Source organism: Tropicibacter alexandrii (assembly GCF_003667315.2).
Lineage (GTDB): Bacteria > Pseudomonadota > Alphaproteobacteria > Rhodobacterales > Rhodobacteraceae > Tropicibacter > Tropicibacter alexandrii.
Map to the genome: position 1 here is coordinate 1 of NZ_RCTZ02000011.1, position 111,457 is coordinate 111,457.

General features: G+C 64.7%; 107 protein-coding genes and 2 tRNA genes (1 of these 109 cut by a window edge). 45 read left to right on the forward strand and 64 right to left on the reverse strand.

What is annotated here, in order from left to right; translation table 11 throughout:
* Nucleotides 1-93 precede the first annotated feature (93 nt).
* The 7 genes from D8Z78_RS14575 to D8Z78_RS14605 all read left to right on the forward strand — a co-directional run bounded on the left by D8Z78_RS14575 (nt 94) and on the right by D8Z78_RS14605 (nt 7,465).
* Nucleotides 94-777, forward strand: coding sequence for an adenylate kinase (locus D8Z78_RS14575; RefSeq protein WP_121631659.1), 684 nt, complete (start codon nt 94-96; stop codon nt 775-777).
* A gap of 55 nt (nt 778-832) precedes the next feature.
* A complete protein-coding gene (locus D8Z78_RS14580) occupies nt 833-1,117 on the forward strand; it encodes a DUF4212 domain-containing protein (protein ID WP_121631658.1) in 285 nt (94 codons plus the stop codon).
* A gap of 5 nt (nt 1,118-1,122) precedes the next feature.
* A complete protein-coding gene (locus D8Z78_RS14585) occupies nt 1,123-2,910 on the forward strand; it encodes a sodium:solute symporter family protein (RefSeq protein WP_121631657.1) in 1,788 nt (595 codons plus the stop codon).
* A gap of 96 nt (nt 2,911-3,006) precedes the next feature.
* On the forward strand, nt 3,007-3,564 hold the full coding sequence (locus D8Z78_RS14590) for a dihydrofolate reductase family protein (RefSeq protein ID WP_121631656.1): 558 nt from the start codon (nt 3,007-3,009) through the stop codon (nt 3,562-3,564).
* Nucleotides 3,554-5,377: a DUF294 nucleotidyltransferase-like domain-containing protein gene (locus D8Z78_RS14595; protein ID WP_121631655.1), complete on the forward strand. Its 1,824-nt coding sequence runs from the start codon at nt 3,554-3,556 to the stop codon at nt 5,375-5,377. Before D8Z78_RS14590 ends, D8Z78_RS14595 begins: the two co-directional genes overlap by 11 nt.
* Nucleotides 5,378-5,560: 183 nt before the next feature.
* The gene (locus tag D8Z78_RS14600) at nt 5,561-6,055 is read left to right on the forward strand and encodes a hypothetical protein (RefSeq protein WP_121631654.1); all 495 of its coding nucleotides are present in this window, start codon (nt 5,561-5,563) and stop codon (nt 6,053-6,055) included.
* A gap of 3 nt (nt 6,056-6,058) precedes the next feature.
* A complete protein-coding gene (locus D8Z78_RS14605; RefSeq protein WP_121631653.1) occupies nt 6,059-7,465 on the forward strand; it encodes a 3'-5' exonuclease in 1,407 nt (468 codons plus the stop codon).
* Nucleotides 7,466-7,540: 75 nt separating this feature from the next.
* On the opposite strand, the gene D8Z78_RS14610 is transcribed toward D8Z78_RS14605, so the two are convergent.
* The 16 genes from D8Z78_RS14610 to D8Z78_RS14680 form a co-directional block, all read right to left on the reverse strand.
* Nucleotides 7,541-9,598 (reverse strand): FAD-dependent oxidoreductase, encoded by a 2,058-nt coding sequence (locus D8Z78_RS14610; RefSeq protein WP_121631652.1) that lies wholly within the window; start codon nt 9,596-9,598, stop codon nt 7,541-7,543.
* 32 nt (nt 9,599-9,630) lie between these two features.
* Entirely contained in the window at nt 9,631-10,548 is a 918-nt protein-coding gene (locus D8Z78_RS14615) for a helix-turn-helix transcriptional regulator (RefSeq protein ID WP_121631651.1), read from the reverse strand.
* An 88-nt stretch (nt 10,549-10,636) separates the two neighbouring features.
* Complete coding sequence (locus tag D8Z78_RS14620; RefSeq protein ID WP_121631650.1) at nt 10,637-11,062, reverse strand: acyl-CoA thioesterase; 426 nt, start codon at nt 11,060-11,062, stop codon at nt 10,637-10,639.
* 81 nt (nt 11,063-11,143) lie between these two features.
* Nucleotides 11,144-12,325, reverse strand: a complete 1,182-nt coding sequence (gene boxA, locus D8Z78_RS14625) for a benzoyl-CoA 2,3-epoxidase subunit BoxA (protein ID WP_121631649.1) — start codon at nt 12,323-12,325, stop codon at nt 11,144-11,146.
* Nucleotides 12,326-12,386: 61 nt separating this feature from the next.
* Nucleotides 12,387-12,554 (reverse strand): hypothetical protein, encoded by a 168-nt coding sequence (locus tag D8Z78_RS24640; RefSeq protein WP_164932974.1) that lies wholly within the window; start codon nt 12,552-12,554, stop codon nt 12,387-12,389.
* Nucleotides 12,555-12,664: 110 nt separating this feature from the next.
* Nucleotides 12,665-14,116: a benzoyl-CoA 2,3-epoxidase subunit BoxB gene (boxB, locus tag D8Z78_RS14630; RefSeq protein WP_121631648.1), complete on the reverse strand. Its 1,452-nt coding sequence runs from the start codon at nt 14,114-14,116 to the stop codon at nt 12,665-12,667.
* Between the two features lie 75 nt (nt 14,117-14,191).
* Nucleotides 14,192-15,853, reverse strand: a complete 1,662-nt coding sequence (gene boxC / locus D8Z78_RS14635) for a 2,3-epoxybenzoyl-CoA dihydrolase (protein ID WP_121631647.1) — start codon at nt 15,851-15,853, stop codon at nt 14,192-14,194.
* 138 nt (nt 15,854-15,991) lie between these two features.
* Nucleotides 15,992-16,414, reverse strand: coding sequence for a DUF309 domain-containing protein (locus D8Z78_RS14640; RefSeq protein ID WP_121631646.1), 423 nt, complete (start codon nt 16,412-16,414; stop codon nt 15,992-15,994).
* Entirely contained in the window at nt 16,411-17,223 is an 813-nt protein-coding gene (locus D8Z78_RS14645; protein WP_121631645.1) for an alpha/beta fold hydrolase, read from the reverse strand. The genes D8Z78_RS14640 and D8Z78_RS14645 overlap by 4 nt, the downstream gene beginning before the upstream one ends.
* Nucleotides 17,223-18,788 carry a benzoate-CoA ligase family protein gene (locus D8Z78_RS14650; protein WP_121631644.1) on the reverse strand — a complete coding sequence of 522 codons (1,566 nt, stop codon included), beginning with the start codon at nt 18,786-18,788 and terminating at the stop codon, nt 17,223-17,225. The genes D8Z78_RS14645 and D8Z78_RS14650 overlap by 1 nt, the downstream gene beginning before the upstream one ends.
* Before the next feature lie 209 nt (nt 18,789-18,997).
* The gene (locus D8Z78_RS14655) at nt 18,998-20,794 is read right to left on the reverse strand and encodes a feruloyl-CoA synthase (RefSeq protein ID WP_121631643.1); all 1,797 of its coding nucleotides are present in this window, start codon (nt 20,792-20,794) and stop codon (nt 18,998-19,000) included.
* A 15-nt stretch (nt 20,795-20,809) separates the two neighbouring features.
* Nucleotides 20,810-21,571: an SDR family NAD(P)-dependent oxidoreductase gene (locus D8Z78_RS14660; protein ID WP_121631642.1), complete on the reverse strand. Its 762-nt coding sequence runs from the start codon at nt 21,569-21,571 to the stop codon at nt 20,810-20,812.
* Nucleotides 21,572-21,643: 72 nt separating this feature from the next.
* Nucleotides 21,644-22,957, reverse strand: coding sequence for a TRAP transporter large permease (locus D8Z78_RS14665; protein ID WP_121631641.1), 1,314 nt, complete (start codon nt 22,955-22,957; stop codon nt 21,644-21,646).
* On the reverse strand, nt 22,954-23,547 hold the full coding sequence (locus tag D8Z78_RS14670; RefSeq protein ID WP_121631640.1) for a TRAP transporter small permease: 594 nt from the start codon (nt 23,545-23,547) through the stop codon (nt 22,954-22,956). The genes D8Z78_RS14665 and D8Z78_RS14670 overlap by 4 nt, the downstream gene beginning before the upstream one ends.
* Nucleotides 23,548-23,609: 62 nt before the next feature.
* Nucleotides 23,610-24,665, reverse strand: coding sequence for a TRAP transporter substrate-binding protein (locus D8Z78_RS14675; RefSeq protein WP_121631639.1), 1,056 nt, complete (start codon nt 24,663-24,665; stop codon nt 23,610-23,612).
* A gap of 65 nt (nt 24,666-24,730) precedes the next feature.
* Nucleotides 24,731-25,756 carry a TRAP transporter substrate-binding protein gene (locus D8Z78_RS14680; protein WP_121631638.1) on the reverse strand — a complete coding sequence of 342 codons (1,026 nt, stop codon included), beginning with the start codon at nt 25,754-25,756 and terminating at the stop codon, nt 24,731-24,733.
* 451 nt (nt 25,757-26,207) lie between these two features.
* On the opposite strand from D8Z78_RS14680, the gene katG reads away from it, so the two are divergent.
* From katG to D8Z78_RS14700, 4 genes are all read left to right on the forward strand, one after another.
* A complete protein-coding gene (katG, locus tag D8Z78_RS14685) occupies nt 26,208-28,400 on the forward strand; it encodes a catalase/peroxidase HPI (protein ID WP_121631637.1) in 2,193 nt (730 codons plus the stop codon).
* 176 nt (nt 28,401-28,576) lie between these two features.
* Nucleotides 28,577-29,041, forward strand: a complete 465-nt coding sequence (locus D8Z78_RS14690) for an NUDIX hydrolase (RefSeq protein ID WP_121631636.1) — start codon at nt 28,577-28,579, stop codon at nt 29,039-29,041.
* 17 nt (nt 29,042-29,058) lie between these two features.
* Nucleotides 29,059-30,543: an inorganic phosphate transporter gene (locus D8Z78_RS14695; protein WP_121631635.1), complete on the forward strand. Its 1,485-nt coding sequence runs from the start codon at nt 29,059-29,061 to the stop codon at nt 30,541-30,543.
* A 35-nt stretch (nt 30,544-30,578) separates the two neighbouring features.
* Nucleotides 30,579-31,508 carry an SMP-30/gluconolactonase/LRE family protein gene (locus D8Z78_RS14700; RefSeq protein WP_206169691.1) on the forward strand — a complete coding sequence of 310 codons (930 nt, stop codon included), beginning with the start codon at nt 30,579-30,581 and terminating at the stop codon, nt 31,506-31,508.
* 92 nt (nt 31,509-31,600) lie between these two features.
* Here the strand turns inward: D8Z78_RS14700 and D8Z78_RS14705 are convergent, their stop codons facing one another.
* The 5 genes from D8Z78_RS14705 to D8Z78_RS14725 all read right to left on the reverse strand — a co-directional run bounded on the left by D8Z78_RS14705 (nt 31,601) and on the right by D8Z78_RS14725 (nt 35,111).
* Nucleotides 31,601-32,170: a hemerythrin domain-containing protein gene (locus D8Z78_RS14705; RefSeq protein WP_121631633.1), complete on the reverse strand. Its 570-nt coding sequence runs from the start codon at nt 32,168-32,170 to the stop codon at nt 31,601-31,603.
* Between the two features lie 126 nt (nt 32,171-32,296).
* Nucleotides 32,297-33,298, reverse strand: a complete 1,002-nt coding sequence (locus tag D8Z78_RS14710; RefSeq protein WP_121631632.1) for an endonuclease/exonuclease/phosphatase family protein — start codon at nt 33,296-33,298, stop codon at nt 32,297-32,299.
* Nucleotides 33,298-33,981: a molecular chaperone DjiA gene (locus tag D8Z78_RS14715; RefSeq protein ID WP_121631631.1), complete on the reverse strand. Its 684-nt coding sequence runs from the start codon at nt 33,979-33,981 to the stop codon at nt 33,298-33,300. The genes D8Z78_RS14710 and D8Z78_RS14715 overlap by 1 nt, the downstream gene beginning before the upstream one ends.
* 42 nt (nt 33,982-34,023) lie before the next feature.
* Entirely contained in the window at nt 34,024-34,503 is a 480-nt protein-coding gene (locus D8Z78_RS14720; protein WP_121631630.1) for a GNAT family N-acetyltransferase, read from the reverse strand.
* Nucleotides 34,500-35,111: a VOC family protein gene (locus D8Z78_RS14725; RefSeq protein ID WP_240672134.1), complete on the reverse strand. Its 612-nt coding sequence runs from the start codon at nt 35,109-35,111 to the stop codon at nt 34,500-34,502. Before D8Z78_RS14725 ends, D8Z78_RS14720 begins: the two co-directional genes overlap by 4 nt.
* A 313-nt stretch (nt 35,112-35,424) precedes the next feature.
* On the opposite strand from D8Z78_RS14725, the gene D8Z78_RS14730 reads away from it, so the two are divergent.
* Genes D8Z78_RS14730 through D8Z78_RS14740 form a run of 3 tightly spaced genes read left to right on the forward strand, consistent with a single transcriptional unit; the run spans nt 35,425 to nt 37,290 of the window.
* Nucleotides 35,425-36,024, forward strand: coding sequence for a phage tail protein (locus tag D8Z78_RS14730; protein ID WP_240672135.1), 600 nt, complete (start codon nt 35,425-35,427; stop codon nt 36,022-36,024).
* Nucleotides 36,025-36,052: 28 nt separating this feature from the next.
* Nucleotides 36,053-36,655: a phage tail protein gene (locus D8Z78_RS14735; protein ID WP_121631628.1), complete on the forward strand. Its 603-nt coding sequence runs from the start codon at nt 36,053-36,055 to the stop codon at nt 36,653-36,655.
* Between the two features lie 26 nt (nt 36,656-36,681).
* The gene (locus D8Z78_RS14740) at nt 36,682-37,290 is read left to right on the forward strand and encodes a phage tail protein (protein ID WP_240672136.1); all 609 of its coding nucleotides are present in this window, start codon (nt 36,682-36,684) and stop codon (nt 37,288-37,290) included.
* Between the two features lie 53 nt (nt 37,291-37,343).
* On the opposite strand, the gene scpA is transcribed toward D8Z78_RS14740, so the two are convergent.
* Entirely contained in the window at nt 37,344-39,479 is a 2,136-nt protein-coding gene (gene scpA / locus D8Z78_RS14745) for a methylmalonyl-CoA mutase (protein ID WP_121631627.1), read from the reverse strand.
* Nucleotides 39,442-40,371 carry a hypothetical protein gene (locus tag D8Z78_RS14750; protein WP_121631626.1) on the reverse strand — a complete coding sequence of 310 codons (930 nt, stop codon included), beginning with the start codon at nt 40,369-40,371 and terminating at the stop codon, nt 39,442-39,444. Before D8Z78_RS14750 ends, scpA begins: the two co-directional genes overlap by 38 nt.
* Before the next feature lie 172 nt (nt 40,372-40,543).
* Between D8Z78_RS14750 and D8Z78_RS14755 the strand changes: the two genes are divergently transcribed.
* Nucleotides 40,544-41,014 (forward strand): DUF4174 domain-containing protein, encoded by a 471-nt coding sequence (locus D8Z78_RS14755; RefSeq protein WP_121631625.1) that lies wholly within the window; start codon nt 40,544-40,546, stop codon nt 41,012-41,014.
* A 1-nt stretch (nt 41,015) separates the two neighbouring features.
* Here D8Z78_RS14755 and D8Z78_RS14760 read toward each other — a convergent pair whose 3' ends face one another.
* The 9 genes from D8Z78_RS14760 to D8Z78_RS14795 form a co-directional block, all read right to left on the reverse strand.
* Nucleotides 41,016-41,543: a hypothetical protein gene (locus D8Z78_RS14760; RefSeq protein ID WP_121631624.1), complete on the reverse strand. Its 528-nt coding sequence runs from the start codon at nt 41,541-41,543 to the stop codon at nt 41,016-41,018.
* A gap of 63 nt (nt 41,544-41,606) precedes the next feature.
* Nucleotides 41,607-41,972: a hypothetical protein gene (locus D8Z78_RS14765; RefSeq protein WP_121631623.1), complete on the reverse strand. Its 366-nt coding sequence runs from the start codon at nt 41,970-41,972 to the stop codon at nt 41,607-41,609.
* Entirely contained in the window at nt 41,969-43,969 is a 2,001-nt protein-coding gene (locus tag D8Z78_RS14770; protein WP_121631622.1) for an acetyl-CoA carboxylase biotin carboxylase subunit, read from the reverse strand. Before D8Z78_RS14770 ends, D8Z78_RS14765 begins: the two co-directional genes overlap by 4 nt.
* 119 nt (nt 43,970-44,088) lie before the next feature.
* Nucleotides 44,089-44,304, reverse strand: a complete 216-nt coding sequence (locus tag D8Z78_RS14775) for a hypothetical protein (protein WP_121631621.1) — start codon at nt 44,302-44,304, stop codon at nt 44,089-44,091.
* Between the two features lie 316 nt (nt 44,305-44,620).
* Complete coding sequence (locus tag D8Z78_RS14780; RefSeq protein ID WP_121631620.1) at nt 44,621-45,022, reverse strand: hypothetical protein; 402 nt, start codon at nt 45,020-45,022, stop codon at nt 44,621-44,623.
* 102 nt (nt 45,023-45,124) lie between these two features.
* Nucleotides 45,125-45,271 (reverse strand): hypothetical protein, encoded by a 147-nt coding sequence (locus D8Z78_RS24645; protein WP_164932975.1) that lies wholly within the window; start codon nt 45,269-45,271, stop codon nt 45,125-45,127.
* Between the two features lie 214 nt (nt 45,272-45,485).
* Nucleotides 45,486-45,974 carry a DUF6497 family protein gene (locus tag D8Z78_RS14785; RefSeq protein ID WP_128910796.1) on the reverse strand — a complete coding sequence of 163 codons (489 nt, stop codon included), beginning with the start codon at nt 45,972-45,974 and terminating at the stop codon, nt 45,486-45,488.
* Complete coding sequence (locus tag D8Z78_RS14790; protein WP_121631667.1) at nt 45,971-46,309, reverse strand: hypothetical protein; 339 nt, start codon at nt 46,307-46,309, stop codon at nt 45,971-45,973. The genes D8Z78_RS14785 and D8Z78_RS14790 overlap by 4 nt, the downstream gene beginning before the upstream one ends.
* Nucleotides 46,310-46,348: 39 nt before the next feature.
* Nucleotides 46,349-47,881 (reverse strand): acyl-CoA carboxylase subunit beta, encoded by a 1,533-nt coding sequence (locus D8Z78_RS14795; protein ID WP_121631618.1) that lies wholly within the window; start codon nt 47,879-47,881, stop codon nt 46,349-46,351.
* 189 nt (nt 47,882-48,070) lie between these two features.
* Between D8Z78_RS14795 and D8Z78_RS14800 the strand changes: the two genes are divergently transcribed.
* Together D8Z78_RS14800 and D8Z78_RS14805 are read left to right on the forward strand one after the other, a co-directional pair.
* A complete protein-coding gene (locus D8Z78_RS14800; RefSeq protein ID WP_121631617.1) occupies nt 48,071-49,297 on the forward strand; it encodes a multidrug effflux MFS transporter in 1,227 nt (408 codons plus the stop codon).
* Nucleotides 49,298-49,347: 50 nt separating this feature from the next.
* The gene (locus D8Z78_RS14805; protein ID WP_121631616.1) at nt 49,348-50,748 is read left to right on the forward strand and encodes a helix-turn-helix domain-containing protein; all 1,401 of its coding nucleotides are present in this window, start codon (nt 49,348-49,350) and stop codon (nt 50,746-50,748) included.
* On the opposite strand, the gene D8Z78_RS14810 is transcribed toward D8Z78_RS14805, so the two are convergent.
* The 5 genes from D8Z78_RS14810 to D8Z78_RS14825 all read right to left on the reverse strand — a co-directional run bounded on the left by D8Z78_RS14810 (nt 50,733) and on the right by D8Z78_RS14825 (nt 54,738).
* On the reverse strand, nt 50,733-51,422 hold the full coding sequence (locus D8Z78_RS14810; RefSeq protein WP_240672137.1) for an N-acetylmuramoyl-L-alanine amidase: 690 nt from the start codon (nt 51,420-51,422) through the stop codon (nt 50,733-50,735). The two genes, D8Z78_RS14805 and D8Z78_RS14810, sit on opposite strands and share 16 nt — an antisense overlap.
* Nucleotides 51,412-52,122 (reverse strand): hypothetical protein, encoded by a 711-nt coding sequence (locus D8Z78_RS24990; protein WP_240672138.1) that lies wholly within the window; start codon nt 52,120-52,122, stop codon nt 51,412-51,414. Before D8Z78_RS24990 ends, D8Z78_RS14810 begins: the two co-directional genes overlap by 11 nt.
* A gap of 34 nt (nt 52,123-52,156) precedes the next feature.
* Nucleotides 52,157-53,644, reverse strand: a complete 1,488-nt coding sequence (gene gatA, locus D8Z78_RS14815) for an Asp-tRNA(Asn)/Glu-tRNA(Gln) amidotransferase subunit GatA (protein WP_121631666.1) — start codon at nt 53,642-53,644, stop codon at nt 52,157-52,159.
* A complete protein-coding gene (gene gatC / locus D8Z78_RS14820; RefSeq protein ID WP_121631614.1) occupies nt 53,644-53,931 on the reverse strand; it encodes an Asp-tRNA(Asn)/Glu-tRNA(Gln) amidotransferase subunit GatC in 288 nt (95 codons plus the stop codon). The genes gatA and gatC overlap by 1 nt, the downstream gene beginning before the upstream one ends.
* A gap of 84 nt (nt 53,932-54,015) precedes the next feature.
* On the reverse strand, nt 54,016-54,738 hold the full coding sequence (locus D8Z78_RS14825; RefSeq protein ID WP_121631613.1) for a hypothetical protein: 723 nt from the start codon (nt 54,736-54,738) through the stop codon (nt 54,016-54,018).
* 172 nt (nt 54,739-54,910) lie between these two features.
* Between D8Z78_RS14825 and D8Z78_RS14830 the strand changes: the two genes are divergently transcribed.
* Nucleotides 54,911-55,603: a metal-dependent hydrolase gene (locus D8Z78_RS14830; protein ID WP_121631612.1), complete on the forward strand. Its 693-nt coding sequence runs from the start codon at nt 54,911-54,913 to the stop codon at nt 55,601-55,603.
* A 47-nt stretch (nt 55,604-55,650) separates the two neighbouring features.
* Here the strand turns inward: D8Z78_RS14830 and D8Z78_RS14835 are convergent, their stop codons facing one another.
* Nucleotides 55,651-56,190, reverse strand: coding sequence for a hypothetical protein (locus D8Z78_RS14835; RefSeq protein WP_240672139.1), 540 nt, complete (start codon nt 56,188-56,190; stop codon nt 55,651-55,653).
* A gap of 87 nt (nt 56,191-56,277) precedes the next feature.
* On the opposite strand from D8Z78_RS14835, the gene D8Z78_RS14840 reads away from it, so the two are divergent.
* Both D8Z78_RS14840 and D8Z78_RS14845 read left to right on the forward strand, forming a co-directional pair.
* Nucleotides 56,278-57,282 carry a hypothetical protein gene (locus tag D8Z78_RS14840; protein ID WP_121631611.1) on the forward strand — a complete coding sequence of 335 codons (1,005 nt, stop codon included), beginning with the start codon at nt 56,278-56,280 and terminating at the stop codon, nt 57,280-57,282.
* Between the two features lie 51 nt (nt 57,283-57,333).
* Nucleotides 57,334-58,482: a beta propeller repeat protein gene (locus D8Z78_RS14845; RefSeq protein WP_121631610.1), complete on the forward strand. Its 1,149-nt coding sequence runs from the start codon at nt 57,334-57,336 to the stop codon at nt 58,480-58,482.
* 191 nt (nt 58,483-58,673) lie between these two features.
* Here the strand turns inward: D8Z78_RS14845 and D8Z78_RS14850 are convergent, their stop codons facing one another.
* The gene (locus D8Z78_RS14850; protein ID WP_121631609.1) at nt 58,674-59,246 is read right to left on the reverse strand and encodes a hypothetical protein; all 573 of its coding nucleotides are present in this window, start codon (nt 59,244-59,246) and stop codon (nt 58,674-58,676) included.
* A 213-nt stretch (nt 59,247-59,459) separates the two neighbouring features.
* Here D8Z78_RS14850 and D8Z78_RS14855 point away from each other — a divergent pair, with 213 nt between their 5' ends.
* On the forward strand, nt 59,460-60,749 hold the full coding sequence (locus D8Z78_RS14855) for an O-acetylhomoserine aminocarboxypropyltransferase/cysteine synthase family protein (protein WP_121631608.1): 1,290 nt from the start codon (nt 59,460-59,462) through the stop codon (nt 60,747-60,749).
* A 34-nt stretch (nt 60,750-60,783) separates the two neighbouring features.
* Here D8Z78_RS14855 and D8Z78_RS14860 read toward each other — a convergent pair whose 3' ends face one another.
* Entirely contained in the window at nt 60,784-61,467 is a 684-nt protein-coding gene (locus D8Z78_RS14860) for an SIMPL domain-containing protein (protein WP_121631607.1), read from the reverse strand.
* A gap of 165 nt (nt 61,468-61,632) precedes the next feature.
* On the opposite strand from D8Z78_RS14860, the gene D8Z78_RS14865 reads away from it, so the two are divergent.
* On the forward strand, nt 61,633-64,680 hold the full coding sequence (locus tag D8Z78_RS14865; protein ID WP_121631606.1) for a hypothetical protein: 3,048 nt from the start codon (nt 61,633-61,635) through the stop codon (nt 64,678-64,680).
* 81 nt (nt 64,681-64,761) lie between these two features.
* Here the strand turns inward: D8Z78_RS14865 and hppD are convergent, their stop codons facing one another.
* Nucleotides 64,762-65,859: a 4-hydroxyphenylpyruvate dioxygenase gene (hppD, locus tag D8Z78_RS14870; RefSeq protein ID WP_121631605.1), complete on the reverse strand. Its 1,098-nt coding sequence runs from the start codon at nt 65,857-65,859 to the stop codon at nt 64,762-64,764.
* 123 nt (nt 65,860-65,982) lie between these two features.
* On the opposite strand from hppD, the gene D8Z78_RS14875 reads away from it, so the two are divergent.
* Entirely contained in the window at nt 65,983-66,459 is a 477-nt protein-coding gene (locus tag D8Z78_RS14875) for an Lrp/AsnC family transcriptional regulator (protein WP_121631604.1), read from the forward strand.
* 146 nt (nt 66,460-66,605) lie between these two features.
* On the opposite strand, the gene D8Z78_RS14880 is transcribed toward D8Z78_RS14875, so the two are convergent.
* Complete coding sequence (locus D8Z78_RS14880; RefSeq protein ID WP_121631603.1) at nt 66,606-69,008, reverse strand: ATP-dependent helicase; 2,403 nt, start codon at nt 69,006-69,008, stop codon at nt 66,606-66,608.
* Between the two features lie 90 nt (nt 69,009-69,098).
* Nucleotides 69,099-69,779, reverse strand: coding sequence for a hypothetical protein (locus D8Z78_RS14885; RefSeq protein ID WP_121631602.1), 681 nt, complete (start codon nt 69,777-69,779; stop codon nt 69,099-69,101).
* A gap of 123 nt (nt 69,780-69,902) precedes the next feature.
* Between D8Z78_RS14885 and D8Z78_RS14890 the strand changes: the two genes are divergently transcribed.
* Nucleotides 69,903-71,045, forward strand: coding sequence for an alpha-hydroxy acid oxidase (locus D8Z78_RS14890; protein WP_121631601.1), 1,143 nt, complete (start codon nt 69,903-69,905; stop codon nt 71,043-71,045).
* On the opposite strand, the gene D8Z78_RS14895 is transcribed toward D8Z78_RS14890, so the two are convergent.
* Nucleotides 71,022-71,447 carry a BLUF domain-containing protein gene (locus D8Z78_RS14895; RefSeq protein WP_164932976.1) on the reverse strand — a complete coding sequence of 142 codons (426 nt, stop codon included), beginning with the start codon at nt 71,445-71,447 and terminating at the stop codon, nt 71,022-71,024. The two genes, D8Z78_RS14890 and D8Z78_RS14895, sit on opposite strands and share 24 nt — an antisense overlap.
* 195 nt (nt 71,448-71,642) lie before the next feature.
* Between D8Z78_RS14895 and D8Z78_RS14900 the strand changes: the two genes are divergently transcribed.
* The 9 genes from D8Z78_RS14900 to D8Z78_RS14940 all read left to right on the forward strand — a co-directional run bounded on the left by D8Z78_RS14900 (nt 71,643) and on the right by D8Z78_RS14940 (nt 79,693).
* Nucleotides 71,643-75,086, forward strand: a complete 3,444-nt coding sequence (locus tag D8Z78_RS14900; protein WP_121631599.1) for a pyruvate carboxylase — start codon at nt 71,643-71,645, stop codon at nt 75,084-75,086.
* Nucleotides 75,083-75,583, forward strand: coding sequence for a YegJ family protein (locus D8Z78_RS14905; protein ID WP_121631598.1), 501 nt, complete (start codon nt 75,083-75,085; stop codon nt 75,581-75,583). The genes D8Z78_RS14900 and D8Z78_RS14905 overlap by 4 nt, the downstream gene beginning before the upstream one ends.
* A 163-nt stretch (nt 75,584-75,746) precedes the next feature.
* The gene (locus D8Z78_RS14910; RefSeq protein ID WP_121631597.1) at nt 75,747-76,295 is read left to right on the forward strand and encodes a DUF2314 domain-containing protein; all 549 of its coding nucleotides are present in this window, start codon (nt 75,747-75,749) and stop codon (nt 76,293-76,295) included.
* Between the two features lie 104 nt (nt 76,296-76,399).
* Nucleotides 76,400-77,281 carry a helix-turn-helix transcriptional regulator gene (locus D8Z78_RS14915; protein ID WP_121631596.1) on the forward strand — a complete coding sequence of 294 codons (882 nt, stop codon included), beginning with the start codon at nt 76,400-76,402 and terminating at the stop codon, nt 77,279-77,281.
* Between the two features lie 104 nt (nt 77,282-77,385).
* Nucleotides 77,386-77,460: transfer RNA gene (locus D8Z78_RS14920), tRNA-Gly, on the forward strand.
* Between the two features lie 57 nt (nt 77,461-77,517).
* A tRNA-Gly gene (locus D8Z78_RS14925) sits at nt 77,518-77,592 on the forward strand.
* A gap of 124 nt (nt 77,593-77,716) precedes the next feature.
* The gene (hisB, locus tag D8Z78_RS14930; RefSeq protein WP_121631595.1) at nt 77,717-78,304 is read left to right on the forward strand and encodes an imidazoleglycerol-phosphate dehydratase HisB; all 588 of its coding nucleotides are present in this window, start codon (nt 77,717-77,719) and stop codon (nt 78,302-78,304) included.
* An 82-nt stretch (nt 78,305-78,386) separates the two neighbouring features.
* Nucleotides 78,387-79,022 carry an imidazole glycerol phosphate synthase subunit HisH gene (gene hisH, locus D8Z78_RS14935; RefSeq protein ID WP_121631594.1) on the forward strand — a complete coding sequence of 212 codons (636 nt, stop codon included), beginning with the start codon at nt 78,387-78,389 and terminating at the stop codon, nt 79,020-79,022.
* Nucleotides 79,019-79,693 carry an adenine nucleotide alpha hydrolase gene (locus tag D8Z78_RS14940; RefSeq protein ID WP_121631593.1) on the forward strand — a complete coding sequence of 225 codons (675 nt, stop codon included), beginning with the start codon at nt 79,019-79,021 and terminating at the stop codon, nt 79,691-79,693. The genes hisH and D8Z78_RS14940 overlap by 4 nt, the downstream gene beginning before the upstream one ends.
* Here D8Z78_RS14940 and D8Z78_RS14945 read toward each other — a convergent pair.
* Nucleotides 79,686-80,072, reverse strand: coding sequence for a DUF2147 domain-containing protein (locus D8Z78_RS14945; protein ID WP_121631664.1), 387 nt, complete (start codon nt 80,070-80,072; stop codon nt 79,686-79,688). The genes D8Z78_RS14940 and D8Z78_RS14945 overlap by 8 nt on opposite strands.
* 134 nt (nt 80,073-80,206) lie before the next feature.
* Here D8Z78_RS14945 and hisA point away from each other — a divergent pair, with 134 nt between their 5' ends.
* Entirely contained in the window at nt 80,207-80,929 is a 723-nt protein-coding gene (gene hisA / locus D8Z78_RS14950; RefSeq protein ID WP_121631592.1) for a 1-(5-phosphoribosyl)-5-[(5-phosphoribosylamino)methylideneamino]imidazole-4-carboxamide isomerase, read from the forward strand.
* A 104-nt stretch (nt 80,930-81,033) separates the two neighbouring features.
* On the opposite strand, the gene D8Z78_RS14955 is transcribed toward hisA, so the two are convergent.
* From D8Z78_RS14955 to metZ, 6 genes are all read right to left on the reverse strand, one after another.
* Nucleotides 81,034-82,605 carry a thiamine pyrophosphate-binding protein gene (locus D8Z78_RS14955; protein ID WP_121631591.1) on the reverse strand — a complete coding sequence of 524 codons (1,572 nt, stop codon included), beginning with the start codon at nt 82,603-82,605 and terminating at the stop codon, nt 81,034-81,036.
* 1 nt (nt 82,606) lies between these two features.
* Entirely contained in the window at nt 82,607-84,055 is a 1,449-nt protein-coding gene (locus tag D8Z78_RS14960; RefSeq protein ID WP_121631590.1) for a TrkH family potassium uptake protein, read from the reverse strand.
* Nucleotides 84,056-84,149: 94 nt separating this feature from the next.
* Entirely contained in the window at nt 84,150-84,689 is a 540-nt protein-coding gene (locus tag D8Z78_RS14965) for an AprI/Inh family metalloprotease inhibitor (RefSeq protein ID WP_121631589.1), read from the reverse strand.
* Between the two features lie 65 nt (nt 84,690-84,754).
* Nucleotides 84,755-84,991: a hypothetical protein gene (locus tag D8Z78_RS14970; RefSeq protein WP_121631588.1), complete on the reverse strand. Its 237-nt coding sequence runs from the start codon at nt 84,989-84,991 to the stop codon at nt 84,755-84,757.
* Between the two features lie 139 nt (nt 84,992-85,130).
* On the reverse strand, nt 85,131-86,231 hold the full coding sequence (folE2, locus tag D8Z78_RS14975; RefSeq protein WP_121631587.1) for a GTP cyclohydrolase FolE2: 1,101 nt from the start codon (nt 86,229-86,231) through the stop codon (nt 85,131-85,133).
* Between the two features lie 231 nt (nt 86,232-86,462).
* Nucleotides 86,463-87,638 (reverse strand): O-succinylhomoserine sulfhydrylase, encoded by a 1,176-nt coding sequence (metZ, locus tag D8Z78_RS14980; protein ID WP_420824320.1) that lies wholly within the window; start codon nt 87,636-87,638, stop codon nt 86,463-86,465.
* 248 nt (nt 87,639-87,886) lie between these two features.
* Here metZ and D8Z78_RS24650 point away from each other — a divergent pair, with 248 nt between their 5' ends.
* Both D8Z78_RS24650 and D8Z78_RS14990 read left to right on the forward strand, forming a co-directional pair.
* The gene (locus tag D8Z78_RS24650; RefSeq protein ID WP_164932977.1) at nt 87,887-88,801 is read left to right on the forward strand and encodes a lipase family protein; all 915 of its coding nucleotides are present in this window, start codon (nt 87,887-87,889) and stop codon (nt 88,799-88,801) included.
* A gap of 99 nt (nt 88,802-88,900) precedes the next feature.
* Nucleotides 88,901-90,802: a cation:proton antiporter domain-containing protein gene (locus D8Z78_RS14990; protein WP_121631586.1), complete on the forward strand. Its 1,902-nt coding sequence runs from the start codon at nt 88,901-88,903 to the stop codon at nt 90,800-90,802.
* Nucleotides 90,803-90,889: 87 nt separating this feature from the next.
* Here the strand turns inward: D8Z78_RS14990 and D8Z78_RS14995 are convergent, their stop codons facing one another.
* The 5 genes from D8Z78_RS14995 to D8Z78_RS15015 form a co-directional block, all read right to left on the reverse strand.
* Entirely contained in the window at nt 90,890-91,396 is a 507-nt protein-coding gene (locus tag D8Z78_RS14995) for a CarD family transcriptional regulator (protein ID WP_121631585.1), read from the reverse strand.
* Nucleotides 91,397-91,670: 274 nt separating this feature from the next.
* On the reverse strand, nt 91,671-92,009 hold the full coding sequence (gene fdxA, locus D8Z78_RS15000; RefSeq protein WP_121631584.1) for a ferredoxin FdxA: 339 nt from the start codon (nt 92,007-92,009) through the stop codon (nt 91,671-91,673).
* A 57-nt stretch (nt 92,010-92,066) separates the two neighbouring features.
* Nucleotides 92,067-92,447 (reverse strand): RNA-binding S4 domain-containing protein, encoded by a 381-nt coding sequence (locus tag D8Z78_RS15005; protein ID WP_121631583.1) that lies wholly within the window; start codon nt 92,445-92,447, stop codon nt 92,067-92,069.
* Nucleotides 92,448-95,396 (reverse strand): helicase-related protein, encoded by a 2,949-nt coding sequence (locus D8Z78_RS15010; RefSeq protein ID WP_121631582.1) that lies wholly within the window; start codon nt 95,394-95,396, stop codon nt 92,448-92,450.
* A gap of 30 nt (nt 95,397-95,426) precedes the next feature.
* Complete coding sequence (locus D8Z78_RS15015; RefSeq protein WP_240672140.1) at nt 95,427-95,978, reverse strand: tetratricopeptide repeat protein; 552 nt, start codon at nt 95,976-95,978, stop codon at nt 95,427-95,429.
* A gap of 88 nt (nt 95,979-96,066) precedes the next feature.
* Here D8Z78_RS15015 and D8Z78_RS15020 point away from each other — a divergent pair, with 88 nt between their 5' ends.
* From D8Z78_RS15020 to D8Z78_RS15050, 7 genes are all read left to right on the forward strand, one after another.
* Entirely contained in the window at nt 96,067-96,357 is a 291-nt protein-coding gene (locus D8Z78_RS15020; protein ID WP_121631581.1) for an SCP2 sterol-binding domain-containing protein, read from the forward strand.
* Nucleotides 96,357-97,319 carry an alpha/beta fold hydrolase gene (locus D8Z78_RS15025; RefSeq protein ID WP_121631580.1) on the forward strand — a complete coding sequence of 321 codons (963 nt, stop codon included), beginning with the start codon at nt 96,357-96,359 and terminating at the stop codon, nt 97,317-97,319. The genes D8Z78_RS15020 and D8Z78_RS15025 overlap by 1 nt, the downstream gene beginning before the upstream one ends.
* Before the next feature lie 38 nt (nt 97,320-97,357).
* Nucleotides 97,358-98,353 carry a ligase-associated DNA damage response exonuclease gene (locus tag D8Z78_RS15030; protein WP_121631579.1) on the forward strand — a complete coding sequence of 332 codons (996 nt, stop codon included), beginning with the start codon at nt 97,358-97,360 and terminating at the stop codon, nt 98,351-98,353.
* Nucleotides 98,350-99,939 (forward strand): ATP-dependent DNA ligase, encoded by a 1,590-nt coding sequence (locus D8Z78_RS15035; protein ID WP_121631578.1) that lies wholly within the window; start codon nt 98,350-98,352, stop codon nt 99,937-99,939. Before D8Z78_RS15030 ends, D8Z78_RS15035 begins: the two co-directional genes overlap by 4 nt.
* Before the next feature lie 63 nt (nt 99,940-100,002).
* Nucleotides 100,003-100,866 (forward strand): porin family protein, encoded by an 864-nt coding sequence (locus D8Z78_RS15040; protein WP_121631577.1) that lies wholly within the window; start codon nt 100,003-100,005, stop codon nt 100,864-100,866.
* Nucleotides 100,867-100,987: 121 nt separating this feature from the next.
* Nucleotides 100,988-102,802: a M3 family oligoendopeptidase gene (locus D8Z78_RS15045; RefSeq protein ID WP_121631576.1), complete on the forward strand. Its 1,815-nt coding sequence runs from the start codon at nt 100,988-100,990 to the stop codon at nt 102,800-102,802.
* A 104-nt stretch (nt 102,803-102,906) separates the two neighbouring features.
* On the forward strand, nt 102,907-103,404 hold the full coding sequence (locus D8Z78_RS15050; protein WP_121631575.1) for a GNAT family N-acetyltransferase: 498 nt from the start codon (nt 102,907-102,909) through the stop codon (nt 103,402-103,404).
* Here D8Z78_RS15050 and D8Z78_RS15055 read toward each other — a convergent pair.
* Nucleotides 103,367-103,636 (reverse strand): DksA/TraR family C4-type zinc finger protein, encoded by a 270-nt coding sequence (locus D8Z78_RS15055; protein WP_121631574.1) that lies wholly within the window; start codon nt 103,634-103,636, stop codon nt 103,367-103,369. The genes D8Z78_RS15050 and D8Z78_RS15055 overlap by 38 nt on opposite strands.
* A 100-nt stretch (nt 103,637-103,736) precedes the next feature.
* On the opposite strand from D8Z78_RS15055, the gene D8Z78_RS15060 reads away from it, so the two are divergent.
* Entirely contained in the window at nt 103,737-104,252 is a 516-nt protein-coding gene (locus D8Z78_RS15060; RefSeq protein ID WP_121631573.1) for a glutathione peroxidase, read from the forward strand.
* A 48-nt stretch (nt 104,253-104,300) separates the two neighbouring features.
* On the opposite strand, the gene D8Z78_RS15065 is transcribed toward D8Z78_RS15060, so the two are convergent.
* From D8Z78_RS15065 to betA, 3 genes are all read right to left on the reverse strand, one after another.
* Nucleotides 104,301-104,540, reverse strand: coding sequence for an HP1242/YdcH family protein (locus D8Z78_RS15065; protein ID WP_121631572.1), 240 nt, complete (start codon nt 104,538-104,540; stop codon nt 104,301-104,303).
* A gap of 112 nt (nt 104,541-104,652) precedes the next feature.
* Nucleotides 104,653-105,333 (reverse strand): thermonuclease family protein, encoded by a 681-nt coding sequence (locus D8Z78_RS15070; protein WP_240672141.1) that lies wholly within the window; start codon nt 105,331-105,333, stop codon nt 104,653-104,655.
* A gap of 54 nt (nt 105,334-105,387) precedes the next feature.
* On the reverse strand, nt 105,388-107,040 hold the full coding sequence (gene betA, locus D8Z78_RS15075; RefSeq protein ID WP_121631571.1) for a choline dehydrogenase: 1,653 nt from the start codon (nt 107,038-107,040) through the stop codon (nt 105,388-105,390).
* 140 nt (nt 107,041-107,180) lie between these two features.
* Between betA and D8Z78_RS15080 the strand changes: the two genes are divergently transcribed.
* Entirely contained in the window at nt 107,181-108,128 is a 948-nt protein-coding gene (locus D8Z78_RS15080; protein WP_121631570.1) for a class I SAM-dependent DNA methyltransferase, read from the forward strand.
* A gap of 85 nt (nt 108,129-108,213) precedes the next feature.
* On the opposite strand, the gene betC is transcribed toward D8Z78_RS15080, so the two are convergent.
* The 4 genes from betC to D8Z78_RS15100 all read right to left on the reverse strand — a co-directional run.
* A complete protein-coding gene (gene betC, locus D8Z78_RS15085; protein ID WP_121631569.1) occupies nt 108,214-109,719 on the reverse strand; it encodes a choline-sulfatase in 1,506 nt (501 codons plus the stop codon).
* Complete coding sequence (gene betI / locus D8Z78_RS15090; protein ID WP_121631568.1) at nt 109,716-110,285, reverse strand: transcriptional regulator BetI; 570 nt, start codon at nt 110,283-110,285, stop codon at nt 109,716-109,718. The genes betC and betI overlap by 4 nt, the downstream gene beginning before the upstream one ends.
* Before the next feature lie 72 nt (nt 110,286-110,357).
* A complete protein-coding gene (locus D8Z78_RS15095; protein ID WP_121631567.1) occupies nt 110,358-110,555 on the reverse strand; it encodes a hypothetical protein in 198 nt (65 codons plus the stop codon).
* Nucleotides 110,556-110,663: 108 nt separating this feature from the next.
* Nucleotides 110,664-111,457 carry the 3' portion of a DMT family transporter gene (locus tag D8Z78_RS15100; protein WP_240672142.1) on the reverse strand. The gene runs 100 nt beyond the window's last position, so 794 of the gene's 894 nt are visible here — the last part of the coding sequence; its start codon lies off the right edge, out of view — the gene reads right to left on this strand; it ends in the stop codon at nt 110,664-110,666.

Sequence of the window (111,457 nt, forward strand, 5' to 3'; positions counted from 1 at the left end):
GACTACGGCGCATTGGGCGACACATCCACACTCGCAGACCCCACCGTCGTCGATGACCTCATCGATAACAGAATGAACCGGGGGGCCTGAGCCATGGACGGAATGACCACCACCATCGCCCCGGTCCTGATCCTGCTTGGCCCGCCCGGAGCCGGCAAGGGCACGCAGGCGCGGATGCTCGAAGAGCAGTTCGGGCTGGTCCAGCTGTCCACCGGCGACCTGCTGCGCGCCGCGGTCGCCAATGGCACCGAGGCAGGCAAGCAGGCCAAGGCCGTGATGGAAGCGGGCGATCTGGTCAGCGACGAGATCGTCATCGCCATCCTGCGCGACCGTCTGGCCGAGCCGGATTGCGCCAAGGGCGTGATCCTCGACGGCTTCCCGCGCACCACGGTGCAGGCGCAGGCGCTCGATGCGCTGCTGGCGGAAAGCGGCCAGCGGATCAACGCGGCGATCAGCCTTGATGTCGACGACGCCGCGATGGTGACGCGCATCAGCGGTCGCACCACCTGCGGCGGCTGCGGCGAGGGCTATCACGACAGCTTCAAGCAGCCGAAGACGGCGGGCACCTGCGACAAGTGCGGCGGGACCGAGTTCAAGCGCCGCGCCGACGACAATGCCGAAACCGTCGCCAGCCGTCTGGAGGCCTATCACGCCCAGACAGCGCCGCTGATCGATTACTACGCCCGTGCCGGTGCGCTCAGCCGCATCGATGCCATGGGCGAGATCCAGACAATCGCGACCGATCTGGCCGCGATCGTGAAAACGACCACCGCGTAAGCGGTGCACCCTTCCCCGGCAACGGGGACAACGGAGGAAGAGGAGGTCCCGCAACATGGCGGATCAAACGACAAACCCTGCCGCACAGGCCGAAGCCGACAAGGGCTATTGGGCCGCGAATGTGCGCATCATCCTGGTATCGCTGGTCATCTGGGCCATCGTACCGTTCGGCTTCGGCATCCTGCTGCGCCCTGCCCTGTCCGGCATCACCATCGGTGGCTCGGATCTGGGCTTCTGGGTCGCGCAGCAAGGTTCGATCCTGGTCTTCCTGGCGCTGATCTTCTTCTACGCGTTCCGGATGAACAAGCTGGATAAAGAATACGGCGTGGACGAGGAATAAGCACAATGGATCAGTTTACCATCAACCTGCTGTTCGTCGGCGCGTCCTTCGCGCTGTATATCGGCATCGCGATCTGGGCCCGTGCCGGGTCCACGTCGGAATTCTACGCGGCCGGTCGCGGCGTTCACCCCGTCACCAACGGCATGGCGACCGCAGCCGACTGGATGTCGGCGGCGTCCTTCATCTCGATGGCCGGCCTGATTGCCTTCGTCGGCTATGACAACTCCACCTACCTGATGGGTTGGACCGGCGGCTACGTGCTGCTGGCGCTGCTGCTTGCGCCCTACCTGCGCAAGTTCGGCAAGTTCACCGTGTCCGAGTTCATCGGCGACCGTTTCTACAGCCCGACCGCCCGCATGGTGGCCGTGATCTGTCTGATCGTCGCCTCCGTCACCTACGTGATCGGCCAGATGACCGGCGTGGGCGTGGCCTTTGGCCGCTTCCTCGAAGTGTCCAACACCACCGGCCTGCTGATCGGCGCGGTCGTCGTGTTCGCCTACGCGGTGTTCGGCGGCATGAAGGGCGTGACCTACACGCAGGTCGCTCAGTACTGCGTGCTGATCCTCGCCTACACGATCCCGGCGATCTTCATCTCGCTGCAGCTGACCGGCAACCCGGTCCCGGCTCTGGGCCTGTTCGGCACCGAGGCGTCCTCGGGCGAGCCGCTGCTGATGAAGCTCGACCAGATCGTGCGTGAACTGGGCTTTGGCGAATACACCGCCCATAACGGCGACACGTTCAACATGGTGCTCTTCACCCTGTCGCTGATGATCGGCACCGCCGGTCTGCCGCACGTGATCATGCGCTTCTTCACCGTGCCCAAGGTGTCCGACGCCCGTTGGTCCGCTGGCTGGGCGCTGGTCTTCATCGCGCTGCTGTACCTGACGGCCCCGGCCGTGGGTGCCATGGCCCGCTTCAACATCACCGACCAGTTCTGGCCGAATGGTGTGTCGGGCGAGCCGGTTTCGGTCGAGACCATCGAGAGCGATCCGTCCTATGCCTGGATGGAAACCTGGCAGAAGACCTCGATGCTGGGCTGGGAAGACAAGAACGGTGACGGCAAGATTGCCTATTTCAACGACAAGAACGCCGACACCGTGGCCATGATGGAAGCGGCTGGCTGGGGCTCGGAAAACGAGTTGACCAACTTCAACCGTGACATCCTTGTTCTCGCCAACCCGGAAATCGCCAACCTGCCCGGTTGGGTGATCGGTCTGGTCGCTGCGGGCGGTCTTGCGGCTGCCCTGTCGACAGCGGCGGGTCTGCTGCTGGCGATCTCGTCGGCCGTGTCCCACGACCTGCTCAAGGGTCAACTGACCCCGGACATGTCCGAGAAGAACGAGCTGATGTCGGCCCGGATCGCAATGGCCGTGGCCATCGCGGTTGCGACCTACCTTGGCCTCAACCCTCCGGGCTTTGCCGCGCAGACCGTGGCGCTGGCCTTTGGTCTGGCCGCCGCGTCGATCTTCCCGGTTCTCATGATGGGCATCTTTACCAAGGTGAACAACAAGGGCGCCGTGGCAGGCATGCTGGCCGGTCTGATCGTCACGCTGGTCTACATCTTCCTGCACAAGGGCTGGTTCTTTGTTCCGGGCACCAACTCCTTCACGGATGCGGACCCGCTGCTGGGCACCATCAAGTCGACCTCGTTCGGCGCTGTCGGTGCGATGATCAACTTTGCCGTGGCCTTCACCGTGTCGAAGATGACCGCGCCGATCCCGCGCGAAATCGAAGAGCTTGTCGAAAGCGTCCGCATCCCGCGTGGTGCCGGTGCCGCAGTCGACGGTCACTAAGATCGGATGGGGCAGGAATACCCCCTGCCCCCTTTGCACAAGGCTCCCGTTCGGCGTATGCCGGACGGGAGTTTTCTTTAGGGAAAGGCCCGGAACATGGTGCGCGGACACGTCTTCATCGCCCAAAGTCTGGATGGCTTCATCGCCCGTTCGGATCACGAGCTGGACTGGCTGGAAAAGCAGCCCGTCGAAGGCGAGGAACACGGCTATGGCGAATTTGTCGAGGGCATGGACGGCATCGTCATGGGCTCGAACACCTTCAAACAGGTCAAGAATTTCGAGATCTGGCCCTATGAGAAACCCGTCGTGGTCCTGAGCCAGTCGCTGCCGCCCGAAGCGATCCCCGACCGGCTGGCCGACAAGGTCCGCCTGACCCGCGCCCGCCCCTTTCGCCTGATGCAGGCGTTGAAGGAAGAGGGCTGGAACAATGTGTACGTGGACGGTGGTTCGGTGATCCAAAGCTTCATGCGCGCCGACCTGATCCGCGAGATGACCGTCACCACCGTGCCGATCCTTCTGGGCCATGGCCGCCGCCTGTTCGGTGCGCTGGACCGCGACGTGGACCTGAAGCTGGAAGAGGTCCATGCCTTCCCGTCTGGCCTCGTCACCACCCGCTACACCGTGCTGCCCGGGGAGACTTCGGATGCCGACTGAGCGCGACGAATTGCGGCGCTTCCTGATGGCGGTGCACCCCTATGACGCGCTGGCCCCCGAAGTGCTGGACGACCTGCTGCCCGCCTTCCGCCCCCGCGCGATGGCGGCGGGCGAGCCGGTCTATGCCTATGGCGAGGAACTCGAAGGGCTGTACCTGATCCGCGCAGGCGCGGTCGAAGTGCGCGACGTGAACGGCGCGCAGATTTCCGCCCTGGGACCGCGCAATTCGTTCGGCGAACGCGGCCTGACCCGCGACGGGCTGGCCGTGACCTCGGCACGGACGGCGGCGGATACGCAATTGCTGGTCCTGCCCAAGGCGGATTTCCTGCGACTGGTGGAAACCCAACCGGCGGCGAAGAAATTCTTTGACCGCCAGCGCGCGCCGCGACCCAAGCGGCAGGATCTGGCCACCAGCCGTGTCGAGACCTTGATGGCCCGCACCCCCCTGACCTGCGCGCCCGGCGATACGGTGCAGCAGGCGGCGCAGATGATGGCAGAGACACACGTCTCGTCGATCTGCATCACCGAGGGTGACATGCTCAAGGGCATCGCCACGATCCGCGACCTGTCGGGCAAGGTCGTGGCCCGCGCCCTGCCCTATGACACGCCGGTGGCGGATGTGATGACGCCGGACCCGGTGTCACTGGCGCCCTCGGCCATCGGGTCCGACGTGCTGCACATGATGATGGAACGCCGCATCGGCCACGTGCCGGTCTGCGAAGCGGGCCGTTTGGTCGGCATGGTGACGCAGACCGACCTGACCCGCTTTCAGGCGATGACCTCGGCCGAGCTGGTGTCGGAAATCGCCCATGCCGCAGATGCCGAGGCGATGGCCAAGGTCACGGCCCGCATCCCCGACCTGCTGGTGCAACTGGTTGCCGGCGGCAACCGGCACGAGGTCGTCACCCGGCTGATCACCGACATCGCCGACACCGCAACCCGACGCTTGCTGACACTGGCAGAGCAGAAACTGGGCCCCGCGCCCGTGCCCTATCTCTGGCTCGCCTGCGGCAGTCAGGGACGGCAGGAACAGACCGGCGTTTCGGATCAGGACAATTGCCTGATCCTGTCGGACGACGCGACCGAGGCCGACATGGCCTATTTCGCGCAACTGGCAAAGTTCGTTTGTGACGGGCTGGATCGGTGCGGCTACGTCTACTGCCCCGGCGACATGATGGCGACCAATCCGCGTTGGTGTCAGCCGCTGCGCGTCTGGCGCGGCTATTTCGACGGCTGGATCGCCAAGCCCTCGCCCGAGGCGCAGATGCTGGCCTCGGTCATGTTCGACCTGCGGCCCATTGGTGGCGATGAGCGCCTGTTCGAAGACTTGCAAACCGCGACGCTGGCGCGGGCAGCGAGGAACTCGATCTTCGTGGCGCATATGGTCTCGAATGCGCTGAAGCACACGCCGCCGCTGGGCCTGCTGCGCGGCTTCGCCACGATCCGCTCGGGCGAGCACAAGAACACCGTGGACCTGAAGCATAACGGTGTTGTGCCGGTGGTCGATCTGGGGCGGGTCTATGCCCTGCAAGGGCAGTTGCCCGAGGCCAATACGCGGGCGCGGCTGGAGGCCGCGCGCACAGCGGGGGTGCTGTCAAAGACCGGTGGGCAGGATTTGCTGGACGCCTATGACCTGATCGCCGAGACGCGGCTCGAACATCAGGCCCGACAGATCAAGACCGGCGGGCGGCCCGACAACTATCTGGCGCCATCAGTGCTGTCCGACTTTGAGCGAAGTCATTTGCGCGACGCCTTCGTCGTGGTGAAATCGCTGCAATCGGCACTGGGACATGGAAAGGGGGCTCTGGGCTGACGGGCAAATTCCTTCGAAGGAATTTGCAAGGCTGTTCGAACAGCCTTGGTCGGCGCAGGCTGAAAGGGAGGAGCAACGTTTCCGGGCCGGGTTTCCGGTGTGACCGGGGGCCAATTTCCTTCGAAGGAAATTGCAAAATCTCTTCGAAGAGATTTGCGTGGAGCAGGTTGGGATGGGAGAGACATGTTTCTTGAATTGATCGCGGTGTTCGTCGCGGGGTTCGTCGGTGCAGGCGTCATGCTTGGGGCGGCAAAGCTGTCGGGCGGGCGATTGCCGCGTTGGCTCGTGCCCGTGGGCGCGGGTGCCGCGATGCTCATTGCCACCGTATCGCTGGAATATTCGTGGTTCGAGCGCACACGCGCGAGCCTGCCCAAGGGCACGGTCATCCTGCACAGCGAAGCCGGCGGTGCCCCATGGCGCCCCTGGAGCTACGTGATCCCGGTCACCAACCGCTTCTGGGCACTCAACACGTCGACACGGCTGACCAATGCGGCGGCGCCCGAGCGCGTCCTCGCGCAGGTCGTCCAGCAGGCCCGCTGGGCCAAGCCGGAAGGCCGCGTCGTCATGGTGGACTGCACAGCGCGCGTCTGGGCCGAGGCGGTGCCCGAAGGCACCGACCCGACATGGCGTCAGGACGGCCCCGGCTTGCCGATCGTCGCGACGCTGTGCGAGGGCTAGCCGATGGAAAAGCTCGGCCTGCGTTTGCGGATCTTCCTGTTCTTCAGCCTTTTGGGTCTGGGCGGCGTCGCGCTGGTGCTGGGCGCCCTGTGGTTCGGGCATGGGCGCGTCGCTGACAGCTCTGTCGCCGATGGCTTCATCCTTGCCGCGATCGTCGCCACATTCGGGCTGCTGGCTCTGACCATCGGTGTCTGGCTGCTCTTCGACGAGAACGTCGCCAAACCGATCGAGGCCCTGTCGGCGCAGCTGCGCGCCAAGGCACATGCGGGCAGCGGTGCGGAGGTCGATACCAGCGCCGCCCGCTACCTCGGCGATCTCGCCCCGGCCGCCTCCGCCGTCAGCAATGCCCTCAGCCAGACGGCGCTGTCCACCGCCGAGCGCATCGCCGCCGAAACCGAGCGTCTCGCCGGGGAAAAGGCGCGGCTGACCGCGCTCTTGACGGAAATTCCCGTGGCGATGGTTCTGGTCTCGGCCAAGGACCAGATCGTCCTCTACGACGGGCAGGCTGCCGAGGTGCTCTCGCAACAGGGTGTCGCCCGGCTGAATGCGGCGCTGACCGACTATTTCGACGCAAAGGACCTGACCTCCGCCAAGGCGCGCATGCACAAATCCGGCAAGGAAGTCAGCTTCATCGCGCGGGGCCATGACGGCCAGCAAAGTTATGACGCGCGCATGAAACCGATGGAGGGCGGCGGCTACATGCTGATCATAGACGCCGCCCATCTCGACATCGCGCCCGAGGCGGCGCGCCCGCTGGTCTATGACTTCGACCTGCTCAATCAACAGGTCGGCGAAACCCTCGAAGACACGCCGCTGCGGCACCTGACCTATGCGGTCTTCGACACCGAAACCACCGGCCTGCTGCCGCACAAGGACGAGATCGTCCAGATCGGCGCGGTGCGGATCGTCAATGGCCGCATCGTGCCCGGCGAACGCATCGATCAGCTGGTCGATCCCGGACGCCCGATCCCGGCCGCCTCGACCAAGGTCCATCACGTCACCGATGCCATGGTCGCAGGCCAGCCCGACATTGCCGAGGCCGGGCGCCTGTTCCACAAATTCGCGCGCGGCTCGGTGATCGTGGCGCATAACGCCCCGTTCGACATGGCCTTTCTGCACCGCCACAAGGCACGCATCGGGGTCGACTGGGATCACCCGATCCTCGACACGGTCCTTCTGTCGGCGGTTTTGTTCGGCGCATCCCAGATCCACACGCTGGATGCGCTCTGCGACCGGCTCGACGTGACGATCCCGCCCGAGTTGCGCCACACCGCGCTGGGGGACGCGGTGGCCACCGCCGAGGTGCTGGTCAAGATGCTGCCCATGCTCGAAGGCCGCGGCCTGACCACCTTTGGCGCGGTGCTGACCGAAACCCGCCGCCACGGCCGTCTGCTCGAAGACCTGAACTGACCCCGGGTTTCTTCTGGCGTCAAATACCGTGGGGGGAGGCGCGCAAGCGCCGGGAGGGCAAAGCCCCTGCCCCGGTCACCGCATCTCGGCCAGCGTCGCGCCCGTTTCCACCGCCTCGACCAAGAGCGCCGAAGGCTTCCAGACCAACGGATCCTCGGCCTCGAGCCGCCGCAATTCGGCCAGCACCTTCTCGGCGCCCCATGTATCGGCGTAATGCATCAGGCCACCGCGCCAGCGCGGGAAGCCATAGCCAAAGACCGTCACGAGATCGATGTCGCGGGCGCTGCGCGCGATCCCCTCTGCGAGGATGTCGCAGGCCTCGTTGATCATCGCGGCCAGCAACCGCGTGCGGATTTCGTCCGCGTCGTACTCGGTCCGGGTGCGCCCGGCGAAATGCGCCTCTTCCAGAGCAAGATCGGCGACGATCGGGTCCTCGACCTTGCCGCCGCCCCCCGGGTAGCGATACCAGCCCGCGCCGGTCTTGCGTCCCAGCTTGCCCAGCTCGACCATGCGGTCGGCGATGGGGATGTAGCGCCGGTTCGGGTCGCGGGTGGCATCCTGCCTGCGACGATTGGCATGGGCGATGTCCAGCCCCGACAGGTCCTGCGCCTCGTACGGGCCCATGGCATAGCCGAAATCGACCATCGCCTCGTCGACCTCCCACGGGGTCGACCCATCCATAAAGACCGTATCCGCCGCCTCGCGATACCGCGCGAGGATGCGGTTGCCGATGAACCCGTCGCATACCCCGGCCAGCACCGGGATCTTGCGCAGCCGCTTCGCGAGGGTAAAGCCCGTTGCCAGCGCCGCGTCCGACGTCGCCTCACACTGCACGATTTCCAACAGCTTCATGATATGCGCGGGCGCAAAGAAGTGCAGGCCCACCACGCGGGACGGGTCGTCCACCGTCTGCGCGATCGCGTCGAGGTCCAGATACGAGGTGTTGGAGGCGAGGATCGCCTCCGGCCCCAGCGCGGCTTGCAGCTTGGCAAAGACCTGTTGCTTGACCTCCATGCTTTCAAAGGCGGCCTCGATCGCCAGCCCCGCCCCGGCGGCCTGCGCGTAATCGGGTGAAAAGGTGATCCGGGCGCGGTGATCTTCCGCGCGGTCAGTATCGATCAGCCCGCGCTTCAGGCTGGCACCGATGATCTTTTCCACGTTGTCGCGCGCCCGGGTGGCGCCCGCCGCATCGCTTTCCAGAAGCGTCACGGTCAGCCCCGCGTTCAGCAACGCGTAGGCGATGCTTGCCCCCATCGTGCCGCCGCCGACCACGGCCACCCGGTCCAGCGGAACGGGGTCCGCGGTCAGGCCGTCAGGGGCCTTCGCAGCCCGTTCGGCAAAGAATACATGGCGCAAGGCGCGCGCCTGATCGCCCTTGCGCAAAGTCAGAAAGGTCTCGCGCTCCTCCGCCAACCCGTCGGCAAAGGACCGGCTGGCGGTCGCTTCGATCAGGTCTATGGCCCGCTGCGGCGCGATCTGGTGCGGCAGCTTCTTCTCTGCCAGCGCGCGGGCGGCCATGACGGCCTCGGGTGCCGCCTCCGGGGCGGGCAGATCGCAGATGCGCGGCGCCAAGGTCACCGATCCTTCGTCGAGGTGCAGCGCCACCATGACCGGATCATCGGCGATGCCGTCGATCAGGCCGATCTTCTCCGCCTCTTCCGAGGGAATGGCTTTGGCGGTCGGGATCAACTCCAGCGCGCGGGCCTGCCCAAGCAGGCGCGGCAGGCGCTGCGTCCCGCCCGAGCCCGGCACGATCCCAAGGCCGATTTCCGGCAGCCCCAACTGGGTGTTCGGCGTGGCGATGCGGTAGCGGCAGGCCAGTGCGAGTTCCAGCCCGCCCCCCAGCGCAATGCCGTTGATCGCAGCGATCCACGGCGTGTCACATGTCTCGATCCGGTTGATGACTTCGTTCAGATGCGGCTCCAGCGCGGGCCCGTCGAATTCGCGCGCATCCCCCCCGGCGGCAAAGGCCCGGCCCCGCCCGGTCAGGATCACGCGGGTCACGCCCTCGATCGGTAGGCTGTCCAGAACGTCGTTCAGCCCGGCGCGCATCGGCTGGCCGATGGCGTTCACCGGCGGGTTGTCCAGTTCGACGATCAATGCTGCGCCGTCACGGCGGGTCTGTACAGTCATTCCCTGTCCCTTGATGTATGATTACGGGCGTTTCAGGTCAGAAAGCCCTGATTTTCGATCAGTTCGAGCATGTTTTCGAGACTGTCCTGCACGGTCTCACCCGATGTGTCGTATTGCGCATGCGCCCGCGCGTACAGCGCCTCGCGCGCCCGCAGGATGGCCTTGAGCTGGGCCATCGCTTCGGGGTTGCCTTCCATCGGGCGAGTGTCGCCTTGGGCGCGGACACGGTCCATGTGTTCGCCCGCGCTGGCCTGCACCCAGATCGTGTGGAAATGCCCCAGCAGCCGGTTGAAGGTCGTAGGTTCCGCGACGATCCCTCCCGCCACGGCAAGGATCATCCGATCATGGGTTGCAATCACCCGGTCGAGCGCGTCGGCTTCGAGCTTGCGATAGCCCTCTTGACCGTACAGTGCCATGATCTCGTCCACCGGCATCCCCCCGGCCAGTTCGATTTCACGGTTCAGTTCGACAAAGGGCAAGTCCAGACGGTCGCCGATCATCCGCCCGAGGGTCGATTTGCCCGCGCCGCGCAGGCCGATCAGGCAGATGCGCCCTGCCCGGCTGGCGCGGTCGGGTCCGGCGGTCAGCAGGTCCAGCGCCTGCTTTTGTCGGGCGCTGTCTGCGATCCGAAAGGCCTGCGCGAGGCGGATCAGGTCCGATGACCACGGGTCTTCTTCGCCGACCAGCCATTCGATGCGGAAATCGAGCGCCATGGCCACGCGCATCAAAAGCCCGATCGAAATGTTGCCTTCACCGGATTCCAGCTGCGCCAGATACCGGGGCGAGACGCCGGACATCTCCGACAGGACCCGCCGCGGGATATTGCGCCGCTCGCGCGCATGACGGACGCGCTCCCCCACCCGCGCCATCAGCGCCGCCACCTCCGTGTCGATCAGCGAAGCGCCATCGGCCTTGGTGGCCTTGCCGCTGAAAGAGGTGATTTCTGCCATGGTCGGGCATGCCCTGCGTGATGTGAATTATAATGCACAAGAATAGCGGAACAGGCGGGCGGCGCAACCGACGAGACGCGATATCGTGCTAGGTCCCTTCGGCGCGCAGGTATTTTTGCACATGGGAGCGGATGTCCTCGGGCGGGATCGTCTTTTTGAACGCCTTGGGATCGACGAAGACATTGGTGAAGCGCCCCTCGAAGCACAGCACCCCGTCCTGCCGCCCGTTCACCGCGAAGGAAATCGAGGTCTGGCCCAGCCGGGTCGGGTAGACTTCGCAGATCAGGCGGTGGCGCGGGGTGATGGGGTGGAGAAAGTCCAGCGCCATGGACACGAAGGGCGTACCGATATTGCGGTCCAGTTCCATCTGGAACCAGCCATCGCCGAGCGTATCCTGCCACCACGCGTTGATGGCATCGAGCGCGAACCACGGGATACGCGCGGTGTAGACGATCTGCGCCGGGTCGCAATCGCCCCAGGTGACGCGGATTTCATGGGTGTAGGTATCGGTCATATGGCAGCGCCTGTTTGCAACGGCGGGCCGGGGCTCTGCCCCGGACCCCGAGGTATTTGTGGACCAAAGAAGACCTTTGCGTCAGTAGGTTTCGACGTGGTAGCGGCCCTCGTCGCGCATGGTGTCGCGCAGGGCGGTCCATTGCAAACCGATGCTTTCGGCGATGTTGGTGAAGGCCAGTTCGACGCCTTCCTCCATGCCGCGCAACCCGCAGATGTAGATATGGGTCTTGGGATCCGCGAGCAGATCGGCGACCTTGTCTTCCTCGTCGCGCATGGCGTCCTGAACGTAGTGTTGCGCCCCCTCGCGCGAGTAGACGAGATTCTGGTCGAGCAGGTCCTTGGGCACCTTTTTCAGCGGGCCGAAATAAGGCAGTTGCTTTTCGCCACGCGCGCCGAAGAACATGGTCATGCCGCCGGATTTGCCGCCGACACTGCGCTGACGCCGCATGGTGAAGGCGCGCATCGGCGCAGAGCCGGTGCCAGTGCAGATCATCAGCAGGCGCGCGTCGGGGTCGTCGGGGATCAGGAAGGTCGCGCCGAAGGGGCCGGTGATCTGCACCTCGTCACCCGGTTTCAGGTCGCAGACATAGTTGGAGCACAGCCCCTGCGCCTCGCGTTTCACGGTCAGCGACAGGTTGTTGTAATTCGGGCGCTCGCCGTCGCGGGGGGATGAGATCGAGTAGAGCCGTGGCAGATGCGGCTGGCCGTTTGCGTCGGTGCCGGGGGGGATGATGCCGATGGATTGCCCTTCGAGGACGGGCATGGGCAGGCCGCCGAAATCGAGGATGATGTGGCGCACGTCATGTTCGGGGTCATCGGTCAGGCGGTAATTTCCCTGCACCTTGGCCGTGGCAGGTTTGCCCAGCGTATAGAGGTTGATCGAGGGTTTCGCGGCGCTGGCAGGCGCCTTGGCCTTGCCGCCTGCCCCGGCATGGGCCTCGGCCAGCAGGTGCGCCATGGCTTCGTCCAACGCCTCGAGCCCGGTTTCGGCCTCGGAGCTGCCGAGGTCCTGCTGCTCGGGCAGTTCGTCCCATGCGAATTGTTCGTCGAGGCTGTAGGGCTCGGACACCACGCGCCATTCGTCGATCGACCCGGTGGGGCAGACCGGGATGCAATCCATGCAGAAATTGCACTTGTCCGCGTCCACCACGACATTGTCGTCATTGTGGGTGATCGCCTCGATCGGGCAGGTCATCTCGCAGGTGTAGCAGCGGATGCAGATTTCCGGGTCGATCAGATGTTGCTTGATCGGCTTGGTCATGGGGTCCCTCCCGGGGCCTTTGGACCGGCCCGGTTCTGTCTGGTTGGCCTTGCGGCAAATCTCAGGCGTCGCGGCCGAGGATGATGTCGGGGACGGACATGGCCTCGATCAGGGTGGCGCAGATGCCCTGACAGCCCTTGCAGCCGATGCACGGCCCCTGGATCGTTGTCAGTTCCCGGCCTATGGCCTGAGTGCGCGGCGCGTGGCCGATCTTGCGGTCGGATTGCATCTGGTCTCTCCCTGTTCGCGACGGAGGTCCGATCTGTCTGCGCGAGGCGCCATGAAGGCGCCTTGCGCTGGATCAATTTGGGCGAATTTCCTTGGAAATTCGCTTCCGCGTCACGCCATGTGCAGTTTGACGTATTCGAAATCGCCGGGCTTGTTGTCGATGCCGACTTTCGGCGCGGCAATCCACGAGGCGTATTTGCCGGGCTCGAAGCAGGGCTTCATCAGCGAGGTGATGAAGTCGCCATCCGCATGGGTCGGCAGCCATTGGGTGATGCCCTTGTCATAGTCTTCACCCGACACGAGGTTCCCATCGGGGTCGAAGTTCTTGCCCGCAAACACACCGATCTTGCGGTTGAAGGCCTGATGCGGCAGCTTCAGTTCGAATTCGATCCCGGCCTTTTCGATGATCTTGTTCCAGCGGCCAACGCCCCCGGCAGCGTCACGCACATAGTCGTCGCGCAGGCGCATGTTGATGGCGGTCAACGCAGGCACTTCGCGTTCGATCAGCACGCCGTTTTCGATGTCGAGCACCTTGTAGGTGTCGTTCTGAAGGCGGTGATCGTCCTGAATGCGGGTCTCCATGTAGCGACCCTTGATCCCTGCGTTGAAGGCATTGGCGGCGTTGGTGGACACCTCCTGCCCGAACAGGTCGAGCGACAGGGTGTAGTGCAGGTTCAGCTTCTTCTGGATGGTCGGCAGGTCGATGACACCCATGTTGCGGATCTTGTCCGTGTCATAGGGGTCGGTGATGCCGGCCTTGTTCATGGCGTCGACGGTGGCCTGAATGGTGCGGCCCACGCCGGTTTCGCCGACGAACATGTGATGCGCTTCCTCGGTCAGCATGAAGCGGCAGGTGCGCGACAGCGGATCGAAGCCGGATTGCGCAAGGCTTTCGAGCTGCATCTTGCCGTCGCGGTCGGTGAAATAGGTGAACATGAAGAAGGACAGCCAGTCCGGCGTTTCCTCGTTGAAGGCGCCCAGCATGCGCGGGGCTTCTTCGGAGCCGGACGAGCGGCGCAGCAGGTCATCGGCCTCTTCGCGGCCATCCTTGCCGAAGTATTTGAACAGCAGGTAGACCATCGCCCAGAGGTGACGGCCCTCCTCGACATTGACCTGAAAGAGGTTGCGCATGTCATAGAGGCTGGGCGCGGTCAGGCCGAGGAAGCGCTGCTGCTCGACCGAGCCCGGCTCGGTGTCGCCCTGGATGACGATCAGGCGCTTGAGCATGTTGCGGTATTCGCCGGGGACCTCTTGCCAAGCCAATTCGCCCGCATGCTCGCCGCAGGGGATGCGCCGGTCCTCGACCTGAGGGGCCAGAAGGACGCCCCAGCGGTATTCCGGCATTTTCACGTAGTCGAATTTTGCCCAGCCCTTGGGGTCGACGCTGACGGCGGTGCGCAGGTAGACCATGCTTTCCTGAAAGTTCTGGGGGATCAGGTCGTTCCACCAGTTGATATAGCCCGGGTGCCAGCGTTCGAGCGCCTTGAGCACCTTCTTGTCCGAGGACAGGCCCACATTGTTGGGGATCTGCGTGTCATAGCTGACATTGATCAGGTCGAGCATTGTCTTTCCTCCTTGCCGGGCAACGGCCTTCGAAGGCCGTTGACAAGCCGCTTCGAAGCGGCTTGCGCCCCTTGGTTACACACGTTCCATGTTGTATTCGCCGCGCACACCGCTGCCATAGCGCTGCAGTGCGCCCGTCTCACCCACCGCGTTGGGACGGTTGAAAATCCAGTTCTGCCAGGCCGTCAGACGCCCGAAAATCCGCGTTTCCATCGTCTCGGGACCGGCAAAGCGCAGGTTCGCCTCCATCGCGGTCATCGCATCGGGGCTGAAGCTTGCGCGCTCTTCCAGAAAAATCCGGATCTCGTCCTCCCAATCGATGTCGTCGAGGATCATGGTCACAAGCCCCGCCTCATCGGCCTCGGCCGCCTCCAGCGCCTCGCCCTTCACCGCCGCGCATGCCGCCAGCGCCGCATCGTCATCCAGGAACCGCGTCTGCAGCCGCGTCAGCCCGTTGCCCATAGGCATCGGCCCGAAATTCGCACCGGTCAGAGTGATGGTGGCAATCGGGCGATTGTCGCCCTCGAACTCGTCCTCCATCATATAGCTGCGGTCCACGGCGAACAGCAGCTCCGCCAGCACACCCGTAAAGCACGACCCATGCTCGACCAGCGCCACCATCGAGCGCGAGGTCACATCGACCCGCTTCAACACGCGCTTCCAGTATTGCAGCACTTCATTCGCCAGCCAGTGTTCGGCATTATCCAGCAGAAGTTGCTCATGCGCCGCGAACGCCTCCGGGTCGCCTTGGGTCTTGAAGACCATCAGCCCCAGCTCTTTCTCGTTCAGGCGCAGATGCAGGATCGCATCGTCGAGTTCGCGCGCCAGCCGCAGCATGTAGGCCTGCGCGCCTTGCGCGGTGAAGGCCTCCATATCGTCGGGCGCGGCCTCTTCGGGGCCTTTCAGCGTGATCGTTACCGTGCGCCCGGCGCGGTCGGCCTGCACCTCGACGGTCGAATAGGTGACCGAGCCGTCCTCGTGGAAGGTGCGGTCGAGCGGGGTCAGCGTGATCCCCTCGGCCACGTCCGGCTTGGTCGACGCCGCCGCGAATTCCTGCGCGCGCTCCACCACGGTCGCGTCGAATTTCGAGTTCGGGATGACCTCGTCGACCAGCTTCCACTCCTTGGCGCGCTTGCCGCGCACGCCCTCTTCGGTCGAGCAGAACACATCGGCGCGGTCGCGGCGCACCTTGCGTTTATCAGTCACGCGGGTCAGCCCGCCAGTGCCGGGCAACACCGCCAGCAAAGGCACCTCGGGCAGCGACACCGAGGACGAGGAATCGTCCGTCAGCATGATGTGGTTGCAGGCCAGCGCCAGTTCATAGCCACCGCCCGCGCAGGCCCCCTTGACCGCCGCGATGTATTTCTGGCCGCTGTCCGCTTCGGCAGCCTCGAAGGTGTTGCGCGTCTCGTTGGTGAATTTGCAGAAGTTGACCTTGTGGCTGTGGGCCGCACCGCCCAGCATGCGGATATTCGCGCCTGCGCAGAAGATCCGGTCCTTGCCGGATTGCATCACCACGACCTTCACCTCGGGGTGTTCAAAGCGCATGCGCTGCACCACGTCGGCCAGCTCGATATCGACCCCCAGATCGTAGGAGTTCATCTTCAGCTGGTAGCCGTCGAACAGCCCGCCATTCTCGTCCACGTCCATGGTCAGCCAAGCGACGGGACCGTCAAACGAGACCTTCCAGTGCCTGTAGGCGGTCGGGTCGACCTGAAAATCGATGCGCTTGGTCATGGTGAGTCTCCTACGTGCTTTTATGCATTATAGTGCGCATCGCCTGTTCATGTAAGCAAAATATGCACTATACTTCCATCTATCAACTGGAATTTGCAGCTTTCTTTCCAGTTATTTCAATTGCTTGCGGGTTATGCATTATACTGCATAACGCGATTCCCCGAGAACCTGATCCCGCATCGCCCGTGCCTGCGCCGCGTCCAGCCCGATCGCCGCCCCGCGCCGCATCGCATCGGTCAGAAAGGCGTCGGCCAGCTTGTCCAACCGCACCGCCGCCCGGTCCCGGCCCATCCGGCGTTTCAGCCCGGCATTGGCCAGCGCAATGACCCCGCGCAGCAACTGCGCCTCGGCGCTGTTCGGGGGGGCCGCCATCCAGACCGGCTCCCACAACTCATGCGCCTCCCAGTAGTAGCGCGCGTCGAACAGGGCCAAGCCAAGCCGCCATGCCGGGGCGTCCGCCAGCGCGCTCTGCCCCACCTCCTTCAGCCCGTCGAACAGCGCCTCGGGATGGCGCGGCGTCAGGCCGGGGATGTAGGCGTGGGGCGGACGCCAGCCGGTCATGCCGCGTCCGGTTCCGCCTTTTCGATACGGTCGAGCCGGGTCAGGAACTCGGCCACCGCCGCCAAGACCGCATCGGGCTGATCGAAGTGTGGGGCGTGGCGGCAATCGTCCAGGATCAGCGTCTCGACCGGCGCATAGGACCGCGTCTCGATCTCTTCGATCTGGGCGAGCGTGCCGTATTGATCCTCGCGCCCCTGAATGGCCAGGGTTGGAATGCGCAGGTAGTCGATGACCTCGCCCACATGCCACGCCTTGAAATCCGGGTGCAGCCACGCGTCGTTCCAGCCGCGAAAGGCAGTGTCCGGGTCGCGGTGATACTTGGCCATGCGGGCCTTCAGATCCGTCTCGTAGACCGCCTTCGCCTCGGCAATGGACGCCAAGCCCATCTCTTCGGTGAAGAAATGCGGCGCCATCAGGATCAGCCCGCGCACCCGGAAATCCTCGACCGACCCGGCATAGATCGCGGCGATGGTCGCGCCGTCGGAATGGCCCATCAGCACACCGGAGCGAAAGCCGATGGCGTCCAGCACCTGCGGCAGAACATCCACCGCCTCGCGGGTCATGTAATCCAGCGGGCGCGGCAGGTCGGTCAGGTCCGACTGGCCATAGCCCGCGCGGGAATAGACGAAGACGCCCTTGCCGGTCGCCTGCGCCAGCGCCTCGGGAAAGTCGCGCCACAAAGCCGCGCAGCCCAGCCCCTCGTGCAGCAGCACGATGGTCGCGGCCTTATCAGGCGCGGGGCCAAAACTGCGCCACTCCAAGGTCTTGCCGCCCGCCCTCAATGTGCCCTGACCAGCGCTCCAATCCATCACGCATCCTCCCGCGCTGGTTCGCAGGCCAGATCGCGCAACTTGAAGCGTTGGATCTTGCCCGTCGCGGTCTTGGGCAGGTCGTCCACCACGTCGATCCAGCGCGGGTATTTCCACGCGCCGACCTTTTCCTTGACCAGCGGTTTCAGCACGGGCAGCACGTCCGCCGCCTGCGCGCCGTCCTTCAGCACGATGAAGGCCTGCGGCTTTTCCAAGCCCTCCTCGTCGCGGCGCGGCACCACGGCGGCCTCCAGCACAGCCGGATGTGCGATCAGCGCCTGCTCGACCTCGAAGGGCGAGACCCAGATGCCCGAGACTTTGAACATGTCGTCGGTGCGCCCGCAATAGATGAAACGCCCATCCTCGGTGATCTCGTACTTGTCCCCGGTGCGGGTCCATTCGCCCTCGAACGTGGCGCGGCTCTTGGTGCGCTTGTTCCAATAGCCCTCGGCGGCAGAGGCCCCGCGCACCAGCAATTCGCCGACGCCACCGGGGGTGATCTCCTGCCCGTCCTCGTCGACGCAGCGCAGCTCATAGCCCGGCACGGCCCGGCCCGAGGTGCCGTAGATCACGTCGCCCGGGCTGTTCGACAGAAAGATGTGCAGCATCTCGGTGCTGCCCACCCCATCGAGGATTTCCGCCCCAATCAGCTTTTCCCATTTCGCGCCCACCTCTTGCGGCAGCGCCTCCCCGGCGGAGATGCACAGGCGCAGGCCATGCTCGGGCGCGCCATGGGTTTCCATGTGATGGACCGTCGCGGCATAGAGCGTCGGCACCCCGCAAAAGATCGTGGGCCGCTCGGCGGCGATGATCTGGCAGGCCACGTCCGGCGTGGGACGCCCGTTGAACAGCACCGTCGTCGCGCCGACGGACATCGGGAAGGTCATCGCGTTGCCAAGCCCGTAGGCGAAGAAGATCTTCGCCACGGAATAGACCACGTCCTCCTCGCGGATGCCCAAGACCTGCGCGCCATAGGTGTCCGAGGTCGCGCGCAACGCGCCGTGGACATGGCGCACGCCCTTTGGCTCCCCTGTCGAGCCAGAGGAATAGAGCCAGAAGGCGCATTCATCCTCCGAGACCTGCGCGGGATTGCAAGGTTCGGCGCCCTTCATGAAGTCATCATAGCTGATCGTGCCCTCGGGGGCCTCGCCGCCAACGACAATCACCAACCGGACGAAATCGTTGCCTTCGAGCGCGGGTTTGACCACGTCCCACAGCTCCGCCGAGACGATCACCGCCGAGGCGCGGCTGTCCTTCAGGATGAAGTCGTAGATCGCCGATGACAGCAGCGTGTTCAGCGCGATTGGCACCACATGGGCCTTGAGCGCGCCCCAGAAGATTTCCGGGTATTCGATCTGATCCAGCAGGATGCAGGCGATGCGCTGTTCGGGGTGCAGGCCCGCGCGTTTCAAGGCCCCTGCCGCTTGATCGCTGCGCGCAGCAAGCTGGCCATAGGTCAGTGTGCGCTTCGCGCCCGCCGCCTCGCGAAAGGCGGGCTTGTCGGCGCGGCCCTCGGCCACGTGACGGTCCACGAAATAGAGGGCCGCGTTCTGGTTGTCGCTCATGAGTTCCTCCCTGACGGGACCGCCGGGCAGGTCAGTATCGCGTCACGGGCTCCTCTTCCCATGACGCGGGCCGCAGCGGTCCGCTTGTGCTATATAATGCACATGGTCCGAGTCGGCTCAAGGAGTATCTGGCGCACCTATTGCACTTTAATGCACAAGACCCGTCCGGGGCGCGCCGGGCGGGCCTTGTAATTTACATAGCGGTGGGCTCAGGCGTGTTCGCCCCGGATCACCGCCGGATCGGCATCGTCCCAAAGCCGGTCATACAGTGCCGCACGGCGGGACAGCACCTTGCGGAAGTTCAGGTTGCCCTTGGCGGTGATTTCGCCATCCCCGATGCTGGGCATCTCGGTCAGGACCATGGCGCGGGCAATGCGCGCGGCAGAGCCATGCCCGTGGCGCGCCGCCAGCTTTTCGCCAATGGCCTGCCGCAGCGCGTCGCCGACCAGCGCGCCATCCTGATCCTCGCCCATCGCAGCACTGGCCGCCGAGGGGAAGACCAGCAGGCCGATTTCGGCTTTGTCGGCACCACAAATGACCACGTCCTGCGCCAGCCCGCCCAGTTCGGCCAGAACCTCCAGCCGAAGGTTTGCGGCGCGGACCCATGTGCCCGACATCAGCTTGAAATCCTCGGAGATGCGCCCGTCGAACCGCAAGCCTTTGGTCAGGTCACCGGGATCGACGAATTTCATCGCATCGCCGGTGATGAAGAAGCCCTCTTCGTCGAATGCCTCCGCCGTCTTGTCCGGGTCGTTCAGGTAGCCCGGCATGATATTTGGCCCCCGCACCCGGATTTCGCAGCGCATGTCCGCATCCGGGATCATCTTGATGTCGACCCCGGTCATCGGCACGCCGACGATGCCGGACATCGTCGTCGGCTCGTGCTGGATCAGGCAGGCGGGGGCGGTTTCCGTCAGCCCCCAGCTGGAGTTCATCAGGGGCACGTCCCCGCGCACGTCGCGGGCCATGTCTTCGAGATCGCGCCAGACATCCTGCGGCAGGCTGGCCCCCGCATAGAACAGCATGTCGAGATTGCGGAAATAGCTTTCGCGCAGGGCGCGGTCCTCCTTCATCGCGTCGCGCAGCATGGCAAAGCCGACCGGGACGTTGAAGGCCAGCGTGGCGCTGTGGTCGCGGTTGTTCTCGATCGTCTTGCCGACCAGATGCGGCACCGGTTTGCCCGCATCGATGTAGAACGATCCGCCATTGGCCAGCATCATGTTGAAATTGTGCGAGCCGCCGAAGACGTGGTTCCACGGCAGCCAGTCGACGATCTTGGGCGGGCGCGTCCCGAGGAAGGGCAGCGCGTCGAGGATCTGCGCCTGATTGGCACACATCATGCGTTGCGTGGTGATGACCGCCTTGGGATGCGAGGTCGAGCCGGAGGTCATCAGGTATTTGGCGATGGTATCGGGGGTGACCTGCGCGGCGGCGGCGTCCACATCGGCCCCGTCACCCTTGAGCAGCTCGTCGAAGGTGGTCATGCCGGGCGCCGCGTTTGTGGACACCACCTTTTCCACGCCGTCGAACAGGTCGAGCGACAGGGCCTCGGCAAATTGCGCGCCATCCACCGCATAGACCATGGCGGGCTTGATGACCTCGGCACAATGGATCAACTGCGGGCGCGCGCCGGGGATCAGGGCGTATTGCTCGGCCAAGGGCACGGTCGGCACGCCGATATATTGCGCGGCGAGCGTCAGCAGGCCGTGATCCACTCCATTGCCGGACACGACCATGATCGGGGTCTGCGGCCCCATGCCCCGTGCCAGCAAGCTGGCCGCAATGGCGCGCACCTGTTGACGGGTCTCGGCATAGCTGACCTCGCGCCACCCCTCGCCCGAGCGTTCGGCGATGAAGACACGGTCAGGCGCCTTGTCCGCCCAAGCATCCACCCAGTCGCCGGTCTTGCTGGCGACGGGGCTCATGTCATAGGCCGAGCGCAGAACGATGCTGCCATCGGCACGATCCTCGCGCAGGACGGCGTGCGGTCGGTACTTGCTGTCCATCGGGGACTCCTCGCGTCAGCGCTGTGGCAGGCGGGTCGCCGCGTCCAGCCGGATCGTCTCGCCGTTCAGATAGGGATTGGCGATGATCTGGCTGACCAGCAGCCCGTATTCCTCGGGGTTTCCCAGACGATGCGGGAAGGGGATGTTGGCCACGATGCCCTGCACGGTTTCCTCGGGAAGGCTTTCCATCATCGGCGTGTTGAACAGGCCCGGCGCGATGGTCATGATCCGCACGCCCAGCTTGGCCATCTCGCGCGCGACCGGCAGGGTCATCGCGGCGATGGCCCCTTTGGAGGCCGCATAGGCCGCCTGCCCCACCTGCCCGTCCTGAAAGGCGACCGAGGCGGTGTTGATGACAACGCCACGCTCGCCCGTGTCGAGCGGGTCCAGCGCCGCCATCTCGCGCATGGCGTAGGACATGACGTTGTAGGTGCCGTACAGGTTGACCTTGATCGTCTTGTCGAAGACGTCGGTCGACAGCTTGCCCTCACGCCCGACGACGCGGGCCGCAAGGCCCACGCCCGCACAGTTCACGGCGATGCGCGGGGCCCCAAGCGTGTCCTTGACCGAGGCGATGGCGGCGGCGACGCTGTCCTCGGAGGATACGTCGGTCTTGACCGCGTGCCCGCCGATCTCGGCAGCCATGGCCGACCCGCGATCCGCGTCGAAATCCAGAATGCCGACCTTGGCGCCAAGGCTGGCGAGCTTGCGCGCTGTCGCTGCACCCAGACCGCTTGCCCCTCCGGTGACGATGGCCACCTGTCCAGAAATATCCATCTCACGTCCCTCTTGTTTCTTGTGGCGTTGCGCAAAGTAGGATGGGTGATCAGCCATCCTACCGCAGATAACTCACGGGATCAGGAACAGGGTGATCGCCGGGAAGGCCACGAGGATCACCACCCTGATCAGGTCGGAGGCGACATAGTAGATCACCGCCCGATAGGTCTGGACCATCGGCGTTTCCGGGTCCATCGCGTTGATGACGAACAGGTTCATCCCCACCGGTGGCGTAATCAGCCCGACCTCCACCACGATCAGCGTCAGGATGCCGAACCAGATCGCCACATGTTCCGTGCTCATGCCGAAATCCAGCGAGGTGATCACCGGGAAGAAGATCGGGATCGTCAGCAGGATCATCGACAGGCTGTCCATGAAGCAGCCCAGCAACAGGTAGATCACCAAGATCACCGCCAGAACGGTGATCGGCGCCAGCCCCAGATCCACGACCCAGGCCGATAGCTCCTGCGGCACGCGCGTCCGGGCGAGGAAGCCGTTATAGAACGCCGCCCCCAGCACGATGAAAAAGATCATCGCCGTGCTGCGCGCCGTGTCGGTAAAGCTGTCCATCAGCGTCCGCCATGTCAGACCGCCATTGACCAGCGCGATGATGCCGGTGCCCAGCGCGCCCACCGCCGCGCCTTCGGTCGGGGTGAACAGGCCCGAATAGATGCCGCCCACCACGGCGATGAACACCAGCAGCACCGGCCAGACGTCGAGCAATGCGCGGAACCGCTCGCCCATCGGCACCGCCTCGCGCACACCCGCCGCGCCGGGGTTGCGGCGGACGTAGATGCTGATGGCGATCATGTAGCCTATCGCCGCCAGAACCCCCGGCACGAAGGCCGCGAGGAACAGCTTGGCGATGTTCTGCTCGGTCAGGATGGCATAGATCACCAGCACCACCGAGGGCGGGATCAGGATGCCCAACGTGCCGCCCGCCGCCAGCGTCGCGGTGGAAAAGCCGCCATCATAGCCGTATCGCTTCAGTTCCGGCAGGGACACGCGCGACATGGTCGCCGCCGTGGCCAGCGACGATCCGCAGATCGCGCCGAAGCCCGCGCAGGCGCCGATGGCCGCCATGGCCACACCGCCCTTGCGGTGGCCCAGGAAATTCTCGGCGGCCTTGAACAGCGACTGGCTCATCCCGCCCAGCGTCGCGAAATAGCCCATCAGCAGGAACATCGGTACGATCGACAGCGAGTAGCTGGAAAAGGTCGTGTAGGCGAGGTCCTTCAGCTGCGCCATGGGCAGACGGGTGTTGCCCATCACCATCCACATGCCGCCAAAGCCGGTGGCGAACATCGCCAGACCAATCGGCACCCGCAGGAAGATCAGCCCCAGCAGGAACGGAAAGGAGTAAATCCCGATTTCGATATTGCTCAATGGTCCGCCCCCACGGCGTTGGGCGCGATGGTGCGGCCCGTCATCAGTTCGTAAAGGCGCAAGAGCGCCATGTAGACACCCGCAAGCGCCGCCAGCACCGCGCCCACGAGGCTGGCCACATAGGCCCACCAGATCGGGAATTCGAGCAGCAGACTGGTCTGGCCAGAAGAGGCCTTGCGCAGCGTGCCCTCGTAAAGCTGCATCGCAATCACGACCAGCACGACGGCGAACAGCACGGCGATCAGCACTTCGAGCAGGCGGTTCACGCCGCGTGGCAGGAAATTGGTGAAGACATCGACAGAGGCATGCCCGGCGGTCACGGTGCACAGCGGCAGGAAGGCAAAGATGGTAAAGGCCATCCCCGCCTCGACCAGTTCGTAATCCCCGCGCAAGGCACCCAGCCCGGCGTCGATCAGGCCTTGGGACAGGCCCGGCAGGATACCGGCAGAGGCCATGCCATGCAGGATCGAATTGGCCTCGCGCCCGATGATCGAGATACAGGTGATCACGATCAGAAAGGTCAGAACGGCCCCACCCAGCAGCGCCATGATGCGGGCGATGCCGAGAACCACACGGTGTAGCTTGTGCATGGAAGTCCCCCGGAAAGGTGTGGGCCGCGACATGCGCCGCGGCCCGTCATGTCAAAGGGCGATCACTTGCCCCAGCTGTCCATGTCCGAGGAATACTCGGCCATCAGCGCACGCGCCTCGTCGATCAGCGCCTGACCGTCGATGCCCTTGGACTGCATGTCGGCAACCCAGCTTTCGTAGATCGGGTCGACGATCGGCTTCCATGCCGCCTCGGCTTCGGCCTGCGGCAGGGTGATGATGTTGTTGCCCAGATCGACGGCGATCTGACGCGCCGGGCCATCGGCATCCGCCTGCGTACCGCCGGCAAAGATCGAGAAGGCCACGCCGGAATTGGCGTCGATCACGGCCTTGTTCTCATCCGACATCGCCTCGTAGCGGTCCTTGTTCATCGCCAGAACGAAGGTCAGGTTATACAGCGCCGGGCCTTCGAACTCGGTGTGGTTCTTCACCAGTTCGGCCACCTTCAGCGCGCTGGTCACTTCCCACGGGATGGTGGTGCCGTCCAGAACGCCCTTGGACAGGGCCTCGGACACGGCCGGAACCGGCATGCCGATGGGCTCGGCACCGACGCGGGTCAGCAGATCGTTGACCAGACGCGAGCCGCCGCGGATCTTCATCCCTTCGAGATCGGCAGGCACGGTGACCGGCTTGTTCGTGTGGAACAGGCCCGGACCGTGGACCCAGGTGCCGACGATATGGACGTCCTTGAAATCGGCGTCCTTCATGTGGGTTTCGTACATCTTGGCATAGGCGTAGGAGGCGGCGCGCGCATCCTCGACCATGAAGGGCAGTTCGAACACCTCGGTATGCGGGAAGCGGCCCGGCGTGTAGCCGACCACGGTCCAGCCAAGGTCGACGATGCCATCGGTGACGTGGTCGATCAGTTCCGGCGGGGTGCCGCCCAGTTGCATCGACGGGTAGAGTTCGACCTTGATGCGGCCCTCGGACTGCTCCTCGACGGCGCGCGCCCAAGGCTCAAGGATCTGCGTCGGCACGTTGGCCTGCGCGGGCAGGAAGTGTTCGAGCGTCAGCACCTCTTCCTGCGCAAAGGCGGCCCCGGCGGTGAAGGCAAAGCCCAGTGCGGCGGCGGTGCCCATGAAAGTTCTACGAGTGGTCATGTCTATCCTCCCTGATATGACCTGAACCCCTGCCCCCTTGTGCCGGGAGCGCGGGGGGGTGTGCGTTACTTCGTGTAGGCGTCCATGAGGCTGCGCGCCTCTTCGATCAGCGCGGCCCCGTCGATGCCCTTGGTTTCCATGTCGGCGATCCACGCGTCGTAGACCGGGCGCGCCATCTCTTCCCACTTGGCGGCGTCTTCTTCGCTGACAGTGATGATGTTGTTGCCATTGTCCACCGCGATCTGACGCGCGGGGCCATCCGCCGCGGCCATCGTGGTGCCCGCGAAGATGGAGAACTCCAGCCCGGAATTGGCGTCGATCACCGCCTTGTTTTCATCCGACAGGCTTTCATAGACGTCCTTGTTCATCGCCAGAACGAAGGTCAGGTTGTAGATCGCAGGGCCGTTGAACTCGGTATGGTTGGACACCAGTTCCGGCACCTTGAGCGAGGCGGTGACCTCCCACGGGATGGTCGTGCCCTCGATCACGCCCTTGGACAGGGCCTCGGGGATGGCGGTCACGGGCAGGCCGATGGGTTCCGCGCCGACCTGTTCCAGAAGCTGGTTCACCATGCGCGAGCCGCCACGGATCTTCATCCCCTGAAGGTCCTCGGGCGCGCTGACGGGTTGCGCCGTGTGCAGCATGCCCGGCCCATGGACCCATGTGCCGATGATATGCACGTCCTTGAAATCCGCGTCCTTCATGTATGTCTCGAACATCTGCCAATAGGCAGAGCTGGCCGCGGCGGCGTCGCTGGTCATGAAGGGCAATTCAAAGACTTCGGTATGCGGGAAGCGCCCGGGGGTGAATCCGTTCACCGCCCAGACGATATCGGCGATGCCGTCCTGCACCTGATCGATCAGTTCCGGCGGTGTGCCGCCCAGTTGCATGGCGGGAAAGCGTTCGATCTCGATCCGGCCGTCGCTGTCGGCCTCGACCTTGTCGGCCCAGACATCGAGGATCAGCTTTGGCACATTGGCCTGCGCGGGCAGAAACTGGTGCAGGGTCAGCGTGACCTCTTGCGCCATGGCGGGGATGGCCAGCAGCGTCGCCGCTGCAACCGTTCCGAAGAAAGTCCTGCGTGTGGTCATCCTGTCCTCCCCTACAGCCGACCGCCCGAAAATGGGCACTATAGTGCAAACCTTCGCAGATGTCGCATTATCTTGCAACACGCATTCGCACGGCTGACCCGTTCCGGCAGCTTGGCGATATGGGACCCGAATCCAAGCTGTTTGTCCAGCATCTTCCACGAGGAAACAATTTTTTCACCGCTGTTACCGGTCACATTTGCGCTAAACGCGCGCGCTGGTTGTGCGCATCACCTGTCGATCCCCGACGCCCACAAAGGAGCGCCAGAAGCAATTGCCCCAATGCGGACGTACCCTGCAAGCCCATAGGAAAAAATTATCGCGATGATCCGCAAATACAATTTTTTCAGATCACAAACCTTTGTTAGAACGATTCCAAGATGCGAGTCTCGCATCAGGGATTTCACGCAGTCCGGGTGACCGCCCGGGCCTGCCTGTTTCAGGGAGAAACGATATGGACGGCAATGATATCAAGTCGGGTGGCTGCCCGGTGATGCATGGCGCGGTGACCTTCAGCGCGCGCAGCAATGGCGACTGGTGGCCGAACCAGCTGCGGATCAACATCCTGCACCAGAACACCCCCGCCTCGAACCCGATGGGCGAGGATTTCAACTATGCAGAGGCCTTCAAGAAGCTCGACCTCGACGCGGTCAAGCAGGACATCTTTGCCCTGATGAAGGACAGCCAGGACTGGTGGCCCGCCGATTACGGCCATTACGGCCCGTTCTTCATCCGCATGGCATGGCACGCCGCAGGCACCTATCGCACCGCCGACGGGCGTGGGGGCGGCTCGACCGGCAACCAGCGTTTCGCGCCGCTGAACTCGTGGCCCGATAACGGCAACCTCGACAAGGCCCGCCGCCTGCTGTGGCCAGTGAAACAGAAATACGGCAACAGCCTGTCCTGGGCCGACCTCTTCATCCTCGCCGGCAACTGCGCGATCGAAGATATGGGCCTGAAGCCGTTTGGCTTTGGTGGCGGTCGCGAAGACATCTACGCCCCCGAGGAAGACATCTATTGGGGTGCGGAAAAGGAATGGTTGGCGGATTCGAAGGCCGAAGGCAGCCGCTATTCCGGCGACCGCAATCTGGAAAACCCGCTGGCCGCCGTGCAGATGGGCCTGATCTACGTCAACCCCGAAGGCCCGGACGGCAACCCCGACCCGCTGGCCAGCGCCCGCGACATCCGCGAGACGTTTGCCCGTATGGCGATGAACGACGAGGAAACCGTCGCACTGACCGCCGGTGGCCACACCTTCGGCAAGGCGCACGGCGCCGGTGACGCGGCCCATGTGGGTTCCGAACCCGAAGCGGGCGAGATCGAGGCGATGGGCTTTGGCTGGACCTCGACCTACAAGTCCGGCAAGGGCGTCGACGCCATCACATCGGGCATCGAAGGCCCGTGGACCGCGAACCCGATCAAGTGGGACAATGGCTATTTCGACCTGCTGTTCGGCTACGAATGGGAACTGGTCAAATCGCCCGCAGGCGCGTGGCAGTGGCACCCCAAGGACCTCAAGGAAGAGGACATGGCCCCGCAGGTCGACGGCTCTGGCCAGAAGGTCACGCCGATGATGACCACCGCCGACATGGCGATGCGCATGGACCCCGAATATGGCAAGATCTCCAAGCGGTTCCACGAGAACCCCGAGGAATTCGCCGAGGCCTTCAAGCGCGCATGGTTCAAGCTGACCCACCGCGACATGGGCCCGAAGGTTCTGTATCTGGGCAAGGACGTTCCGGACGAGGACCTGATCTGGCAGGACCCGATCCCCGCTGGCCCGTCCCTGTCGGAGGCCGATGTTGCGACGCTGAAAGACAAGATCGCCGCCTCGGGCCTGTCCCAGCGCGACCTGATCTACACCGCATGGTCGTCTGCCGTGACCTATCGCGGCTCGGACAAGCGCGGCGGTGCCAATGGCGCGCGCATCCGTCTGGCCCCGCAGGCCGCGTGGGAGGTCAACGAGCCCGAGAACCTCAAGCGCATCCTTGCTGTGTATGAGGGCATCCAGTCGGACTTCGGTGGCGCTGGCAAGGTGTCGCTGGCCGACCTGATCGTGCTGGGCGGCAATGTCGGTGTCGAGATGGCCGCAAAAGCCGCTGGTCACGACATCACCCTGCCCTTCACCCCGGGCCGTGGCGATGCAACCGCCGAGCAGACCGATGCCGACAGCTTTGACCCGCTGGAGCCGGTGGCGGACCCGTTCCGCAACTACCTCAAGACCGAGTACAGCGCGCCGGCCGAGGAACTGATGCTGGACCGCGCCCACCTGCTGGGCCTGTCGGCCCCGGAACTGACGGTTCTGGTCGGCGGGATGCGCGCAATGGACATGAACTTCGACGGCAAGAAGCACGGCGTGATGACCGACACACCCGGTCAGCTCTCCAACGACTACTTCGTCAACCTCATGGACATGGGCACCTACTGGAAGCCGGTCGACGAGAGCGCGAAGCTGTACGAAGGCCGCGACCGCAAGTCGGACGAACTGAAGTGGACCGCGACCCGGGTCGATCTGGTGTTCGGTGCCAACAGCCAGCTGCGTGCCCTGGCCGAGGTCTATGCCCAGGCCGACAATGGCGAGAAGATGGTCAAGGACTTCGCCAAGGCTTGGACCAAGGTGATGAACGCGGACCGTTTCGACGTGTGATCCCCGTCTGAGCGATGAGTGCGCCCCCGTGGGAAACCGCGGGGGCGTTTTCGTGTCCGCACGCCCGCCACGCCGTGGCCAACGCATCACAAGACCGGATGCCCCTTACAAAAGCATTGAGCCGCAGCCCCTGACCTGATAGGCGCGACCAGCCCTTTGAAAAGAGTCCCTCTGTTATGTTCCGGAATTTCTGGCACGAACTTGTCTTGCCGCTGTTCCGCCGCCCTGCACATCTGCAGGCTGCGGCGCTGTGCTGGCGTTCCGGCCCCACCGGCCCCGAGGTGCTGCTGATCACCTCACGCGATACCGGGCGCTGGGTCGTGCCCAAGGGCTGGCTGAAAAAGGGCATGGACGGTGCCGGGACCGCCGCCGAGGAAGCTTGGGAAGAGGCCGGGGTCATCACCGAACGGCCGTTGCGGCCGCTGGGCGCGTTCCACTATATGAAGCAGATGGATGGGGGCATGCCCCTGAACGTGCGATGTCAGGTCTTTGCCATGCATGTCGCCCGGCTCGAAGCTGATTTCCCCGAGCGCGACGAGCGCACCTGCGCATGGATGTCGCCCGGCGAGGCCGCGCAATCGGTCCGCGAACCGGACCTTGCCGCGCTGATCCGCAGCTTTCGCCCCGAGACCGTAGATTGACGAAAGAAGGGCGCTCGATGGCCGATCAGGACAGTCCGGAGAAGTGGACGACTCTCGACCGCGATCTCGAACGGCTTTCGCGGCTGGAATCGGCGGGCATGTACGTGTCGCGCCCGCTCTTTGGCATGGGCATCTCGTTGCTCTTCATCTGTCTTGCGGCACTTGCGGCTTCGATCCTGATTGGCGGCCAACCCGACAAGCTGGTCGTCGTCGTGGCGGCTGCATTTGGCGCTTATATGGCGTTGAATATCGGTGCCAACGATGTGGCCAACAACGTGGGTCCCGCCGTCGGCGCGCGCGCCCTGTCGATGGCAGGCGCCATCCTGATCGCCGCGATCTGCGAAAGCGCAGGCGCGCTTTTGGCCGGGGGGGACGTGGTTTCGACCATTTCCAAGGACATCATCGACCCGTCGGGTCTGGCCGAGGGCCAGAAATTCATCTGGGCGATGATGGCGGCGCTGCTGTCGGCGGCGATCTGGGTCAACCTTGCCACATGGATCGGCGCGCCGGTCTCGACCACCCATTCGGTGGTGGGGGGCGTCATGGGCGCGGGCATCGCCGCCGCCGGTCTGGCCGCCGTGAACTGGACCAGCATGAGCGCGATTGCCGCAAGCTGGGTGATCTCTCCGGCGCTGGGTGGGGCCATCGCCGCCGCGATGCTGGCCTTCATCAAGTGGAAGATCATCTATGTCGAGGACAAGATCGCAGCGGCACGCAAATGGGTGCCCGTGCTGATCGGCATCATGGCCGCCGCCTTTGCCGTCTACCTGTCGATCAAGGGCCTCAAGAAGATCGTCAAGATCGACCTGCCCACCGCCCTGCTGATCGGGGCCGTGGCGGGTGTGGCGTTTTCCGTGCTGTCGAAGCCGCTGATCAACCGCCAGTCGGTGGGGCTGGAGAACCGCAACCGCTCGCTCAAGGTGCTGTTCCGCCTGCCGCTGGTGGTCTCTGCCGCGCTCTTGTCCTTTGCGCATGGCGCCAACGATGTGGCCAACGCGGTCGGCCCGCTGGCGGCCATCGTCGCCGCGTCACAAACCGCCGGGGTTGCCACCTCGGTCTCGATCCCGCTTTGGGTCATGGTGATCGGGGCGTTCGGCATTTCCTTTGGCCTGATGCTGTTCGGGCCAAAGCTGATCGGCATGGTCGGCAGCCAGATCACCAAGCTGAACCCGATGCGCGCCTATTGCGTCGCGCTGTCCGCCGCGATCACCGTGATCGCCGCAAGCTGGCTGGGCCTGCCGGTCAGTTCCACCCATATCGCCGTGGGCGGCGTGTTCGGCGTGGGCTTTTTCCGGGAATGGGACCACGAGCGCCGGGTGAAAAAGATGCAGGTGTCGCAGACCCCGAAAAAGCCGCTTGGCCCCGAGGAACGCCGCCGCCGCAAGCTGGTGCGCCGCTCGCATTTCCTGACCATCGTCGCGGCTTGGGTCGTGACCGTGCCGGCCACGGCGCTGCTGTCGGGCCTGTGCTTCTGGGCGCTCAACAGCGTGGCGGCGAACTGACGGGCATGCTATCGGGGTCCGCAGGAGGACCCCGTATGTGGCAACAGGCAAGCAGCTATCCCGACCCGCGCGTTGAAATCCTCGATGAGCGGTTTCGCGACATGGTGGTGACCCATGCCGCGGTGGAACGGCTGCACACCGGCATGCGATGGGCCGAGGGGCCGGTCTGGTTTGGCGACCTACGGTGTCTGTTGTGGTCCGACATCCCCAACAGCCAGATGCTGAAATGGGAGGAGGAAACCGGCAGCGTGTCAGTGTTTCGCCGGGGGCCCTTCACCAATGGCAACACCCGCGACCGGCAGGGGCGGCTGGTCTCGTGCGAACACGGCCCGCGCCGCGTGACCCGGACCGAGATCGACGGCACGGTGACCGTGCTGGCCGACAGCTATGACGGCAAGCGGTTGAACGCGCCCAATGACGTGGTGGTGAAGTCCGATGGCTCGGTCTGGTTCACCGATCCGACCTTTGGCATCCGCGATTGGTACGAGGGCTACAAGGCCACGCCGGAGCTGCCCACCAACGTCTATCGCATCGCCCCCGATGGCACGATCACGGCGGTGATCGAGGGGATCGACCACCCGAACGGGCTGGCCTTTTCCCCCGATGAGACGATCCTGTATGTGGTGCAAAGCGGCCCGCCGCGCTGCATCCACGCCTTTGACGTGGGCAGCGATGGACAGACGGTCGGCAATGGCCGCCGCCTGATAGAAGCGGGCGAGCATGGGACGCCGGATGGCTTCCGGCTGGACATGCAGGGCAACCTGTGGTGCGGCTGGGGCGTGGGCGAGGGGCGGAACGGCGTGCGCGTCTTTGCCCCCGACGCAACGCCATTGGGCCATATCCACCTGCCCGAGCGCTGCGCCAATGTGGCCTTTGGCGGGCCGCACCGCACGCGGCTGTTCATGGCGGCCAGCCAGTCGCTTTATGCGCTACACGTCCGTGCGCAGGGCGTGGCCTATACGTGACCCCGTCCCGGGCTTGCCCCGGGACCTCTTGGCCAGACCCGGCGTAGAGGTCCCGGGTCGAGCCCGGGACGGGGGGATGCCAGTCCTGAGCCTTACCCGCGCAGGCGGTGGTGCAGGATGATCGGCACGGCGAGGTCTTCCTCATCGCCCAGATGCCGGTCGAGGAAGGCGCGGATCGTGCGGGCATGGGCCAGCACTTGCGGCGTCTCGTCAAAGGCCTGCGCCTCGTCCAGATGCACCAGTTGGATCACCCGGTTCGACGCGCGGGTGAACCCGTCCAGCACCTGATCCAGCGCGGCATGATCGGCTTCGAGGAGTTCCAGCCCTCGGGCGAACCGCGGCTCCGCCGCCTCCAGTTCGGGGAAATAGCTGCGATCCTCCCAGCCGTGATGGCCATGCAGGTTGCGCACCAAGGCCCCGCCAAAGCGGCTGAGCCGCGCGGCGAAATCGTCGGGGCCGATGTCGCGGTCCAGATAGGTCTGCGCGTCGGCCTCGATCACCTCGCCCAGATCGCGGAACATCTGGTGGGCGTTCAGCCATGCCTGCGTCTTGGCGGCAAAGCCGGGATGGGCCTTCCACGCGTCGCGGGGATAGGCGTGCAGCAGCACGCGCATCTCTTCGGGCATGGGGGTGGTGCGGATGGGGGTCACGGCGTCCAACATGGTCGTCTCCTTTCAGGAGGGATATGTCGGGACGCACTCTGACGCTTACCAGTATCAGGCGCGCAGGGCGGCCATGCGCGCCGCGCGGGGCTGACCATGAGGTCCCGGGTCGAGCCCGGGACGGGGTCACAGGTCGATATCCAGCGTCACGGGGAAATGGTCGGAGGCGGTCAGCAGCGCCTCGCGCAGTTCGGATATCTCGCCGCAGACCGGGTCCTCGAACGGGTGCCAGATGCGCCATGACGGCTGCCGCGCCGCCAGATCGGGGGAGACCATGATGTAGTCGAGCAGGGCCTGAAGGTAGCGCCCCTGTTCGCCCAGATAGAAGCGCGCACTGGTCGGCTGGGCGGTGATGCGGCTTTGCAGCGCCTGCGCCGCATGGGGGTCGAACAGCGCCTCTGCCCCCTCGCCCAGAATGATCTCGACCGAAGACCGCCCAAACAGGTTCTCGTATTCGTCCAGCCCCGGACCGTCGTTCAGGTCGCCCAGCACGATCACGCTGTCGCCCTGCGCCAGCAAGCCGTCGACCCGCGCGCGCAGCCAGATCGCCTGCGCCAGTTGCTTGCGCCGGTTGGCGATGGCAAGGCGCATGATCTCGTCTCGGGTGGTCGCGCCGTGCGGCGCTTTGGATTTCAGATGCGCGCCGATCAGCCTGGCCTTCGTCCCGCGCGCGGTGGTCACGGACAGCTCCAGCGGCGGCTTGGAAAAGGTCACGCGGTCGCGGGTGGCGTCGATGTCCAGATCGATGTGGAATTCGGTATCAAAGCGCGGCGCGGCGTCGGAGGCTTGTGGATCGTGGCGCACCGTCAGCACCGCCGGATCGTAGAGCAGCGCGATTTCCTGCTGCGTGTCGTTGGTGAAGCCGGTCACGGCCTCGCGCGTGCGCAGGCCAAAGCTTTCGGCAAACCGGGTCAGCGCGCGCACGGAGGACCGGCGGGAATTGGTGTCGGGCGCCTCGATCACCATGACCGCATCGGCATCCATCGCGGTGAAGACGATGCCCAGCGCCTCGGCCTGCTGGCGGCGCGTCACGTCATGCCGGGCGGACCAGTCGCCGTCGGCCAAGAGGTCACCCGCGTCGGAGAACAGCGAGTCGAACCATTCGACATTGTAGGTGGCGATCCGCATCAGGCGGCTTCGCGGGCCGAGATTTCCTCCCACGCGCGATTGATATCGGCGAGCTTTCTCTGGGACAGGGCGACCGCCTCTTCGGGGACGCCGCGGGCGATCATCACGTCGGGATGGCTGTCGCGCACCAGCTTGCGATACACCTTGCGGATGTCGTCCAGCGGCGTGCCGGGTGTGACGCCCAAAACGGTGTAGGGATCGGGGTCCTCATCGGGGACCATGCGCGCGCGCAGGCTGCGAAACCTCATGTCATCCATGCCGAAGATCTCGGCCACGCGGCGCAGGAACTCATCCTCTGCCGGGTGATAGGTGCCATCGGCCAGCGCGATGTGAAACAACCCCTCCATCAGGTCGCACAGTGTACCGCCCTCGCTGTCGAACATCGCCCGGATGCGGGTCGCGTATTCCTCGAACCCCGCCACGTCCTGCCGCGCGAGGTTGAAGACGCGGGCCGCGCCCGCCTCGTCCTCGGGCGCGATGTGAAAGACCTCGCGAAAGGCGGTGACCTCGTCGCGGGTCACAAGCCCGTCCGCCTTGGCCATCTTGGCCGACAGCGCGATCACCGCGATGGTGAAGGCGACGGTGCGTTCGGGCGGCGTGCGCAGGCGTTCGAACACGGCGGACAGGCCCTCGCCCTTGGCGAGCGCCTGAATGGCCTGAGATATGCGGGTCCAGATCGACATACCCCATTGTACCGCAGCGCAGCATGGCTGTCAGGGCAGGAATTACAGAATTTTCTGCAAAAGGATCAGGTCCATCCAGCGCCCGAACTTGAAGCCGACCTGCGGCAGGGTCGCGATCTGCCGGTAGCCCAGCGCGGTGTGAAAGGCGACCCCGGCGGGATTTTCCCCCGACACACCGGCCCAAAGGGAATGGACCTTGTCGCGGCGCGCCACCTCTTCGAGCGTGGTCATCAGGGCGCGGCCCACACCCCGCCCCCGCGCGTGCTTGGCCAGTTGGATGGAATGCTCCATCGTGTGCGCATAGCCCGGGCCGCCGCGAAACTGGAAATAGGTGGCAAAGCCAAGAACCCCACCATCGTCGCAGGCCACCTGAAAGGCGGCCCCGCGCGCCGCCATGTCGGCCTGCAAGCCCTCGACCGTCTTCGTTTGCGTGGTGAAGGTCGCGGCGCTGGTCTCGATGATCTCATTCCAGATCGCGGCGATCTGGGCCGCGTCGCGCGGCTCGGCAGGGCGCAGGATCATGTCAGGGTGACGTGCTCGCCAGACAGGGCGATTTCGGCGGACAGGCCCGCCTCGCCGGTCTCGAAGCTGACCAGCGGCGCGTCCAGATGCGGGGCGAGCAGGGCCGCCATGTCCATGGCGCGCGGATGGCTGACCGTCAGCTGCACAAGACGCATGTCGGCGGCGGGCAGCGCCTTGCCCGGCGGGACCGCGCTGTGCCACTGGATCAGCGCCGGGAACATCCCGTCAAAGGGCAGCTGTCCATCCTCGGGCACCGCCATCGACCAGCGCAGGTCGCCGCGCTCCAGCTCCAGCCGCCGCCCGGCCATGGGCAGCGCCGTCAGAGCGGCATCGAGATCGTCCACCCGGCAGATCCATTTGTCGAGCCGCGCGGGGCCCTTGAACGCGTCCAGCCCGAACCACCGCGCATCGGGCGGCGGCGGCGCAGACGGGTCGATCGAGATCGCCTCGATATACAGGTCCGGGTCCATGCCCAAGAGCTGGTTATGGGTGCCGAACCGGCCATGCGCCCCCCCGGGATTCATCGGCTGGCCAAGCACGTCCTCCACATGCGCGGCCGCCTCGGCCAGCGTTTCCCCCAATACCGCGATATGATCGAGAACCAGCATCCACCCACACATGTCCTGTTGTCGTCGCGAAACGATAGGCGAGGTTAACCTTTCTGACTAGCGGATTTTGCACCTGCAGCACAACCGACCGGTGCACACCCGGATTGCAGGTCACACTGTGCGCAAGATCACAGGTTCAGGGCGGTTTCACTTGCCGGGTGGGCCCCTGCGGCCTCACGCTGACCACAGGGGTCGCGGCACACGCAGACACCCGTGCCCCCAGAACTGCGTGCGAGTGACCCAAGGCCGGCTGCGACCGGCCAACTGCGAAGCGGATGCGATCCCGTATCCCCAAGACAAGGATGAGGACTTCATGATGACACACTTCAGGATCCCCCGTGCGGGCCTGCTGGCCTGTGCTCTTGCAGCCTGCGCGGCGCTGTTGCCTGCCGCCGGGGCCAAGGCCCAGGACATGCTCGGAGAAACCCGCGCCTTCGCCTTCAATTTCTGCCCGCGCGGCTGGGCCCCCGCCGAAGGTCAATTGCTGCCGATCAACCAGAACCAGGCCCTTTATTCGCTGCTGGGCACGAATTTCGGCGGCGATGGGCGCACGAGCTTCGGCCTGCCCGACTATCGCGGCCGCTCTCCCATCGGGGTCAGCTACAGCGGCAGCCCAAGCTATGACATCGGCCAGAAAGGCGGCGCCGAGACCGCCACCATGACCGCCGCGAACATGCCCGCCCACAATCATGCGGTGAATGCCGTCTCGGCCGAGGGCGACCGGGCCCGGCCCAACAGCGACTTCCTCTCCTCCGGCACCGAGCTTGTGTACAAGTCCGGCACGCCCGACGCGGTGATGGATCCCGGCGTGATCTCGAGCACCGGCGGCGGCCAGCCCTTCACGATCATGCCGCCCTATATCGCGGTCACTTGGTGCATCGCCCTGCAGGGCCTGTTCCCGTCGCGCAACTGAGCCCCGGCCAACCGAAAGGATATTCAGAATGACATGTCTCATTTCCCTCAAGAGCGGCCTTGGTGCACTGGCGCTGGCTGCGGCGAGCCTCGTGGCCAATGTCGGCCCTGCCGCCGCGCAGGAAGGCTTCATCGGTCAGGTTACCGCCTTCCCCTACACCTTCTGCCCGCGCAGCTGGGCCCGGGCGGACGGGTCGCTTTTGCCGATCAGCAGCAATACCGCGCTGTTCTCGATCCTCGGCACCACCTATGGCGGTGACGGACGGACGACCTTTGCCCTGCCCGATCTGCAGGGCCGCAGCGCCATCAATGTCGGACACGGCCCCGGCCTGAACCAGATCCGGCTCGGTCAAAAGTCCGGCGCCCCGACAATGACCATCACCAACAGCGAATTGCCGCAGCACAGCCACGGCTTCAACGCGGTGCAGGCCGAAGGCGATCGTGGCCGCCCCAACAGCGACTTCATCGCGGGCGGCAGCGAGCTGATCTACCATGATGGCCCCGCCGACGTGCAGATGGCCAATGGCATGATCGGCAATTCCGGCGGCGGCCAGCCGATCGCCGCGATGCCCCCCTATATCGCCATGACCTGGTGCGTTGCCGTTCAAGGCATTTACCCGTCGCGCAGCTGATGGCGCCGGATCGAAAGGACAATACCATGACAAGCACGACATTCCTGCGCGGCACGCTGGCCGCACTTGGCATCGCGACGGGCGGCTTTCTGGGCATGAGCGCCCCGGCACAGGCCGACCCGCTGCAACCCTATATCGGCGAACTGATGACCTTTGGCGGCACGTTCTGCCCACAAGGCTGGGCCGCCGCCGATGGCCAGCTTCTGGCTGTCAGCAGCAACGATGCGCTGTTCTCGTTGCTGGGAACGATCTATGGCGGGGACGGGCGCACGACCTTTGCCCTGCCCGATCTGCGCGGCCGCATCCCCGTGCATCACGGCACCGGGCCCGGGCTGAGCAATCATCGGATCGGACAGATGGGCGGCGGCACGGCGGTCACGCTGCAAGTCGCCAACCTGCCCCCGCACAGCCATCCGGTGAACGGCATACAGGCCGAAGGTGATCTGGCAAGCCCCTCGGGGGCGTATCTCGCCGCCGGGGACGAATTGCCCTATCACAATGGCCCGGCGGACGCGGTGATGGACCCGGGCATGGTCGCGCAAGCGGGCGGCTCGGTGTCGGTGCCCCTCAACCCGCCGCTTCTGGGTCTGCAGTGGTGCATCGCGCTGGTCGGGATCTACCCGTCGCGCAACTGACCTTCGGGTGACCCATGGCGCAGGGCGGGGCTGTCCCCCGCCCTGCCCCGAAATCAGAGGTCGCCGCGTGCGTCGCGGATCAGCCGCAGGATATCCTGCGCCGCCTCGGGGATGTTGGTGCCGGGGCCAAAGATCGCCTTGACGCCGGCGGACTTCAGGAATTCGTAATCCTGATGCGGGATCACCCCGCCACAGATCACGATGATGTCGCCCGCGCCCTGATCCTTCAACGCTTGCACCAGTTGCGGTGCCAGCGTCTTGTGACCTGCGGCCTGTGACGAAATTCCCACCACATGCACGTCGTTGTCGATGGCATCCTGCGCCGCCTCTTCGGGCGTCTGGAACAACGGGCCGACATCGACGTCAAAGCCGATATCGGCAAAGGCCGTAGCGATCACCTTGGCGCCGCGGTCATGCCCGTCCTGCCCCATCTTGACCACCAGCATGCGCGGGCGGCGGCCCTCGACCTCGGCAAAGTCATCGACCGCCTTCTGGATCGCGGCAAAGCCCTCATCGCCCTCATAGGCGGCACCATAGACCCCGGCCAGCGTCTTGACCTCGGCCCGGTGGCGGCCGAACACCTTTTCCATCGCCATGCTGATTTCCCCAACAGAGGCCCGGGCGCGCGCGGCTTCGACCGCCGCTTCGAGCAGGTTTCCACCCTCGCGGGCGCGCCGTTCCAATTCGTTCAGTGCCGCATCGCAGGCCGCCTGATCGCGGGTCGCGCGGATCTTTTCCAGCGCCTTGACCTGACCGCTGCGGACCTTGGCGTTGTCGATGTCGAGAATGTCGAGATCGTCCTCCTTTTGCAGGCGATACTTGTTCACCCCGACGATCACATCGGTGCCCCGGTCGATATCGGCCTGACGGCGGGCGGCGGTTTCCTCGATCCGCAGCTTGGGCATGCCCGAGGCCACCGCCTTGGTCATGCCACCCATCTCGTCGACCTCTTCGATCAGCTTCCACGCGGCCTCGGCCAGATCGTGGGTCAGCTTCTCGACATAGTACGACCCGGCCAGCGGATCGACGACCTTGGTCACACCGGTCTCTTCCTGAAGGATCAGCTGGGTGTTCCGCGCAATGCGCGCGCTGAATTCGGTCGGCAGCGCGATCGCCTCGTCCAGCGCGTTGGTGTGCAGCGATTGCGTCCCACCCAGAACCGCGCTCATCGCCTCATAGGCGGTGCGGATCACGTTGTTATAGGGGTCCTGTTCGGTCAGGCTGACACCGCTGGTCTGACAGTGCGTGCGCAGCATCTTGGACCGCGGGTTCTGCGCGCCCAGATCGGTCATGATCCGGTGCCACAGCATCCGCGCCGCGCGCAGTTTCGCGACCTCCATGAAGAAGTTCTTGCCGATGGCAAAGAAGAACGACAGGCGGCCTGCGAACTTGTCGATATCCATGCCCGCCTCCATGGCGGTTTTGACGTATTCCTTGCCATCCGCCAGCGTGAAGGCGAGTTCCTGCACCAGCGAGGCGCCCGCCTCTTGCATGTGGTAGCCGGAGATCGAGATCGAGTTGAATTTCGGCATCTCGTTCGAGGTATATTCGATGATGTCCGAGATGATCCGCATCGAGGGTTCGGGCGGATAGATATAGGTGTTGCGGACCATGAACTCCTTCAGGATGTCGTTCTGGATGGTCCCCGAAAGCACGCCGCGATCATGGCCCTGCTCCTCGCCCGTCACGATGAAGTTCGCCAGGATCGGGATCACCGCGCCGTTCATCGTCATCGACACGCTGACCTGATCCAGCGGGATTCCGTCAAACAGGATCTTCATGTCCTCGACAGAGTCGATGGCCACGCCCGCCTTGCCGACGTCGCCCACGACCCGTTCGTGGTCGCTGTCATAGCCCCGGTGGGTGGCAAGGTCGAAGGCCACGGACACACCCTGTTGCCCCGCCGCCAGCGCCTTGCGGTAGAAGGCGTTCGATTCCTCGGCGGTCGAAAACCCCGCATATTGCCGGATCGTCCAAGGACGGCCCGCATACATCGTCGCCTTCACCCCACGGGTGAACGGGCCAAAGCCCGGCAGGCTGCCCATATGCGGCAGGTCCTTGGTATCCTCGGCCGTGTAAAGCGGCTTGACGGGGATATCTTCGAGCGTGTGCCAGGTCAGGTCGTCGAGGCTGCGCCCGCGCAATTCCTTTTCAGCGAGTTGGCGCCAGTCTTCGGGCAGATCGGTCATTGTCATGTCCTCTTCTTGTCTGGCCCGGGCCGGGGTTGATCCCCGGTCGCTGCGGGCCGTCATCTTCTGTCAGTTTCGCAAGGCCATCGGCCCCGGCACGCAGCCAGAACAGGTCGTCGGCATAGGTTTCGCGCAGGCGCATGGCGTGTTCGAGGCTAAAGGGCATCCAGCGCCCCTCGCCCGGCAATTGGTCGGGGTCCTCGCCGCGCTCCGCCAGCGTCCCGCGCAAGGCGGCCAGGTCGGCGCTGCGATTGGCCCAGTGTTCGCCCGGATGGGTCGGCGGCGCGGGCTGGCCTGTCATCAGGTGCAACAGGCTGTCGGGGCGTCCGGCATAGCGTTCGAACGGGGTCACGGCGATTTCCGCGCCCGGACAAGCGCAGGCGATGTCGGCAATCACGTGCCGCCAACTGCGCGGGCTGTCCGTCAGCCGGTCCAGCAGCGCGGCATCCGGAAGGCTGCCACCGCGCGGCAACAGGAAGGCCAGCGCCGAGGCCCACCACAGTTCCAGCGATCTGATCTGGAAAGAAACCCTCGTGATCTCGCCAAAGCCCGCATGGACGCGGGCCATCCGTTCGCCCACATCCGGGTAAAGCCGCCCGGCGCGCAGCGATTTGCGGCAGGTGCCGATCAGATTCTCGTCCGAGACGATCAACTGCACCTTGCCCTTGCGGGCCGCCGCCTCGACATTCATCCGCACCCGGCCCGCCATGCGGCGCGCCTGTTTCGGGCCCGGCGCGCGATCCGCGAGACCGTCGAGCAGGCCGGTACGGGTGCGCCACGGCCCCCAGAACCCGATCTCCTGCGCGTCCAGCGCCGTGCGGTGTGCCCGGACGTAGTTCTGAAAACTCGTCGTCCCGGTGCGATGCGCACCGATATGCAAGATAACTTCCATCCGGACCGATTCCCCAACCTCGCGCGGCCCCCGGCGGGGGCCTGCATGTCTGCGTGTCCAACAGCATGCGCGCGGCTTCGTGATGATCCTGTTAAAGGTAAAATTTTGCTGTTCTGGGAGGGCATGGCCCTGTGCAGACCCGTCAACACGACATATATGCTTGGACATGAACATGTTTTTCATCGCCCTTGCAGCGGTTTGGCTAACCGCCTCTCCGCTGGCCGCCCAAAACGCCGCCCCCGAGGACGAGGCTCTGGCCACGATCGACCCGGAAGAGATCATTCTGCCCGCCGCCGACGTGACCCTGGACGAGTTCCTGTGGCTGAAACGGCCTGTCGTGGTCTTTGCCGACAGCGCCGCCGATCCGCGATACGTGCAGCAGATGCAGTTGATCCTCGAGCGGCTCGACCCGCTCGAAGATCGCGATGTGGTGGTCATCACCGATACCGACCCGGGCGCGCGCAGCGATGTGCGGCAAAAACTGCGGGCGCGCGGTTTCATGCTGGTGGTGCTGGCCAAGGACGGCACCATCGTGATCCGCAAACCATCCCCTTGGGACGTGCGCGAAATCAGCAGGTCCATCGACAAGCTGCCGCTGCGCCAGCAGGAAATACGCGACCGGCGCGACGCGCTTCGGAATTGAGCTAGACGTTGCCCCGCATGAACAGCAGCAGCATTTCCGGCGGGTAGATCATCAACAGCGCATTGTGCGCCGGGTCGTAGATCGTCACCGCCTGTGGCGAGGTGATGACGGCGTGAAAGCCGTTGGAAATCGCCGGGTCCTTGATGCAATCCAGCGCCGGGCCGACCCCCGCAGACACAAGGCCCAGCCCCGCAGGCAAATCCAGCGACATGATCCCGCGCGACACCTCGTGCGGGGTGACCCCCGGCATGTCGAACCAGACCGCGCGCCCCTGTTTGATCAACAACAGCGCCTCGCGGAAGTCGTGCACCTGCCGTGGCCCGGCAGAGCGCAGCGTGTCCGCCGCCAGTTCGAACACCGCAATCGTGCAGGTCGATTTCGAGACGAAGTGTTTCGTCTGCGCGAGAAAGACCCATTTCCTGAGATAGTCCCTCAGCTCCTCTTCCTCGTCGAGCGCGCAGGCGGTCAGCGCCAGCACCATCGCCAGCCCCGCAAGCCCCCGCATCAGCCATCGTCGCAAACCCGTCATGAGGCGGGACGATACAGGCCAATCCTGAAGGATGCGTTTCCGCGCGATATGAAAGAGGCCCGATCACCGGCGCGTCATCCGCAATCCGCCAAAGGCAAAGACACCCAAGGCACAGGGCACCAACGCCTCCCACGGGGTCAGGCCCGCATAGATCAGCCCCGTCATCGCAGCAAAGCCCGCGATCACCAGCCCCAAGGCCCCGGCAAAGACCGGCATCAGGGCCGCGCCTGCCATGACCCGCATCACACCCGCATAGGTCAGGGTCGCCAGCACCACGGCCAGCGCCCCGATGACCAGATGCCAGACAAGGGGCGAGCCCTTCAGCCCGGCGAACAGGGCCACGCCCCCCTCGCCCGCGCCGAACAGCACGGCCAGCCCGGCGCCAAACGCCAGACCATGCCGCAGCCAAAGCCCGCCCCGTGTCATCATTCGAATTCCATGATCACCGCGTCAACGGCAAGGCTGTCGCCCGCCTCTGCGTTGATCTTGGACACCACGCCCTTGCGCTCGGCGCGCAGGATGTTTTCCATCTTCATCGCCTCGATGGTGCAAAGCGCCTGCCCCTCCTGAACCTCGTCGCCCTCGGCCACGTTCACCTTCACCACCAGACCCGGCATCGGGCAGAGCAGCATCTTGGACGTGTCGGGCGGCAGTTTTTCCGGCATCAGCTTGGCCAGTTCGGCCTGACGCGGGGTGCGCACATGCACCTTGAGGTCGGCCCCGCGCGAGCGGATGCGGAAGCCTTGGGTGATCTTGTCGACCTTCAGCACCAGCCCCTCGCCATCGACCAGCATCCGCGCGAGGCTGTCGCCAGGCGTCCAGTCACCCTCGACGCGGGCCTTGGTCCCATCGGCGAACTTGACGGTGGAGCCGTCGTGATCCGCCTCGATGGTCGTGTCGAAATCGACCCCTTGCAGCGCGACGTTCCATTCGGTGCCGACGCGGCGTTCGTGGTTGTCCAGACGCCCCGACACCCGGGTGCGGCGGATTTCGGCGACACGGTTCATGGCGGCGGCGGCGGCGGCGATCTTCTTCAGCCCGTCCTCGCCCAGCGTAACGCCCTCGAAGCCCTCGGGGTATTCCTCGGCGATAAACGCGGTGGTCATGTCCCCGCTGATGAATTTCGGGTGATCCATCACGGCGGCGACGAAAGGCAGGTTGTGACCGATGCCTTCGACCTCGAAACTGTCGAGCGCATTGCGCATCACCTCGATCGCCTCGGCGCGGGTCGGTGCCCATGTGCACAGCTTGGCGATCATCGGGTCATAATACATGCTGATCTCGCCGCCCTCGTAGACGCCGGTATCATTGCGCACGATGCCTGCGCCCAGCTTGCCTTCGGCAGGCGGACGGTAGCGGGTCAGACGACCGATAGAGGGCAAAAAGCCGCGATACGGGTCCTCGGCGTATAGACGGTTTTCGATGGCCCAGCCGTTGCGCTGCACGTCCTCTTGCTTGATCGACAGCGGCTCGCCATTGGCGACGCGGATCATCTGCTCGACCAGATCGACGCCGGTGATCAGCTCGGTCACCGGGTGTTCCACCTGCAAACGGGTGTTCATTTCGAGGAAGTAGAAGTTCCGGTCGCCATCGACGATGAATTCCACGGTGCCCGCCGATGCATAGCCCACGGCCTTGGCCAGCGCGACGGACTGCTCGCCCATCGCCTTGCGGGTGGCCTCGTCAAGGAAGGGGCTGGGCGCCTCTTCGACCACTTTCTGGTTGCGGCGCTGGATCGAGCATTCGCGCTCGTTGAGGTAGATGCCGTTGCCATGCGCATCGCACAGCACCTGAATCTCGATATGGCGCGGTTGCGTCACGAATTTCTCGATGAAGATGCGGTCATCGCCAAAGCTGCTGGCCGCCTCGTTCTTGGACGACTGGAAGCCCTCGCGGCATTCCTCATCGTTCCACGCGATCCGCATCCCCTTGCCGCCGCCGCCAGCCGAGGCCTTGATCATCACCGGATAGCCGATCTCGTTCGAGATCTTCACCGCCTCCTCGACGTCCTCGATCAGACCCATATAGCCGGGCACGGTCGAGACATTGGCCTCCTGCGCGATCTTCTTCGAGGTGATCTTGTCCCCCATCGCCTCGATGGCCTTCACCGGCGGCCCGATGAAGGCGACACCGGCGGCTTCCAGAGCCTCGGCGAATTTCGGGTTCTCCGACAGGAAGCCATAGCCCGGATGCACCGCCTGCGCGCCGGTCTGCTTGATGGCGTCCATGATCTTGTCGATCACGATATAAGACTGGTTGGCGGGCGGCGGGCCGATATGCACCGCCTCGTCGGCCATCTCGACATGCAGCGCGTGCTTGTCCGCGTCGGAATAGACCGCGACGGTCTTGATGCCCATCTGGCGGGCGGTCTTGATGACCCGGCAGGCGATCTCGCCCCGGTTGGCGATCAGGATCTTTTCGAACATGTCTGTCCCTTCTTTATTGGCCCGCACGGGCACACGTCACGGCATGAAAAAACCGCCCACGGGCATCGGGGCCCGGGGCGGTTGGTGATTGATCTGAGGCGGGCGCGTGGCCCGTGGAATTACTGCGTGTCGCGGCAGAGTTCGGGCGTGACATCGTCGCAGACGATCCCAGCCGCGCCACCGACAGCCGCGCCTGCGGCAACGCTGCGCCCGGTTGCCGCAGCGGTTGCGGCCCCGACACCGGCGCCGAGCGCGCCACGTTCGAAATCCGTGCCTTCGCAGGCCGCGAGGCCAATGCAGGCGATGATGGCAAGGGTGAAGGTCTTGAAGGGCATTTCACTGTCTCCGTTCGGTTCAGGGCCGCGCGCAGGCGCGCCCCGTGTATGTGACGGAGAAACGCGCGACCCGCGCCGACGGTTCCCATGCAGGTGGTCCAAAATACGCCCCGCCCGCCGAAAGGGCGGAGGTCACGCGATGGGGACTGCACGTGACCTCCGCAAGGGGAAGGGATGGGACAGGCCCGTGTCGACATGCGGGCGCGGGCCTGACCCGAGATCACGGTGCCAGATTGCCGAACGCGCGCAAGCCCGTCGCGCGAGCCGCCGACTCTATCGGCGGTTGATTGCGCAAATTGCCTGTCCACGCGCGGAATCATGCCCAATCGTCCTCGTCATCCTCTGCGTCGAGGTCGTTTTCATCGAAGGCGTCTTGATCGAAGGCGTCCGGAAAGGAGGTCCGCGCAAGGCGTTCGTCGATGACCAGAAGCGCGTCATAGCTGGCGGGATCGAACGGCTCTTCGGCGGGCTTTACCTCGCGCCCGAACAGCCACGACAGGCGCCCGGCATCCAGATTGCCGCGCTCGAAGGGCTGGTCGCCGAAATGCTCCCACAGCGCCTTCATGAAGGCGGCATCGGCGCGCTTGTCGGCGGGGCGGCGGTCGCGATAGCGTTCCAGCCGCTTGAGCGGCGTGACGCCCTTGGGGTTGGCGCGGCGAATGACGAATTGGAAATCGGTGCCCGGCATGCGGCCCGGGAAGCCACGGTGCTTCAGCATGCGCCCCCCTCCTGTGCTTGCGTGGAAAGGGTCAGGTGAAGCGCGCGCCCGGATGCGGGGCGCGAAAGCGGGACGGACGCGAACGCCCGCCCCGAATAAGTCTTACTTGTACTTGCCTGTGTAGACCGGCTCGACGCTGATCGGCTCGGGGTCGACCACGACGTATTCTTCTTCCGGTGCGTTGCCACCGCATGCGGACACGCCTGCGACGAGCGCGAACATGGCAAGCAGTTTGATGCTCTTGGACATCTCTTACTCCTGTCACTTTCATTGAAACCGACCGGGCGTATGTACCCTGCCTGTCCCCGTTTCGAGGTACCGATTGCTTGGGTGCAATCGTCCCACAAGATAACGCGCGACCTGTGGAAAAGATACGCACGGCTCGGCAGAAGTCCGGCCTGTGACAGAGAAGCCTCAGAAAGTTGTCCACATGAGAGTCGGCCCGCAAGATATTGTGGTCTCATCAAAAAGCCTCCCAGATGCAGGAGTCGTTTTCGACGGTGAAACTCTCGAAAAACTGCGTTGCGTCGGGGTCCATAACGCCGAAATCGATCGGTTTGGACATCAGGGCGATGACGACTCTTTCGGGATCGGCTTCCGATTCAGAGAGTCGCGGCAGCGCGAAACCGGCGCAGAGCAGGCCGAAATCATCGGCCAGATCGCCATAGGTCAGCGCCTCTCCGCCCAGCCCCTGGACCACGAAGCGCAGGCGGTAGGTGGGGGCCTCGTCGATGATGTCATGGAACTGGTAGACCACGCCCGAGCCAGTCTCGACCGGTTCGGCAGAGACCCCTGCCCCAAGGCTCAGGACGGTTGCGATGATGGATAGACTGGCGCAGCAGCCCCGACCCCGTTTCCAGGCTCCTCCCGCCGGGGCTGCGCGCGCTCCGGACGTGTCCGGAGCAGTAACATCGGTGCGGAGACCATCCGCTGCAAACACCCGCGCGCTCATGCGTCGCGCTCCTTTGCCCAGGCGATCCAGCGCGCACGATGGGCCGGGTCCTGAAGCAACTCGCGGATTTGCGTTTCGACCCCCGGCACGTTGGTGGGCAACCTGCCCCCGGCCGTCACGGTCAAGCCGTCTTCCGCTGCGGCAATCTGTATCACGGGGGAAAATCCGCGCAACCCCTTTAATGCGCGCCAAAGATCCTGCCGGATCTGACGCGCCAGACGCCCCCGCCGGACGGCGGGAAAGCGCGCATCGGCGGACACGTCGAAACGCGGCGGCCATTGGCGGGCCAGCGTATAGCTGCCCGCCGCACGCGCCTCGTGCCAGCCGCCTTTCACGCGCCGCGGCGCGGTCTGATCCCCCCCGTTCGACATGGCTCAGAGCGGAATATTGTCGTGCTTTTTCCACGGGTTCGTCAGCTGCTTGTTGCGCAGCATGGCGAACGCCTTGGACACGCGGCGGCGGGTCGATTTCGGCTGGATCACCTCGTCGATAAAGCCGCGCTCGGCGGCGACGAACGGGTTGGCAAAGCGGTCTTCATATTCCGCCGTATGGGCCGCGATCTTCTCCGCATCGCCCAGATCGGCGCGGTGGATGATCTCGGTCGCGCCCTTGGCCCCCATCACGGCGATTTCTGCCGTGGGCCAAGCATAGTTCACGTCGCCACGCAGGTGCTTGGACGCCATCACGTCATAGGCCCCGCCATAGGCCTTGCGGGTGATGACGGTGACCTTGGGGACGGTCGCCTCGCCATAGGCGAACAGCAGCTTCGCGCCGTGCTTGATGACGCCGCCATATTCCTGAGACGTCCCCGGCAGGAAGCCCGGCACGTCGACGAAGGTCAGGATCGGGATTTCGAAACAGTCGCAGAACCGCACGAACCGCGCGGCCTTGCGCGAGCTGTCGATATCCAGACATCCGGCCAGCACCATCGGCTGGTTGGCGACGACGCCCACGGTCTGGCCTTCGAGCCGGATGAAGCCGGTGATGATGTTGCCGGCAAAGTCCTTCTGGATTTCGTAGAAATCGCCCTCATCCGCAACCTTGGTGATCAACTCCTTCATGTCGTAGGGCATGTTGGGGTTTTCGGGGATCAGCGTATCGAGGCTGCTTTCCAGCCGCGTCACATCGTCAAAGAAGGGCCGGACGGGCGGCTTTTCGCGGTTGTTCAGCGGCAGGAAGTCGACCAGACGGCGCACCTCGGCCAATGCCTCGACATCGTTTTCAAACGCGCCATCGGCGACCGAGGACTTTTTGGTGTGAGTCGACGCGCCGCCCAGTTCCTCGGCGGTGACGACCTCGTTGGTCACAGTCTTCACCACGTCGGGGCCGGTGACGAACATGTAAGACGAGTCTTTGACCATGAAGATGAAGTCGGTCATCGCGGGGCTGTAGACCGCGCCACCGGCGCATGGCCCCATGATGACGGAAATCTGCGGCACCACGCCCGAGGCCATGATGTTGCGCTGGAAAATCTCAGCATAGCCACCCAGAGCCGCGACGCCCTCCTGGATACGCGCACCACCGGAGTCGTTCAGGCCGATCACCGGCGCGCCATTCTGCACCGCCATATCCATGATCTTGCAGATCTTTTCCGCGTGGGTTTCGGACACCGAGCCGCCCAGAACGGTGAAGTCCTGCGAGAAGACATAGACCATGCGGCCGTTGATGGTGCCCCAGCCGGTCACGACGCCGTCGCCATAGGGACGGTTCTGTTCCATGCCGAAATCGGTGCAGCGATGCGCCTTGAATGTGTCGTATTCCTCGAAGCTGTCCTCGTCGAGCAGCAGTTCGATGCGCTCGCGCGCGGTCAGCTTGCCCTTGGCGTGCTGCGCGTCGATGCGTTTCTGCCCGCCGCCCAGACGGGCATTTTCACGGCGATCCTGCAATTCCTGGATAATGTCTTTCATCTGGCGGCCCCTTTTGATCTGGCGGGAACATACTATGCAAACGCAGCATCACAAGGATTTCCTCGCAAATTTGCAAACATGGAAAAGTCAGCAATGTGAAAATTGCAAATGCGCGAAGCCACGTGCAATGATACATGCCGACGTCATGTAATTATTGCCAAGGCCCACGAAGCGCACTAACACCACGGAATGTCCAATGCTGCACCCGTGCGCTTTCTCGATCGCGCCACCCCGCCCCATATCTCGACCCTGATCCTGATGGCCGGCATGTCCGCGCTGGTCATGAACATCTTCGTGCCCAGCCTGAACGCCATGGCGGACTGGTTTCAAGCGGATTACGGGCTCGTGCAGTTGTCGGTCTCGGGCTACCTGCTGATGAACGCCATCTTGCAGATCTTCATCGGACCGATGAGCGACAAGATGGGGCGGCGGCCGATCATCCTGTGGGGCACGGCGATCTTCCTGCTGGCGACGCTGGGCTGCCTGCTGGCGACCGACATCTACGTCTTCCTGATGTTCCGCATGGCGCAGGCCACCATCGTCGTGGCGATGGTGCTGAGCCGTGCCGTGGTGCGCGATCTCTATCCGCCGGATGAGGCCGCAAGCCGCATCGGCTATGTCACCATGGGCATGTCCGTCGTGCCGATGCTGGCCCCTGTCGCGGGGGGCGCGCTGGCCGAGGCCTTTGGCTGGCAGTCGAATTTCTGGGTGATGTTCCTGTTTGGCGCGGCGCTCTTGTGGCTGTGCTGGCAGGATCTGGGCGAGACGGCTGCCAAAAGCGGCCTGACGCTGGGCCAGCAGTTCCGGGAATACCCCGAATTGCTGACCTCGCCGCGGTTCTGGGGCTATGCCCTGGCCTGCGCGTTCTCGTCGGGGGCGTTCTTTTCCTATGTGGGCGGCGCGTCCTTCGTCGGGTCCGAGGTGTTCAACCTCAGCCCGACCGTGCTGGGCCTGTATTTCGGCGCGCCCGCGGTGGGCTATTTCCTCGGCAACTGGGTGTCGGGCACCTATTCCGCCCGCGTCGGGATCAACCGCATGATCCTGTGGGGCGGCTTCATCATCCTCGTCGGCATGGCGCTGTCGATGATGATCTTCGCGCTCGACATGGGATCGGCGCTGACCTTCTTTGGCTTCATGACCTTCGTCGGCTTCGGCAACGGCATGACCATCCCCAACGCCACCGCAGGCGCATTGTCGGTGCGCCCGCATCTGGCGGGCACGGCCAGCGGGCTGGCGGGCGCGATCATGCTGCTGGGCGGCGCGGCGATGTCGTCACTGGCGGGGGCGCTTTTGGCACCGGAAACCGGCGCTTGGCCGCTCTTGTGGCTGATGCTCTTGTCGGCAGTCACCTCGATCATGGCCATCCTTCTGGTCATCCGGCGCGAGAAACGGCTCGCGGGGCTGGACCTCGCCTGAGCAATCTGCAAATTTGCATTTGATATGCAAAGCTGCAAAGGGCGTCAGGGATGGCCACACAAAAGCTGTATGCAGGCGCAAAGCTGCGCGACATCCGCACGCGCCTGTCGCTGACGCAGAAGGATTTTGCCACCAAGCTGGGCATCTCCCTGCCCTATCTGAACCAGATGGAGAACAACAACCGCCCCGTATCGACGACGGTGGTGCTGTCTCTCGCGCAGGAATTCGGGTTCGACGTCACGGAACTGGGTCAGGGCGATGCGGAACGGCTGGTCTCGGACATGCGCGAGGCGCTGGCCGATCCGGTCTTTGGCGAGGCCGCGCCGCAATTGGCCGATCTGCGGCTGACCGCGTCGAATGCCCCTGCCCTCGCCCGCGCCTTTCTGGCGCTGCACCGGGCCTACAGGCAAACCCATGAGCGGCTTGCCTCGCTGGACGAGGCGCTGGGGCGTGAGGGTGCGCAACTTCAGCCCAGCCCGTGGGAGGAGGTGCGCGACTTCTTTCATTACTGCGACAACTATATCGACGCGGTGGACCGCGCCGCCGAGCATTACGCCAGCATCCTGCAAGCCGATGGCGACATCCGCAAAGCCGCCGTCACCCGCCTGACCGCGCGTGGCATCACCGTGCGCCTGTCGCAGACCGCGCCGATGCGCGCGTTTGACACGGACAAGCAGGAACTGACGCTGTCCTCGCTCTTGCCGGTGGAAACGCAGACCTTCCAACTGCTGGTGCAGGTGGCGCTGTTGCGGCAGAACCAGTTGCTGGACGCCACGCTGGATCTGGCGCGTTTCCAGTCCGAAGAGGCCCGCGCCATCGCCAAGCTGGGTCTGGCGAACTATTTCGCCGGGGCGGCGATGATGCCCTACAAGGCGTTTTTGGCGGCGGCGCAGGAAACCCGCCACGATCTGGAACTGCTCGCCGCGCGCTTTGGCGCGTCCATCGAACAGGTCGCGCACCGGCTGTCGACCCTGCAAAGGCCCGGCGCCAAGGGCGTGCCCTTCTTCTTTGTCCGGGTCGATCAGGCCGGGACGATCACCAAGCGCCACTCCGCCACCCGGCTGCAATTCGCGCGCTTTGGCGGGGCCTGTCCGCTGTGGAACGTGCACCGGGCGTTCGAGACGCCGGGGCGGTTTTTGCGGCAGCTGGCCGAAACCCCGGACGGCGTGCGCTATATCAGCCTCGCGCGGGACGTGTCCAAGACCGGCGGCCATTTCGGCGCGCCCGTGCGGCGCTACGCGATTGCGCTGGGATGCGAGGTCCGTCACGCGGCGGGGTTGGTCTATGCCGACGACATGGACTTTACTCGCGCCGCCAGTTTCGAGCCGATCGGCATTTCCTGCCGCATCTGCGAGCGGACGAATTGCCACCAACGATCGGTCCCGCCGCTGGAAAAGCGCCTGTCGATCACGCCCACCCGCCGTGACGTGCTGCCCTACAAGCTGGAGTGACCCGGCCCGGGATAGCGCGCGGCGAGCGACGCCATCAGGCTGCGGTCCACGTCATCCAGCGGCCCATCGGCCCAAGGGCGAAACCGCATGCGGACCGCATTCAGCACGTCCTCTGGCCGCGCATTGGTCGTATCATACCCGAAACGCCCCGCATCGTGCAGGAAATCCCCCGGCTCGGCGGGGTCGGGCCAGACGGCGAGGCCCTGCCGCGCCAGCCGTTTCCAGTCGAACCGCCGTCCCGGATCGATCTTGCGCCCCAGCGCAGTATCGGAATGCGCCACCACGCCCTCGGGGCCGATCCCCCAACGCGCCATGATGCCCTGCATCAGACGCTCCAGCGCGTCCATCTGCGGCGCGGCAAAGGGCTGCGCCCCGTCATTGCAAATCTCGATCCCGATGGAATGGGAATTGACGTCCCGCAAGGCGCCCCAAGCCCCTGCCCCCGCATGCCACGCCCGGTCGGCCTCGGCCACCAGCTGCCACAGGCGCCCATCCTCGGCCAGCACGTAATGCGCGGACACCTCGGCCTTGGGATTGCACAGCCAGTCGCGCGCGGCCTCGGCCGAGGCCATCGCGGTGTAGTGGAGCAGGATCAGAGAGGGGCGCGCGTCCTCGCGGCGCGACCCGACATTCGGCGAGGGGCACCAAAGCGCCCCGTCCGCCTCAGCCGCCACGGGCCGCGCGGAAGGGGACAGGCGTCCACGAGCAGGCGAACCCGTCCCCGTCCGGGTCCACGCCCTTGCGGTCCCGTTCCGGCCCGCCAGAGGCAAGGAAATCCTCTTGGGCCAGATCTGCCGAGGCGTAGCTGCCGCAGGCGCGCTGATACCTTGCCTCGGCATTGAAGCCGCCCCGTTTATACAGCGCCGTGCCCACCGGGTTGGTGGTGCGCAGCGCGTATTCGACGATATTCGGGCGGTTGGTGCCGGGGCGATTGGGCAGTGCCTCCGGCTGAACCACCTGATATTGCGCGCGATTCTGGGCGATCAGGGCGGCATCCTGCTTGATGTCACGCTCGGCGGAGACGGCGGCGAAGTCGTTCTCGCCGGAAATGCCCTGCTCATTCGCGACGATCTGCGGCGCCGGGTTGTTGGGCGAGGCCTCAAGCGGTTCGATCCCGGAATTCAACGCCGCAGCGCGGGCGGTGGCGGCGGCATCCTGCTGGGCGTCCAGCGCGGAGGCTTGGACATCCGGCGCGCCGGGCACGCTGATCGGCTGGCCGGAGGCCAGCGCCTGTTCGCGGGCTGCCTGATAGTCGGTGTAATTGCCAAAGCCCACGCCCTGCCCGGTATCCACGACACCGGCACCGCTATCGGGCACAGAGGTCGTACACGCGGACAAGGCCAAAGCCGCCACACCACAAAGAAAATACCGCATCTGCCAGGTCCTGCTCAGGGTCTTTGGCGGGCCTTTACCACCATTTCGCCGGTTTGGAAACAAAGCCTGCGGATTGTTCCAGCGCATAGGCGGTATTCAGCAAATCGCCTTCCTCCCACGGGCGGCCAATCAGTTGCAGACCCAAGGGCAGCCCCTGCTTGTCGAGCCCGGTGGGGATCGCGATGCCCGGCAGACCGGCGAGGTTGACCGTCACGGTGAAGACGTCGTTGAGGTACATCTTGACCGGGTCGGCATCCTTCATCTCGCCAAGGCCAAAGGCCGCAGACGGGGTCGCGGGCGTCAGGATCGCGTCGACGCCAGCGGCGAAGACATCCTCGAAGTCCTTCTTGATCAGGGTCCGGACCTTGCGCGCGCGGTTGTAATAGGCGTCGTAGAAACCCGCCGACAGGACATAGGTGCCGATCATGATGCGGCGCTGCACTTCGGGGCCGAAGCCCTCGGCGCGGGTCTTTTCATACATCTCGGTGATGCCGTCGCCCTGCCCCAGCTTGGCGCGGTGGCCGTAGCGGACGCCGTCATAGCGGGCGAGGTTCGACGACGCCTCGGCGGGCGCGATTACGTAATAGGCGGGCAGCGCGTATTTGGTGTGCGGCAGGCTGATATCGACGATCTTTGCGCCGGCATCCTGCAACATCTTGCGGCCCTCGGCCCAGAGGGCCTCGATCTCTTCGGGCATGCCATCCATATGATATTCCTTGGGAATACCAATGGTCTTGCCGCGAATGTCGCCGGTCAGCATGGCCTCGAAATCCGGGACCACCAGATCGGCAGAGGTGCTGTCCTTCGGGTCATGGCCGCACATGCTTTGCAGCATGATCGCCGCGTCGCGCACGTCCTTGGTCATCGGCCCGGCCTGATCGAGCGACGAGGCAAAGGCGATGATGCCCCAACGCGAGCAGCGGCCATAGGTCGGCTTGATGCCCGTAATGCCGGTGAAGGCGGCGGGCTGGCGGATGGACCCACCCGTATCGGTACCCGTCGCGCCAAGGCACAGGTCGGCGGCGACAGCGGCGGCAGAGCCACCAGACGAGCCACCCGGCGTCAGCGCCGCGTCGTCATTGCCACGCCGCCACGGGTTGACCGCGTTGCCATAGGCCGAGGTCTCGTTCGACGAGCCCATGGCGAATTCGTCCATGTTGAGCTTGCCCAGCATGACGGCGCCATCGTTGAACATCTGCGTGGTTACGGTGGATTCGTATTCCGGCTTGAAGCCGCCAAGGATGTTCGAGGCGGCTTGAGAGGCGACCCCCTTGGTGCAGAACAGGTCCTTGATCCCCAGCGGGATGCCGCAAAGCGAGGGCGCGTCGCCCGCCTTGATCCGGGCATCGGCGGCCTTGGCCATTTCACGCGCGATTTCGGGCGTATCATGCACGAAAGCGTTCAGCGCCTTGGCCCCGGCAATCGCGTCAAGGCAAGCCTCGGTCAGTTCGACAGAGGTCACGTCGCCCTTGCGCAGCGCGTCGCGGGCCTCGGAGATTTTCAGCTTGGTCAGGTCAGACATCATTCCACCACCTTCGGCACGGCAAAGAACCCTTCGCGGGCGTCGGGCGCGTTCTTCAGCACCTTGTCCTGCATGTTGCCATCGGTGACGCCGTCGGTGCGGCGCTTCAGCCGCATGGGCGTGACCGAGACCATCGGCTCGACCCCGTCCACGTCGACCTCGTTCAACTGCTCGATGAAGCCGAGGATATCGTTGAATTCCTGCGCGAGCGCGGGCAGCGCATCGTCTTCGACCTTGATGCGGGCGAGCTTGGCCACTTTCGCGGCGGTCTCCTTGTCGATCGACATGGGGCGGGCCTCTTTGCTTGGGTTTGGAATGCGCTTTACCGCCATGGGCCGCGCATCGCAAGCAGGAGCCGTGCCGCGCCCCGCTCAGCGCTGCGCGCCTGCCATGTTCTTTTGCGCATCCGAGGACAGCACCTGCAACTCTTCGGCCAGCGCCTTGAACTCGGCCGCGATGAAGGCGATGCCCCGCCCCTGATCGCCCAGCTTGTTGGCCTCGATCGCGGCGTTGATGGCGACGAGGCGCACATGGGTCGATATCTTTTCCATCCGGGTCAGCGCGCCGCGCGTCGCGGTCATTGCCTTCTCTGCCCTGTCCAGTTCGGAATCGCGTTGCTGATCGATTTCAGCCCAGACGATGTCGCAGAAATCGGTCAGGGCGGTCATGTAACCGCGACGGCGCACCTCGTAATGGTCGCGCAACGCGGGGCCGAGATCCTTTGACCCGGCCTCGGCGGCGGTGGCCACCCGGCGCGAGACCTGCGCCATCCGGGTGAGATAGTCTGGCAGATCGGGCTTTTGCGCGACGAATCCCACCAGCCAGGCGCAAAGCGGTTCCGGGAACTTGTCCCACGGGTCCCTGCCCGACGTCACCAGTTGCGCGGTGCGTTCGATCCAGGCGACGGTGTCGATCAGGACCGCAAGGTGATTGTCCCGCTCAGCCGTGGTTTCGCGCCCGTCCGGGTCGGGCCGGTGCAGCAATTCCCCGAACAGGGCCACGCGCACCGCGCGCGAGCGCGCCTCTGCAAGGAGGTCCACCATGGTGCGACGCGCGGCAGTCCGGCTGCCCGCCTCGGAGTGATTCATCTGCATTCGGCTTCTCCGCTTTCGCGAGAGTTTTAGGAGATATGTCTTTACCAAGTGTTGCTTCCGCAACAATGCTTCGAAAATTCGACACATCGATCTCGCGGCGCCGGTCCCCACGACCGCTGGTCTTGTGCCGCTTGGGCGCTAGGGTCGGTGCAGGAAATTCAAGGAGGATGACATGAAGATCGTTTGGATGGGCCATGGCAGTTTTCGAATCGAGATCGGCGATCAGGTTCTGCTGATCGACCCGTGGATCAACGGGAACCCGATGATGGAGGGGCAGGACAGCGCGCAGGTTCTGGACGGCGCCACGCAGATCCTTGTCACGCACGGGCATTTCGACCACACGCAGGACATCGTCGAGGTTTCGAAAAAGACCGGCGCGCCGGTCAGTGCGATGTTCGAACTGGCGCAGTACCTGTTCGGTCAGGGCGCGACAGAGGGCAATGCCTTCAACAAGGGCGGGATGCTGCAATTCGGCGAAGTCGAGGTCCACATGGTGCCCGCCTCGCATTCCTCCTCGATCGCGGTGGACGGTCGCGGCGTCTACATGGGGGCAGAGATCGGCTACGTGATCCGTGGCGAAGGCAAGACGATCTACTTCTCGGGGGATACGACGGTGATGGCCGACATGAGTTGGATCGGCGAGTTCTACAAACCCGATATCGGCATCCTGTCAGCCGGCGGTTACTACACGATGGACATGGCACTGGCCGGGTTCGCCGCAAAGAAATACTTTGATTTCAAGACGGTCATCCCCTGCCACTACCGCACCTTCCCGGCCTTGGAGCAATCCGCCGACAAGCTGACAGCGGCCCTGCCCGGGGTTGACGTCATCGAACCGCAAGTCCTGCAAGCCATCGAGCTTTGATGGTGGGCGGCGGGGCGCGGCCCCGCCCTGCGGCCTGACGCGCAGGGTCAGGGGATCATCGCCCCGCGGCGGTCATAGGTGGCGCGGTCGGTGGTCAGATCGTCATAGACCAGCTCGACCGTCATGGTCTGGACATGGCCCAGCGGATATTCCCGATAGGGCAGACCGTCCTCGGGCAGGATCGCGTTCGGCGCGTTCGTGTCCTCGTGGCAAGCGGGCAGCGGCCAGGGTTGCAGCGCTTCGCCATTCACGCCGAAATGGATCGCCACCAGACCGCAGCGCCAGGACCAGAGCTGGGTCACATAGACCAGATCCTTGCCGTCGAATTCCCGAACCGCCAGCCAACTGGGCCGCGTTGCCTGCAGGATCGGCTTGACTTCGAGCGCCGTCAGAAAGCGCCCCGTCGCCACCTGCTGTTCCGCCGCGTAGGGCAGCGGTGCGGGGGCTTCCTGCACCGGGGGCTGATAGCCGGGGGGCGCCTCTTCGCCGCCCATGCGCGGCTGGACATCGGCACTGCGCGGCGCATCGGCCCCGCCCCCGGCGACGCCCACCCCGAGAGCGATGATGATGAGAACGAGATCGAGCATGGTAAGGCCTTCCGATAAATTCATGCTGCGGGCTTTTGGAGGCTTCCCTTCCCGCCTATAGTGCCCGAAAACACGGGCAGATCGATCATGGCACGCAAGGCGGCGCAGGCTCAAACGGTAAATCTTGTCATTGTCGGGCAGGCCGGGCGCCTGCAATACGAGGCGGTGCTGTTCGCCGCGTCGCTGGCCGCATCCGGCACGTCGGATCGCTTTCGCCTGTTCGTGGCCGAACCGCAGCCCGGCCCGCTCTGGCCCACCGATCCGCGCATCAAGGATGCCGAGACGCGCGAGTTGCTGCGCGAGCTGGGCGCGACCATCCTGCCCTTCGACAGCCTGCATTTCGGCGCCGCCTACCCCTATGGCAACAAGATCGAGGCGCTGCTGGCCCTGCCCAAGGGCGAGCCCTTCGTGTTCTTCGACACCGATACGCTGGTGCTGTCACCGCTGGACGATGTGCCCTTCGACTTCAAACGCCCCACGGCCTCGATGCGGCGCGAGGGCACATGGCCGCAGATCGAACTCTACGGTCCCGGCTATACCGACATCTGGAAGTCGCTCTATGACCGGTTCGGGCTGGATTTCGACAGCAGCCTCGACCTGAGCCAGCCGGACGAATACTGGCAACGCTACCTGTATTTCAACGCGGGCTTCTTTTTCTACGAATGCCCGCATGTCTTCGGGCAGCGTTTTCTGGACTATGCGTTGGCGATCCGCGACGACGCGCCCCGCGAACTGGTTTGCCAAAGCCTCGACCCGTGGCTGGATCAGGTCGCCCTGCCGCTGGTGATCCACGCTTTGGGCGGTGGGCGCGCCACCCTGCCCGACGGCTTGCTGGATGGTTCCGTGACGTGCCACTACCGCGTTCTGCCGCTGCTCTATGCACGCGAACCCGACAGCGTGGTCGACCTGCTAGCCCGGATCACGGAACCGAACCGCGTCAAGAAGGTGCTCAAACAATACGACCCGTTCAAACGCATGATCTACCAGAATCGCGGGTCCAAGGTCCGCGCCCTGTTCGACCGCGACGACCTGCCCCGCAAGGAACAAGCAATCCGCAACCAGATCAAGCGCGAGGGCTTCTGGATGCGCTAGGTCGGCGCGCGGACCCGTGTTAGCCTGCCCCCGCGCAAAGGAGGGTCGGGTATGGCGGATCGCGTGAGGATACTGGTGGGCACCAGCAAGGGGCTGTTCGTGCTGACATCCGAGGATGGGCGGCAAAGCTGGCAGATGACCGGCCCGCATTGCGGCGGCTGGGGCATCAACCATGCCATCGGCGCGGGTGACGCGCTTTGGGCTGGGGGCGGCAGCGCATGGTGGGGCGCGGGTGTCTGGCGCTCGACCAATGGCGGCGGCGATTGGGACCTGGTCAAGCTTGCCGATGGCCAGATGGACGCATGGGCGCGCAACGACCCGGATACGGCACGGATGCTCGGCATCACCGACGTGCCACCCCCCGCCCCCTATTCCGGTCGGGTGGAGGCGATCTGGTCGCTGGGTCGCGCCGGGGACAGGCTGTATGCCGGGGCCAAACCCGCGACGCTGTTTGCCTCGGACGATGGCGGCGCAAGCTGGGACTGCGTCGAAAGCCTGACCGACCACCCCTCGGCCGACAGCTGGCAACCGGGCGCCGTCGGCCTGACCCTGCACACCATCGTCAGCGATCCCGCTGACACGGCCCGCATGTGGCTGGGCATCTCCGCCGCCGGGGTATTCGCCACCGAGGATGGCGGCACCAGCTGGGAGCGCCGCAACCGCCTGTCCAACGCCGACAGCTGCGGCCATACCCACCACCCGGCAGGCCCGCGCGACGGCGAGACCGGCCATTGCGTCCACAACATGATGCGCGGTCCCGATGGCACGCTCTGGCAACAGAACCACCACGGCGTCTACCGCTCCGGCGATGATGGCCGCAGTTGGGAAGATGTGACCGAGGGCCTGCCCTCGCATTTCGGCTTCCCGATCGCCGTGCATCCGACCAAGGCGGGCACGGCCTTCACCCTGCCCCTGAATGGCGACACCGAGGGCCGCTACCCGCCCGATGCCAGCGCCGCCGTCTGGCGCACCCGCGATCACGGCGCCACGTGGCAGGCGTGCCGCACCGGCCTGCCACAAGAACACTGCTATTTCACCGTGCTGCGACAGGCCATGGCCGTCGACCAAACCGACACGCCCGGCGTCTATTTCGGCACCAATACCGGCAGCATCTTTGCCAGCTTCGACGAGGGCGACAGCTGGCAGGAACTCGCCCAACACCTGCCCACGGTCTTCTGCGTCGAAACGGTGACCGGCTGAACGCAAGCTTCGTTTCTTTGGGCCCCAAATATCCCTGCCGGAGGCATCCGACCTCGCCACTGGCGCAGGTCCATGTCTGGCATATTGCGCCGCAACACGCACCAAAACCCTGCGCGCGTCAGCGCACATTTGGATCACGCAACGCAAAAGGCCGGCGCAACCGCACCGGCCTTCCACCAAAGTTCGAAAAATCAGGCCTTTTCGACCCGCGCCAGCAGCGAATAGGACGAGATGATCTCGCCCGAGACCTGCGCGCGCATGGCCTTGCCTTCCTCGCTGCGCTTGGTCTTGGCATTGGCGGCCTTGCGGATCAGGCGGCCCAGCTGCTGGTTCAGCGGCTTTTGCTGGCGCACGCCCTTCTTGCCTTCGCCACCAATCGCGGTGTTGTAAAGCTTCATGAAATCAGCGTCTTGCGCGGCGGACTTCATCACGGTCAGGACAAAGTTCTCGTCGAACTTGCCGTCCTTGTCCAGCATCTGCGCCAGCGTCACGACATGGTCGATCACGGCGCGCTTGGCGCGCAGGCGGTCGGCCACCGGGTCGCCCTCTTCGGCCTGCTCCAGCAGGTGGGTTTCCAGCACTTTTTGCAGGTAATGGCCCAGTTCCATGCCCTCGGCCTTCGCCATGCGGGTCAGACGGGTGTGAACCTTGGCGTCCAGCGACAGCGCCACATTGGCGGTCAGCGGAGCCTTGGCCTTCTTCTTGGCCTCGGCCGCTTTTGCATCGGTGGATTTCGGGTCAACAGCTTTGGTTTCGGTCGCCATGTCAGTGTTTCCTTGCCTCAGGGTTTTAACTTTATGCCCCGGAGTTTTGTCCAAAGATCGCCGCCCGTCAACATACTTTACGTTAATGTTGGACGGGCCGCCAAGTTGTGGCGTGTTTGCATCGCTCGCCCCTGTCGAAGCATGTCCAAGAGGCGTTGTCCCTCGGCACACAATCGCATACCCCTTTGCGCACGGGACAACAGGGAGGATTCCATGACAGACGCACCCAGCTACGGTTTCGACACGCTCCAGATCCATGCAGGCGCCCGGCCCGACCCGGCCACAGGCGCGCGGCAGGTGCCGATTTACCAGACCACGGCCTATGTGTTCCGCGATGCCGAACACGCCGCCGCGCTGTTCAACCTGCAAGAGGTCGGCTACATCTATTCCCGCCTGACCAACCCGACGGTCGCCGCGCTGCAGGAACGCGTCGCGACGCTGGAAGGTGGCGCCGGGGCGGTCTGCTGTTCGTCCGGTCACGCGGCGCAGATCATGGCGCTGTTCCCGCTGATGGCGCCGGGCCGCAACGTCGTCGTGTCGACGCGCCTTTACGGTGGTTCGATCACCCAGTTCAGCCAGACGATCAAGCGCTTTGGCTGGTCGGCCAAGTTCGTCGATTTCGACGACACCGCCGCCATCGAAGCCGCCATCGACGATGACACCCGCGCGGTGTTCTGCGAGAGCATCGCCAACCCGGGCGGCTACATTACCGATCTGGATGCCATCGCGGCCATCGCCGACAAGGCGGGCCTGCCGCTGATCGTCGACAACACCTCGGCCACGCCCTACCTGTGCCGCCCGATCGAACACGGCGCCACGCTGGTCGTGCATTCGATGACCAAGTACCTGACCGGCAACGGCACCGTGACAGGCGGGTGTGTCGTCGATTCCGGCAAGTTCGACTGGTCCGCCTCGGACAAGTTCCCCTCGCTTAGCGCGCCGGAACCGGCCTATCACGGTCTCAAGTTCCACGAGACCTTCGGCCCGCTGGCCTTCACCTTCCACGGCATCGCCATCGGCCTGCGCGACCTCGGCATGACGCTGAACCCGCAGGCGGCGCATTATACGCTGATGGGGATCGAGACCCTGTCGCTGCGCATGGCCCGCCATGTGGAGAACGCCATGCGCGTGGCCAGCTGGCTCGAAAACCATCCGGCGGTGGATTTCGTGACCTATGCGGGCCTGCCCTCGTCGCCCTATAACGACCGCGTGGCGCGGATCTGCCCGAATGGCGCCGGTGGCCTGTTCACCGTGGCGCTGAAGGGCGGCTATGATGCCTGCATCAAGTTCGTCGACAGCCTGCAGATCTTCAGCCATGTGGCGAACCTGGGTGACACGCGCAGCCTTGTCATCCATTCGGCCTCGACCACCCACCGCCAGCTGACCGAAGAGCAGCAGGTGGCGGCAGGGGCCGCGCCGAACGTGGTGCGGATCTCCATCGGGATCGAGGACGCCGACGACCTGATTGCCGATCTGGATCAGGCGCTGAACGCCGCAGGCTGACCTGAAGTAGGATGGGTGATCACCCATCCTACCCTCAGTCGCCCAGCGAAAACACCACTGTCACGCGTTCGCTGACCACGGTCTCGCCCGCCGATACAGGCACGGGCGAGGCGACCTCCATCCGGGCCATCGGCGCGTCGAACATCGGCTGGCCGCCTCCGCCGCCCTCGGTGATCGTCATCACCGGACCCAGCGTCACCCCCGCCGCGCCCGCCAGCAACTCGGCCTTGGCCAGCGCATCCTTGACCGCCGCCTCGCGCGCGGCATCTTCGACCGGGCGTGGCTCGGACAGGCCGAAGCTCAGCCCCGAAAGTTCGTTCGCCCCGTCATTCAGCACCGCCTGAAGGATTTCGCCCAGCCGGTCGAGATCGCGCACCCGCACCCGGACCGTATTGGTGGCCCGATAGCCCGAAACCTCGTCGCGGCCATTCGACGAGGACCGGTCCCAGACCTGACCAAGCGACAGGTTCGCCGTCTGCACGTCACGCGCCTCGACCCCCATCTCTTCGAGCCGCGCAAGGATCGCTGCGATCGCATCGTTGCTGCGGTCGACCGCCGCAAGCGGTTCTTGCGCGATGAACTCGACCCCCAAAGACACCGTCGCCATGTCCGGCACCGCGGCGACACGCCCTTCGCCGGTCACGGTCAGGGTCGCGGGGGATTGCGCGGCCACGGGCGCGCCCAGTCCCAGGGCAAGGCACAGGATCAGGAATCGCATATCGTCTCTCCTTGGTTGAAAGCTGGCTTCACATTCGCGCGCGATTGCCGGGGCGGCAATGCCCGTTGGCCCGGCTTTCCTTGCGTCGGCAAAGAGTTGCTATAGACTGTTCAAGGACTGCATAAGGACTCCAACCGGGTCCGAAGGACTGGTAGAACCCGCGCCATGGTACCGAATTTTGCGCTCTCTCTCTCTTTCGAAGGCATCGCCCTGCTGCGCCGCATGGGTGATGTCTGGGCCCGTATCGACGATGTGTCCTTCGAGGCCGATGACCTCGATACGGCCATGGCCGCGCTGCGCGACAAGGCCTTGTCGCTGGACCCGAAAGGGACCGATGTCGTCCTGATCCTTCCGAACGAACAGATCCGCTACATGGATCTGCCCGACCTCGGCGGTGACGAGATCGCGCGCGAGATCGCCATCCGCGCCGGATTGGACGGTGCGACGCCCTACGAGGTCAAGGACCTGAGCTTTGACTACACCCTCTCGGACGGGCAGATTCAGATCGCCGCCGTCGCCAACGAAACGCTGGACGAGGCGCAAGGCTTTGCACGGGTGCATGGGTTCACCGCGATCAGCTATGCCGCGCAGGCCCCCGACGGGCAGTTCGACGGCGCTGTCTTCTTTGGCAAGGCCAAGTCGTGGCGCAGGGCCGCGCGCCGGTTGCCTCGGGCCATCGAGATCGTGCCCGCCGACGAGGCGGCGCTGACGCCGCTGGCCGCGCCCGAGCCGCAACCCACGACGCCCGAACCCCAGATCGCCATGGCCTTCGACACGGTCGAGGAGAAACCGGTCGAAATCGACGCAGCGGACCAGACGCCCGAGCCGTCCTCTGACGCGGACCCGGTGAGCGACACGGACGCCGCCCTGCCCAAGGCGCAGGAACCCGAGGCGACGGCGGATGCCGACGCCGCCGCCCCGGACGCAGCCGAGGACACGCGCGAGCAACGCCGCGCCCGTCGCGCCGAACGGCGCGCCAGACAGCAGGCCGAGACCGCCGCGCCCCTGCCCGACGCGGATGAGGCCGACACGGACAGCGATGATGCCGAAGCCCCGCAGGCCATCACGCCCGCCCCGGCGCAGGACACGGGCCCCGCCCCGACGGTCCGGTCGGACCCCGAACCGGGACAAGCGCCGCCCTTGGCCGGTGTCAAGCCCGAGGACCACGAGGCGCCGACCGCCGTGCCGGTGAGCTTCTCGACCATCCGCGCCAGCCGCACCGATGGCGCCACCATTCCGCCAGCGCCGCGCGCGCTCAAACTGGGCGATACCGCAGAGCCGACCCGCGTCGAGCCGCGATTTCACCCGGTTCTGGGCGGCTCGAAAGCTGCGGTGGACGAGTCGGCCGCGCCGAAACTGTCGGCGCCGGAGCGCGCCGAGCCGCCCGCCGATGCGGATACACCGCCGCAGAAGGAAAAGCGCAAGGGGTTGCTGGCCGGTAAGGGCGCGAAGCTGAAGCGGGGCCTCGACCGAGGCAAGGACAAGCGCAAGCCGGAGCGGGACACGCCCTCTCCGCAGGCGCCGAAATCCCCGATCCTGGCAAAGCCGGAGCCCGAGGCGCCCTCCGTTGCGAAACCCGCGGACAGCGCCCCCGGCGCAGCGGCCGCCGCCGCCGCGGCAGGCCTCGCCGCTGCTGCCCCAATGGCCCCCGGACCGCAGGCAAAATCGCCGTCGCCCCTGACCCGATTGGCCGCGATGCGGGGCGATGCCGCGACGCAGGGTCCCGTGCCGACACCGGAGCCCGCCACCACGAAGAAACCCAACGCCGTCTTGTCCCGCCTGTCCCAGAGCCGGAACGCAAGACCCGGCCTCGCCGCCCCTGCGGGCGGTGCCTCGGTCGCGCTCAATGAACGCGAGCGTCTGACCGTCTTCGGCATGCGCAAGGATCAGAAGATCGGTGGCAAACCGCGCTTTCTCGGCCTGATGCTGACGGCGGCCCTGCTGCTTTTCCTGATCGGCGTCGCGGCTTGGGCTTCGGTGTTCCTCGACGAGGGGCTCGCCTCGCTGTTCCGCCGCGACGAGACCCGGACCGAGGTGGCCAGCCTGCCCGCGCCGGACGCACCCGAAGCCGCCCCGACGGCGCTTGTCGACCCCCAAGCCCCAGCCGCCCCCGAACCTGCCGCCCCCATAACCGCCGCGCCCGACCCCGAGGCCGAAGCGGAGGAGGATGTCGAACTCGCGGCGCTGGACAGCGAGCCGGCCGTGACCGATGCACCCGAGCCGCTGGCTCAGCCCGTCGAGCCACGAATCCTGACCCCCGAGGAAGCCACGACCACCTATGCGGCGACCGGCATCTGGCAGCGGACGCCCGGCGCGCCGTTGCTGCCGCCTGCGGATGGCGTCGATGACGTCTATGTCGCCTCGATCGACCCGAATGTTCAGCAATTCGACGCGGTTGCCCTGCCGCAGCCCTCCGGCCTTGCCGCCGATGCCGCGCTGGAAGATCCGGGCCTGCCCCCGCCAGCGGACATGACCTTCGATTTCGACGAGCGTGGCTTGATCCGGGCCACTCCGGAAGGGGCGCTGACGCCCGAGGGCCTGCGCATCTTTACCGGGCGGCCCGACGTGATCCCACCGTTGCGGCAAGCCGCCCTGACACCGCAACCCGAGGCGCGACTCGATGCGCCGGAAGATGCCGAGGCGCTGGACCGCCTGCAAGCTTTCCGCCCCGAAGCGCGCCCCGATGACATCATCGAACAGCGCGAGCGCGCGACACTGGGCGGCATTTCGCGGGACGAACTGGCCGCCATGCGCCCGGTCCTGCGCCCCAGAACCGTGCAGGAAGAGGCCACCGAGGCCGAACCCGAGGAACCCGCCACCGCGCAGGCCGTGACCGCGTCGCTCGTGCCGCTGTCACGTCCGCGCAACATGGAGGCCATCGTGCGCCGGGCCGAGGCACAGCGCCCGGCAGAGCCCGTCCAGCAGGCCGCCGCCGTGTCCCAGCCGTTGACCCCAAGCGGCCCGACCGCGACCAGCGTTGCCCGCGCCGCGACCGATCCGAACGCGATCAACCTGTCGAAGATCAACCTGATCGGCGTCTATGGCACCCCGTCCAACCGACGCGCGCTCGTGCGCCTTCCCGGCTCGGGTAAGTATGAGAAAGTCAAGACCGGGGACCGGCTCGACGGTGGGCGCGTCCAGTCGATCAGCGAGAGCGCCCTTGTCTATGTCAAGAACGGACGCGCCATCACCTTGCAGATGCCGCGCGGCTGACGCTTCCCCCGCGCATGAAAAAGGCCGGCCCCGCAGGACCGGCCCAATCGACGGCGCCGGATTGCCAGCGCCGCTCCTCCCTTACTCGGCGGCGTGCAATTCACCGTTTTCGATCTGCTCGCGCTCGATCGACTCGAAGAGCGCCTTGAAGTTGCCCTCGCCAAAGCCGTCATCGCCCTTGCGCTGGATGAACTCGAAGAAGATCGGCCCGATCACCGTCTTGGAGAAGATCTGGAGCAGGATCTTCGTCTCGCCCCCATCGACCACACCTTCGCCATCGATCAGGATGCCATGTTTCTTCATGCGGTCGACGGGCTCGTCATGGCCCTTCACCCGGTCAAAGCTGAGATCGTAATAGGTGTCCGGCGGGCCGGGCATGAATTTGAGGCCGCTCTCGGCGATCTGGTCGGTCGCGTCATAGATGTCGCGCGCGCCCACGGCGATGTGCTGGATGCCCTCGCCGTTATACTTCTTGAGATAGGCCACGATCTGCCCGGTCTCGCCCCGATCCTCGTTGATCGGGATGCGGATGCGCCCGCAAGGCGAGGTCAGCGCACGGCTGAACAACCCGGTAAACTTGCCCTCGATATCGAAAAAGCGGATTTCACGGAAATTAAACAGGTCGCCGTAAAAGCGGAACCAAGTGTCCATGTTCCCCTTGAAGACATTATGCGTCAGGTGGTCGAGATACCAGAAGCCCACGCCCTTGGGCTTGGACTGCGCAATCCAGTCGAATTCGTCATTGTAGGGCGAGGTGTCATAATATTGGTCGGTGAAATAGATCAGGCTGCCACCGATCCCCTTGATCGCGGGCCAGTCCACGGTCTTGTCGGTGCCCAGATACGGCTCTGCCCCGTTTTTGACCGCGTGGTCATAGGCGTGCTGTGCATCCACCACGCGCCAAGCCATCGACGGCGCGCAGGGCCCGTGTTCCTCGACGAAGCGCGCGGCAAAGCTGTCAGGCTCGGCGTTCAGCACATAGGTGATGTCGCCCTGCTGCCACAACTCGATGGCCTTGGTCTTGTGATTGGCAACGTGTTCGTATCCCATCTTGCGGAACAGCGTGCGCAGCTCTTCGGGGTCGGGATGGGCGAATTCGACGAATTCGAAGCCGTCGGTGCCCGCCGGGTTTTCGTCGGTGATGGTTGCCTGCGGGGCATCATGCGGGAAGGGTCCCATGGTCAAACCTCCTGTTCGTGTCGCGTTTGACCGAAATTGTATCTTGCTGCACGCGCGGAATGTGCGCATTCTCCCATGAAATCAGCCGATACACACAGCTTTCCCGCAGAATAGTGAGCTAACATGCTTGAATCCCGCACCACGCTCGATCCGACGGATATTGCCCTGCTGGCCTTCCTGCAAAGGAATGGCACGGCCACGTCACAGGAACTGGGCGCAGAGCTGAACCTTTCGGCCAGCCAAGCGGGGCGGCGACGGCAACGGCTTGAGGAAAACGGCGTCATTCAGGGCTATCGCGCACGGCTCGACCCGGCAAAGCTGGGTCTGCATGTGCAGGCCTTCGTTCAGGTTCAACTGGCCAGCCACGGCACGGAACAAGGCGCGGCCTTTTCCCGCCTCTTGCGCACACGCGCCGAAGTCACCTCGGCCTGGACCATGACGGGCGAGGCGGATTACCTGCTTCGGGTGTTCTGCGAGGACCTGCCCGCGCTCAACCGGCTGATCCACGAGGTTCTGCTGGCCCATCCGGTGGTCGCGCGCGTACACAGCCAGATCGTCATGGACCAACCCAAGGCCGACGCCCCTTTGCCAATCGGATGAAGGGGCCTTGCCCCTCGGCCTTCGGCCTCACCCCAAGGTATTTTTGGACCAAAGAAGACATGAGCGGTCGTCCGAGCTTCTTTGGTCCCAAAGTACCTCGGGGGGCCGACCGCAGGGAGGTGGGGGCAGAGCCCCCTGCCGCGCTCTCAAAATGGCACGTCATCCGCAGAGACGATGAATCGTGCCACAACCTTCTTCGTGCCGGATTTGTCGAACTCGATCTCCAGCTTGTCGCCCTCGATCGACATGACCTCGCCATAGCCGAACTTCTGGTGAAAGACGCGGTCGCCGACCGTGTAAGCCGAGACCGCCGTCAGGTCGATGGTCGTGGTTCGGCTTTCCCGCGGCTGGCTGACCGGGCGCGTGCCCTGACGGTCCTGCAAGCGGCGCCAGCCGGGCGAGTTGTAGACATTCGCCTCCGCCGCGCGGGTTTCGAGGGTCGAGGACATCGGCGCGCCCCCCATGCCACCGCCATAAAGGCCCGGCGGGGTCAGCACCTCGACATGGTCCTCGGGCAATTCATCGATGAAGCGGGACGGCATCTGTGATTGCCACTGGCCGAACACGCGCCGGTTTCCGGCAAAGGAAATCGTGCAGACCTCCTCGGCGCGGGTGATGCCGACGTAAGCCAGACGGCGTTCCTCTTCGAGGCCCTGAATGCCGCTTTCATCCATGGAACGTTGCGAGGGGAACAACCCGTCTTCCCAGCCCGGCAGAAAGACCACGGGGAATTCCAGCCCCTTGGCGGCGTGTAGCGTCATGATCGAGACCTTGGCCCCGCCATCGTCGCTGTCATTGTCCATGACAAGCGCGACATGTTCCAGAAACCCTTGCAGGTTTTCAAAGGATTCCAGCGCCTTGACCAGCTCCTTGAGGTTTTCGAGGCGGCCCGGCGCCTCGGGCGTCTTGTCGTTCTGCCACATCTCGGTGTAGCCGGATTCATCAAGAATGATCTGCGCCAGTTCCACATGGGTGACCTCCGGGCGGCCCGGCATCGGCATCGTCTCATCATCCAGCACGTCGTCCGAGGCGACCGGCACCGTCGCCCGGGTCATCCGCCCCCAACGGGCGATATCGACGACCAGTTGGCCCAGCGCCTTGGCGCCCTTGCCCTTGATCTCGCCCTGTTCGATGGCCAGCGCGGCACCGTCCAGAAGGCTGACGCCTTGCGCACGGGCGATCCGTTGAATGGTCTGCTGGGCCTTGTCGCCAAGGCCGCGTTTGGGCGTGTTGACGATGCGTTCAAAGGCCAGATCGTCGTCCGGGGACGTCACGATACGGAAATAGGCCATCGCATCGCGGATCTCCATCCGCTCGTAGAAGCGCGGCCCGCCGATCACGCGATAGGGCAGACCGATGGTCAGAAACCGGTCCTCGAAGGCCCTCATCTGGTGGGAGGCCCGCACCAGAATCGCCATGTCGTCCAGCGAATAGGGGCGCATCCCGCGCGTGCCGCCCTGCATCGACTCGATCTCTTCGCCGATCCAGCGCGCTTCTTCTTCGCCGTCCCAATGGCCGATCAGGCGGACCTTTTCGCCCTCCTGCGCCTCGGTCCACAGCTCCTTGCCCAGACGGGTGGTGTTGCCGCGAATGACGTTCGACGCGGCCGCCAGAATGTGCGGCGTCGAGCGATAATTCTGTTCCAGACGGACCACCGCCGCGCCCTCGAAATCCTTTTCAAACCGCAGGATGTTGCCGACCTCGGCGCCGCGCCAGCCATAGATCGACTGGTCGTCATCACCCACGCAGCAGATGTTGCGGTGCTTCTGCGCCAAGAGCCGCAGCCACATGTATTGCGCGGTGTTGGTGTCCTGATACTCGTCCACAAGGATGAAGCGGAACCAGCGCTGGTATTGCTCCAGCACGTCCGGGTGCAGGCGGAAGATCGTGACCATGTGCAACAGAAGGTCGCCGAAATCGACGGCGTTCAACTCGCGCAGGCGTTCCTGATACTGCTTGTACATCTCGGGGCCACGATGGTTGTAGGCCCCGGCATCGCCGCTGGGCACCTTGTCCCATGTGATCGCGCGGTTCTTCCAATCGTCGATGATGCCGGACAGCATGCGCGGCGGCCAACGCTTTTCATCGATGCCGGCGGCCTGAATCAGCTGCTTGAGCAGACGCAACTGGTCATCGGTGTCGAGGATGGTGAAGTTCGATTTCAGCCCGACCAGTTCGGCGTGGCGGCGCAGCAGCTTGACGCAGATCGAGTGGAAGGTGCCGAGCCACGGCATGCCCTCGACCGCCTGCCCAAGCATGCCCGCCACGCGTGTTTTCATCTCGCGTGCGGCCTTGTTGGTGAAGGTCACCGACAGGATCTCGTTCGGACGGGCGCGTCCCGTCGTCAGAAGGTGGACGATTCGCGCGGTCAGCGCCTTGGTCTTGCCCGTGCCCGCGCCCGCCAGCATCAACACCGGACCGTCGAGTTGTTCGACGGCGGCGCGCTGCTGCGGGTTGAGCTGATCCAGATAGGGCGTCGGCCGCGCAGCCATGGCGCGGGCGGAAAGCGAGGACGCCTCGAAAGCGTCGAATTCGTCAAAGCTGCTCATGGCAGCAATCTAGCGCCTCGGCGCGCAAAGGGAAAGAGCGTGTTCGCGCTCCGTTCTTCCCTTGCGCATCAGGTTCCTGTGGATATCCGCTCAGGCGGCGACGGTTTGCGCCGATCGCCCGCGACGGATCGAGGAAAACACCGGCGACACTGCCCGGGTGCGAGGCACTTCGCCGTCGCCGCGGGCGACGCGGGCGATCTGGCCACCTTCGTCCTGCAGGATACGGGCGACCGCGACACCGTGATCGCTGACCACGCGCGCGACTTGCGGCTCGGGCTGCGGCTCCGGCTCCTCCCAGATCGAGGCGCGGGGCGCGGGTTCATCCCAGCCGGGCTGCGGCGAGGTGAGCTTGATATCATCCTCGCTGGGCATGCGCTGCGCGGTCTCTTGCGCGGTAATCGGGGTTTCCTTTTGCTGAACGACTGAGGCCAGCGCCAGCTTGGCGGCGACGCTGGGGGCCAGATCGGCGCCAAGGACGCAGCTCATCGACGGGAAGGCCTGCACCATGCGGTCGGTATCGCCGGACACGTCCGGGGTCAGCGCGATGGTCACGAGGTTGGGGTTGCGGCGTTCGGCCATGCGCACCACCTCGGCAAAGCGTTTGCCGACGCTGCGCCTGTCGATCACCAGAATATCGACGCCGAACCGGTCGATACAGGTCAGCGCGACGGGCACCGCGCCGGTGCCGGTGATCTGCACCCCCTCTTCGAGAAAGGCCAGTTGCCCCTGCTCGAGACGGCGCGGATTGTTGTCCAAGATCAGTGCATACATCGTGGTATCCCCCTAAAGATAGCCTGTTACCGGGATAGGAAGATTCACTTAAAAAGTGCTGAAGATTTCCGGGGCGTTTTAGAGGAATTGCATGCATCCCCGGAAAAAGGCACTGATCGAGGCATGGACCTGCACAGCCGATACATGACGATTGCCGACCTGCGCGCGCGGGCGCGTGGGCGCGTGCCGCATTTCGCATGGGCCTATCTGGACACCGCCACCGGGACCGAGGCGACCTTGCGGCGCAATCGCCGCGCGCTGGACCGGGTGCTGTTCACGCCCTCGATCCTGCATGGCGAGGTCGCTGCCGATCTGACCACGGCCTTGCTGGGGCGGGACTATGCGCTGCCGTTTGGCGTCGCGCCCGTCGGGCAGTCCGGGTTGCTCTGGCCCGGCGCCGAATCGATGCTGGCGCGGGCGGCAACGCAGGCCGCCCTGCCCTACACGCTGTCGACGGTGGCCAATGCCACCCCCGAAGAGATCGGCCCCCTGACCGGCGGGCATGGCTGGTTCCAGCTCTATCCACCGCGCGACATCGAGATGCGGCGTGACATGCTCGCGCGCGCCCGCGACAGCGGTTTCGACACGCTGGTGCTGACGGTGGATGTGCCTGTCGCCTCGCGCCGCGAACGGCAGGTCAAGGGCGGGCTGGTGCAGCCGCCCCGCCTGACGCCCCGGATTCTTGCGCAATGCGCGCTGCGCCCGGCTTGGTCCCTCGCCCGGGCCAAGGCGGGCATGCCCCGGATGAAGACGCTGGACCGCTATACGCAGGACGTGACCGCACGCGACCCGACAGCGCATGTGGGCTACCTGCTGCGCACCGCGCCCGACTGGGACTATCTGCGCTGGATCCGCGACGCGTGGGACGGTCCGCTGATCGTCAAAGGGGTGCTGCGGGCCAAGGATGCGATTCGCCTGCAAAGGGAAGGCGTGGACGCGATCTGGGTCTCGAACCATGCCGGTCGGCAATTCGACGCCGCCCCGGCCAGCATCGAGGCCCTGCCTGCGATCCGTGCGGCCTGTTCGCTTCCGATCCTTTTCGACAGCGGCGTCGAGAGCGGGCTCGACATCTTGCGCGCCATCGCGCTTGGTGCGGATTTCGTGATGATGGGCCGGGCATGGCACTACGCGGTCTGCGCGCTTGGTCGCGATGGGCCTGCGCACATGGCCGAAATGCTCCGGCGCGACCTCGTTGCCAATCTCGGCCAGCTTGGAGTCGCCCATCCGCGCGATTTGCGCGGGTTAGCCCACGTCGCGGAAGCTTGAGAAGAAGTTGCGGATCATGATCGCCACCCGGCGGTCGCCGCGTTCGATATCGGGCAGCAAGGCCCGCACCGCGTCGAAGGCCCGGACCCCCGGCGCATTCGGCAGCGTCGTCGCCGGTCGCGCAAACGCCATGGACCATTCCGCAAACAATCGCTGATCGACCTCGCCCGCAAAGACGCGCATGATCTGGCGATGCATGGTATTCGCCTCGATCCGCTTTACGCAGGCCATGACCGCCGCCTGCTCCCCCTCGAGGAATTGCAGGAAGTTGTTGTCGTGGAACATCAGCAAACCGGTGATACCGTCGCGGGCATTGTTGATCTGTGCATGGGACAGGATGGATTCGAGATCCTCGGGCGTGATTTGCCGCGCTGCCGTGCTGAGATAGATAATACGATACATCCACCGGTCCGCCATGCCTGCCTGACCCGTAGTCTAGAAGCGACCTCCTACAGACAGGTTAACGCAAACAAATTTGCAAACCATTTCAGGGTTTGCGATTAATTTGCAAACCCCCTTGCGCTGCATCGCGGCATACGCCTTTACTTTTGCACCAGACGAACCGCCCCTCTTGGGGCCTGCCCTGAAAGGACAGATATGCCCGAGTTCCAGAAGATCCTCGTTGCCAACCGTGGCGAAATCGCCATCCGCATCATGCGCGCCGCCAACGAGATGGGAAAGAAGACCGTCGCGGTCTATGCCGAGGAAGACAAGCTGGGGCTCCATCGTTTCAAGGCCGACGAGGCATACCGGATCGGTGAGGGTCTGGGGCCGGTCGCGGCCTATCTGTCGATCGAGGAAATCATCCGCGTGGCCAAGGCCAGCGGGGCTGACGCGATCCATCCGGGTTATGGCCTGCTGTCGGAAAACCCGCAATTCGTGGATGCCTGCGATGCGGCGGGCATCACCTTCATCGGGCCGCGCGCCGAAACCATGCGCGCCCTCGGCGACAAGGCCAGCGCCCGCAAGGTGGCGATCGAGGCCGGTGTTCCGGTCATCCCTGCGACCGAAGTGCTGGGCGATGATTTCGAGGCAATCGCAAAGGAGGCCGAGGAAATCGGCTATCCCCTGATGCTCAAGGCATCGTGGGGGGGCGGTGGCCGTGGCATGCGCCCGATCAACGACGCCAAGGAGCTGAAGGAAAAGGTTCTGGAGGGACGCCGCGAGGCCGAGGCCGCCTTTGGCAATGGCGAGGGCTATCTGGAAAAGATGATCATTCGCGCCCGCCACGTCGAGGTGCAGATCCTTGGCGACAAGCAGGGCAACATCTATCACCTGTACGAACGCGACTGTTCGGTGCAGCGCCGCAACCAGAAGGTCGTGGAACGCGCCCCCGCGCCGTATCTGAGTGAGGCCCAGCGCGAAGAAATCTGTGAACTTGGCCGCAAGATCTGCGCCCATGTGAATTACGAATGCGCCGGTACGGTCGAATTCCTGATGGATATGGATACGGGCGCGTTTTACTTCATCGAGGTCAACCCGCGCGTGCAGGTCGAACATACCGTGACAGAGGAAGTCACCGGCATCGACATCGTGCAGGCCCAGATCATGATCGCCGAGGGAAAGTCGCTGTCCGAGGCCACCGGGCGTGCGTCACAGTACGATATCCGCCTGAACGGTCACGCGCTTCAGACCCGGATCACGACCGAGGACCCGACCAACAACTTCATCCCCGATTATGGCCGCCTGACCGCGTACCGCTCGGCGACCGGTATGGGCATCCGTCTGGACGGCGGCACGGCCTACGCAGGCGGGGTCATCACGCGCTATTACGACTCGCTGCTGGTCAAGGTCACGGCCAAGGCGCCGACGCCGGAACAGGCGATCCGCCGGATGGACCGCGCCTTGCGTGAATTCCGCATCCGCGGCGTGACGACGAATATCGAATTCGTCATCAACCTGCTGAAGCACCCGACCTTCCTGAACAATCAGTACACGACCAAATTCATCGACACGACGCCCGAGCTGTTCGACTTCAAAAAGCGGCGTGACCGGGGCACCAAGGTGCTGACCTATATCGCCGATATCACGGTGAACGGGCACCCCGAGGTCGCAGGCCGGCCCAAGCCCGCCGCCGATCTGAAACCGGCCCGCGCGCCGCAAGTCCCGCTAGAGGCCCCCGCCCCCGGCACGCGGACGCTGCTGGAGGATAAGGGCCCGCAGGCTGTGGCCGACTGGCTTCTGGCGCAGGACAAGCTGCTGATCACCGACACGACCATGCGCGACGGGCACCAGTCGCTTTTGGCCACCCGGATGCGGTCCATCGACATGATTCAGGTCGCCCCCGCCTATGCGCATAAACTGCCGCAACTGTTCAGCGTCGAATGCTGGGGCGGTGCCACGTTCGATGTGGCCTATCGCTTTCTTCAGGAATGCCCGTGGCAGCGCCTGCGCGACCTGCGCGTGCGCATGCCCAACCTGATGACCCAGATGCTGCTGCGCGGGGCAAATGGCGTGGGCTACACCAACTACCCCGACAACGTCGTGCAGTTCTTCGTCAAACAGGCGGCGGAAACCGGCGTCGATGTCTTCCGCGTGTTCGACAGCCTCAACTGGGTGGAAAACATGCGCGTCGCGATGGATGCGGTGCTGGACAGCGGCAAGGTGCTGGAGGGGACGATCTGCTACACCGGCGACATCCTCGACCCGGACCGTGCGAAGTATGACCTGAAATACTACGTCGCCATGGGCAAGGAGCTGCGCGATGCGGGCGCTCATGTGCTGGGCCTCAAGGACATGGCGGGCCTGATGAAGGCCCCCGCCGCCGGTCCGCTGGTCAAGGCCCTGAAAGAAGAGGTCGGCCTGCCCGTTCACTTCCACACGCATGACACATCGGGCGCTGCGATCTCGACCATCGTCGCCGCCGCTGCTGCGGGCGTGGATGCGGTCGATTGCGCCATGGATGCCCTGTCGGGCAACACCTCGCAGCCGACGCTGGGTTCTGTTGTCGAGGCCTTCCGCTTTACCGAGCGCGACACGGGGCTGGACATGGCCGCGATCCGCGAGATTTCCAACTACTGGGAGGCGGTGCGCGGCCAGTACGCCGCATTTGAGTCCAGCATGCAGGCCCCCGCCTCGGAGGTCTACCTGCACGAAATGCCCGGCGGGCAGTTCACCAACCTCAAGGCACAGGCGCGGTCGATGGGTCTGGAAGAGCGCTGGCACGAGGTCGCCCAGACCTATGCCGATGTGAACCAGATGTTCGGCGATATCGTGAAGGTCACGCCCTCGTCCAAGGTGGTGGGCGACATGGCCCTGATGATGGTGTCCCAAGGGCTGACCCGCGCCGAGGTCGAGGACCCGAAGAAGGACCTGTCCTTCCCGGACTCGGTGATCGACATGATGAAAGGCAATTTGGGCCAACCCCCGGGCGGCTGGCCGAAGGCGATCCAGAAGAAGATCCTCAAGGACGAGAAACCCTTTACCGAGCGCCCTGGCCTGCGCGCCGAACCCGTGGATATCGAAGCCAAGCGTGCCGAGGTCTCGGCCCAGCTGGGCGATATCGAGATCGATGACGAGGATCTGAATGGCTACCTGATGTACCCCAAGGTCTTCACCGACTACGCTCAGCGGCATGAGACCTATGGCCCCGTGCGCGTGCTGCCGACCAAGACGTTCTTCTACGGGATGGAACAGGGCGACGAGATCACCGCCGAGATCGATCCGGGCAAGACGCTGGAAATCCGACTTCAGGCGGTGGGCGAGACGCAGGATGACGGCGAGGTGCGGGTGTTCTTTGAACTCAACGGCCAACCGCGCACGATCCGCGTGCCCGACCGCAAGGCCAAGGCGTCGAGCGCGGCGCGCCCCAAGGCCGAAGTCGGCAACGCCAACCATATCGGCGCGCCCATGCCCGGTGTGGTGGCCAGTGTCGGCGTCAAGCCGGGCGATTCGGTCAAGACCGGTGATCTGCTGCTGACCATCGAGGCGATGAAGATGGAAACCGGCCTGCACGCCGAACGTGACGCGGTGGTCAAGGCGGTGCACGTGCAGGCAGGCGGCCAGATCGACGCCAAGGACCTGCTGGTCGAGTTGGAGTGACCCGGCGTGGCCTGATCCTGTCCCTGATGCTGCTGGCGGGCACCCCCGCCGCAGCACAGGACGAGGTGATCGATTATGTCGCCGACGATCCACGCATGAACGCCGCCATGGCCGCGGCGCTGAAACATCTCGACCCGGTTCTGGCGCTGGTCGTCAACGAGGATGGCACGCCCCACCCGGCGCTCAACCTCAAGGTCGCCATTCCCATCCGCATGGGGCCGGTGACGGATGAGATCATCTGGATCGAGACGATCGGGCGCGATGATGCGACGTTTATTGGAACCTTGGCCAATGAGCCGATGCATTTCGAAGGCGCAATCGGGGACCCGGTGCGATTTGAAAAAGGTCAGATCCGCGATTGGTCGATCCTGACCTCAACCGGACAGATGTTCGGCCACTACACCACCCGCGTCATGCTGGACGACCTCTCCGACGCAGAGGCCGATGGCATCCGTGCGATCCTGACCCCGGACCCCTTGCCCGCAGGCCTGCAATAGCGGGTCGGTGCCTCCCGTGGAAACCTGAAGTAGGATGGGTGATCACCCATCCTACCTCCTTGAAATCCTCTGAAAATTCCGGTTTTCCACAATCATGCGAGGTTGCCCCCGCCGAACTCGGTCGCTAGTGTGAAACAATCGACCTTTGGGGGAAGGATCGTCCATGCGGGCCGCCCTGATCGCTGTGCTCCTCAGCCTTGCCACCGCGCCCCTCGCGGCGGAGGTCCCGGTTCTGCGCGTGCAGTCCAGCGATTACGCCACGGCGAAAGCCATCGGTGAAGCGCAGCGCACCCTGCCCGCCGCCATCGGTGCCATGCAGAAATCCCATGGTCGCTTTTCGCCGTCTTTGTCCTTCAAGGTTGCTCTGCCCACACGCGGGCCGGAACGGGTGGAGATGATTTGGGTCGATCAGATCCGGCGCTTTGGCACCGGGTTCAAGGCACGCCTTGCGGGCCATCCCCGACACCTGCCCCGCCGCATCCGCGACGAGGTGCATTTCGACTACAGCCAGATCGCCGACTGGGCGGTGCAGGCCGTCGACGGCCGTTTCTACGGCTATTACACCACCCGCGTGCTGCTGGACCGGGCCAGCGGAAAGCTGGCCGACGACATCCGCGCCACGCTGGTGCCGCGCCCCTTGCCACCCGACTGGCGGTTCAATCCCGGCGGTCCGGAACCGGTCCTGCCCGATGAGGATGCCGAGGCCGACTGACCGGAGCAGACCGAAAACCACCCTTGCAGCAAGCAAGGTATTCCAGACCCGCCAATAGGGAATTCCCGACTGTCTTTCCCCCTGCCGACGCGCAGGATGGAGCCATGGAACATCATGACGGAACCCCTTTGCGCGCAACGGAAAAATTCCTGCCCGAAAGGCTGCTCGCCTTTCTGCTGGGACTGGAGCGCGCCCGCTCGACCGAGATGGTCTGGGCCCTGATCCTCGACCTTGCCGAAGGGCTGGGCCTGACCGTAGTCGACTATGTCTATGCCAGCGATTTCGAAGACTGGCAGCAGGTGCAGTTCATCCGCACCACCTTCGATTCCCGCTGGCTCGATCACCTCGCGCAGTTTCCCCATATTCGGCAGACCTCGAATTTCCGGATGCATGGATGCCGCTACCTGACGCCGGTCCTGATCGGTCCGGCCTATTTCGACCAGATGGGCGAGATAACCGCCGAAAAGCGACGCCATATACTGCTGGCCGCTGATATGGGGATGGAAGCGGGCGTGGCCTTCCCCTTGCGCATGGGCGATCCCGGACAAGCGGCCTTGCTGGCCTTTGGCGGGCGATTCAGCCGGGAGGCGTTCGATGGGCTGATTGCCCGGCACGCAACGACGCTTCAGATTGCCGCGCTCAGCGCGCATTCGCGCTATACCGAGCTGTTCAAGATGGAATTCCTCGACCGCGCCAGCCTGACCGAGAAGCAGATCGAACTGATCCGTCTGGTCGGGCGCGGGCTGATGGACAAGCAGATCGCGCATGAGCTGGGCATCTCGTTTTCCGCAGTCCGGCAACGGCTGGCCACGGTGCAGGCCAAGACCGGCGCCACCAACCGCGCCGATCTGGCCGCCATCGCCGCAAGAATCGGCCTCGTCCCCGATCCCCTGTTGAAGCCGCATGAAAACGACCTGACCGTCTTTCTGTCGACAGGCGATGGCCGCACCGGGACCGAACGCGCCCCCAGCCATGCCGCCGAATAGGCCAAAGCCTGCGGGGCGAAAAAACCTCGTCCCGGGGTGCAATTTTCCTCTTGCACCCCCGGGCGGCGGGCGGTAAACCCCCGCTCACACCAGCCAACTGGCACGCGGGCGTAGCTCAGGGGTAGAGCATAACCTTGCCAAGGTTAGGGTCGGGCGTTCGAATCGCCTCGCCCGCTCCAGTCGGAGGTGTCGCATAAGGGATTGGAAAGAAACCCGAGTGCACGGAAAAATGGTATGCGGGCGTAGCTCAGGGGTAGAGCATAACCTTGCCAAGGTTAGGGTCGGGCGTTCGAATCGCCTCGCCCGCTCCATTTTCCTCCTAATTTTCAGAGAATAGACCCAGACACCGCCATGCCAAGGTTTCTCTGCCTTGTCGGGCTTGAGGCCGGTGCTGTCTCGCGCCTATAAGGCGGCGAGTTTCAAGGGAGTGCGCCCATGCGCGAGGCAAGCGTCAGCCGCCAGACCGCCGAGACCGGCATCGAGGTCAAGATCAACCTCGACGGAACCGGGGTCTATGACAACCAGACCGGCGTCGGCTTTTTCGATCACATGCTGGACCAGCTGTCGCGGCATTCTTTGATCGACATGACGATCCGCGCGCAGGGCGATCTGCATGTGGACGACCACCACACCGTGGAGGATACCGGGATCGCCATCGGTCAGGCCTTGGTCAAGGCCTTGGGCGACAAGAAGGGCATCCGGCGCTACGGCGAGTGCCACCTGCCGATGGATGACACGCAGGTGCGTGCGGCACTGGACCTGTCGAACCGGCCCTTCCTCGTGTGGAACGTGGATTTTCCGACGGCCAAGATCGGGACGTTCGACACCGAACTGGTGCGCGAGTTCTTTCAGGCGCTGGCGACCCATGGCGGCATCACCCTGCATATCGACCGGCTGCACGGCTTCAATTCGCACCACATCGCCGAGGCCGCCTTCAAGGCGGTGGCGCGTGCGCTGCGCATGGCGGTGGAGCACGACGCGCGCGTGGCGGACAAGCTGCCTTCGACGAAGGGCGCACTTTGACGTTTCGGTCGGGTGCGAGGGGCGCCGCCCCTCGCGCTCCCCGAGGTATTTTTGGACCAAAGAAGCAGGGGGCCGCGCATCAATGCTGACGGCGATCATCGACTACGAAAGCGGCAATCTGCATTCGGCGGAGAAGGCCTTTCAGCGCATGGCGCGCGAGACGACCGGGGCCGAGGTTGTCGTGACGGACGACCCCGACGTGGTGGCCAAGGCCGATCACATCGTCCTGCCGGGGGACGGCGCCTTTCCGTCCTGTGCGGCGGCGCTGCGGGCCTCGGGCTGTTTCGACGCGATGGTCGAAGCGGTTGTGACGCGCGGTCGGCCTTTTCTGGGCATCTGCGTGGGCATGCAGTTGATGGCCCGCAAGGGGCATGAATATGAGACGGTCGACGGTCTTGGCTGGATCGATGGCGAGGTCGCATTGATCGAGCCGTCGGATGCTTCGCTGAAGGTGCCGCATATGGGTTGGAACGATCTGGTGGTGGATGTGCCCCACCCGGTTCTGGCGGGGATCGAGACCGGCGAACACGCCTATTTCGTGCATTCCTACCAGATGCGGATGGCCGATCTCGGTCAGCGCATCGCGCATGTGGATTACGGCGGCGCCGTCACCGCGATCGTGGGACGTGACACGATGATCGGCTTTCAGTTCCACCCCGAAAAGAGCGCAGGCGCGGGCTTGCGCATGATCGCCAATTTCCTGGAGTGGAAGCCATGACCGCCCCCAAAGCCATCGTCAGTTGGTCCTCTGGCAAGGATTGCGCCTGGGCGCTGCACGTGGTTCGCCAGTCGGGCGAGGTGCAGGTCGAGGCGCTGTTGACGACGCTGAACGAGCAATTCGACCGCGTTGCGATGCACGGCACGCGGCATGCGCTGCTCCGGGCGCAGGCGGCGTCGGTGGGCTTGCCTCTGGTCGAGGTGAACCTGCCCTGGCCTTGCTCCAATGAAGAGTATGAAAAGCGCATGGCGAAGGCCTGCGACGACATCCTTGCGCGCGGGATCACCCATGTGGTCTTTGGCGATCTGTTCCTGGAAGACGTGCGCGCCTATCGCGAAAAACAGCTGGACGGCACCGGGCTGACGCCGGTGTTCCCGCTGTTTGGCAAGGTCGGCGACACGCCAGACCTGGCGCGGCGGATGATGTCCGGCGGGGTAAAGGCGCGCATCGTGACCTGCGATCCGAAAAAGCTGGATGCCAGCTTTGCCGGGCGTCTGTGGGACGAAAGCCTGCTGGCCGATTTGCCCGAAGGGGTCGACCCTTGCGGCGAGAACGGAGAATTCCACACGGCAGTGGTCGACAGCCCGGATTTCAGCGCGCCCCTCGCCCATGAACTGGGCGAGGTCGTGACCCGGGATGGGTTCGTCTATGCGGATGTGATCCCTAGTTGACCCGCGCCCATTGCTGGGACGAGCAGATCAGACCACCGGCGACGCAGCCCTGCAATTTCACCGAATTGCCGTTCAGGGTCATCTTGCCCAGATAGACCTTGTTGTTGGACGGGCGCCAGACCTTGCCCTCGTATTTGCCGCCGCCCTGCGGGGCCATGTCGATGACGATCTGCTTGCCCTTGTTTTCCGAGTTGTACTCGGCACCGGAGGCCTCGTAGGTCTTGGAAATCACGCCGCACAGCTTCGCGCCACACGGCGCGATGGTCACATGCGCGAACTTGCCGTCATCGGGTTGCGTCTTCCAGACGCCCTCCAGCGGGTCGGCTTGGGCCGCTGCCGCCGTGAGCATCAGGATTCCTGCAATTGCCAAGTGTTTCATCATCGCTCCTCCCTTGATGATCCTGCCAGCTTGACGCGCAGGTCACCCGTCGTTCAAGCATGACGCGAGGTCGCCTTGCGTGTATCGTCGCGTCATACTAAATGGCGGCAAGGCTATGTAAGGGCAGCGAAATCATGATCCTCTATCCGGCAATCGACCTGAAGGACGGCAAGGCCGTGCGGCTCTTGCGTGGCGACATGGACAAGGCCACCGTGTTCAACGACGACCCCGCCGCGCAGGCGCTTGAATTCGTCGCCAAGGGCTGTGAGTGGCTGCATCTGGTGGATCTGAACGGCGCTTTTGCCGGTGAGCCGGTCAATGGCGCGGCGGTCGAGGCGATCCTGTCACAGACACAGACCCCCGCCCAACTGGGCGGCGGCATCCGCGACATGAAGACGATCGAGACTTGGCTGTCCAAAGGGCTGGCACGGGTGATCCTTGGGACGGTGGCAGTGGAAAACCCCGCACTGGTGCGCGAAGCTGCGACCGCCTTTCCGGGCAAGATCGCCGTGGGGATCGACGCCAAGGACGGCAAGGTCGCGACCAAGGGCTGGGCGAACGTGACGGACGTTGAGGCGGTGGAGCTCGCGCGCAGCTATGAGGATGCGGGCGTCTGCGCGATCATTTATACCGACATCAATCGCGACGGGGCGATGCAGGGACCCAACGTCGAGGCGACCGCCGCGCTGGCGCGCGCCGTGACGATCCCGGTGATCGCCTCGGGTGGAGTGTCCTCGCTGAAGGACCTGCGCGCCCTGCGCGATTGCGGCGCCTCGCTGAACGGGGCGATTTCGGGGCGGGCGCTGTATGACGGGGCGATCGACCTGAAAGAGGCGCTCGATGTGTTGAAGGGGTGACAAGGCCGTTCGAACGGCCTTGGACCAAGCGCCTTCGAAGGCGCTTGCAACGCGTCTTGCAAGACGCGTGATCCAAGGCGCTTCGAAGCGCCTTGCTGCCCCACCTAGCTCAGCCCGCGCGCCATGCGGATCAGCGTCGGCACGGGGGCGTGAAAGGCCTCTGCGACGGCATCCTTCAACTCGACCGATGTGCCCGGCTGGGCAGCGCGCGCGCCATAAGCCTTTGCAAGCGCGATGAAGTCGGGGTTGCGCGCAACCACCGCGTTGGGTGCGATCTGGGCGCCCACCATGGCATCCCGGATTTCCCCAAGTTCCGAATTATCCCAGACAAGGATCGGCAGGCTCAGCCCCAGTTCGACGGCGGTGCCCAATTCGGGCAGCGTGTATTGCAGGCCGTAGTCACCGGCAATCGCCACCGTCGGCAGACCGGGGCGCGCAACACTGCCCCCGATCGCGGCGGGCAGCGCATAGCCCAGCGTGCCAAATCCCGAAGGGTGATGCCACGCGGCACCCTGCGGCAGGTCCCACAATTCCAATGCCGCGTAGGCGAACTGGGTCATGTCGGAAAAGATCATCGCATCCTCGGGCATCACCGCCTGCAAGGCGGCAATGACCGAGGCCAGACCCGGGCGTTCCGCTGCAATCTCGGCGCGCCAGCGCACCTTGGTGGCCGCCACCTCGGTCGCGTCCCAGCAGGGCGCGCGGTCCTCGGTCCGCGCCGGGATCGCCACGGCCATGGCGCGCAGCAGCGCGCCGGCATCGCCCTGCACGCCCTCGCCCGTCAGCAGCTCGGGGTCGATATCGACCCGGATCATCCGACCGTCATATCCCAGATCGGCGCGCCACAGGTCCACCTCGGTCAGTTCACAGCCCAGCGCGACCACGAGGTCGGCCTCATTCACCACGCGCTGCGCGTCGGGCCGCGCCAGCATGGCACCGAAATGCAGCGGCGTGTCAGCGGGCACCAGCCCGCGTCCGGCAAAGGTGGTGAAGCTCGCCGCGCCGGTCATGCGCAGCAGGTCCGGAATCACCGCTGCCCCGCCGCGCGCGCCCCCTCCGAAGATGAACAGCGGCCGCTCTGCGGCCAGCACCGCCTCGACCACCCGCGTCATCCCGGCAAAGCCGACCTCGGGCAATCCCGGCGCGGCGCGCGGCGCGGGTGCGGGCTCGGCCAAGGCACCAAGGGCCGTGATCGGCAGGTGAATGGCCTTCGGACGGGCGCGCCGTGTGGCGAACTCTGTCAAGGCCCGGTCGATCAAGCCATAGGCCGCAGAAGGCGTGCGCGCCTCTTCGGACCAGTCGCAAACCGCGCGCCCCGCCCCGACCTGATCCAACATCTGGTGCAACTGCCCGCGCCGATGCGCGGTCTCGTCCAGACACGAGGCCAGCGCAAGGACCGGCACGCTGTCCGAATAGGCCTGCCCCAGTGCCGTCGTGGCGTTCAGGAACCCCGGACCCGTGATCAGGTAGCACAGCCCGGGCCGCCCGCTGGCCCGCGCATAGCCATCCGCCATGAAGCCGGCCCCCTGTTCGTGACGCGCCAGAACGTGCCGGATGCCCGCCTCTTCGATGCCGCGATACATCTCGATGTTATGCACGCCGGGGATGCCAAAGATCACCTCCACCCCGCGCGCCTTCAGCGCATGCGAAATCTGCGCCCCCAATGGTCTTTGCATCTTATCCCCTCCAGAATCGGACCGTGAACAGGGTCAACACGACCAGCAATTCCAGCCGCCCCAGCAGCATGGCAAAGCTCAGGATCCACTTGGCCGTGTCGTTCAACCCGGCGAAATTGCCTGCCGGGCCGATCTTGTCGCCGAGGCCCGGACCGACATTGGCAATCGCCGTCGCCGCACCCGAGATGGACGTTACGAAGTCGAGCCCCGTCAGGCTAAGCGCCACCGCGATCACCCCCAGCGACACCACGAAGAACACGAAGAAGGACTGGACCGAGGACATGACCTCATCGGTGACGGGGCGGCCGTCGAAACGCGGAATGAACACGCCATGCGGCGTGTAGATGCGCTTCAACTGGACCCGGATCGAGGAAAACAGGATCTGGTATCGGAAGATCTTGACCGAACAGGCGGTCGAGCCCGCGCAGCCGCCGATCAGGCCGATGAAGAAGAACATGGCGATCAGGAACGGCCCCCACAGCATGTAGTCGACCGAGGCATAGCCCGTCCCCGAGATGATCGAGGTGATGTTGAACAGCGCCTCGCGCACCGCCTGTTCCGGATGGTGCGGAAAGATCCACGTCAAGGTAAAGGAGGTCATCACCACCAAGACGGTGATCGTCCCCACGAAGGCCCAGATCTGGCTGTCTTGAAAGAACGCCCGGCGATTGCCGTTCACGATCTGAACGTAGCGGACGAAGGGCAGTGCCGCGAGGATCATGAAGACCGAGGCGACATATTCGGCAGGCCCCTGAAAGGTGCCGAAGGACGCATCGTAATTGGCAAAACCGCCGGTCGAGATCGTCGTCATGGCATGCACCGTGGCATCGAACGGGTTCATGCCCGTCAGGATGTAGGCCCCGGCACATGCCAGCGTCAAAGAGACGTAGATCGTTGAAATCGAAGAGGATATCTGGGTGGCGCGAGGCAGGATCTTGCCCATCGTCTCGAAGCTTTCCGAGCGGAAGACCTGCATCCCCCCGACCCGCAATTCCGGCAGGAACACCATGGCCACGACAATGATACCGATCCCGCCCAGCCATTGCAGCAGACCGCGCCACAACAACAGGCCCTTGGGCAGATCGTCCAACCCCGACAACACCGTCGATCCGGTTGTCGTCAGGCCCGACATGGCCTCGAAGTACGCATCGGTATAGCTGCTGGCGGTCTCTCCCAGAACGAAGGGCAGCGCGCCGAAGACGGGCAGCGCCGCCCAGACGCCGGTGGTCAGCAAGAAGGTCTGCTGCAGCGTCAGGCCTTCCTTGACGGCGTTGGAACAGGCCAGCGCGATCAACCCGCCCGTGAGGATGGTGATCATCGCGCTTTCGAGGAAGACAGGCCATTCGCCCCGCCCCTCGGCCAGGTCCACAAGCAGCGGCAAAAGCATGGTTGCGCCGAGGCAGGCCACCAGCAGGCCGATCACGTAGGCGACGGGTCGGATGTCGAACATGGCCAAAGCCTTGGCGGCGGCGCATGGGGAAGTCAAGCGACCACGCACCCGGTCGCTGCGGCAGGGCGCACAAGGGCGCCCCGCCCTGCCCGCATCAGCGGAACATCACCATGCCACTGCCTTCGAGACGGTTGGCACCGGTGGCGCGCAACCCGGCAACCCGGGCGCCCATGGTGTCGTAGAACACCACTTCGTTGCCGACGAGGTTCCACTTCGACGTGCCGAACATGGTGTCCGAGAAACAGCCCATCGGCGACATCGACCGGAAATTCCCGAACTGCTGCGTGCGCAGGGTGACCGAGCAGGTCTTGCCATCGGCCTGTTGCAGCTTCCAGACACCGGCGTAATCCTCGGCGGTGTTGGCGCTGGCGGCGGCACCACCGAACAGCGCACTCACCAGCGCGCCGGAATCCACGGACAGGCTGGCGCTTTTCTTGGTGGTCTTGACGGTCCCGTCGGACAGGACCTCTGTCTTGGTGATCTCGGACGATTTGCCGATCGTCTGATTGCCCGAGGGCTGGATGACCGGCTTGGGCGCAGGCTGCATCGGCGGGGTGGAATCGGTCTGGCAGGCGGTCAGGAACAGAACGGCGGCGATGAAAGACACCGTCCGTGTGGTCGTGCAGAAAGGCATAGAAAAATTTTCCTGTGGTTTGATCCTTCAAGTGTTAATAGTGCTAAAAAAATTGTTCCGTTCGGTCAAGAATTTGAGGGCCCGACAAACAAATCCCTGAATACATACGGAAGAATATCGTCGCGCCGCAGCCCCATCGCGGCGAGATCCGCGTCGCTGGCCGCTTCGAGCGCGATGATCTCGCGCAATCGAGCGCGGCGCAGGCGCCCGGGATTGTAGCCAAATCCCCGGCTTGTAAAGAAATGGTCGATCTTGGCGTTCAGGGACGTGTGCCCCATCGAGAGTTGGACATTGTCGCGCATTTCGGAAACCTTCCTTTCGGAGCGTCGGTTTCCTCCCATCCCGAGCAGCCTAGCACGGTTCCGGTGAACCAGACGTGAAAGCCCGCCTTGACGCTTGGTCAGGCGGGCTCACATCCGTGTCAGTGCTGAAAGATCAGGCTTAGCCGACGTGGAACAGCGTCGAAAACAGCTTGGGATCGAGGCTGTCCTGAGCGAATGTCTCGCCCTCGGTCAGAACCGAAACCGCATCATGGCTGTGCAGGCTTTCCTGATGGCTGGCCACAACCCGGAAATCGCCGATGCGCCCATCGTCTTCGAGCGCGCCGGCAAACAGACGTGCCGCGTCCTCGACAAAGATCGGGTTGGCGGCGTTCAACTCGGCAAAGGCCTGCTCGTCCTCGCGCTTGACCATAACCTGGGTTTCGGTCGGGACCGCGTCGCGGCACATCTCGATCAGGTCCTCGAACCAGAGGCAGGACTTGCCCACCAGTTCGACCGACAGACGCGCGACCGACCGCTGCGAATGCGGCGTGGCCAATTGCCCGCGCGCGCGCCGCGCATGTTCGGACAGCTCCAGCGAACACGGGCAGGTCGACGAGTAGACATAGTCGAGATGCAGGATCTTGCGCCGCACCCCGTCCCGTTCGATCAGTTCCAGCGCGATGTCGTAATATTGGTAGCCCGTCAGGCCCGAGCGCAGAGACTTGACCTTCATCGGGAAGGAAAAGCGCATGTTGATGCGGGCGTCAAAGCTTTCGAGGTCGGACTTGTAGTCGTCCAGCGCCGCCTCGATCACCTCGAAGCTGAAGGTCTTTTCCGCGTGGGCATAGAAGGACCGCATGATGCGGCTCATGTTGATGCCCTTCTTGTCGGCCTCCAGCGAGACGGTGCCAGTGACGCTGGTTTCCAGCGTCAGGTCGCCATTGTCGCGGGTATGGTAGCGGATCGGCAGGCGGAAATTGGAAATGCCGACATGCTGGATCGCGCGGTTCGCCCCCTTGATCAGGCTGCTCGGGCCGTTCTGAAGGTCGGGCAAGCTGTCCTTGTAGGCGCCGTCGACCGCGAAATCCTCTGGATATTCGCGACGCAGGGCCGGATAGGTTTGCGGCTCGGCATCGCGCACGAACTGACGCAGGGTGGGATCGAGCGTGTCGATCTCGGCCTGATGAGCCCCTTCGGCCCAATGCCGCAGCAGCGCGAGCGCGGCTTCCGCCTCCTCGCGGCTGGGTTTGCGGTCGATTTCCGGTGTATGCATGTTCATGGGAAGGCTCCCTGACCCGTTTGTCACCCTGATACATAGGGAAACCGCGACGCGATTTCCATTGTCGTATCTTTCTACGCAGGAAACGACAAACCGGATCAAATATTTACGGCCGCTCGCCCCCTGCGGTGGCAAGGCGCTTCGAAGCGCCTTGGATCACGCGTCTTGCAAGACGCGTCACAAGCGCCTTGCAAGGCGCTTGTCCCAAGGCCGTTCGAACGGCCTTGCGCCCTACACCGCGTCCAGCGCCTGCAGCAGGTCGTCGATCAGGTCTTGCGGCTCCTCGATCCCCACCGAGAACCGGATCCAGCCGTCGGATATCCCAAGGCTGGCGCGTTGCTCGGGCTTCAGGCGCTGATGCGTCGTGGTCGCGGGATGGGTCGCAATGGACTTCGCATCGCCAAGGTTGTTCGAGATCACCGCGATCTCAAGCCCGTTCAGGAACCGGAAGGCCGCCTCCTTGCCGCCCTTGACCTCCAACGCCACCATGGTGCCGCCCGCGCCCAGCTGGCGCATCGCCAGATCATGCTGGGGATGCGAGACCAGCCCCGGATAGACCACCTGCGACAGCTTCGGATGCCCCTCCAGCGCCTCGGCGATCGCCAACGCGCCTGCGGTCTGCGCCCGCACCCGCAGGCCAACCGTTTCCAGCCCCTTGAGCTGAACCCATGCGTTGAACGGGCTCATCGAGCCGCCCGTATGCTTCATGTACGGTTCGACCACACCGCGGATATGCTCGCGCGTGCCAAGGATCACCCCGCCCAGACACCGCCCCTGCCCGTCCACATGCTTGGTCGTGGAATAGACAACGATATCAGCGCCCTGCTCGACGGCCTTCGAGTAGACCGGCGTGGAAAACACGTTGTCCACCACCACCTTTGCGCCGACCGCGTGGGCGATCTCGGCAACGCTTTCGATATCGACCAGTTCAAGCGTCGGGTTCGACATGCTTTCGAAGAACACCGCCTTGGTGTCCGCCCGCACGGCCTTGCGCCACTGGTCCAGATCCTCGCCATCGACAAAGGTCACCTCGACGCCGTAGCGGGTCAGAACCTCTTCCAGAATATACAGGCACGACCCGAACAGCGCCCGCGCCGACACGATGTGATCGCCCGCCCGCAGCATCGACACCAGCGCGCCGTTGACCGCCGCCATGCCGGAGGCGCAGGCAAACCCGTCCTCCGTGCCTTCGAGCAGCGCCATGCGCTCCTCGAACATGGCGACCGTGGGGTTGCCGTAGCGGGCGTAAATGTATTCGTCCGGGCCCGTCTTGACGAAACGCTGCTCCGCCGCCTCGGCCGTGTCGTAAACGAACCCTTGGGTCAGGAAAAGCGCCTCGGACACCTCGTTCCACTGGCTCCGCTTGGTGCCGCCATGCACGAGATTGGTTTGCTTCGAACGCGTCATGTTGATGTCCTTCCAACAAAAAAGCCCCGATCGCGGCCAAGCGAAAGGGACCTTTCGTCTGACCTCTTTAGCGGTTTTTCTCGGGTCTTGCCCAAGGTGGCCCGCAATCCGGTAACAAATCGCCACGAACAGCCAATTACGCCTGTTAAGCGTGCATTGCAAGACCGTCACGCGGCGGTAACAAAGCCTTCACCAAAGCTTTGCAGCCTGTCGCTATCCCATTCCCGAGGATGTTCCCGGATTGCGCCATGCCCCTGCTACGGATCACCTGCGATGACCAAGGACCCCGCCTGCACGGAACGGCGGCCCTGATCCCGGCCCTGCGGCACGGGCTTGCGGCCGATCCCGGCCCGGTCACCGTCATGATCCATGGCTTCCGCTATGCGCCCGGTCACATGATCAGCTGCCCGCATCGCAGCCTGTTGGCTGCAGGCCCGGTCTCATCGGCGCGCATCCGGTCATGGCCGCGTCGCCTTGGCCTGCGGGGCCAACATGGCGAAGGTCTGGGTCTGGCCTTTGGCTGGAATGCGCGCGGCACGATCTGGCAGGCCCATGCCCGCGCGGCCCATGCCGGGCGCGGCCTCGCCGCGCTGGTCGACTTGATCCATCGGATCGACCCCGCACGCCCGGTGAACGTCGTGGCGCATTCGCTGGGCGCGCGCGTGGCCCTGCGCGCTCTGGCGCTGGATGCGCCTGTCAGCCGCATGGTCCTGCTGGCCGGGGCCGAGTTCGCCTCGACCACCCGCGCGGCCCTGAGAACACAGGCTGGCCAACAGGCACAGGTCCTCAACGTCACAAGCCGCGAAAACGACCTGTTCGACTTTGCCATGGAATGCCTCGTGCGCCCACCCGAGGCCGGGGACCGGATGTTGGGGCATGGGCAACTGGGCCTGCCGAATGTCGCCACGCTGCAATTGGATCATACCGAGACACTGGCCCGCCTGCGAAAGGCTGGCTTTCCGATTGCCGAGCCGACGCGCCGCGTCTGCCATTGGTCGCCCTACCTGCGGGCGGGGGTCTTTCCGCTCTATCGCGCGGTTTTGTCGGGGTCGCTCAGCCTGCCGCACCTGCGCGCCCTTCTACCCGAAGAGCCCTCGCCCCGCTGGTCGCGCCTGTTGCCGCCGCGCCCGCGCGCGCCATTGCCTGCCTTGCCTGCACGCTGACCGCAAGTTGTCGGATTTTCTCACAAATCCGACAGCCCATGTTGCGTTTCTTTACCGTTGCACCGCATCATGGGAGCAAGGCAAATCAGGGCGCAACGCATGGAATCCTTCCTCTTTCAGGCCTCGGTCTTTCTGGGTGCCGCGGTCATCGCGGTGCCCATCGCGGCGCGGCTCGGGCTGGGGTCGGTGCTGGGCTATCTCGCCGCCGGGCTGATCATCGGGCCGGGCTTGGGCCTGATCGAACATACCGAGGATATCCGCCACTTCGCTGAATTCGGCGTCGTGATGATGCTGTTCCTCATCGGGCTCGAACTCGAACCACGCGCGCTGTGGGACATGCGCCACCGCCTGATCGGGTTGGGCGGGTTGCAGATCACCCTGACGACGCTGGCGATCATGGTGGCGACGCTGGCCATCGGGCAATGGTACAAGCCCCTCGCCACATGGCAGACCGCGCTGGCCGTCGGGCTGATCGTCGCGCTGTCCTCCACCGCGATCGTGTTGCAGACCCTGTCGGAAAAGGGGCTGATGCAGACCAGTGGCGGGCGCTCGACCTTTTCGGTGCTGCTGACGCAGGACATCGCGGTGATCCCGATGCTGATCGCCCTGCCCCTGCTGGCCGCCGCGCCCGCGGTGACGCTGTCGCAGGATGGCTCGATCCGGCGGCCTTCGGATATCGCCGCCGATGCCCATCACGGCATGAGCCTCGTGGACGGGTTGCCGGGCTGGGGCGTCGCGCTGGTCATGCTGGCCATGGTCGCCGCGATCATCCTCGCCGGCATCTATGGCGCGCGGCCTTTGTTCCGCTTCATCCACGCCGCCCGCCTGCCAGAGATGTTCACGGCGGTCGCGCTTTTGATCGTCGTCGGCATCGGCTTCTTGATGAACCTCGTGGGCCTGTCCGCCGCGCTTGGTACCTTCCTTGCGGGTGTTGTGCTGGCCAACTCGGAATTCCGCCACGAACTCGAAAGCGACATCGAACCCTTCAAGGGCTTGTTGCTGGGGCTGTTCTTCATCACCGTGGGCGCCGGTATCGACGTGGAACGGCTGTTCAAGGAACCGGCGGTGATCATGGCCGCCGCGCTGGCGGTGATCCTGATCAAGGGTGTCGTGCTGTTCGTGCTGGGCCGCGCCTTTGGCCTGCGCAAGCGGGGCTTGTGGCTGTTCACGCTGGGCCTCGCGCAGGCGGGGGAGTTCGGCTTTGTGCTGACCTCCTTCGCGCTGGGGCAAAGCGTGCTGACCCAAGGGCTTGCCGACCGGCTGCTGCTGGTCATCGCCCTGTCGATGATGATCACGCCGCTGTTGTTCCTGATCTTCGACTTCGTCGCCAAACGCTACGAAGAGCGCGGCGAAACGCGCGCGCCAGACAAGATCGACGCGCAGGGTCCGGTGATCGTCGCAGGGATTGGCCGGTTTGGCCAGATCGTGACGCGGTTGGTGCAATCCTCGGGGTATCCCACGGTTGTGCTGGATCACGACATGGGCACGATCCAACTGATGCGGCGCTTTGGCTATCGCGGCTTCTTCGGCGACCCAACGCGGCCAGAACTGCTGCACGCCGCCGGGATCGAAAACGCCAAGGTGCTGGTCGCCGCGCTGGACGATGCCAAGGCCAACACCAAGCTGGTCGCCTATGCGCGGCGCCTGCGGCCCGACCTGCACATCATCGCGCGCGCGCGCGACCGGACGCATGTGTTCCTGCTATATAAGGTCGGCGCGAATGACATCGTGCGGGAGATGTTCGACAGCTCGCTGCGCGCCGGGCGCTACGTGCTGGAAAACATGGGGATGAGCGAATACGAGGCCGCGATTGCCGAGGAAACGTTCTATCACCACGACCGCCAGACCCTGCGGGAATTGGCGAGCTTGTGGGACCCTTCCATGCCGGCCTCGGAGAACCACGCCTATGTGGACCGGGCGCGCGAGCTGGAAAAGGAGTTGGAGACCGCTCTTTACACGGCCCTCGAAGAGCGCGCCAAGGCCGAAAAAGGCGCGGCCTGACCCGCTCAAGGGGCCGCGCGCAGCCCCCGGCCAAAGAAAAACCGCGCGCCCGTCAAGGCACGCGGTCACATCAAATCGAAGGGTGGCTTACGCTGCGCGCAGACCCAGAACCTCGTCCACCTGACGGGCAGCGGCAACCTCGTCACCGGTCACGGCGGCCACTTCTCGGGTCAGACGCTCCAGCGCCGCCTCGTAGAGCTGACGCTCGGAATAGGATTGCTCGCGCTGGTCATCGGCGCGGTGCAGGTCGCGCACCACCTCGGCAATCGCGATCAGGTCGCCCGAGTTGATCTTTTGCTCGTATTCCTGCGCCCGGCGCGACCACATGGCGCGCTTGACCTTGGCCTTGCCCTTCAGCGTCTTCATCGCGGCATCGACCACATCCGGAGAGCTGAGCGAGCGCATGCCGATCTCGGTCGCCTTGTGGGTCGGAACCCGCAGCGTCATCTTGTCCTTTTCAAAAGAGATCACGAACAGCTCAAGGCTGATCCCCGCGATTTCCTGCTCCTCGATGGACATGATCTGTCCGACGCCATGCGCCGGGTAGACCACGTAGTCGTTCGGGCGGAATTCGGGTTTCTTCGCTTTGGTCATATAGTCTCTTCCTCGCAGCTCACGCGGTACACAGGCGAAAAAAAAGACGATCGGGGACCCGTCAAAGTTCCCGGTCATCTCGTTATATCAGCTCAGCTTAAGCCCCCAGAGGCAGCCCGGCACAGTGCCATGTGTACGGTGTCATCATGTAACGGGCATCATACCACAAAAAACGCCGCACTCCTAGCGCCATGGAGAGAAACAGAAAGCTCACGTTTTCTCAACGGCTTGCGCGTGATAGCGCAACCAACCCTAGCCCGCCATGGGCGAATCGTCAGCCGCCCTCGCCGGGCTTTTCCGAGAAGTACTTGTTCAGCTTGTCGGCTTCACCGTCACGCTCTTCGGCCTCGGGCAGCGGGTCTTTCTTGGTGATGATGACCGGCCATTCCTCGGAATATTTGCGATTGAACTCGACCCATTTCTCCATGTCCGGCTCGGTGTCCGGGCGGATGGCATCGGCGGGGCATTCCGGCTCGCAGACGCCGCAATCGATGCATTCATCGGGATGGATCACCAGCATGTTCTCCCCCTCGTAGAAACAGTCCACGGGGCAGACCTCGACACAGTCGGTGTATTTGCAGGCGATACAGTTGTCGACGACGACATAGGTCATTGGGCATCTCGTCCGTTCAAAGGCGCGTTGCAGCGATAGCTAGACCAGCGCCCGCCATCATTCAAGCGCCTGCGACCGATCAAGATCGAGTTTCCTGCGATCCTTTTTCGTGGGACGCGCATTGCCTTCGATCCGCTGGATTGGCGGAACGTCTTTCTTTTCTTGGGTCTCGGGCGGGGACAGATCCTCGTACAGGGTCTGCGCCTCGGTCGCGGGGCCGCGTCGCGTGCCGCAGGCGGCGATCCGGATCACCCGGACCAAGCGCCCCTGCGGAAAGGTCAGCGTATCCCCCGGACCCACCGCGCGGCTGGCCTTGGACACGTGCTGACCATTGACCCGGGTATGCCCGCCGGTGACGCAGGCCGCAGCAAGCGACCGGCTCTTGAAGAACCGGGCCTGCCACAGCCATTTGTCGAGGCGGATGCGGTCGTCCGACACTCAGGACTTGTCCTTGAACCCCATGAGCGCCGCGGCGAAGGGATTGTCCGGATCGATCGGCTTTTCCTTCTTCGGCGGACGCGAGGAGAAGGTCTTCGGCCCGCGATCATTTCGATCCCGGTCGCCTTTCGGCCCGCCCTTGCCTTTCGGTTTGCCCTTGCCGCGCGGCTTGTCGCCACGGTCGCCACGGGCCTCGCCCGGCTTGGCATCGCGGCGCGGCTTGCCGCCGCCCCGGCGCTGCTGGTTGCCACCGCGATTGCCACCCCATGTGAAGGTGTAGAACACCTCCATCTCGGGACCGGCCAGCGCCGCATCGGGCGTCTCGCCCGGCACCAGCTCTTCTTCGGGGGCGTCAGGCACCGGAGTTTCCGCCACCGGCTCGACCGGATCGGTCTCGACCGGGGCCTCGCCCTGATCGGGCAAGTCCTGCACGCGCTCCGGCAGATCGGCGGCGTCGGGTGCGACGGCTGCGGCGGCATCGGTGCCCGGCGCAACCTCCTGCGCGGCGTCCATCACCGGCACATCTTCGGCAGGCGCGCCATCCTCGGTCGCCATCACGGCATCGACGGGCTTGACCTTGGCCCGCTCGCCCTTTTCGGCGCGGTAGCCCAGCCCGCCCATGAGGTCGGCGAACTGTTCCAGCGTCATGCCAGTGATCGACAGCATGTCGGCCTTGGCCTCGAACCCGGCCCGGCTGTCCTCGCCACGCACCATGTCGGCCAGACGTTCCAGCATGTCGATGCGGATCGCCCGTTGACCGGCTTTGCGGTAGCCCGCCAGCGTGTAATGCTCGGCGGGCACGGCCTCGATATTCGGGACCGTCACCAGACCCGGAGGCGGCGCCTCGGGGAATTCGTCCAGCCCATTCGCCAGCGACCAAAGCACCAGACGCAGGCGCGTCGGCGCGGGCTTCAGCAGAAGCGGCATGAAGATCGTGTATTGACCGAACCGCACACCGTGCTTGCGCAGCGCGCCACGGGCGTCCTGATCCAGTTCCTTGACCTCGGCAGCCACGTCGGCACGCGGGATCACGCCCATATTCTCGATCAAACGGAAGGCAAAGCCACGGGCCAGACCGCTCAGCGCCTCGTCATCCTTGAGCTTTTGCAGCGGCTCGAACAGGGCGGCGATCTTGCGATCCATGAAGTGCTGCAAGCGGCGCTCGACCTTTTGGGCGACGTCCGGTCCGGCCTCTTCGTCGACAAACGCGACCACGCGCGGCTTCAACGGGTCATCGCCCTTGGCCAGCTTGCCCACGGCCTGCTCGCCCCACATCAACCCACCCTGTTCGGTGAAATCGATTTCGGTATCCGGCGCGTTGTAGAAACGGTCGGCGCGCAAATGGAAATGCGGCGTCAGCGCCTGGATCGAGGCCTGACGCAGCGTCTTGGCCTCCTGCCCGGTTGCGTCCTTGTCCTGACGGAACCGGAACCCTTCCAATTTGCCGACGAATTGCCCTTCGACGGTGACTTCACCTTGTTCGTTCACTTCGGCCAAAAGGGCCTCCTTCTGTTTCAACCGCCGAAGCAGCACGCTGGTCCGCCGGTCTACAAATCTTTGCGTCAGCCGCTGGTGCAGCGCATCTGACAGGCTGTCTTCTACAGCGCGAGTCGCCCCGCGCCAATGCTCTTCATCGCGTAGCCAACCCTTGCGCTGCGCAACATAGGTCCATGTGCGAATATAGGCGAGACGTTTCGAGAGTGTGTCAATGTCGCCATCTGTCCTGTCGATCCGTTTGATCTGTCGCGCCATGAAGTCGTCGGGCACCGCACCGTGTTCGTGCAGATGCCCGAAGATAACGCTCAAAAGCCCCGCATGTTCCGCCGGAGAGATGCCGCGGAAATCGGGGATTCGGCAGACATCCCACAGCAACTGTACGGACCGCGCATCCGAGGCCCGCGCCCGCACCTCGGCCTCGGCGGACATCAGCCTAAGCGCGCGCAGGTCGTCGGCCTCGCGGGCCTTGTTCAGGCGGTCGTCGTTGGGGGCTTGATCCAAGGATCTTTCCAGCGCGTCGATGCTGCCGAATTGCAGCGCGGCGTTGCGCCAGTTCAGCTTCTTCAAGGGCGTAAAGGAGTGGTTGCAGATCGCCTCGGCGACCTCATCGGGCAGCGGCCCCGCCTCGCCCGTCACGCCGAATGTGCCGTGGCTCATGCCGCGCCCGGCCCGGCCCGCGATCTGGGCCAGTTCATTGGGCGCCAAAGGCCGCATCCGCCGCCCGTCGAATTTCGTCGTGGACGAAAACGCGACGTGGTCGATGTCGAGGTTCAGCCCCATGCCGATGGCATCGGTGGCCACCAGAAAATCGACCTCGCCATTCTGGTACAGATCGACCTGAGCGTTCCGCGTCCGGGGGCTCAAAGCGCCCATGACGACCGCCGCACCGCCCTTTTGCCGCTTCAACAGCTCGGCGATAGCATAGACATTATCAACCGAAAACCCGACGATTGCCGTGCGCGACTGCAGTCTGCTTATCTTTTTCGAACCAGTATAGGCCAATTGGCTCATCCGCTCGCGGCGGATGAATTCGACTCCCGGCACCAAGGCCGCAATCGGCCCGCGCATGGTGTCGGAGCCCATGAACAGCGTCTCCTGCGTGCCCCGCATCCGGAGCAGTCGGTCGGTGAACACATGCCCGCGCTCGGGATCGGCACATAGCTGGATCTCGTCGATGCCGACGAAATCCGCGCCCATGCCTTCGGGCATGGCCTCGACCGTGCAGACCCAGTACTGCGCGCGCGGCGGCACGATGCGTTCCTCGCCCGTGACCAGCGCCACGACCGAGGGTCCGCGCACAGCGACGATGCGGTCATAGACCTCGCGCGCAAGCAGGCGCAATGGCAGGCCGATCACGCCGGTCCGCCGCGCCAACATCCGCTCGATCGCGTAATGGGTCTTGCCTGTATTGGTCGGGCCGAGAACGGCCGCGATCCGTGCGCCTTGGGCCATTGGGGGCCGCCTTTGGGTACGGGGCGAACGCTAGAGTTCGACGCCCTTCACTTTGACTTCCAGCCGCTTGAGCGCCTCGATCACCTCGGGGTCATGCGGCCGCATCTCCAGTACCCGCTCATAGGCCTGATACGCAAGCACCGGCTTTCCGACCTGCTCATTGATCGCGCCGACGCCCTTGAGCGCCGGGAAGTGGTGCGGGTTCAGGGACAGCACCCGTTCCAGCGCATCCAGCGCCGGGCCAAAGCGTTCGCGTTCGTAATAGACCAGCGCCAGCCCGTACCAGCCTTCGGCGAAATCCGGCGCATGATCGGTCAATGCGCGGAAATGTTCGATGGCGGCATCGAATTTCCTGACCTCCATCGCATCGGTGCCCCGCTTCAACAGCAGGTCCATCGCAGCCGAGCCGCTTTTCGACCATTCCGAAAAGATGCGATTCTCCAGCCGCCGGGCCTCGGTCGCGTCCTCGGCCTGCGCCAACTCCTCCAGCAACTCGGATGCGCGGTCTTGCGCTGACGTTGCGACAGGTAGGGAAAACATGACTACGGCCAGAACTGCCGTGACGGTAAATTTGATATTCATGGGTCCCGTGCTCATAACGTGTACCAGTGTAGCGTCCGGGGCAGACAATGCCAGCGCACGTTTTCGTTAAGACCTGACAGGAGCAGAGATGAGTGACACCATAAACGCCGCCGTTGCGGCACTGAACGCAAAGATGGACGGCAACGGGTTCGACGGGACCGCCAAGTTCGTGATCGAGGATGAGGGCAGCGTCATCATCGACGAGAACGGCGCCCATGCGGGCGACGAAGCGGCGGACGTGACCCTGACCGCCACGCAGGAAACCTTCGAGGCGATCCTTGCGGGCGATCTCGACCCGACCTCTGCCTTCATGTCGGGCAAGCTGTCGATCGATGGCGACATGGGCGCGGCAATGCGTCTGGCGCAGGTTCTGGCATAATGAGCTACACCCCCGCGCCCTTCCATGTCGATCTGTCCGAAGGTCCCGCCGACGCACGCGCGTACTGGGCGCGCACCTCGGACGGGCTGCGCGTGCGCGTGGCCCACTACCCGTCGACCGGGGCGCGGGGGACCGTCCTGATGTTTCCGGGCCGGACCGAATATGTCGAGAAATACGGTCGCGTCGCCGCCGATCTGGCGCGCGCAGGCTATCACATGCTGGCCATCGACTGGCGTGGGCAGGGCATGGCCGACCGGATGCTGACCGATGCCCGCACCGGCCATGTGCAGGTCTTCGAGGATTACCAGAAGGACATCAGCGCGATGTTGGGCGTGGCCGATTGGCTGGACCTGCCCGGCAAGCGGCACATGATCGCCCATTCCATGGGCGGCTGCATCGGCCTGCGCGCGGTGATGGATGGTCTGGACGTGGCCTCTTGCGTCTTTACCGGGCCGATGTGGGGCATCCGCATCGCCAACCCGGTGCGCCCCGCCGCATGGGCGATCAGCCGCGCGGCCAAGTCGGTGGGTCTGAGCCATCTCTATGCGCCCGGCACCTCGCCCGACAGCTACATCGTGACCGCGCCCTTCGTCGACAACCTGCTGACCACCGATCAGGACAGCTTCGACTACATGCGCCGCCAGATCCTTGCCATACCGGAACTGCAACTGGGGGGGCCGTCGCTGCATTGGCTGCACGAGGCACTGGCCGAGACGCGCGCCCTGTCGCGCCGCCCCTCGCCCGACCTGCCCTGCCTGACCTTCTGCGGCACGAATGAACGCATTGTCGACGTGCCCCGCATCAGCGACCGCATGGCCCGCTGGCCCGGCGGGCGGCTCGAAATGGTCGCGAATGGCGAACACGAGGTCCTGATGGAAGCGCCGCCGCTGCGCGACCGCCTGATCGGCCAGATCCTCGACCTGTTCGAGAATGCGCCGCGCGACTCCGCGTTATCCGCCTGACCACTGGACGGATCGCGCCCGGCCCCTAGACTTTGCCCATGCGCGACCCGGTCCTGACCTTTACCGAAGACGGAATCTACTGCCCCGCGGGCGATTTCCACATCGACCCGTGGCGTCCCGTGGCGCGGGCGTTGATCACCCATGGCCATGCGGATCATGCGCGCCCCGGGATGGGGGCATACCTCGCCACCGACCGCGCCCTGCCCGTGATACGCCACCGGCTGGGCGAGATCACCGCCGACGCGATCGCCTATGGCGAGACGCGCACGATCGGCGGTGCGCAGGTCAGCTTTCATCCGGCGGGCCACCTGCCCGGCTCGGCCCAGATCCGGGTCGAGGTGGGGGGCGAGGTCTGGGTCGTCTCGGGCGATTACAAGACCACGCCGGACGGGCTGGCCGAGCCATTCGAGCCGGTGCGCTGCCACAGCTTCATCACCGAATGCACCTTTGGCCTGCCCATCTTCACTTGGCAGCCGCAGCAAGAGGTCGCCGAGCAGATCAACCAATGGTGGAGCGCCAACCGCGCCGAAGGGCGGTTTTCCCTGCTGGGCGCCTATTCGCTGGGCAAGGCGCAGCGGCTGATGTCGCTGATCGACCCGCAGGGGCCGATCCTGACCCATGGCGCGGTCGAGGCGACAAATGCGGTGCTGCGCGCCCAAGGCTATGCTTTGCCCGAGACGGTGCAGGTCACCCCCGACATGAACGTCAAGGATTATCCCGGCGCGCTGGTCATCGCGCCGCCCTCGGCGCTTGGCAGCGCTTGGGCCCGGCGCTTTGGTCGCGCCTCCACCGGCTTTGCCTCAGGCTGGATGCGGCTGCGCGGCATCCGCAGGCGGAGGGCGATGGATCGGGGCTTTGTCCTGTCGGACCATGCGGACTGGCCCGGCCTGCACGAGGCCATTGCCGCGACGGGTGCGGAAAACATATACGTCACGCATGGTTACACGGATATCTTCGCGCGCCACCTGAATGAGATCGGCTACACTGCCCGGATCGTCCCCACGCGCTTCGGCGAAGAGGAGGACGCGGCATGAAACGCTTTGCCGCGCTTTTCAGGGCGTTGGACGAAACCACAAAAACCAGCCTGAAAACAAAGGCTTTGGCGGATTACTTCAGTCACGCTCCGGATCGCGACAAGCTGTGGTGCGTGGCGCTGTTTTCCGGCCGCCGTCCGAAACGCGCCGTCACCACCACGCAGCTGCGCGAATGGGCCGCAGAGGCCGCCAACCTGCCGCTTTGGCTGCTGGAGGACAGCTACAACATCGTCGGCGATCTGGCGGAAACGCTGGCGCTGATCCTGCCGGAGCCGACCGCGACCTCGGATCACGACCTGACCTTCTGGCTGACCGAGTTGCAAGCCCTCCACGATCTCGACCCCGACGCCCGCAAGGCCCGCATTCTGGGTGCATGGAACCAGCTCGACCCGACCGAGCGGCTGATCTTCAACAAGCTGATCACCGGCGGTTTCCGCATCGGTGTCAGCCGCAAGCTGATGACCCGCGCACTGGCACAGGCCACCGGGCAGGCGGAATCGGTGCTCGCGCATAAGTTGATGGGTAACTGGACCCCGACGACGACCGACTGGACCCGGCTGATCGAGGCCAACGACCCGCAGGCCGTCAGCGCGCGCCCCTACCCGTTCTACCTTGCCTACCAGCTCGAAGTCCCACCCGACACGCTCGGCGCCCCCGGCGACTGGCAGGCGGAATGGAAATGGGACGGAATCCGGGGCCAGCTGGTGCTGCGCGACACCCATCACCTGTGGTCGCGCGGCGAGGAACTGATCACCGACCGTTTCCCCGAATTCGCCCGCGCCGCCGATTTCCTGCCCCAAGGCACGGTGCTGGATGGCGAGATCGTCACGTGGGACGGGGCGCAGCCCCTGCCCTTTGCCACGCTGCAAACCCGAATCGGGCGCAAGACCGTGCCGAAAAAGCTGCTAAAGGACGCCCCCGCGATCCTGCTGGCCTATGACCTGCTCGAAGATCGGGGCGAGGACATCCGCCAACATCCCTTGGCCGAGCGCCGCGCGCGTCTCGACGCGCTGCTTTCCGATCTGCCCGTTGATGCACCGCTGCGCCCCTCGCCCCTGATCGCCTTCGACGACTGGCCCGAACTGGCCCGGACCCGCGCCAAGGCCCGCGACCACCGCGCCGAGGGGCTGATGCTGAAACGCCGCGACGCGCCCTATCTCGATGGCCGCAAGAAAGGCGACTGGTGGAAATGGAAGCTTGACCCGCTGACCGTTGACGCGGTGATGATCTATGCCCAGTCCGGCCATGGACGCCGCGCCAACCTGTTCACCGACTTCACTTTTGCGGTCTGGAAGGGCAACGATCTGGTGCCGTTTACCAAGGCCTATTCCGGCCTGACCGATGCGGAGTTCGAGCAGATCACCCATTGGGTCCGCCGCAACACGCTGCAACGCTTTGGCCCGGTGCGGCAGGTCACGCCCGAACATGTGTTCGAGATCGCCTTCGAGGGCATCCAAGCCAGCCCGCGCCATAAGTCCGGCATCGCCCTGCGCTTTCCCCGCATGGCCCGCTGGCGGCATGACAAGCCGGTGCAAGAGGCCAACACGCTCGACGATCTGCATGCACTGCTGGCCGCCTACGGGTAATATGACACCTTTTCCTTCGTCGTTCCGCGTGCCATTCTTTCTGCACAGCAGAAAGACATCCGCATGCGCCTATCCCTGATCCTTGCCATCGCCGCCCTGCCCGCAGGGCTGCACGCCCAGTCCATAGATTTCGACGGAACCGTCAGCCTCGGCGCGACCGATGCCTATGCCAGCCACGGCGTAGGCCAGATTGATGCGACGGTGACGATCCCCTTGTCGCAAAGTTGGCCGCTGAGCTTTGAGCTGGGCACCTATCTGTTTGCGCTTGATGGCAAGCGCCCGCATGAAACCTATGCCGCCCTTGTCTGGAACGACACATGGCGGCTGGGCGCGGTGCGCCCGGCCTATGACGCGGTGCTGCCCTCGGTGTTCGAGCGGAACGCCCCCTATCTGGCTTATGCCCGCGCCGAATACGCCCGCGCCCATGCCACGACCGAAGCCATGCGACGCACCGCCGTGCCATGGGGCCTCAGCTATACCCACCAGGCGGGGGATCTGCGCTTTTGGGTATCGGCGCATGATGCTGTCAAGGGCGGCTTCCGCTCCGCCTCTGTGGCGCTGGAATGGCAGCGCGGTCCGTGGACCGTGGCCGCCGCCGTCGAAGGCGTGTGGGACCGCGCTTCGATCTATGACGGGATCAACGCCAAGCTCGGCGCGCGCTACGATTTCGGCGATGTCGAGATCGGGCTGGGCTGGCTGCACCCGAATGCCAGCGGCTTGCCCGATGCGCTTGCGCTGCATGCCGCGTGGGAGGTCAACCAGCGCGTGACCCTGTCGGCCTTCGGTGAATTTACCGAAAACGGACGCAATGACGCCTATGGCCTGTCGGCGCGCTATGCGATCCGCCCCGATCTGGATGTTACCCTGGCTGCTACCGATGGCGCGGCGGGCAGCGCCTTTCATCTGACATTGGCGCATCGGTTCTGACCGGGAACCCGAATTTTCATGAAAATTCGGCACCATCCGGAGCGGCAAAATCACTCTCACGCCTTGAACCCGGCCCCTGCCCGCGCTTACCTCCTGTGCAAACGACAACAGGAGACGCCCCATGACCATCCAGCCACTCTTTGACGCAAATGCCAGCGCCGGAGGCAAGGATCTGGGCGGCTTGCCCGAATGGGACCTGACCGATCTCTACGCCTCCCCCGACGCACCAGAGCTGAAGCGCGATCTGGACTGGCTGGAACAGGCCTGCGCCAGCTTTGCCGCCGATTACGAGGGCAAGCTGGCAGACTTGTCCGCTGACGACTTCCTGACCTGCGTGCAACGCAACGAAAAGATCGACATGGTCGCCGGTCGCATCATGTCCTTTGCGGGCCTGCGCTATTACCAGATGACCGTCGATCCGGAGCGGGCGAAATTCCTGTCGGACTGTCAGGAAAAGCTGACCAATTACACCACGCCGCTGGTCTTCTTTACGCTGGAACTGAACCGGCTCGACGATGACCATCTGGACAAGCTGTTCGCGCAAAACGCCGATCTTGCCCGCTACAAGCCGGTCTTCGACCGCATCCGCGCGATGAAGCCCTACCAGCTCTCCGACGAGATGGAGAAGTTCCTCCACGACATGGGCGTGGTCGGCGACGCGTGGGAGCGGCTGTTCGATGAGACCATCGCCAGCCTGACCTTCGAGATCGACGGCGAAGAGTTGAACATCGAATCCACGCTGAACTTCCTGACCGAGCAGGATCGCAGCAAACGCGAGGCGGCGGCGCATGAACTGGCCCGCGTCTTTGGTGAGAACATCAAGATCTTTGCCCGCGTCCACAACACACAGGCCAAGGAAAAAGAGGTCATGGACCGCTGGCGCGGCATGCCCACGGCGCAGACCGGCCGCCACCTGTCGAACCACGTCGAACCCGAGGTGGTCGAGGCGCTGCGCAATGCCGTGGTGGACGCCTATCCGCGCCTGTCGCACCGCTATTATGCGTTGAAAGCCAAGTGGTTGGGGCTGGACACGTTGCAAGTCTGGGATCGCAACGCCCCCCTGCCGATGGAGGCCACGCGCACCGTCAAATGGGACGAGGCGCGCGAGACGGTGATGAACGCTTATAACGCCTTCGACCCGCGCATGGGAGAGATCGCCACGCCCTTCTTCGACAAGGGCTGGATCGACGCCGCCGTGAAACCGGGCAAGGCACCGGGGGCCTTCGCGCACCCCACCGTCACCGATGTGCACCCTTATGTGATGCTCAACTACCTCGGCAAACCGCGCGACGTGATGACCTTGGCCCACGAATTGGGTCACGGCGTGCATCAAGTGCTGGCCGCGGGGCAAGGCGAGATGCTGTCCTCGACGCCGTTGACTCTGGCCGAAACCGCAAGCGTGTTCGGCGAGATGCTGACCTTCCAGCGGATGCTCGACAACGCGAAGGATGACAAGGAACGCAAGGTCCTGCTGGCGGGCAAGGTCGAGGACATGATCAACACCGTCGTGCGCCAGATCGCCTTCTACGACTTCGAATGCAAGCTGCACGCGGCGCGGCGCGGCGGCGAGCTGACCCCGGATGACATCAACGCCCTGTGGATGTCGGTGCAGGCCGAAAGCCTCGGCCCGGTCTTCGAATTCATGGATGGGTATGAGACCTTCTGGGCCTACATCCCGCATTTCGTCCACTCGCCCTTCTACGTCTATGCCTATGCGTTCGGCGACGGGTTGGTGAACGCGCTCTATGCCGCCTATCAGGAAAACCCCGAGGGCTTTCAGGACAAGTATTTCGACATGCTCAAGGCGGGCGGGTCCAAGCACCACAAGGAATTGCTGGCGCCGTTTGGTCTGGACGCCTCTGACCCGAAGTTCTGGGACAAGGGCCTGTCGATGATCGAAGGCTTCATCGACCAGCTCGAAGCGATGGAAGACTAGGCGACACGCGCCCCGGGCTTGACCCGGGGCCTCCACCCCAGCGCAGGCCAAGAGGTCCCGGGTCAAGCCCGGGACACGGGTCTGCTCCGCGCCAAGAGATCCGCATGACCGTCACGCTCCGCCCCCTCGCACCGTCCGACCTGCACCTGACCGACGGCTTCACCCTGCCGCCCGATCAGGCCCCGTTTGCCGATCTGCCACGCCAGACGATGAGCAAAGGCGCGGCGCGGGACGGCCATCTGATCTTGTCGGACAATCAGCCGGTAGGTTTCTTCGCCATCGACCGCGACTATGCCGAAACCCAAGACTCCGCCCCGGAGGGCGTGATTGGCCTGCGCATGTTCCTGATCGACCATGCGCATCAGGGCCGCGGCCTTGCCAAATCCGCCTGCGCCGCGCTGCGCCCCTACCTCGCGCAGCATTACGACGCGCCGGAATGCTGGCTGACCGTCAACGCAAAGAACCCAGCCGCCCGCGCCGCCTATCTGCATGGCGGCTTTGTCGATACCGGCGCGCTCTACCTCGATGGCGGTTACGGCCCGCAGCACATCCTGCGACTGCCGCTTACTTCAGTTGCGAATCCTTCGAGCCGCGCCGGTTGATCCCGCCCTTGCGCGCCTGCTGGCCCTGCCGTTCGGAGGCGCAGTCCACGCACAGCTTGACCCCGGGCAGCGCCGCGCGCCGCGCCTCGGGGATTTCCTCTCCGCATTCCGCGCAATCCGTCAGGCTTTCGCCCACCGGGCCGCGCCGTGCCCGCAGACGCGCCAGTTCATCGGCGATCGACGCCTCGATCTGTTCCGACACCGCGCCGTCGCGTGTCCATCCTCCGGCCATGACATCTCTCCTTTCGGTCCAGAAAATCATGCGGACCAACGCCGGGCAAGCCCGTTGACATGCGGCCTGCCGCACTATCTTTGCCGAAAGGAGACCTGCCATGCGCCGCCTTGCCCTTGTCCTGAGCCTGATCGCCGGCACTGCCGCCGCCGCCCCGAACGTGCCCTTCGACAACATCGATGGCGGCCCGCTGTCGCTTGACCAATACGCGGGCCAGCTGGTGCTGCTGGTCAACACCGCCTCGCGCTGCGGGTTCACGCCGCAATATGACGGGCTTCAGGCGCTTTATGACCGCTACAAGGATCGAGGTCTGGTCGTCGTCACCGTGCCCTCGAACGATTTCCGGCAGGAACTGGCGACCGGCGAACAGGTGGCGGAATTCTGCGCCATCAATTTCGGCCTGACGCTGCCGATGACGGACATCACCCATGTGCGCGGCGAGCAGGCGCACCCGGTCTACAAATGGCTGGCCGAGGAACACGGATTTACGCCGCAATGGAACTTCAACAAGGTGTTGCTGGATGGCGAGGGCAACTTCGTTGCCGCCTTTGGCAGCAGTGCGCGGCCCCTCTCGCGCAACATCACCAACGCTGTAGAAGCCCTTCTGAACAAATGAAAACCCCCGACGCGGCGCGCCGGGGGCCTGTTTCACGGTCGGGGCGGATCAGGACGCCTTGAGCAGGCCGTAGATCTCGTCCTTGAGCGCCGCGCGTTCCTTGCGCAGCTGGTCTTCGGCCAGCTGTTCCATCGGCTCGACATTGGTCTCGGCGCGGTGCACCCGACGGTTGATCTCGTGATACTTGTCCGCCAGTTTGACGAAATGCGCGTCGGACGTCTTTAGCGCCGACATCTTTTCCGCGAATTCCGGAAATTCCTCGTGCAGTTCATGGGGGGTGTGGGACATCTCGCGTCTCCTCCTTTTTTTGCCTTGTCTGACAAGAGATTGGCACGCGCCGTAAGCCCCGACCTTGACGCGGATCAATAGATGCGTCGCAGGCACGAAATTTCATGAAATTTCAGACCTTCGAGCGCCGCCAGCCGGCTGCACGGGCCTCCGCCTCGGTGCAGAAATAGCGCTCGCCCTTGGAGGGACTGATCTTCGTCCGGGTGTAGTATTCCTGACCGGGCACATGGTAGATGCGCACGCCCTTCGAATTGATGTTGCCCTTGATCTTGCAGTCCTGAGGCACGGCGCGGGCCAATTGCGCCTCGCGCCCCTGCCGTCCCACCGCGCGAAAGGCCGCAGGCCGCATGACGCCGGTGCCAAACAGCCCCGCCTTGACGCGACGGGCATAGGCTTCGTCACCGATGTAGCGGTCGGAATATTTCGGATAGGCAAAGGCCAGCCCGCCACGCACGAGATCGCGGTTCAGCTCGGACGTACCGTCCATGCAGATTGCGACGATGCGTGAATAACGGTCCGTATCCGTCTGAAAGCACTCCAGAACCCGGCCCTCATATCGAGCCGTGACCTCGGCGGTCACCCATTTGCCACAGGCCCACATCGGGGTGCCCTCGCCGCCGCAGCGCTGGTCGCCCTCGACCGCGTCGATGCCGTGCAACCGAATGCGCTGGCCGTCGATGACGAAGGTATCGCCGTCCACCACATGCGCAGGTCCGCGCACGGCCAGCCTGTCGCTCGCTTGTCCCGCCCCGGCCCACAGAGCCACCATCGCCATGATCGCAAATCTTAACATTCCGTTAAGATCGGCGTTCCGGTGCCCGGTTTCAACCGAATCTGTTAAGGAAAGTTAACGCTGCTGCGCCTGCCAATCGGGGTGAATCCACGGCTCTGACTCGTCGCGCGGCAGGCTGCGCCCCAGCACGTGATCTGCGATCTTCTCGCCAACCATGATCGAGGGGGCGTTGAGGTTGCCATTGGTGATGCGCGGAAAGATCGAACTGTCCGCCACGCGCAGGCCCTCGACCCCAATGACCCTACCCTCGGGATCGACCACCGCGTGCGGGTCCTCTGCCGCGCCCATCCGGCAGGTGCCGCAGGGGTGATAGGCGCTTTCGGCATGCTCCCGTATGAACGCATCCAAAGCCTCGTCCGATTGCACGTCGGCGCCCGGCTGGATTTCCTTGCCGCGATACGGATCGAACGCCGCTTGACCAAAGATTTCCCGCGTCAGGCGAATGCATTGGCGAAAATCGGTCCAGTCCTCCGGGTCGGACATGTAGTTGAAGAAGATCCGCGGTGCCGCTTCGGGATCGCCGGAGTGCAAAGTGATCGCCCCCCGCGATTTCGACCGCATCGGCCCGACATGGGCCTGAAATCCATGCCCCTCGGCCGCGACCTTGCCGTCGTAGCGTACGGCGATCGGCAGGAAATGATATTGGATATCAGGATATTGCACCCCGGCCTTCGAGCGGATGAAACCGCAGCTCTCGAACTGGTTCGACGCGCCCGGACCCCGCCGCCGCAGCACCCATTGCGCCCCAACCCAAGCCTTGCCCCACAGGTTCCAATACTTCGCCAGACTGACCGGCTGCGTCGCGGCCATCTGGATATACAACTCAAGGTGGTCCTGCAGGTTCTGCCCCACGCCGGGCCGATCCGCCCGCACGCCGATGCCGAGGGCGCGCAGATGCGCCGCCGGGCCAATGCCCGAATGCATCAGCAGCGCCGGCGAGTTGATGGCAGAGGCCGCAACGATCACCTCCGCCCCCGCGCGGATCACCTCGACCTTCGGACCCCGGCGAATCTCGACCCCCACCGCGCGCCCGTCCTCGAACACCACGCGCCGGGCCAGCCCCCGCACCAGCCGCGCGCCGCGTGCCAGCGCAGGCCGCAGATAGGCCTTGGCCGCCGACCACCGCTCGCCCTTCCAGACGGTCATGTCGAACGCGCCAAACCCTTCTTGTTGCGCGCCGTTATAGTCGCCGGTCACCGGATAACCCGCCTGCCGCCCGGCCTCGACGAAGGCCCGTGTCAACGGGTTGTCCCGCTTGCCCCGCGTCACATGCAAGGGTCCGCCCCGCCCGCGCCATGCCGGGTCGCCGCCATGCCCGCCGGAATGCCAATCCTCCATGCGCTTGAAATAGGGCAAGACATCCGCATAACCCCATGACTTGGCGCCACTTTCCTCCCAATGGGCATAGTCCATCGCGTGCCCGCGCACGTAGATCATGCCGTTGATCGAGCTTGACCCGCCAATGACCTTGCCGCGCGGGGTCACCAGCCTGCGCCCGCCCAAGCCCGGCTCGGGCTCTGTGCTGTAGCCCCAGTCATAACGCTTCATGTTCATCGGATAGGACAGCGCGCCGGGCATGTTGATGAACGGCCCCCAATCGCTGCCACCATGCTCGATGACCGTGACGGACTTGCCCGCTTCGACCAGCCTGTAGGCCATGGCACAGCCCGCGCTGCCCGCGCCGATGATCACGTAATCTGACGTCATGGATGTCTTTCCGTATTTGTCTTGACAGGGGCCGGTGCTTGGCCGTAACGGCCAATCCGATGCACCCGAGAGATGCAGCGTGTCGTTCGCCGCGTGGCCCGGTCCGGGCAAATGAGCGGACCCCTGAGAGATGATGAGCCATGCAAGGGACGCGTTTCCCCTCTGGCGACCCGGCGGCGGACCGTCGGGCCGGTTTCGCCGAAACCATGCTGCACCTGGGCGACCTGGCCGCAGCGATCGAAGCGATGAAATCCGCGCTGGATCTGGCGCCGGACTGGGCGGCGGGCTGGTTCCGTCTGGGCGAATGGTACGAGGCGGCGGGACTCGAAGCAGAGGCCGTAACCGCTTGGGACCGCGCGATTCTCGCCGATCCGGCGGACCCGCTGGGTGCGGTTCTGAAACGCGATCTGCTGCGCGGGACGCAAGTGGCCGACACGCTGCCCCCGGCTTTCGTCGAGCTGCTGTTTGACCAATACGCGCCGCGTTTCGACACGGCGCTTCAGGACCGGCTCGGCTATCGCGGCCCGCAAATCATTGCCGATGCACTGCGCGCCGCCGGCGTCACCGCCGTGACCAATGTCATGGATCTCGGCTGCGGCACCGGCCTGACGGGCGAGGTGCTCCGCCCGCTGGCGCAGACCATGCACGGGGTCGACATCTCCGCCGGCATGCTGGCCGAGGCCGAGGCCAAGGGGCTGTATGACCGGCTCATCAAGGGGGACATCGCCGCGCTGCCGCTCGCGGATCAGCCCTATGACCTGATCGTCGCCACCGATGTCTTCAACTATCTCGGCGCGCTGGACGGGGTCATGACCTGGATCGCGGGCAGCCTCGCCCCGGGGGGCCTGCTGGCCTTCACCGTCGAAAAAGGCACCAAGGGCTACACCCTGCAAGAAGCCCGCCGCTTTGCCCACGCCCCCGCCTATGTCCGGGACTTGCTCACGCAGGCGGGCCTGACCAAGATCACCCTGACCGACTGCGTGCTGCGTCATGATCGCGGCACGGATGTCATGGGCCTGACCGTCACCGCCCGCGCCACGGCGACACAACACACGCGTGAGGGCGAAGACGGGTTGGAAACCGCCTGAGGCGAACACAACATCAAGCATAAGGAACCACCCCTGTGCTTCTTCTTGGTCCAAATACCCAAATTCCGCCCCCACCACGCGCGCCTCACTCTCCGCGTGGAAAGCGCTGGTTCTCTTCCAGCACGTTCAGGTCCATGTGATTGCGCATGTAGCGTTCCGACGCATCCCGCAACGGCTGGAAGTCCCACGGGAAATAGCCGCCCTGCCGCAGTGCCTCATAGACCACCCAGCGCCGGGCCTGCGATTGCCGGACCTCGGCATCGAACCGCTTCAGATCCCAGCGTTCTGCCGCCTGCGCGCGAAAGCCCTCCAGCACCTCGGCATGCCCTGCCTCGCCCGCAAGGTTCACCAACTCATGCGGATCGGCCTCCAGATCGAACAGTTGTTCGGGGTCCAGATCGCAGGCGGTGTATTTCCACCGCCCCTGCCGCAGGCACACGAGCGGCGCGTAGGAGCCTTCTGCCGCGTATTCCATCGCCACCGGGGTTTCCCGCGCCGTACCGTTCATCAGCGGCACAAGGCTCTCGCCCGCGGTCCAAGGCATGACCTCGGACATGTCCACCCCCGCCAGATCACACAGCGTCGGGCAGACGTCGATATTCGACACCGGATCATCGACCCGCGCGCCGGTGCCTCCGGGCACGGCGACCATCATCGGCACCCGCGCCGAGCCCTCGTAGAAGCACATCTTGAACCACAGCCCGCGCTCGCCCAGCATGTCGCCGTGATCGCTGACAAAGACCACGATGGCCTCTTGCCGCGTATCTTCGAGCACACCCAGCAGTTCGCCCACCTTGTCGTCGAGATAGCTGATATTGGCAAAATAAGCGCGGCGCGAGCGGCGGATATCCTCCTCGGTGATGTCGAAATTGCGCCAGTCATTGGCGTCGAAGATGCGCTTGGCGTGGGGGTCGTGATCCTCGTAGGCCATGGCCGGAACCTCAGGCAGCAGGTGGTCGCAGTCCTCGTAGAGGTCCCAATACTTGCGCCGCGCCACGTAAGGATCATGCGGATGCGTGAAGCTGACGGTCAGGCACCACGGGCGGTCGTCCTTGCCACGCGCCAGATCGTAGATCTTCATCTTGGCCGCGTGGGCGACCTCGTCGTCATATTCCATCTGGTTGGAAATCTCGGCCACGCCCGCGCCCGTGACCGAGCCCATGTTGTGATACCACCAGTCGATCCGCTCGCCGGGTTTGCGGTAATCCGGCGTCCAGCCGAAATCGGCGGGGTAAATGTCGGTGGTCAGGCGTTCCTCGAACCCATGCAATTGGTCCGGCCCGACGAAATGCATCTTGCCTGAGAGGCAGGTCTGATAGCCCGCCCGACGCAGGTGATGCGCATAGGTGGGGATGTCGCTCGCGAACTCGGCGGCGTTGTCATAGACCCGGCTCATGCTGGGCAACTGCCCCGACATGAAAGACGCCCGCCCCGGCGCGCACAAGGGCGAGGCGGTGTAGGCGTTGCGAAAGCGGGTCGAACGCGCCGCCAGCGCCTTGAGGTTCGGCGCGTGCAGCCAGTCGGCAGGGCCGTCGGGAAACAGCGTGCCGTTGAGCTGGTCTACCATGACGATCAGGATATTGGGTTTCATGACTGCTCCTCCATGAGGGCGCGGGCCACGGCCATGACCCGTGCCTCTGCGCCCTCGATTGCCTCGTCGCCCAAAGCGGCGCGCAGGTAGACCCCGTCGATCAGCGCGGCCAGCGTCGCCGCAGCAGCCTCGGGGTCGCGCGCGCGCCCGCGCAGGCTTGCGATCAGGTTCGAGCGCAAGCGCCGCTGATAGACGCGCAGCAAGCGCGCCACATCCGCGTCGCGCTGCGCCAAAACGTAGAAATTGAGCCAAGCAGCAATGGTGGCGCGGTCGAAATGCCCCTCGCCCATGCTTGCGCTGATGATGGCCTCCAGCCGCCGCCCTTCGGGGGCAGTTGCCAAGGCATGGCGAACGTCAGCGCCATATTCCGACAGGATATGCCGCATCGCCGCGAGGAAAATCTGCGCTTTCGAGCCGAAATAATGATGCGCCAGCGCGCTGGACATGCCCGCGCGTTTCGCAATCTGGCCAACCGTCACGTCCAATGTCCCGCTCTGGCCGATTTCCTCGACCGTCGCGGCCACCAGCGCCGCCCGCCTTATGGGTTCCTGTCCGACCTTTGGCATTCTTTCGGAATGCCGGTTCTTGACTGACCCGTCAATAAAAATCCTGACGCCCGCGCGGTGCCGGGCGTCGGGTCATGCGTGGATCGTGCCGATCACGGTGTTCTGGGGCAGTTTGGCCACCTCGATCCCGTCCTGCACCCGGCGCAGGTTGTAGCCGTAGCCGCGCATCCGAAAGCGCCACTCGGCGTCGGACAGAACCTTTTCGCGCTCCTTCAACAGGAACTCGGCGATCTCGACCATGTCATGGGTCGTCTTGGTATCGGTGAACATATCCCGTCTCCATCTGATGGGGTTGACAGGATCAGGGTCGGCGCGAATCGCGGCAAAAATGGGGTGGCCGCGCGGATTTTTCATGGAATGGCGACAATGACGGCCCGTTCAGACCTTCGTTTCCGGGATGGCCGGGGTGACGCGACGCTTCAGCACTGCTTCGCGCCACGTGATGAAGACCACGGCGCTCAGAATGATCACCCCGCCGGTGATCACCCATGGGTCGATCGGTTCGGCAAAGAACATCGCCCCCAGCGAGACCGACCAGACCAGTTGCAGGAACGTGACCGGTTGGGTGACGGTGACCGGAGCCGAGGCGAAGGCCAAAGTCATCGTGTAATGACCCGCCGTTGCAAACAGCGCCACGAAGAACAGCACGGTCAATTCCCATGCGGTGGGCCAGACCCACACGGCCAAGGCCAAAGGCGCGAGCCCGATGGTCACGGTCACGGACAGCAGCGCCACGACAACCACGGCGCTGACCTCGTCCGACAGGATCTTGGCCAGCAGGTAGGACACGCCGAATAGCAGCGCCGTGCCCAGCATGGCGAAATGCCCCGGGTCCAGTTCGCGAAATCCCGGCCGCAGGATCACCAAGGCACCGATCAGCGCGGCCACGATCGCCATGACACGCCGGACCGCCAACCGTTCGCCCAAGAACACGACCGCGAGGATGGTGACATAGACCGGGTTGAGATAGTTCATCGCCGTGACCTCGGCGATGGGAATGCGGGTCATGGCGTAGAACCACAGGGCCACGCCCACCGTATGCACCACCCCGCGCAACGAACACAGCCGCCACTGCCGCGCGGTCAGCCGCGTGCGGGCCAGAGACCGCACCATCGGCAGCAGGAAGACCAAACCGATCAGGTAGCGCAGGAAGGCGCTTTCGGCAGCCGGGA

What these genes read in the sequence shown, in the direction of transcription:
- D8Z78_RS14575 (WP_121631659.1), top strand. Translation starts at nt 94, where the DNA reads ATGGACGGAATGACCACCACCATCGCCCCGGTCCTGATCCTGCTTGGC.
- D8Z78_RS14580 (WP_121631658.1), top strand. Translation starts at nt 833, where the DNA reads ATGGCGGATCAAACGACAAACCCTGCCGCACAGGCCGAAGCCGACAAG.
- D8Z78_RS14585 (WP_121631657.1), top strand. Translation starts at nt 1,123, where the DNA reads ATGGATCAGTTTACCATCAACCTGCTGTTCGTCGGCGCGTCCTTCGCG.
- D8Z78_RS14590 (WP_121631656.1), top strand. Translation starts at nt 3,007, where the DNA reads ATGGTGCGCGGACACGTCTTCATCGCCCAAAGTCTGGATGGCTTCATC.
- D8Z78_RS14595 (WP_121631655.1), top strand. Translation starts at nt 3,554, where the DNA reads ATGCCGACTGAGCGCGACGAATTGCGGCGCTTCCTGATGGCGGTGCAC.
- D8Z78_RS14600 (WP_121631654.1), top strand. Translation starts at nt 5,561, where the DNA reads ATGTTTCTTGAATTGATCGCGGTGTTCGTCGCGGGGTTCGTCGGTGCA.
- D8Z78_RS14605 (WP_121631653.1), top strand. Translation starts at nt 6,059, where the DNA reads ATGGAAAAGCTCGGCCTGCGTTTGCGGATCTTCCTGTTCTTCAGCCTT.
- D8Z78_RS14610 (WP_121631652.1), bottom strand. Translation starts at nt 9,598, where the DNA reads ATGACTGTACAGACCCGCCGTGACGGCGCAGCATTGATCGTCGAACTG.
- D8Z78_RS14615 (WP_121631651.1), bottom strand. Translation starts at nt 10,548, where the DNA reads ATGGCAGAAATCACCTCTTTCAGCGGCAAGGCCACCAAGGCCGATGGC.
- D8Z78_RS14620 (WP_121631650.1), bottom strand. Translation starts at nt 11,062, where the DNA reads ATGACCGATACCTACACCCATGAAATCCGCGTCACCTGGGGCGATTGC.
- boxA (WP_121631649.1), bottom strand. Translation starts at nt 12,325, where the DNA reads ATGACCAAGCCGATCAAGCAACATCTGATCGACCCGGAAATCTGCATC.
- D8Z78_RS24640 (WP_164932974.1), bottom strand. Translation starts at nt 12,554, where the DNA reads ATGCAATCCGACCGCAAGATCGGCCACGCGCCGCGCACTCAGGCCATA.
- boxB (WP_121631648.1), bottom strand. Translation starts at nt 14,116, where the DNA reads ATGCTCGACCTGATCAATGTCAGCTATGACACGCAGATCCCCAACAAT.
- boxC (WP_121631647.1), bottom strand. Translation starts at nt 15,853, where the DNA reads ATGACCAAGCGCATCGATTTTCAGGTCGACCCGACCGCCTACAGGCAC.
- D8Z78_RS14640 (WP_121631646.1), bottom strand. Translation starts at nt 16,414, where the DNA reads ATGACCGGCTGGCGTCCGCCCCACGCCTACATCCCCGGCCTGACGCCG.
- D8Z78_RS14645 (WP_121631645.1), bottom strand. Translation starts at nt 17,223, where the DNA reads ATGGATTGGAGCGCTGGTCAGGGCACATTGAGGGCGGGCGGCAAGACC.
- D8Z78_RS14650 (WP_121631644.1), bottom strand. Translation starts at nt 18,788, where the DNA reads ATGAGCGACAACCAGAACGCGGCCCTCTATTTCGTGGACCGTCACGTG.
- D8Z78_RS14655 (WP_121631643.1), bottom strand. Translation starts at nt 20,794, where the DNA reads ATGGACAGCAAGTACCGACCGCACGCCGTCCTGCGCGAGGATCGTGCC.
- D8Z78_RS14660 (WP_121631642.1), bottom strand. Translation starts at nt 21,571, where the DNA reads ATGGATATTTCTGGACAGGTGGCCATCGTCACCGGAGGGGCAAGCGGT.
- D8Z78_RS14670 (WP_121631640.1), bottom strand. Translation starts at nt 23,547, where the DNA reads ATGCACAAGCTACACCGTGTGGTTCTCGGCATCGCCCGCATCATGGCG.
- D8Z78_RS14675 (WP_121631639.1), bottom strand. Translation starts at nt 24,665, where the DNA reads ATGACCACTCGTAGAACTTTCATGGGCACCGCCGCCGCACTGGGCTTT.
- D8Z78_RS14680 (WP_121631638.1), bottom strand. Translation starts at nt 25,756, where the DNA reads ATGACCACACGCAGGACTTTCTTCGGAACGGTTGCAGCGGCGACGCTG.
- katG (WP_121631637.1), top strand. Translation starts at nt 26,208, where the DNA reads ATGGACGGCAATGATATCAAGTCGGGTGGCTGCCCGGTGATGCATGGC.
- D8Z78_RS14690 (WP_121631636.1), top strand. Translation starts at nt 28,577, where the DNA reads ATGTTCCGGAATTTCTGGCACGAACTTGTCTTGCCGCTGTTCCGCCGC.
- D8Z78_RS14695 (WP_121631635.1), top strand. Translation starts at nt 29,059, where the DNA reads ATGGCCGATCAGGACAGTCCGGAGAAGTGGACGACTCTCGACCGCGAT.
- D8Z78_RS14700 (WP_206169691.1), top strand. Translation starts at nt 30,579, where the DNA reads ATGTGGCAACAGGCAAGCAGCTATCCCGACCCGCGCGTTGAAATCCTC.
- D8Z78_RS14705 (WP_121631633.1), bottom strand. Translation starts at nt 32,170, where the DNA reads ATGTTGGACGCCGTGACCCCCATCCGCACCACCCCCATGCCCGAAGAG.
- D8Z78_RS14710 (WP_121631632.1), bottom strand. Translation starts at nt 33,298, where the DNA reads ATGCGGATCGCCACCTACAATGTCGAATGGTTCGACTCGCTGTTCTCC.
- D8Z78_RS14715 (WP_121631631.1), bottom strand. Translation starts at nt 33,981, where the DNA reads ATGTCGATCTGGACCCGCATATCTCAGGCCATTCAGGCGCTCGCCAAG.
- D8Z78_RS14720 (WP_121631630.1), bottom strand. Translation starts at nt 34,503, where the DNA reads ATGATCCTGCGCCCTGCCGAGCCGCGCGACGCGGCCCAGATCGCCGCG.
- D8Z78_RS14725 (WP_240672134.1), bottom strand. Translation starts at nt 35,111, where the DNA reads ATGCTGGTTCTCGATCATATCGCGGTATTGGGGGAAACGCTGGCCGAG.
- D8Z78_RS14730 (WP_240672135.1), top strand. Translation starts at nt 35,425, where the DNA reads ATGATGACACACTTCAGGATCCCCCGTGCGGGCCTGCTGGCCTGTGCT.
- D8Z78_RS14735 (WP_121631628.1), top strand. Translation starts at nt 36,053, where the DNA reads ATGACATGTCTCATTTCCCTCAAGAGCGGCCTTGGTGCACTGGCGCTG.
- D8Z78_RS14740 (WP_240672136.1), top strand. Translation starts at nt 36,682, where the DNA reads ATGACAAGCACGACATTCCTGCGCGGCACGCTGGCCGCACTTGGCATC.
- scpA (WP_121631627.1), bottom strand. Translation starts at nt 39,479, where the DNA reads ATGACCGATCTGCCCGAAGACTGGCGCCAACTCGCTGAAAAGGAATTG.
- D8Z78_RS14750 (WP_121631626.1), bottom strand. Translation starts at nt 40,371, where the DNA reads ATGGAAGTTATCTTGCATATCGGTGCGCATCGCACCGGGACGACGAGT.
- D8Z78_RS14755 (WP_121631625.1), top strand. Translation starts at nt 40,544, where the DNA reads ATGTTTTTCATCGCCCTTGCAGCGGTTTGGCTAACCGCCTCTCCGCTG.
- D8Z78_RS14760 (WP_121631624.1), bottom strand. Translation starts at nt 41,543, where the DNA reads ATGACGGGTTTGCGACGATGGCTGATGCGGGGGCTTGCGGGGCTGGCG.
- D8Z78_RS14765 (WP_121631623.1), bottom strand. Translation starts at nt 41,972, where the DNA reads ATGATGACACGGGGCGGGCTTTGGCTGCGGCATGGTCTGGCGTTTGGC.
- D8Z78_RS14770 (WP_121631622.1), bottom strand. Translation starts at nt 43,969, where the DNA reads ATGTTCGAAAAGATCCTGATCGCCAACCGGGGCGAGATCGCCTGCCGG.
- D8Z78_RS14775 (WP_121631621.1), bottom strand. Translation starts at nt 44,304, where the DNA reads ATGCCCTTCAAGACCTTCACCCTTGCCATCATCGCCTGCATTGGCCTC.
- D8Z78_RS14780 (WP_121631620.1), bottom strand. Translation starts at nt 45,022, where the DNA reads ATGCTGAAGCACCGTGGCTTCCCGGGCCGCATGCCGGGCACCGATTTC.
- D8Z78_RS24645 (WP_164932975.1), bottom strand. Translation starts at nt 45,271, where the DNA reads ATGTCCAAGAGCATCAAACTGCTTGCCATGTTCGCGCTCGTCGCAGGC.
- D8Z78_RS14785 (WP_128910796.1), bottom strand. Translation starts at nt 45,974, where the DNA reads ATGAGCGCGCGGGTGTTTGCAGCGGATGGTCTCCGCACCGATGTTACT.
- D8Z78_RS14795 (WP_121631618.1), bottom strand. Translation starts at nt 47,881, where the DNA reads ATGAAAGACATTATCCAGGAATTGCAGGATCGCCGTGAAAATGCCCGT.
- D8Z78_RS14800 (WP_121631617.1), top strand. Translation starts at nt 48,071, where the DNA reads ATGTCCAATGCTGCACCCGTGCGCTTTCTCGATCGCGCCACCCCGCCC.
- D8Z78_RS14805 (WP_121631616.1), top strand. Translation starts at nt 49,348, where the DNA reads ATGGCCACACAAAAGCTGTATGCAGGCGCAAAGCTGCGCGACATCCGC.
- D8Z78_RS24990 (WP_240672138.1), bottom strand. Translation starts at nt 52,122, where the DNA reads ATGCGGTATTTTCTTTGTGGTGTGGCGGCTTTGGCCTTGTCCGCGTGT.
- gatA (WP_121631666.1), bottom strand. Translation starts at nt 53,644, where the DNA reads ATGTCTGACCTGACCAAGCTGAAAATCTCCGAGGCCCGCGACGCGCTG.
- gatC (WP_121631614.1), bottom strand. Translation starts at nt 53,931, where the DNA reads ATGTCGATCGACAAGGAGACCGCCGCGAAAGTGGCCAAGCTCGCCCGC.
- D8Z78_RS14825 (WP_121631613.1), bottom strand. Translation starts at nt 54,738, where the DNA reads ATGCAGATGAATCACTCCGAGGCGGGCAGCCGGACTGCCGCGCGTCGC.
- D8Z78_RS14830 (WP_121631612.1), top strand. Translation starts at nt 54,911, where the DNA reads ATGAAGATCGTTTGGATGGGCCATGGCAGTTTTCGAATCGAGATCGGC.
- D8Z78_RS14835 (WP_240672139.1), bottom strand. Translation starts at nt 56,190, where the DNA reads ATGCTCGATCTCGTTCTCATCATCATCGCTCTCGGGGTGGGCGTCGCC.
- D8Z78_RS14840 (WP_121631611.1), top strand. Translation starts at nt 56,278, where the DNA reads ATGGCACGCAAGGCGGCGCAGGCTCAAACGGTAAATCTTGTCATTGTC.
- D8Z78_RS14845 (WP_121631610.1), top strand. Translation starts at nt 57,334, where the DNA reads ATGGCGGATCGCGTGAGGATACTGGTGGGCACCAGCAAGGGGCTGTTC.
- D8Z78_RS14850 (WP_121631609.1), bottom strand. Translation starts at nt 59,246, where the DNA reads ATGGCGACCGAAACCAAAGCTGTTGACCCGAAATCCACCGATGCAAAA.
- D8Z78_RS14855 (WP_121631608.1), top strand. Translation starts at nt 59,460, where the DNA reads ATGACAGACGCACCCAGCTACGGTTTCGACACGCTCCAGATCCATGCA.
- D8Z78_RS14860 (WP_121631607.1), bottom strand. Translation starts at nt 61,467, where the DNA reads ATGCGATTCCTGATCCTGTGCCTTGCCCTGGGACTGGGCGCGCCCGTG.
- D8Z78_RS14865 (WP_121631606.1), top strand. Translation starts at nt 61,633, where the DNA reads ATGGTACCGAATTTTGCGCTCTCTCTCTCTTTCGAAGGCATCGCCCTG.
- hppD (WP_121631605.1), bottom strand. Translation starts at nt 65,859, where the DNA reads ATGGGACCCTTCCCGCATGATGCCCCGCAGGCAACCATCACCGACGAA.
- D8Z78_RS14875 (WP_121631604.1), top strand. Translation starts at nt 65,983, where the DNA reads ATGCTTGAATCCCGCACCACGCTCGATCCGACGGATATTGCCCTGCTG.
- D8Z78_RS14880 (WP_121631603.1), bottom strand. Translation starts at nt 69,008, where the DNA reads ATGAGCAGCTTTGACGAATTCGACGCTTTCGAGGCGTCCTCGCTTTCC.
- D8Z78_RS14885 (WP_121631602.1), bottom strand. Translation starts at nt 69,779, where the DNA reads ATGTATGCACTGATCTTGGACAACAATCCGCGCCGTCTCGAGCAGGGG.
- D8Z78_RS14890 (WP_121631601.1), top strand. Translation starts at nt 69,903, where the DNA reads ATGGACCTGCACAGCCGATACATGACGATTGCCGACCTGCGCGCGCGG.
- D8Z78_RS14895 (WP_164932976.1), bottom strand. Translation starts at nt 71,447, where the DNA reads ATGTATCGTATTATCTATCTCAGCACGGCAGCGCGGCAAATCACGCCC.
- D8Z78_RS14900 (WP_121631599.1), top strand. Translation starts at nt 71,643, where the DNA reads ATGCCCGAGTTCCAGAAGATCCTCGTTGCCAACCGTGGCGAAATCGCC.
- D8Z78_RS14910 (WP_121631597.1), top strand. Translation starts at nt 75,747, where the DNA reads ATGCGGGCCGCCCTGATCGCTGTGCTCCTCAGCCTTGCCACCGCGCCC.
- D8Z78_RS14915 (WP_121631596.1), top strand. Translation starts at nt 76,400, where the DNA reads ATGGAACATCATGACGGAACCCCTTTGCGCGCAACGGAAAAATTCCTG.
- hisB (WP_121631595.1), top strand. Translation starts at nt 77,717, where the DNA reads ATGCGCGAGGCAAGCGTCAGCCGCCAGACCGCCGAGACCGGCATCGAG.
- hisH (WP_121631594.1), top strand. Translation starts at nt 78,387, where the DNA reads ATGCTGACGGCGATCATCGACTACGAAAGCGGCAATCTGCATTCGGCG.
- D8Z78_RS14940 (WP_121631593.1), top strand. Translation starts at nt 79,019, where the DNA reads ATGACCGCCCCCAAAGCCATCGTCAGTTGGTCCTCTGGCAAGGATTGC.
- D8Z78_RS14945 (WP_121631664.1), bottom strand. Translation starts at nt 80,072, where the DNA reads ATGAAACACTTGGCAATTGCAGGAATCCTGATGCTCACGGCGGCAGCG.
- hisA (WP_121631592.1), top strand. Translation starts at nt 80,207, where the DNA reads ATGATCCTCTATCCGGCAATCGACCTGAAGGACGGCAAGGCCGTGCGG.
- D8Z78_RS14955 (WP_121631591.1), bottom strand. Translation starts at nt 82,605, where the DNA reads ATGCAAAGACCATTGGGGGCGCAGATTTCGCATGCGCTGAAGGCGCGC.
- D8Z78_RS14960 (WP_121631590.1), bottom strand. Translation starts at nt 84,055, where the DNA reads ATGTTCGACATCCGACCCGTCGCCTACGTGATCGGCCTGCTGGTGGCC.
- D8Z78_RS14965 (WP_121631589.1), bottom strand. Translation starts at nt 84,689, where the DNA reads ATGCCTTTCTGCACGACCACACGGACGGTGTCTTTCATCGCCGCCGTT.
- D8Z78_RS14970 (WP_121631588.1), bottom strand. Translation starts at nt 84,991, where the DNA reads ATGCGCGACAATGTCCAACTCTCGATGGGGCACACGTCCCTGAACGCC.
- folE2 (WP_121631587.1), bottom strand. Translation starts at nt 86,231, where the DNA reads ATGAACATGCATACACCGGAAATCGACCGCAAACCCAGCCGCGAGGAG.
- metZ (WP_420824320.1), bottom strand. Translation starts at nt 87,638, where the DNA reads ATGACGCGTTCGAAGCAAACCAATCTCGTGCATGGCGGCACCAAGCGG.
- D8Z78_RS24650 (WP_164932977.1), top strand. Translation starts at nt 87,887, where the DNA reads ATGCCCCTGCTACGGATCACCTGCGATGACCAAGGACCCCGCCTGCAC.
- D8Z78_RS14990 (WP_121631586.1), top strand. Translation starts at nt 88,901, where the DNA reads ATGGAATCCTTCCTCTTTCAGGCCTCGGTCTTTCTGGGTGCCGCGGTC.
- D8Z78_RS14995 (WP_121631585.1), bottom strand. Translation starts at nt 91,396, where the DNA reads ATGACCAAAGCGAAGAAACCCGAATTCCGCCCGAACGACTACGTGGTC.
- fdxA (WP_121631584.1), bottom strand. Translation starts at nt 92,009, where the DNA reads ATGACCTATGTCGTCGTCGACAACTGTATCGCCTGCAAATACACCGAC.
- D8Z78_RS15010 (WP_121631582.1), bottom strand. Translation starts at nt 95,396, where the DNA reads ATGGCCCAAGGCGCACGGATCGCGGCCGTTCTCGGCCCGACCAATACA.
- D8Z78_RS15015 (WP_240672140.1), bottom strand. Translation starts at nt 95,978, where the DNA reads ATGAATATCAAATTTACCGTCACGGCAGTTCTGGCCGTAGTCATGTTT.
- D8Z78_RS15020 (WP_121631581.1), top strand. Translation starts at nt 96,067, where the DNA reads ATGAGTGACACCATAAACGCCGCCGTTGCGGCACTGAACGCAAAGATG.
- D8Z78_RS15025 (WP_121631580.1), top strand. Translation starts at nt 96,357, where the DNA reads ATGAGCTACACCCCCGCGCCCTTCCATGTCGATCTGTCCGAAGGTCCC.
- D8Z78_RS15030 (WP_121631579.1), top strand. Translation starts at nt 97,358, where the DNA reads ATGCGCGACCCGGTCCTGACCTTTACCGAAGACGGAATCTACTGCCCC.
- D8Z78_RS15035 (WP_121631578.1), top strand. Translation starts at nt 98,350, where the DNA reads ATGAAACGCTTTGCCGCGCTTTTCAGGGCGTTGGACGAAACCACAAAA.
- D8Z78_RS15040 (WP_121631577.1), top strand. Translation starts at nt 100,003, where the DNA reads ATGCGCCTATCCCTGATCCTTGCCATCGCCGCCCTGCCCGCAGGGCTG.
- D8Z78_RS15045 (WP_121631576.1), top strand. Translation starts at nt 100,988, where the DNA reads ATGACCATCCAGCCACTCTTTGACGCAAATGCCAGCGCCGGAGGCAAG.
- D8Z78_RS15050 (WP_121631575.1), top strand. Translation starts at nt 102,907, where the DNA reads ATGACCGTCACGCTCCGCCCCCTCGCACCGTCCGACCTGCACCTGACC.
- D8Z78_RS15055 (WP_121631574.1), bottom strand. Translation starts at nt 103,636, where the DNA reads ATGGCCGGAGGATGGACACGCGACGGCGCGGTGTCGGAACAGATCGAG.
- D8Z78_RS15060 (WP_121631573.1), top strand. Translation starts at nt 103,737, where the DNA reads ATGCGCCGCCTTGCCCTTGTCCTGAGCCTGATCGCCGGCACTGCCGCC.
- D8Z78_RS15065 (WP_121631572.1), bottom strand. Translation starts at nt 104,540, where the DNA reads ATGTCCCACACCCCCCATGAACTGCACGAGGAATTTCCGGAATTCGCG.
- D8Z78_RS15070 (WP_240672141.1), bottom strand. Translation starts at nt 105,333, where the DNA reads ATGTTAAGATTTGCGATCATGGCGATGGTGGCTCTGTGGGCCGGGGCG.
- betA (WP_121631571.1), bottom strand. Translation starts at nt 107,040, where the DNA reads ATGACGTCAGATTACGTGATCATCGGCGCGGGCAGCGCGGGCTGTGCC.
- D8Z78_RS15080 (WP_121631570.1), top strand. Translation starts at nt 107,181, where the DNA reads ATGCAAGGGACGCGTTTCCCCTCTGGCGACCCGGCGGCGGACCGTCGG.
- betC (WP_121631569.1), bottom strand. Translation starts at nt 109,719, where the DNA reads ATGAAACCCAATATCCTGATCGTCATGGTAGACCAGCTCAACGGCACG.
- betI (WP_121631568.1), bottom strand. Translation starts at nt 110,285, where the DNA reads ATGCCAAAGGTCGGACAGGAACCCATAAGGCGGGCGGCGCTGGTGGCC.
- D8Z78_RS15095 (WP_121631567.1), bottom strand. Translation starts at nt 110,555, where the DNA reads ATGTTCACCGATACCAAGACGACCCATGACATGGTCGAGATCGCCGAG.